Source organism: Serratia sp. NPDC087055 (assembly GCF_044900985.1).
Classification (GTDB): Bacteria; Pseudomonadota; Gammaproteobacteria; order Enterobacterales; family Enterobacteriaceae; genus Serratia.
Genome location: NZ_JBJDOG010000002.1, coordinates 402449 through 517791, shown reverse-complemented (window position 1 = coordinate 517791; position 115343 = coordinate 402449). Strand labels below are relative to the sequence as shown.

99 protein-coding genes, 4 tRNA genes, 1 other RNA gene and 2 pseudogenes (2 of these 106 running past the window's edge) are annotated in these 115343 nt (G+C 53.9%); 31 read left to right on the top strand and 75 right to left on the bottom strand.

The window, feature by feature from the left end:
- Positions 1-811, bottom strand: the 5' portion of a protein-coding gene (ffh, locus tag ACI2J2_RS16150; protein ID WP_037424818.1) for a signal recognition particle protein. It extends 551 nt beyond the left edge of the window; only the first 811 of its 1362 coding nucleotides appear in the window; the start codon lies at positions 809-811; the stop codon falls past the left edge of the window.
- A 169-nt stretch (positions 812-980) separates the two neighbouring features.
- On the opposite strand from ffh, the gene ACI2J2_RS16145 reads away from it, so the two are divergent.
- Positions 981-1772: an inner membrane protein YpjD gene (locus tag ACI2J2_RS16145; RefSeq protein WP_017891659.1), complete on the top strand. Its 792-nt coding sequence runs from the start codon at positions 981-983 to the stop codon at positions 1770-1772.
- A 40-nt stretch (positions 1773-1812) separates the two neighbouring features.
- A complete protein-coding gene (locus tag ACI2J2_RS16140) occupies positions 1813-3102 on the top strand; it encodes an HlyC/CorC family transporter (protein ID WP_209635233.1) in 1290 nt (429 codons plus the stop codon).
- A 64-nt stretch (positions 3103-3166) separates the two neighbouring features.
- Here ACI2J2_RS16140 and luxS read toward each other — a convergent pair whose 3' ends face one another.
- The 14 genes from luxS to pncC all read right to left on the bottom strand — a co-directional run bounded on the left by luxS (position 3167) and on the right by pncC (position 12991).
- Complete coding sequence (gene luxS / locus ACI2J2_RS16135) at positions 3167-3682, bottom strand: S-ribosylhomocysteine lyase (protein ID WP_209635231.1); 516 nt, start codon at positions 3680-3682, stop codon at positions 3167-3169.
- Positions 3683-3848: 166 nt separating this feature from the next.
- Positions 3849-5411, bottom strand: a complete 1563-nt coding sequence (gshA, locus tag ACI2J2_RS16130) for a glutamate--cysteine ligase (RefSeq protein WP_404760426.1) — start codon at positions 5409-5411, stop codon at positions 3849-3851.
- Positions 5412-5493: 82 nt separating this feature from the next.
- Positions 5494-5922 (bottom strand): YqaA family protein, encoded by a 429-nt coding sequence (locus tag ACI2J2_RS16125; RefSeq protein WP_265555760.1) that lies wholly within the window; start codon positions 5920-5922, stop codon positions 5494-5496.
- Positions 5919-6485 carry a fructose-1-phosphate/6-phosphogluconate phosphatase gene (gene yqaB, locus ACI2J2_RS16120; RefSeq protein ID WP_209635225.1) on the bottom strand — a complete coding sequence of 189 codons (567 nt, stop codon included), beginning with the start codon at positions 6483-6485 and terminating at the stop codon, positions 5919-5921. The genes ACI2J2_RS16125 and yqaB overlap by 4 nt, the downstream gene beginning before the upstream one ends.
- A gap of 172 nt (positions 6486-6657) precedes the next feature.
- A non-coding RNA gene (locus tag ACI2J2_RS16115) (RtT sRNA) lies at positions 6658-6777 on the bottom strand.
- Between the two features lie 28 nt (positions 6778-6805).
- Positions 6806-6882 (bottom strand) — tRNA-Arg (locus tag ACI2J2_RS16110).
- 51 nt (positions 6883-6933) lie between these two features.
- A tRNA-Arg gene (locus tag ACI2J2_RS16105) sits at positions 6934-7010 on the bottom strand.
- A 61-nt stretch (positions 7011-7071) separates the two neighbouring features.
- A tRNA-Arg gene (locus ACI2J2_RS16100) sits at positions 7072-7148 on the bottom strand.
- Positions 7149-7151: 3 nt separating this feature from the next.
- Positions 7152-7244, bottom strand: a tRNA-Ser gene (locus ACI2J2_RS16095).
- A gap of 310 nt (positions 7245-7554) precedes the next feature.
- Positions 7555-7740, bottom strand: a complete 186-nt coding sequence (gene csrA, locus ACI2J2_RS16090) for a carbon storage regulator CsrA (RefSeq protein WP_004091602.1) — start codon at positions 7738-7740, stop codon at positions 7555-7557.
- A gap of 252 nt (positions 7741-7992) precedes the next feature.
- Positions 7993-10620 (bottom strand): alanine--tRNA ligase, encoded by a 2628-nt coding sequence (gene alaS, locus ACI2J2_RS16085; RefSeq protein WP_209635222.1) that lies wholly within the window; start codon positions 10618-10620, stop codon positions 7993-7995.
- A gap of 133 nt (positions 10621-10753) precedes the next feature.
- On the bottom strand, positions 10754-11260 hold the full coding sequence (recX, locus tag ACI2J2_RS16080) for a recombination regulator RecX (protein WP_404760425.1): 507 nt from the start codon (positions 11258-11260) through the stop codon (positions 10754-10756).
- Positions 11261-11328: 68 nt separating this feature from the next.
- Positions 11329-12390, bottom strand: a complete 1062-nt coding sequence (gene recA, locus ACI2J2_RS16075; protein WP_209635219.1) for a recombinase RecA — start codon at positions 12388-12390, stop codon at positions 11329-11331.
- Between the two features lie 112 nt (positions 12391-12502).
- Complete coding sequence (gene pncC, locus ACI2J2_RS16070; RefSeq protein WP_209635217.1) at positions 12503-12991, bottom strand: nicotinamide-nucleotide amidase; 489 nt, start codon at positions 12989-12991, stop codon at positions 12503-12505.
- A gap of 252 nt (positions 12992-13243) precedes the next feature.
- Here pncC and ACI2J2_RS16065 point away from each other — a divergent pair, with 252 nt between their 5' ends.
- Entirely contained in the window at positions 13244-14638 is a 1395-nt protein-coding gene (locus ACI2J2_RS16065; RefSeq protein ID WP_404760424.1) for an MFS transporter, read from the top strand.
- A 4-nt stretch (positions 14639-14642) separates the two neighbouring features.
- On the opposite strand, the gene chbG is transcribed toward ACI2J2_RS16065, so the two are convergent.
- The 6 genes from chbG to ACI2J2_RS16035 form a co-directional block, all read right to left on the bottom strand.
- Positions 14643-15404 carry a chitin disaccharide deacetylase gene (chbG, locus tag ACI2J2_RS16060; protein WP_209635214.1) on the bottom strand — a complete coding sequence of 254 codons (762 nt, stop codon included), beginning with the start codon at positions 15402-15404 and terminating at the stop codon, positions 14643-14645.
- Between the two features lie 152 nt (positions 15405-15556).
- The gene (chbR, locus tag ACI2J2_RS16055; RefSeq protein ID WP_037424765.1) at positions 15557-16420 is read right to left on the bottom strand and encodes a transcriptional regulator ChbR; all 864 of its coding nucleotides are present in this window, start codon (positions 16418-16420) and stop codon (positions 15557-15559) included.
- Entirely contained in the window at positions 16420-17805 is a 1386-nt protein-coding gene (locus ACI2J2_RS16050; protein WP_404760423.1) for a glycoside hydrolase family 1 protein, read from the bottom strand. The genes chbR and ACI2J2_RS16050 overlap by 1 nt, the downstream gene beginning before the upstream one ends.
- 48 nt (positions 17806-17853) lie before the next feature.
- Positions 17854-19215 (bottom strand): PTS N,N'-diacetylchitobiose transporter subunit IIC, encoded by a 1362-nt coding sequence (gene chbC / locus ACI2J2_RS16045; RefSeq protein ID WP_209635208.1) that lies wholly within the window; start codon positions 19213-19215, stop codon positions 17854-17856.
- A gap of 11 nt (positions 19216-19226) precedes the next feature.
- The gene (locus ACI2J2_RS16040; RefSeq protein ID WP_209635206.1) at positions 19227-19544 is read right to left on the bottom strand and encodes a PTS sugar transporter subunit IIB; all 318 of its coding nucleotides are present in this window, start codon (positions 19542-19544) and stop codon (positions 19227-19229) included.
- 485 nt (positions 19545-20029) lie between these two features.
- On the bottom strand, positions 20030-20944 hold the full coding sequence (locus tag ACI2J2_RS16035; RefSeq protein ID WP_209635204.1) for a LysR family transcriptional regulator: 915 nt from the start codon (positions 20942-20944) through the stop codon (positions 20030-20032).
- Between the two features lie 106 nt (positions 20945-21050).
- Here ACI2J2_RS16035 and ACI2J2_RS16030 point away from each other — a divergent pair, with 106 nt between their 5' ends.
- The 4 genes from ACI2J2_RS16030 (at position 21051) to mutS (ending at position 26805) form a co-directional block, all read left to right on the top strand.
- Positions 21051-21854, top strand: coding sequence for an SDR family NAD(P)-dependent oxidoreductase (locus tag ACI2J2_RS16030; RefSeq protein ID WP_265555764.1), 804 nt, complete (start codon positions 21051-21053; stop codon positions 21852-21854).
- Positions 21855-21890: 36 nt separating this feature from the next.
- On the top strand, positions 21891-22862 hold the full coding sequence (locus tag ACI2J2_RS16025) for an aldo/keto reductase (protein ID WP_404760422.1): 972 nt from the start codon (positions 21891-21893) through the stop codon (positions 22860-22862).
- A 38-nt stretch (positions 22863-22900) separates the two neighbouring features.
- Positions 22901-23908 (top strand): hypothetical protein, encoded by a 1008-nt coding sequence (locus tag ACI2J2_RS16020; RefSeq protein WP_265555766.1) that lies wholly within the window; start codon positions 22901-22903, stop codon positions 23906-23908.
- 341 nt (positions 23909-24249) lie between these two features.
- A complete protein-coding gene (gene mutS, locus ACI2J2_RS16015; RefSeq protein WP_209635198.1) occupies positions 24250-26805 on the top strand; it encodes a DNA mismatch repair protein MutS in 2556 nt (851 codons plus the stop codon).
- Between the two features lie 82 nt (positions 26806-26887).
- On the opposite strand, the gene rpoS is transcribed toward mutS, so the two are convergent.
- The 8 genes from rpoS to ftsB all read right to left on the bottom strand — a co-directional run bounded on the left by rpoS (position 26888) and on the right by ftsB (position 33471).
- Complete coding sequence (gene rpoS, locus ACI2J2_RS16010) at positions 26888-27886, bottom strand: RNA polymerase sigma factor RpoS (RefSeq protein WP_012005280.1); 999 nt, start codon at positions 27884-27886, stop codon at positions 26888-26890.
- 53 nt (positions 27887-27939) lie between these two features.
- Entirely contained in the window at positions 27940-28926 is a 987-nt protein-coding gene (gene nlpD, locus ACI2J2_RS16005) for a murein hydrolase activator NlpD (RefSeq protein ID WP_209635194.1), read from the bottom strand.
- Between the two features lie 325 nt (positions 28927-29251).
- Positions 29252-29878, bottom strand: coding sequence for a protein-L-isoaspartate(D-aspartate) O-methyltransferase (locus ACI2J2_RS16000; protein ID WP_209635192.1), 627 nt, complete (start codon positions 29876-29878; stop codon positions 29252-29254).
- Complete coding sequence (gene surE / locus ACI2J2_RS15995; RefSeq protein WP_209635189.1) at positions 29872-30633, bottom strand: 5'/3'-nucleotidase SurE; 762 nt, start codon at positions 30631-30633, stop codon at positions 29872-29874. The genes ACI2J2_RS16000 and surE overlap by 7 nt, the downstream gene beginning before the upstream one ends.
- A gap of 271 nt (positions 30634-30904) precedes the next feature.
- Positions 30905-31951: a tRNA pseudouridine(13) synthase TruD gene (gene truD / locus ACI2J2_RS15990; protein WP_404760421.1), complete on the bottom strand. Its 1047-nt coding sequence runs from the start codon at positions 31949-31951 to the stop codon at positions 30905-30907.
- A gap of 4 nt (positions 31952-31955) precedes the next feature.
- On the bottom strand, positions 31956-32429 hold the full coding sequence (gene ispF, locus ACI2J2_RS15985; RefSeq protein WP_004950274.1) for a 2-C-methyl-D-erythritol 2,4-cyclodiphosphate synthase: 474 nt from the start codon (positions 32427-32429) through the stop codon (positions 31956-31958).
- A 10-nt stretch (positions 32430-32439) separates the two neighbouring features.
- Entirely contained in the window at positions 32440-33147 is a 708-nt protein-coding gene (ispD, locus tag ACI2J2_RS15980) for a 2-C-methyl-D-erythritol 4-phosphate cytidylyltransferase (protein ID WP_209635183.1), read from the bottom strand.
- Between the two features lie 3 nt (positions 33148-33150).
- Positions 33151-33471 (bottom strand): cell division protein FtsB, encoded by a 321-nt coding sequence (gene ftsB, locus ACI2J2_RS15975; protein WP_037424733.1) that lies wholly within the window; start codon positions 33469-33471, stop codon positions 33151-33153.
- 406 nt (positions 33472-33877) lie between these two features.
- On the opposite strand from ftsB, the gene ACI2J2_RS15970 reads away from it, so the two are divergent.
- From ACI2J2_RS15970 to ACI2J2_RS15960, 3 genes are all read left to right on the top strand, one after another.
- Positions 33878-34648: a basic amino acid ABC transporter substrate-binding protein gene (locus ACI2J2_RS15970; protein WP_265555768.1), complete on the top strand. Its 771-nt coding sequence runs from the start codon at positions 33878-33880 to the stop codon at positions 34646-34648.
- A gap of 215 nt (positions 34649-34863) precedes the next feature.
- Positions 34864-35583 carry an amino acid ABC transporter permease gene (locus ACI2J2_RS15965; RefSeq protein ID WP_209635297.1) on the top strand — a complete coding sequence of 240 codons (720 nt, stop codon included), beginning with the start codon at positions 34864-34866 and terminating at the stop codon, positions 35581-35583.
- Positions 35567-36289, top strand: a complete 723-nt coding sequence (locus ACI2J2_RS15960) for an amino acid ABC transporter ATP-binding protein (RefSeq protein WP_209635299.1) — start codon at positions 35567-35569, stop codon at positions 36287-36289. Before ACI2J2_RS15965 ends, ACI2J2_RS15960 begins: the two co-directional genes overlap by 17 nt.
- Before the next feature lie 53 nt (positions 36290-36342).
- On the opposite strand, the gene ACI2J2_RS15955 is transcribed toward ACI2J2_RS15960, so the two are convergent.
- The 5 genes from ACI2J2_RS15955 to cysG all read right to left on the bottom strand — a co-directional run bounded on the left by ACI2J2_RS15955 (position 36343) and on the right by cysG (position 41164).
- On the bottom strand, positions 36343-36660 hold the full coding sequence (locus ACI2J2_RS15955; RefSeq protein ID WP_037424725.1) for a DUF3561 family protein: 318 nt from the start codon (positions 36658-36660) through the stop codon (positions 36343-36345).
- Positions 36661-36745: 85 nt separating this feature from the next.
- Entirely contained in the window at positions 36746-37375 is a 630-nt protein-coding gene (gene cysC, locus ACI2J2_RS15950) for an adenylyl-sulfate kinase (RefSeq protein ID WP_209635178.1), read from the bottom strand.
- 1 nt (position 37376) lies between these two features.
- On the bottom strand, positions 37377-38804 hold the full coding sequence (gene cysN / locus ACI2J2_RS15945; protein WP_404760420.1) for a sulfate adenylyltransferase subunit CysN: 1428 nt from the start codon (positions 38802-38804) through the stop codon (positions 37377-37379).
- Between the two features lie 11 nt (positions 38805-38815).
- The gene (gene cysD / locus ACI2J2_RS15940; RefSeq protein WP_037424720.1) at positions 38816-39724 is read right to left on the bottom strand and encodes a sulfate adenylyltransferase subunit CysD; all 909 of its coding nucleotides are present in this window, start codon (positions 39722-39724) and stop codon (positions 38816-38818) included.
- Between the two features lie 9 nt (positions 39725-39733).
- A complete protein-coding gene (cysG, locus tag ACI2J2_RS15935) occupies positions 39734-41164 on the bottom strand; it encodes a siroheme synthase CysG (RefSeq protein WP_265555770.1) in 1431 nt (476 codons plus the stop codon).
- Between the two features lie 261 nt (positions 41165-41425).
- On the opposite strand from cysG, the gene ACI2J2_RS15930 reads away from it, so the two are divergent.
- The gene (locus ACI2J2_RS15930) at positions 41426-42499 is read left to right on the top strand and encodes an aminopeptidase (RefSeq protein WP_209635171.1); all 1074 of its coding nucleotides are present in this window, start codon (positions 41426-41428) and stop codon (positions 42497-42499) included.
- 60 nt (positions 42500-42559) lie between these two features.
- Here the strand turns inward: ACI2J2_RS15930 and ACI2J2_RS15925 are convergent, their stop codons facing one another.
- The 3 genes from ACI2J2_RS15925 to cysJ all read right to left on the bottom strand — a co-directional run bounded on the left by ACI2J2_RS15925 (position 42560) and on the right by cysJ (position 46928).
- Positions 42560-43294 carry a phosphoadenylyl-sulfate reductase gene (locus ACI2J2_RS15925; protein WP_209635169.1) on the bottom strand — a complete coding sequence of 245 codons (735 nt, stop codon included), beginning with the start codon at positions 43292-43294 and terminating at the stop codon, positions 42560-42562.
- A 119-nt stretch (positions 43295-43413) separates the two neighbouring features.
- Entirely contained in the window at positions 43414-45129 is a 1716-nt protein-coding gene (gene cysI / locus ACI2J2_RS15920; protein WP_209635167.1) for an assimilatory sulfite reductase (NADPH) hemoprotein subunit, read from the bottom strand.
- Positions 45129-46928 (bottom strand): NADPH-dependent assimilatory sulfite reductase flavoprotein subunit, encoded by a 1800-nt coding sequence (cysJ, locus tag ACI2J2_RS15915; protein WP_209635165.1) that lies wholly within the window; start codon positions 46926-46928, stop codon positions 45129-45131. Before cysJ ends, cysI begins: the two co-directional genes overlap by 1 nt.
- Positions 46929-47365: 437 nt before the next feature.
- Between cysJ and queD the strand changes: the two genes are divergently transcribed.
- Entirely contained in the window at positions 47366-47725 is a 360-nt protein-coding gene (queD, locus tag ACI2J2_RS15910) for a 6-carboxytetrahydropterin synthase QueD (protein ID WP_209635163.1), read from the top strand.
- Between the two features lie 139 nt (positions 47726-47864).
- Here the strand turns inward: queD and queE are convergent, their stop codons facing one another.
- Positions 47865-48536, bottom strand: coding sequence for a 7-carboxy-7-deazaguanine synthase QueE (gene queE, locus ACI2J2_RS15905; RefSeq protein ID WP_209635162.1), 672 nt, complete (start codon positions 48534-48536; stop codon positions 47865-47867).
- Between the two features lie 324 nt (positions 48537-48860).
- Between queE and ACI2J2_RS15900 the strand changes: the two genes are divergently transcribed.
- From ACI2J2_RS15900 to ACI2J2_RS15885, 4 genes are all read left to right on the top strand, one after another.
- The gene (locus tag ACI2J2_RS15900; protein ID WP_404760419.1) at positions 48861-50207 is read left to right on the top strand and encodes an MFS transporter; all 1347 of its coding nucleotides are present in this window, start codon (positions 48861-48863) and stop codon (positions 50205-50207) included.
- A 484-nt stretch (positions 50208-50691) separates the two neighbouring features.
- Entirely contained in the window at positions 50692-52383 is a 1692-nt protein-coding gene (gene hutU / locus ACI2J2_RS15895) for a urocanate hydratase (protein WP_037424785.1), read from the top strand.
- Entirely contained in the window at positions 52380-53915 is a 1536-nt protein-coding gene (gene hutH, locus ACI2J2_RS15890) for a histidine ammonia-lyase (RefSeq protein WP_265555775.1), read from the top strand. The genes hutU and hutH overlap by 4 nt, the downstream gene beginning before the upstream one ends.
- A 100-nt stretch (positions 53916-54015) precedes the next feature.
- Entirely contained in the window at positions 54016-55410 is a 1395-nt protein-coding gene (locus tag ACI2J2_RS15885) for an amino acid permease (RefSeq protein WP_209635155.1), read from the top strand.
- A 46-nt stretch (positions 55411-55456) separates the two neighbouring features.
- Here the strand turns inward: ACI2J2_RS15885 and ACI2J2_RS15880 are convergent.
- The 8 genes and pseudogenes from ACI2J2_RS15880 to rumA all read right to left on the bottom strand — a co-directional run.
- A pseudogene (locus ACI2J2_RS15880) lies at positions 55457-56648 on the bottom strand (methionine gamma-lyase).
- 46 nt (positions 56649-56694) lie between these two features.
- A complete protein-coding gene (locus ACI2J2_RS15875) occupies positions 56695-57066 on the bottom strand; it encodes a hypothetical protein (RefSeq protein WP_209635153.1) in 372 nt (123 codons plus the stop codon).
- 10 nt (positions 57067-57076) lie between these two features.
- The gene (locus ACI2J2_RS15870) at positions 57077-58267 is read right to left on the bottom strand and encodes an FAD/NAD(P)-binding oxidoreductase (RefSeq protein WP_404760418.1); all 1191 of its coding nucleotides are present in this window, start codon (positions 58265-58267) and stop codon (positions 57077-57079) included.
- A gap of 297 nt (positions 58268-58564) precedes the next feature.
- Complete coding sequence (gene eno, locus ACI2J2_RS15865; RefSeq protein WP_209635150.1) at positions 58565-59860, bottom strand: phosphopyruvate hydratase; 1296 nt, start codon at positions 59858-59860, stop codon at positions 58565-58567.
- Between the two features lie 206 nt (positions 59861-60066).
- Positions 60067-61704, bottom strand: coding sequence for a glutamine hydrolyzing CTP synthase (gene pyrG, locus ACI2J2_RS15860; RefSeq protein ID WP_209635148.1), 1638 nt, complete (start codon positions 61702-61704; stop codon positions 60067-60069).
- Positions 61705-62071: 367 nt separating this feature from the next.
- Positions 62072-62866, bottom strand: a complete 795-nt coding sequence (mazG, locus tag ACI2J2_RS15855) for a nucleoside triphosphate pyrophosphohydrolase (RefSeq protein WP_209635146.1) — start codon at positions 62864-62866, stop codon at positions 62072-62074.
- A 150-nt stretch (positions 62867-63016) separates the two neighbouring features.
- On the bottom strand, positions 63017-65248 hold the full coding sequence (relA, locus tag ACI2J2_RS15850; protein ID WP_037425654.1) for a GTP diphosphokinase: 2232 nt from the start codon (positions 65246-65248) through the stop codon (positions 63017-63019).
- Between the two features lie 9 nt (positions 65249-65257).
- Positions 65258-65860: pseudogene (gene rumA / locus ACI2J2_RS15845) on the bottom strand (23S rRNA (uracil(1939)-C(5))-methyltransferase RlmD); the annotation flags it as partial.
- Positions 65861-65956: 96 nt separating this feature from the next.
- On the opposite strand from rumA, the gene barA reads away from it, so the two are divergent.
- Positions 65957-68677 carry a two-component sensor histidine kinase BarA gene (gene barA, locus ACI2J2_RS15840; RefSeq protein ID WP_209635142.1) on the top strand — a complete coding sequence of 907 codons (2721 nt, stop codon included), beginning with the start codon at positions 65957-65959 and terminating at the stop codon, positions 68675-68677.
- 64 nt (positions 68678-68741) lie between these two features.
- Here the strand turns inward: barA and degP are convergent, their stop codons facing one another.
- Together degP and dgt are read right to left on the bottom strand one after the other, a co-directional pair.
- The gene (degP, locus tag ACI2J2_RS15835; protein WP_209635140.1) at positions 68742-70178 is read right to left on the bottom strand and encodes a serine endoprotease DegP; all 1437 of its coding nucleotides are present in this window, start codon (positions 70176-70178) and stop codon (positions 68742-68744) included.
- 190 nt (positions 70179-70368) lie between these two features.
- The gene (gene dgt / locus ACI2J2_RS15830) at positions 70369-71886 is read right to left on the bottom strand and encodes a dGTPase (RefSeq protein WP_404760417.1); all 1518 of its coding nucleotides are present in this window, start codon (positions 71884-71886) and stop codon (positions 70369-70371) included.
- Between the two features lie 129 nt (positions 71887-72015).
- On the opposite strand from dgt, the gene mtnN reads away from it, so the two are divergent.
- From mtnN to ACI2J2_RS15810, 4 genes are all read left to right on the top strand, one after another.
- Positions 72016-72717: a 5'-methylthioadenosine/S-adenosylhomocysteine nucleosidase gene (gene mtnN, locus ACI2J2_RS15825; RefSeq protein ID WP_209635137.1), complete on the top strand. Its 702-nt coding sequence runs from the start codon at positions 72016-72018 to the stop codon at positions 72715-72717.
- Position 72718: 1 nt separating this feature from the next.
- Entirely contained in the window at positions 72719-73525 is an 807-nt protein-coding gene (btuF, locus tag ACI2J2_RS15820) for a vitamin B12 ABC transporter substrate-binding protein BtuF (RefSeq protein ID WP_404760416.1), read from the top strand.
- A complete protein-coding gene (locus ACI2J2_RS15815; protein WP_012005233.1) occupies positions 73525-74139 on the top strand; it encodes a TRIC cation channel family protein in 615 nt (204 codons plus the stop codon). The genes btuF and ACI2J2_RS15815 overlap by 1 nt, the downstream gene beginning before the upstream one ends.
- A gap of 229 nt (positions 74140-74368) precedes the next feature.
- On the top strand, positions 74369-74614 hold the full coding sequence (locus ACI2J2_RS15810; RefSeq protein ID WP_265555778.1) for a hypothetical protein: 246 nt from the start codon (positions 74369-74371) through the stop codon (positions 74612-74614).
- A 57-nt stretch (positions 74615-74671) separates the two neighbouring features.
- Here ACI2J2_RS15810 and erpA read toward each other — a convergent pair whose 3' ends face one another.
- Both erpA and clcA read right to left on the bottom strand, forming a co-directional pair.
- Positions 74672-75016 (bottom strand): iron-sulfur cluster insertion protein ErpA, encoded by a 345-nt coding sequence (gene erpA, locus ACI2J2_RS15805; RefSeq protein ID WP_004950184.1) that lies wholly within the window; start codon positions 75014-75016, stop codon positions 74672-74674.
- 89 nt (positions 75017-75105) lie between these two features.
- Positions 75106-76545, bottom strand: a complete 1440-nt coding sequence (gene clcA / locus ACI2J2_RS15800; protein ID WP_209635110.1) for a H(+)/Cl(-) exchange transporter ClcA — start codon at positions 76543-76545, stop codon at positions 75106-75108.
- Positions 76546-76723: 178 nt separating this feature from the next.
- On the opposite strand from clcA, the gene hemL reads away from it, so the two are divergent.
- Positions 76724-78013 carry a glutamate-1-semialdehyde 2,1-aminomutase gene (gene hemL, locus ACI2J2_RS15795; RefSeq protein ID WP_404760415.1) on the top strand — a complete coding sequence of 430 codons (1290 nt, stop codon included), beginning with the start codon at positions 76724-76726 and terminating at the stop codon, positions 78011-78013.
- Between the two features lie 72 nt (positions 78014-78085).
- Here the strand turns inward: hemL and ampE are convergent, their stop codons facing one another.
- Positions 78086-78940 (bottom strand): beta-lactamase regulator AmpE, encoded by an 855-nt coding sequence (gene ampE, locus ACI2J2_RS15790; RefSeq protein WP_209635105.1) that lies wholly within the window; start codon positions 78938-78940, stop codon positions 78086-78088.
- A 250-nt stretch (positions 78941-79190) separates the two neighbouring features.
- On the opposite strand from ampE, the gene nadC reads away from it, so the two are divergent.
- The 4 genes from nadC (at position 79191) to hofC (ending at position 83365) form a co-directional block, all read left to right on the top strand.
- Positions 79191-80081: a carboxylating nicotinate-nucleotide diphosphorylase gene (nadC, locus tag ACI2J2_RS15785; protein ID WP_265555780.1), complete on the top strand. Its 891-nt coding sequence runs from the start codon at positions 79191-79193 to the stop codon at positions 80079-80081.
- A 190-nt stretch (positions 80082-80271) separates the two neighbouring features.
- On the top strand, positions 80272-80721 hold the full coding sequence (gene ppdD, locus ACI2J2_RS15780; RefSeq protein ID WP_404760414.1) for a prepilin peptidase-dependent pilin: 450 nt from the start codon (positions 80272-80274) through the stop codon (positions 80719-80721).
- Entirely contained in the window at positions 80718-82169 is a 1452-nt protein-coding gene (gene gspE, locus ACI2J2_RS15775) for a type II secretion system protein GspE (protein ID WP_404760413.1), read from the top strand. Before ppdD ends, gspE begins: the two co-directional genes overlap by 4 nt.
- A complete protein-coding gene (gene hofC, locus ACI2J2_RS15770; RefSeq protein ID WP_404760412.1) occupies positions 82166-83365 on the top strand; it encodes a protein transport protein HofC in 1200 nt (399 codons plus the stop codon). The genes gspE and hofC overlap by 4 nt, the downstream gene beginning before the upstream one ends.
- A 68-nt stretch (positions 83366-83433) precedes the next feature.
- On the opposite strand, the gene ACI2J2_RS15765 is transcribed toward hofC, so the two are convergent.
- Positions 83434-84477: a GMP reductase gene (locus ACI2J2_RS15765; protein WP_404760411.1), complete on the bottom strand. Its 1044-nt coding sequence runs from the start codon at positions 84475-84477 to the stop codon at positions 83434-83436.
- A 379-nt stretch (positions 84478-84856) separates the two neighbouring features.
- On the opposite strand from ACI2J2_RS15765, the gene coaE reads away from it, so the two are divergent.
- From coaE to yacG, 3 genes are read left to right on the top strand one after another with little or no spacing between them, the layout of a single operon-like run.
- Positions 84857-85471, top strand: coding sequence for a dephospho-CoA kinase (gene coaE, locus ACI2J2_RS15760; RefSeq protein ID WP_404760410.1), 615 nt, complete (start codon positions 84857-84859; stop codon positions 85469-85471).
- A 5-nt stretch (positions 85472-85476) separates the two neighbouring features.
- Positions 85477-86229, top strand: a complete 753-nt coding sequence (zapD, locus tag ACI2J2_RS15755) for a cell division protein ZapD (RefSeq protein WP_404760409.1) — start codon at positions 85477-85479, stop codon at positions 86227-86229.
- A 50-nt stretch (positions 86230-86279) separates the two neighbouring features.
- A complete protein-coding gene (gene yacG / locus ACI2J2_RS15750; RefSeq protein WP_037426075.1) occupies positions 86280-86471 on the top strand; it encodes a DNA gyrase inhibitor YacG in 192 nt (63 codons plus the stop codon).
- A gap of 41 nt (positions 86472-86512) precedes the next feature.
- On the opposite strand, the gene mutT is transcribed toward yacG, so the two are convergent.
- The 3 genes from mutT to secM all read right to left on the bottom strand — a co-directional run bounded on the left by mutT (position 86513) and on the right by secM (position 90354).
- Positions 86513-86917: an 8-oxo-dGTP diphosphatase MutT gene (gene mutT / locus ACI2J2_RS15745; protein WP_404760408.1), complete on the bottom strand. Its 405-nt coding sequence runs from the start codon at positions 86915-86917 to the stop codon at positions 86513-86515.
- A gap of 104 nt (positions 86918-87021) precedes the next feature.
- Positions 87022-89733 (bottom strand): preprotein translocase subunit SecA, encoded by a 2712-nt coding sequence (gene secA, locus ACI2J2_RS15740; protein WP_209635087.1) that lies wholly within the window; start codon positions 89731-89733, stop codon positions 87022-87024.
- An 87-nt stretch (positions 89734-89820) separates the two neighbouring features.
- On the bottom strand, positions 89821-90354 hold the full coding sequence (gene secM / locus ACI2J2_RS15735; protein WP_209635085.1) for a secA translation cis-regulator SecM: 534 nt from the start codon (positions 90352-90354) through the stop codon (positions 89821-89823).
- 26 nt (positions 90355-90380) lie between these two features.
- Here secM and ACI2J2_RS15730 point away from each other — a divergent pair, with 26 nt between their 5' ends.
- Positions 90381-90905, top strand: a complete 525-nt coding sequence (locus ACI2J2_RS15730; protein WP_209635083.1) for a DUF721 domain-containing protein — start codon at positions 90381-90383, stop codon at positions 90903-90905.
- Positions 90906-90919: 14 nt separating this feature from the next.
- Here ACI2J2_RS15730 and lpxC read toward each other — a convergent pair whose 3' ends face one another.
- From lpxC to mraZ, 16 genes are all read right to left on the bottom strand, one after another.
- Positions 90920-91837, bottom strand: a complete 918-nt coding sequence (gene lpxC, locus ACI2J2_RS15725) for a UDP-3-O-acyl-N-acetylglucosamine deacetylase (protein ID WP_404760407.1) — start codon at positions 91835-91837, stop codon at positions 90920-90922.
- Positions 91838-91940: 103 nt separating this feature from the next.
- Positions 91941-93095: a cell division protein FtsZ gene (ftsZ, locus tag ACI2J2_RS15720; protein WP_004950150.1), complete on the bottom strand. Its 1155-nt coding sequence runs from the start codon at positions 93093-93095 to the stop codon at positions 91941-91943.
- 74 nt (positions 93096-93169) lie between these two features.
- A complete protein-coding gene (gene ftsA / locus ACI2J2_RS15715; protein WP_004950148.1) occupies positions 93170-94426 on the bottom strand; it encodes a cell division protein FtsA in 1257 nt (418 codons plus the stop codon).
- The gene (gene ftsQ, locus ACI2J2_RS15710) at positions 94423-95274 is read right to left on the bottom strand and encodes a cell division protein FtsQ (RefSeq protein WP_209635081.1); all 852 of its coding nucleotides are present in this window, start codon (positions 95272-95274) and stop codon (positions 94423-94425) included. The genes ftsA and ftsQ overlap by 4 nt, the downstream gene beginning before the upstream one ends.
- 1 nt (position 95275) lies before the next feature.
- A complete protein-coding gene (locus ACI2J2_RS15705) occupies positions 95276-96196 on the bottom strand; it encodes a D-alanine--D-alanine ligase (protein WP_209635078.1) in 921 nt (306 codons plus the stop codon).
- A complete protein-coding gene (gene murC / locus ACI2J2_RS15700; protein WP_209635076.1) occupies positions 96186-97664 on the bottom strand; it encodes a UDP-N-acetylmuramate--L-alanine ligase in 1479 nt (492 codons plus the stop codon). The genes ACI2J2_RS15705 and murC overlap by 11 nt, the downstream gene beginning before the upstream one ends.
- Positions 97665-97747: 83 nt before the next feature.
- Complete coding sequence (gene murG, locus ACI2J2_RS15695) at positions 97748-98812, bottom strand: undecaprenyldiphospho-muramoylpentapeptide beta-N-acetylglucosaminyltransferase (RefSeq protein ID WP_209635074.1); 1065 nt, start codon at positions 98810-98812, stop codon at positions 97748-97750.
- Between the two features lie 3 nt (positions 98813-98815).
- Positions 98816-100018: a cell division protein FtsW gene (ftsW, locus tag ACI2J2_RS15690; RefSeq protein ID WP_209635072.1), complete on the bottom strand. Its 1203-nt coding sequence runs from the start codon at positions 100016-100018 to the stop codon at positions 98816-98818.
- Positions 100015-101334 (bottom strand): UDP-N-acetylmuramoyl-L-alanine--D-glutamate ligase, encoded by a 1320-nt coding sequence (gene murD / locus ACI2J2_RS15685; RefSeq protein ID WP_209635070.1) that lies wholly within the window; start codon positions 101332-101334, stop codon positions 100015-100017. Before murD ends, ftsW begins: the two co-directional genes overlap by 4 nt.
- A 2-nt stretch (positions 101335-101336) precedes the next feature.
- A complete protein-coding gene (gene mraY / locus ACI2J2_RS15680) occupies positions 101337-102419 on the bottom strand; it encodes a phospho-N-acetylmuramoyl-pentapeptide-transferase (protein WP_012005208.1) in 1083 nt (360 codons plus the stop codon).
- Entirely contained in the window at positions 102413-103774 is a 1362-nt protein-coding gene (gene murF, locus ACI2J2_RS15675) for a UDP-N-acetylmuramoyl-tripeptide--D-alanyl-D-alanine ligase (RefSeq protein WP_404760406.1), read from the bottom strand. Before murF ends, mraY begins: the two co-directional genes overlap by 7 nt.
- The gene (gene murE / locus ACI2J2_RS15670; RefSeq protein ID WP_404760405.1) at positions 103771-105258 is read right to left on the bottom strand and encodes a UDP-N-acetylmuramoyl-L-alanyl-D-glutamate--2,6-diaminopimelate ligase; all 1488 of its coding nucleotides are present in this window, start codon (positions 105256-105258) and stop codon (positions 103771-103773) included. Before murE ends, murF begins: the two co-directional genes overlap by 4 nt.
- On the bottom strand, positions 105245-107008 hold the full coding sequence (locus ACI2J2_RS15665) for a peptidoglycan glycosyltransferase FtsI (RefSeq protein ID WP_209635064.1): 1764 nt from the start codon (positions 107006-107008) through the stop codon (positions 105245-105247). The genes murE and ACI2J2_RS15665 overlap by 14 nt, the downstream gene beginning before the upstream one ends.
- Positions 107009-107050: 42 nt before the next feature.
- Positions 107051-107371 (bottom strand): cell division protein FtsL, encoded by a 321-nt coding sequence (ftsL, locus tag ACI2J2_RS15660; protein ID WP_012005204.1) that lies wholly within the window; start codon positions 107369-107371, stop codon positions 107051-107053.
- Positions 107368-108309 carry a 16S rRNA (cytosine(1402)-N(4))-methyltransferase RsmH gene (gene rsmH, locus ACI2J2_RS15655; RefSeq protein WP_209635062.1) on the bottom strand — a complete coding sequence of 314 codons (942 nt, stop codon included), beginning with the start codon at positions 108307-108309 and terminating at the stop codon, positions 107368-107370. Before rsmH ends, ftsL begins: the two co-directional genes overlap by 4 nt.
- Positions 108310-108311: 2 nt before the next feature.
- On the bottom strand, positions 108312-108770 hold the full coding sequence (gene mraZ, locus ACI2J2_RS15650; protein WP_037420797.1) for a division/cell wall cluster transcriptional repressor MraZ: 459 nt from the start codon (positions 108768-108770) through the stop codon (positions 108312-108314).
- 871 nt (positions 108771-109641) lie between these two features.
- On the opposite strand from mraZ, the gene ACI2J2_RS15645 reads away from it, so the two are divergent.
- Positions 109642-110082 (top strand): L-alanine exporter AlaE, encoded by a 441-nt coding sequence (locus tag ACI2J2_RS15645; protein ID WP_209635060.1) that lies wholly within the window; start codon positions 109642-109644, stop codon positions 110080-110082.
- Between the two features lie 42 nt (positions 110083-110124).
- Here the strand turns inward: ACI2J2_RS15645 and cra are convergent, their stop codons facing one another.
- From cra to ACI2J2_RS15625, 4 genes are all read right to left on the bottom strand, one after another.
- Positions 110125-111129: a catabolite repressor/activator gene (gene cra / locus ACI2J2_RS15640; protein ID WP_020825201.1), complete on the bottom strand. Its 1005-nt coding sequence runs from the start codon at positions 111127-111129 to the stop codon at positions 110125-110127.
- Positions 111130-111469: 340 nt separating this feature from the next.
- Entirely contained in the window at positions 111470-111961 is a 492-nt protein-coding gene (ilvN, locus tag ACI2J2_RS15635; protein WP_004950121.1) for an acetolactate synthase small subunit, read from the bottom strand.
- 2 nt (positions 111962-111963) lie between these two features.
- Positions 111964-113682: an acetolactate synthase 3 large subunit gene (ilvI, locus tag ACI2J2_RS15630; RefSeq protein WP_404760404.1), complete on the bottom strand. Its 1719-nt coding sequence runs from the start codon at positions 113680-113682 to the stop codon at positions 111964-111966.
- 321 nt (positions 113683-114003) lie between these two features.
- A protein-coding gene (locus tag ACI2J2_RS15625) for an AMP-dependent synthetase/ligase (RefSeq protein WP_404760403.1) crosses the window boundary here: on the bottom strand, positions 114004-115343 show its 3' portion. Its footprint extends 463 nt past the window's final position; 1340 of the gene's 1803 nt are visible here — the last part of the coding sequence; its start codon lies beyond the right edge, outside the window; its stop codon occupies positions 114004-114006.

The following is a 115343-nucleotide window of genomic DNA, read 5'->3' as shown; positions in this document are numbered from 1 at the left end:
TGATCGGTTTACCCGTGATATGACGGATGGACAGCGCAGCACCGCCACGCGCGTCACCGTCGACCTTGGTCAACACCACGCCGGTTAACGGCAGGGCTTCGTTAAAGGCCTTGGCGGTATTGGCAGCATCCTGACCGGTCATGGCGTCGACCACAAACAGGGTTTCCACCGGCTTTATCGCCGCATGCACCTGTTTGATTTCGTCCATCATCGCTTCGTCAACGTGCAAACGGCCCGCGGTATCGACGATCAAGACATCGTAGAATTTCAGCTTGGCCTGTTGCAGCGCTCGATTAACGATATCGATCGGTTTTTCTTTAACATCCGATGGGAAAAAGTCGATGCCGACACTTTCTGCCAGTGTTTCCAACTGTTTGATCGCCGCAGGGCGATAAACGTCGGCGGAAACCACCAACACTTTTTTCTTCTGTTTTTCTTTCAGGAACTTGCCGAGTTTGGCAACGCTGGTGGTTTTACCCGCCCCTTGCAGACCCGCCATCAACACCACTGCCGGCGGTTGTGCCGCCAGATTCAGCTCGGTGTTCACTTCGCCCATAGCGGCAATCAGCTCGCTCTTGACGATTTTGACGAACTCTTGCCCAGGCGTCAGGCTTTTGTTGACCTCATGACCGACCGCACTTTCTTTTACGCGATTGATAAAGTCCCGTACCACCGGCAGCGCAACGTCCGCTTCCAGCAAAGCCATGCGCACTTCACGCAGGGTTTCTTTGATATTTTCTTCGGTCAGCCGCCCACGGCCGCTGATATTGCGCAGGGTGCGCGACAAACGATCGGTTAAATTTTCAAACATCGTCTCATGCTCAACGTGTAATGACAGGCCGCTCTGGCGACATAATTGCGGCGATTATAACACGAAGCGGAGAGGATCTCTGCCTCAGCGTTGGAGATCGGTTGGAGTGGGACGCGCTGGACGCTATACTGACAATCCAATTCACCACGCCGAAGCAAAATTAAACGCTATGCCAGTTTTCTCCATTGTGGCTTTGATCGCCTACCTGCTCAGCCTTGGACTGATTATTCCCAGCTTGTTGCGGAAGAACAGCGCATACCGTCGGCTTGCTCTCGTCTCGGCGGTGGTAGCGCTGGTTTGCCACGCCATCGCACTGCAACAGCGTATTTTTGACGTCAGTGCCGGGCAAAATCTCAGCTTGCTCAACATCGGCTCGATAGTCAGCCTGATCATCTGCTCGGTTATGACGTTTGTCGCTTCACGCGATCGCGGCTGGTTCTTGCTACCTATCGTTTATAGCTTCGCGATGATCAATCTCGCCTTTGCCAGCTTTATGCCTGGCGAGTTTATTACGCATCTGGAAGCCAGCCCTGAACTGATGGTGCACATCGGCCTGGCGCTGTTTTCCTACGCTACGCTGATCATCGCCGCGTTGTATGCATTGCAGCTCGCCTGGCTGGACTATCTGCTGAAAAATAAAAAGCTCTCCTTCAGCGCCGATATGCCGCCGCTGATGAGCATTGAGCGCAAAATGTTCCACATCACCCAAATCGGCGTCGTGCTGCTCACTCTCACGCTGTGCACTGGCCTGCTTTATATGGACAATCTGTTCAGCAAAGAGAATGTGCACAAAGCTGTGCTGTCCATCATGGCATGGTTTGTCTATATCGTTTTGTTGTGGGGTCATTACCATGAGGGTTGGCGTGGCCGCCGTGTCGTCTGGTTCAGTTTTGCCGGTGCCTTCTTGCTAACATTAGCCTACTTCGGCAGCCGTCTTATCCAACAAGTGATGGTTCGTTAACGTCTCTGGCTCTCTTTCTCCATACATAAGGAATACCGCGTTGGAGCATGTTTCGACAGGAACCCTGATCATCATCTTGGTGGTTATGATTGTGGTTTCCGCTTACTTCTCAGCATCCGAAACCGGCATGATGACGCTAAATCGCTATCGTCTCCGTCATCTTTCCAAGCAGGGTAACCGCTCTGCCCGCCGGGTCGAGAAGCTACTGAAAAAGCCAGACCGTCTGATTGGCCTGGTGCTGATCGGCAATAATCTGGTGAATATTCTCGCCTCCGCGCTGGCGACCATTGTCGGTATGCGTCTCTATGGTGATTTTGGTGTCGCTATTGCCACCGGTGTATTGACGTTTGCCGTGCTGCTGTTCGCCGAAGTGCTGCCGAAAACCTTTGCTGCACTGTATCCGGAACGGATCGCCTTCCCCAGCAGCTTTTTACTGGCTCCGCTGCAAAAGGTCATGTTCCCGCTGGTATGGCTGCTCAATGGCATCACCACCTTGGTCCTGCGCCTGTTCGGCATCCACACTAACGTGCGCGTCAGCGACGCCGTCAGCAAGGATGAGCTGCGTACTATCGTTAACGAATCACACTCGCAGATATCTCGTCGCAATCAGGACATGCTGATTTCAGTCCTGGATCTCGAAAAAGTGACCGTGGACGACATCATGGTACCGCGCAATGAGATCGTCGGTATCGACGTCAACGACGATTGGAAATCGATCATGCGCCAGCTCACACACTCGCCGCACGGCCGCATTGTGCTGTACCGCAGTTCGTTGGATGACGCCATCGGAATGCTACGCGTACGTGAAGCCTACCGTCTGATGACCGAGAAGAAAGAGTTCAACAAAGAGAACCTGCTGCGTGCCGCCGATGAGATTTACTACGTGCCTGAAGGGACTCCGCTGAATGTCCAACTGGTGAAATTCCAGCGTAACAAAGAAAAGGTTGGCATCGTCGTTGACGAATACGGTGATATTCAGGGGCTGGTGACGGTTGAAGACATTCTGGAAGAGATTGTCGGTGATTTCACTACCTCCATGTCACCCACATTGGCGGAAGAGGTCAATCCGCAGAGCGATGGATCAGTCTTGATAGACGGTACTGCCAACGTGCGTGAGTTAAACAAGGCATTCAATTGGACCCTGCCAGCTACTGATGCGCGTACGGTTAACGGTATGCTGCTGGAGGAGCTCGAAGAGATCCCCGACGTCGGCACCCGAGCCCGGATAGGCCACTATGATATCGATATTCTCGACGTGCAGGACAATATGATCAAACAAGTGCGGGTCACGCCGATAAAGTCACTGCAATCCAGCGTTCAGCAACACTGACACCCCGCCAGAAAGGAAAAAGCCGCGTAATGCGGCTTTTTTTATCGCTGCAACGGGGACCGAACTAGATGTGCAGTTCTTGCAACTTCTCTTTCGGCAGTGCCAACTCGTCGTTGTGGTTCACCACCACGTCGTGATCAAGAATATGCTTAGCGATTTCCTGCGCTTCTTCCAATGAGTGCATGTGGTAAGTCCCACACTGGAACTCATTCAGCTCAGGAATTTTACGCTGGTCGGTCACTTTCAGCACATCGCTCATCGCGGCTTTCCACGCATCGGCAACACGCTGCTCTTCCGGCACACCAATCAGGCTCATGTAGAAGCCAGTACGGCATCCCATCGGGGAGATATCGATAATCTCAACACCCTGACCATTCAGGTGGTCACGCATAAAACCCGCAAACAGGTGTTCCAGCGTATGAATGCCACGCTCAGGCATCACTTCCAGGTTCGGCCGGCAGAAACGCAAATCGAACACGGTGATGGTATCGCCATGAGGCGTTTTCATGGTTTTCGCTACGCGGACAGCCGGAGCTGCCATGCGAGTATGGTCTACGGTGAAGCTATCCAGCAATGGCATTTCGTTACCTCCTCGTAAAAGAGTATTTATTTCGAAACTTTTTTATCTAACCAGGAAACCTTTTCTAACTCAGCGAGTCTGAATATGTGAAAGACGCGCATTTGTTATCATCATCCCTGTCATCAGAGATGCATATTTGGCCACATTGATGTGGCCTTTTTCTTTTTCAGCCCCCACCATGTTGCTTCAGGAACTCTTCAAAGCTTAGCGTATCACTGGCTTCTACGTTACGTTGACGCTCCCACGAGGCTTCCTGTTCTTTCGCCAACTCGGCTTCAGTCAGGATTTCCAGCGGCTCTTCTATCAGCATCTGGCGGTATTGTTCAGCCAGTTCCAGACCCACACGCCCCGTTCCTTCTTCCTTCATGGCTTTTAGGATGCGGGCAGAGAATGTCAAATCCGGATCGTCAAACGCCGCGACCAGTTCATCGCACACCTGTTGATATTGGCTATCACCGGCTTCGCTATCGAGCACTTCCGCCACGCGGCGCAGATCGTCAAACAGCGCTTTGCCTACTTTTGCCAGCGGCTCACGGCTGTCATCACACCCCATGCCAATCGTCTGACCCGGCTTGCGGCCTTCAAGGATCACACGATTCCAGTTTTTACGCGTGCACAGCAACTCATCGCTGCTCATCTCTGGCGCATCGGCCAGCACACACCACACCAGGAACAGGTCCAGGAAGCGCGCCTGTACGGCATCTACGCCGATGGGTGAGAATGGGTTGATGTCCAGCGAGCGAACTTCAATGTATTCGATACCGCCGCGCAGCAGCGCATCTGACGGAGTCTCTCCGCTGTTGGTTACACGCTTCGGTCGGATTGGCGCATAGAGTTCGTTTTCGATCTGCAACACATTGCTGTTCAGTTGCAGATAACGATCGCCGTCCTTCACGCCCAACTTGGCAAACTCTTCTGATGGCGTGGCAATTGCCCGCTTCAGGCCTTCAACATAACTTTGCAGATCGTTGAAAGTAATGCCCAGGTTGCTCTGCGATTTATTGGTGTAGCCGAGATCGCTCAGACGCAACGACGTGGCATACGGCAGATAGCACATCCCTTGTTCAGTACGTTCGAACGGCAACGTAGTTTCACGCCCCTTCAGGAATGAAGAACAAATTGCCGGCGATGCGCCAAACAAGTACGGAATGACCCAGCCAAAACGGTAATAGTTACGGATCAGACGGAAATATCCCGCGGAGATCTGCTCTTTACCACTTTCAGCATCTTTAACACCCGCCCACGCCTGCCAGAACTCCAGCGGCAGTGAGAAATTGTAGTGCACACCGGAAATAGTTTGCATCAACGCGCCGTAGCGGTTCTTTAACCCTTCGCGGTATAGCGTTTTCATTCGACCGATGTTCGACGCGCCGAACTGCGCCAGCTCAATGTCCTGCTCCGCTTCAATAAAGCACGGCATGCTGAGCGGCCACATACGCTCGTCACCCAGGTTACGCGCTACGTGACGATGAATATCACGTAAGAACGTCAGCAAGTGATCGAGGTTGTCGTCAACTGGCGTAATGAACTCTAACAATGCCTCAGCAAAGTCTGTGGTTATCCAGTGGTGCGTTAATGCCGCCCCCAATTTCTCCGGATGTCCGGTTGTTGCAAGCTTACCGTCCGCGGTAACGCGCAGCGTTTCACGCTCAATGCCGCGACGGATGCCTTTTAATGCATGGGGATGGGCTTCCAACCAAGAAAGCGCCTGAGATACGTCCGGGATCAAATTGACCTCCCGCTTCTAAAAACAAGAACTCGTAAGCATACTGAATCCGCACCCGAGAGAATATTGAGTTATATTCACGTCGTTAATGCCACCAGGCCATTCCCTGTAACGTTATCATCGTAAGAATGATGTAACGCACCGCCTTTCCGATACACAGAAACAGCGCGACAGGGCCCCAGGGCATGCGCAGCCAACCTGCCAACACGCACAATAAATCGCCCACTACCGGTACCCAACTGAGCAACAGCGCAGCCGGGCCAAAGCGTTGCATCCACCCGAGCGCGGTATCCAGACCTCGCTGCGGTTTCAACGCCGGTAGTAAGCGCCCGATAATGACATTGGTCAACCCACCGAGCGTATTCCCCAACGTCGCGGCCAGCACCAGTAATTCCGGTGAGACACGGCTGTTGGTCAGCAAGGCGACCAAAACAATTTCTGAATTTCCCGGCAGCAACGTCGCACTGAGGAAGCTGCTGCCAAACAACGACATAACGGCCAGCGTACTACTCACAGCGTACGAACGTCTACCACAGCCATATTGGCGCTTTTCGCGGCCTGAATACCGAAGTCTGCGTCTTCAAATACCACGCATTTCTCCGGCGGCACGCCAATCAGTTCGGCACAACGCAGGAAGGTGTCCGGCTCCGGCTTGTGGCGTTGCACGTCATCGGCGCCAACGATCGCATCAAAGCAATGGAACAGACCCAGATGGCGCAACAAGGTTTCTGCCATGCGGTGCTCGCTGCCGGTGCCAACCGCCATAGGACGGCGCCCATGGTAGGCTTTCACCACCTCAATCAACGGCAGGGGGCGAACACTGTCCAACAGCATCGCTTCTACCGCGCGGGTTTTCTCTGCAGCCAACTGATGGGGATCGAGATCGGCCTGGTGGCTGGCAATTATCGCCTGGGCAATACGCCAGGTCGGTGAGCCGCTCAACGCTACCATCGCCGCCTCATCAAACGTCATACCGTAACGGGACAACACCTCACGCCACGCTTTGCGGTGCGTTGGCTCAGTATCGAGAATGGTGCCGTCCATATCGAAAATAAGACCTTGATAGCGGTCGTACATCGTTACTCCATGATCGTTGAGGAAAGAAAACTACTTTAGCGTAAAGCCGGCAGGTTGTCGCTGATCGCGTAATAGCGGAATGTGCTGTGCAGGTGCCTAAGGATGGCGCGATAACAACGACGTTCGCTGAATGCCAAAAAGCGAAAAACCCGCCAAGGCGGGTTTTCTTAGAGGGTGCATCCAGGAGGATAATTCGGCTGCGCCTCTCCCTGCGGGCCGTTGCTAAAGCAACGTTGTCTCGCTACGCTCGGCTCGAACCTCCAACCGCTTTGCTCGCGGTCGGAAAAGCGAAAAACCCGCCGAAGCGGGTTTTTCTTAGATGGTGCATCCAGGAGGATTCGAACCTCCGACCGCTCGGTTCGTAGCCGAGTACTCTATCCAGCTGAGCTATGGATGCATTACTATTTTTTGGTTTGTCTGCTTGAATACAACAAGTTGACAGAAAGAATGGTGCATCCAGGAGGATTCGAACCTCCGACCGCTCGGTTCGTAGCCGAGTACTCTATCCAGCTGAGCTATGGATGCACAGGAATTCTTTTTTGATACCGTATGGTACGTTGTTACTACCCCACCATACTGCAAAATATGGTGCATCCAGGAGGATTCGAACCTCCGACCGCTCGGTTCGTAGCCGAGTACTCTATCCAGCTGAGCTATGGATGCAAATGGCGGTGAGGCGGGGATTCGAACCCCGGATGCAGCTTTTGACCGCATACTCCCTTAGCAGGGGAGCGCCTTCAGCCTCTCGGCCACCTCACCATACGCTTCTTTCGAATTGTGCCTAACTTGCTTTAGAGAAGCTCATCGGCACTGCGTGGCGCACATATTACTTTCTCCGACTTTTAAGTCAAACAATTTTTCCCAACTCACGTGCGTTTGCACAATTCACGCTCAACATGGGCGATTTCACGGCAAAAAGAGTGTTTTATCAACAAGCCGCTACAGTGAAATAGCAAACAAAGTGAAGGAGAGAGCAGGAAGATTTTGCAGAAGAAGACAGGGAATGGTTTGTGATGGGTATAAAAAAGCGCAGTAGCGTCTCGCTGAGCAACGAGACGCTGCTTCGAAATCAGTAAGTCGTCTGTTGAGACTTCTCTGCCTGAATGCGCTGATAGATTTCTTCGCGGTGAACTGACACCTCTTTAGGGGCATTCACACCAATACGAACCTGGTTGCCCTTGACCCCTAACACTGTGACCGTGACCTCATCGCCAATCATGAGGGTTTCACCAACTCGACGAGTCAGAATTAACATTCTTTGCTCCTTGAAAGATTAAAAGAGTCGGGTCTCTCAGTTTCCCCGTCATTATCCATCATATGCTGTGAAAACGTAAGTCATGTTACCCACAATAAATGTAAGCAGACTTGGTCTCACCTCAGATAATGATAAGTTTAGCCGACCTGAAAAACTTTGTTCCCGGAATTGTAACCAAATTGTGTTAGCACAGTATAAAAACGCCATAATCAGTAATGAGTTATGGCGTTTGTAAGTGCTATTTATTTATATTCACAGTTTCGAGGCCACCCAGGCCTCTACGCTGTCTAATGCCGCTGGCAGGGCACTGACATCTGTTCCCCCGGCCTGCGCCATATCAGGGCGTCCGCCCCCTTTACCGCCAACCTGCTGTGCTACGTTACCGATCAGCTCGCCGGCTTTCACTCGGTCGGTCAGATCTTTGGTCACGCCAGCAATCAAGCTCACCTTATCATCAGCCGTAGTGGCCAGCACGATAATCGCAGAACCCAATTGATTTTTAAGATCATCAACCATGGTGCGCAGCATTTTGGCCTCAACGTTATCAAGCTGGCTGACCAACAGGCGTACGCCGTTAACCATTTTCGCCTTGCTGGACAACGATGCGCTCTCCTGAGCCGCCTGCTGGTCCTTCAATTGCTGTAGCTCTTTCTCCAACGCGCGGGTGCGATCGAGCACCATACGCACTTTGTCCGTCAGGTTGTTACTGTCACCTTTCACCAGATGCGCAACGTCCTGTAACAGATCGCTTTGCTGATGCAGAGTGGCAATCGCACCTTCACCGGTTACCGCTTCAATACGACGGATACCCGCAGCAGTCCCTGACTCACTGAGGATCCGGAACAAACCGATATCGCCAGTACGGCTGGCGTGAGTACCGCCACACAGTTCAGTCGAGAAGTCACCCATGGTCAGTACACGCACGCTGTCGTCGTACTTCTCACCGAACAGCGCCATTGCGCCCTTCTCTTTGGCATCTTCCAGCGCCATTACTTCAGTTTGCACCGGCAGGTTACGGCGCACTTGCTGGTTAACCAAGTCTTCCACCGCACGAATTTGCTCTGGCTTCATCGCTTCGAAATGTGAGAAGTCGAAACGCAGGTATTTATCGTTAACCAACGAGCCTTTCTGCGCTACGTGCTCACCCAGCGTCTGGCGCAGTGCTGCATGCAGCAAGTGCGTCGCAGAGTGGTTCAGGCGAATACGATTGCGGCGAACCTTGTCGATCTGCGCGTCAACGCGATCTTTCACTTTCAGAGACCCCTGAGACAGCTTGCCCTGATGGCCGATGGCCTGGCCGTATTTCTGAGTGTCGCTTACCTCAAAATCAGCACCCGCAGCTTTCAGCACGCCTTTGTCGCCAACCTGACCACCGGACTCACCATAGAACGGGGTCTCATCCAGCACCACTACGGCCTCTTCACCAGCGTGGATCTCATCCACTGGCTGGCCATCGCGGAACAACGCGGTCACCGTTGATTGCTGTTGTTCGTGGTCATAGCCGCTGAATTGGCTGGCACCATCAACACGGATCATGCTGTTGTAGTCAGCACCGAAGCCGCTGGATTCACGCGCACGACGGCGTTGTGCTTCCATTGCCTGTTCGAAACCAGCTTCATCCACTTTCAGGCCACGTTCACGGCACACGTCTGCAGTCAGATCGATCGGGAAACCATAGGTGTCGTACAAACGGAATGCGGTTTCGCCATCCAGAGTATCGCCTTCCAGCTTGGCTAGCGCCTCGTCCAGCAGGATCAAACCACGCTCCAGAGTGCGCGCAAACTGATCTTCTTCGGTTTTCAGCACTTGCTCAACCAGTGACTGCTGGCGCTTCAATTCGTCGGCTGCCGGCCCCATTACGTCGATCAATGGCGCAACCAGCTTGTAGAAGAAGCTGTCTTTCGCGCCCAGCATGTTGCCATGGCGAACAGCACGACGAATGATGCGGCGCAGCACATAACCACGGCCTTCGTTCGATGGCGTCACACCGTCGGAAACCAGGAAGGCACAAGAACGGATATGGTCGGCAATAACGCGCAGAGATTTGTTATTCAAATCTGTCGCACCCGTCACCTTGGCCACTGCGGCAATCAACTTGCTGAACAGGTCAATTTCATAGTTGGAGTTAACATGCTGCAATACTGCGGCAATACGCTCCAGGCCCATACCGGTATCTACCGACGGCTTTGGCAGTGGCAACATGGTACCGTCTGATTGACGGTTGAACTGCATGAACACAAGGTTCCAGATCTCAATATAGCGATCGCCGTCTTCTTCCGGGCTACCCGGAGGACCACCCCAAATGTGATCACCGTGATCGTAGAAAATCTCGGTGCATGGGCCGCATGGACCGGTATCGCCCATCTGCCAGAAGTTATCGGAGGCAAAAGCCCCGCCTTTATTATCGCCGATGCGGATAATGCGTTCTGCCGGTACACCAATCTGTTTCTGCCAGATGTCGAAGGCTTCGTCATCGGTTTCATAGACGGTCACCCACAGCCTTTCTTTCGGCAGGTTAAACCAGTTTTCACCGGTCAGCAGTTCCCATGCGTAGCTAATGGCATCGTGTTTGAAATAGTCGCCGAAGCTGAAATTACCCAACATTTCAAAGAAGGTATGGTGACGTGCGGTATAGCCGACGTTCTCCAGATCGTTATGCTTACCGCCCGCCCGCACGCAACGCTGTGAGGTCGTCGCTCGGGAATAGGCGCGCTTGTCCAGCCCCAGGAAAACATCTTTAAATTGGTTCATGCCGGCATTGGTAAACAGCAATGTCGGATCATTGTCAGGCACCAGGGAGCTGCTTGCTACAACCTGATGGCCCTTACTATGAAAGAAATCGAGAAACGCTTGACGGATCTCAGCGGTGCTCTTGCTCATAATTTTCCCGGAAAGGCTAGAATAACGACACGTGAGCAAGATACGTGACATCCTGACGATGACATCTAGCTCACGAACAAAAAGTGGGGATAAGATAAATTTTCTTCAAGGGGAAGTAAAACCCCGTGTGCGTTCATTGCGCAAAATCACGGTAAATTGACTGAATTTCTTCCTGGAAGAAGCCACGATAGAGCAGATAACGCTGCACTTTGGCTTTCTCTTTCCAGTCCGTTGGTAGCTTGTCGCCAAATTTACGCTGCGCCACCTGTTTGGCCTGCTCACACCAGTCAATATCGCACTCTGCCAGCGCGGCCTTCGTTAGCTCTTTATCCACGCCTTTTTGCATCAGTTCAGAACGGATTCGCTGCGCGCCATAGCCTTTACGGCTGCGGCTACCAATGTAGCTGATGGCAAAACGTTGATCGTCTAGCCAATTATGCTGATAGCAATAAGCGATGACCTGTTCAATAACGGCAGGATCAATGGGTTCTTCAGGAACAGGGGCAGAGGATGCGGGGGTTTTGGTACCGAATTTGGCTTTCGCCATAAATGGCTGCGCCGCAAGCTTGCGGCGCAGTTCAGCTTCACTATGATCGCGTTGCGACAGCAGGCGCATGGCGCGGCTTAGCAAGTCATTCATTATTCAAGCCTGATTAAATTGATGTTCGTGCTGCCTTACACAACGGCACTCACGAACATCAGCAGCGATTAAAACTCTTCGCTGGTTTCAGCTTCATCGTCGAAGCCTTCATTAGTTGCAGAAACCAGTTCACCGCTGCTGTGCAGCAGCAGGTCACGCAGTTTTTTATCCAACTCAGCGGCAACTGCAGGGTTTTCTTTCAAGAAATTACAGGCGTTTGCCTTACCTTGGCCAATCTTATCGCCGTTGTAGCTATACCAAGCGCCCGCTTTCTCGATCATCTTGTGCTTAACGCCCAGATCGACCAGCTCACCACGGCTGTTGATGCCTTCACCGTACAGGATTTGGAACTCAGCCTGCTTGAACGGAGCTGCGATTTTGTTTTTTACCACTTTAACGCGGGTTTCACTGCCGATGACTTCGTCGCCTTCTTTCACCGCGCCGATACGGCGGATATCCAGACGGACAGAAGCGTAGAACTTCAATGCGTTACCGCCGGTGGTGGTTTCCGGGTTACCGAACATCACACCGATTTTCATACGGATCTGGTTGATGAAAATCAGCAGCGTGTTGGCGTTTTTCAGGTTACCGGCCAGCTTACGCATGGCCTGGCTCATCATACGTGCTGCCAGACCCATATGTGAGTCGCCGATTTCGCCTTCAATTTCTGCTTTTGGCGTCAGCGCGGCTACGGAGTCAACGATGATCACATCAACCGCGCCAGAGCGGGTTAAAGCGTCACAGATTTCCAAGGCTTGCTCACCCGTATCCGGCTGAGAACACAGCAGGTTGTCGATATCAACGCCCAGCTTTTTCGCATAAACCGGATCCAGCGCATGCTCGGCATCGATGAACGCACAGGTTTTGCCTTCGCGCTGCGCCGCAGCGATAACCTGCAGGGTCAGCGTCGTTTTACCGGAAGACTCCGGACCGTAAATTTCAACGATACGACCCATTGGCAGGCCGCCCGCACCCAATGCGATATCAAGTGACAGTGAGCCGGTGGAGATCGTTTCTACGTCCATAGAACGGTCTTCACCCAGACGCATGATGGAGCCTTTGCCGAACTGTTTCTCAATCTGGCCCAGTGCCGCAGCTAGCGCCTTTTGCTTGTTCTCATCAATAGCCATTTTTGCTCCTTCGTTACGCAATGTCGGTGTTACCCCACACTGCCACTGAATGTATGTTGTGCAGGAAATGTCACTAATTATACTGTATGGTCATACAGTATCAAGCCTAATTTTACAAAAATTCATCAAGGGCGGTTTGCAGCGCGAAAATCGTCGCCTGAAGCCGCACTGCATCACGATCGCCGGCAAAATGCATCTTACGCGCCAACACCCGCCCAGAGCGTTCAGCGAAGCCAAACCAGACAGTACCCACCGGTTTTTCCGCACTGCCGCCATCCGGTCCGGCAATACCACTGACCGACAGTGCCACGTTGGCCCGTGCCGCATGCAATGCTCCCTGCGCCATTTCACGCACCACTTCTTCGCTCACTGCACCGTGCGCCGCCAATGTGTCTTCAGCCACGCCCAGCAGCTCATGTTTCGCGGTATTGCTGTAGGTGACAAAACCACGATCGAAATAGGCGGAACTGCCAGCAATATCAGTGATTGCTTTGGCGATACCGCCGCCAGTACAAGATTCCGCGCAGGTGATCCACTGACCATTGGCCTTCAGTTTTTCCCCTACCACCATGCTGAGTTTACGCAGTTGGTTTTCACTCATGACCTCTCCTTAGCGAATCAAGGTATATGCGCCCGATAGTAGCATTTATCAACCTTGCCTGAGGGGGGTGATGACAGAAATGCGCGGCACTTCGCAAGGGGTGCGGTGTTAAGCCGCGGGCCAAACTGCTAGTATCGAAGGTAAGGCCCGAGTTAACGGGCAGTGTTTTGCATGAGGGATATCACCGGATTGCCTATGCCACCAGCATAGCCAGCTCCAGGGCAGATCAGAATAAAAGATTAGGATGATAGAGTGAAAAAAACGTTAGGTGTTTTCTTTCCGTTGTATACCACCACCCTACTCATGCTATTGGGTTCAGGGCTACTCACGACGTACATCTCCTTACGTTTAACCTCTATCCACGTAACCGGTGCGTTGATCGGTGCGCTTATCGCCGCCAACTATATCGGCCTGGTGATCGGCGGCAAAGTCGGTCATTTTCTGATTGCTCGCGTCGGGCATATCCGCGCCTACGTCTCCTGTGCCGGTATAATCACGGCCGCAGTGCTGGGGCACGGACTGACGGAATACATCCCCGTGTGGGTCGTACTGCGGTTGATTATCGGCTTGTGCATGATGTGTCAATTCATGGTGCTGGAAAGCTGGCTGAACGATCAGGCGGAATCCAACCAACGCGGCATGGTTTTCGGCTTCTATATGGCAGCCACCTATCTGGGCATGTCATTGGGCCAGGTGGTCTTAATGCTGCAGACCAATCTTGGCATCGCCACGTTGCTGGTTATCGCCCTGTGCTTTGCGCTGTGCTTGGTTCCTATCGCCCTGACAACCCGCACCAACGCCCGCCATATGTCACCCGCGCCGATGGAGCTGCGCTATTTTATCGGTGCTATACCCAAAGTACTGGCGACCACATTGGTGATCGGTATGGTGGTCGGTTCTTTCTATGGGCTTGCGCCGGTGTACGCGAGTATGCAAACGCTGACCACTCAGCAGACTGGCTTGTTTATGGCGATAGCCATCTTTGCCGGGCTGGTGGCCCAGTTCCCGCTCAGTTGGCTGTCGGACCGCTACAACCGCACACTGTTGATGCGTATCAACGCTATTTTATTGATCGTCGCATCACTGCCGCTGGCACTGGTGCCGCACATTGACTTCCCGGTGTTGCTGGTGTTGGGCTTTATCGTCAGCATGTTGCAGTTCACGCTGTACCCACTGGTGGTCGCTCTGGCGAACGATTTGATCGAACCGGAACGGCGCGTTTCTCTGGCGGCCTGTTTACTGATGGCCTTCGGGGTCGGTGCCAGTATCGGCCCTTTGGCTGTCGGTGCGCTGATTGAGCCATTGGGTGGCAATATTCTGTATGCCTTCTTCGCGCTTTGCGGTGTGTTGCTGGTCGCCTTCAGCCGGACGGTAAAACAGGACGAATCGCAGTTCGTGCAGGATGCACCATTACCCCATATTCCCCTGCCGGACAGCCTGACCAGTTCCCCGTTGTCCCCAGCGCTGAACCCAACGTTTGATGAGCAGATCATCCATGACACTATGCCACCACCGGAAGCGGCCCCTGATCCGATAGAACGACAGGACACGGACGCATCAGGGGAAGAGGAACCTGAAACGCCTATCCCCCAAGGGGCCGATCCCGATGAGGATACCGGGCTGAAAAAAGCGCATTCGATGCTGTAAGTTATTACAGATCCAGGAAAGAGCCCAAACGATAGCCACGCTCCGCTATCGCGTTTTTAATGCCTGGCGATGTCAACACCTCCACTTCGGCAAGCCGCGGGTAGCAATACTTGCTTGCCAAAATGGTTTTATCCAGAAACGCCGGATGGCACATCATCTCTACCGATCTCGCACCGCGCTGGTCAGTGCGTTCAAGCACCTGCAAAAACAGCGCCTCGGATATCCCTTCACCATAAAAACCAGCATCAAACCACTCGGTGCTGTGATCGTAGTGCAACGGAATATCTTGTCGTTCCACGTCCTGGCGCCCTATGCGCAATGGGATGGATTTGGATTGGGCAAATGCCTCCACCAGCGGGTAAATCTGCGGCAGCATATGCACATGATGGTGGCTATCAATGTGGGTTGGTGCGCGACCAAACACGGCAATAAATTTGTCGTATTGGCTCACCAACTCATCATGGATTTCATTCAGATCAAGCCGTGCAGTTTCGGCCCTTTCCCATAGCCACTTGCCCAGTTCCCCACGTTCATTCACCAACGACGGCATGGCGGTCAGCGGATGCCCATGGGTCAAGACAAAGTGCAGACCAATCTGTAACCCAGGATAAAGCTGACTGAGCCTGGCGGCATGCTGTATATCCGTGCTATTGACCATCGCAGTAGTTGAAGAGACAACGCCATAGTGAAACGCCTCAATAACGCCATAATTCTGGCCCTTGCTCAGACCAAAATCGTCGGCATTCACTATCAGTAACTTTTCCATTTTGGCATCCATTTAACAAATTTTTGGCAAGGGAATACCGTCCGTCAGGTACGGCAGTTCCCCTTCGCTTAAGCAAAGAAATTTATTTTGTCAGGCTATTGCCGGCCTGAAGGTATTCGGAATATCAGCGTTAATGCTTATCGGGAGCGGCCCTAAATCGGGCCGTAGAACTTTTTTCGGTAATTACCTGGCGTCACTTCCGTGAGTCTTTTAAAGTTTTTAATAAATAAGCTCACGTCGCCATAACCAGAATCAAAGGCAATATCCGAAACCGAATAGTTGGTGACCTCAAGCTGCGTTTTGGCAAAGTTGATGCGGATTTCATTGATCACCTGCATTGGCGTTTTATGGTAATAACGCCGCATTGCCCGAGTCAGGTATTCCTGCGTTTTCCCCGATAATTCAACCATATTGAGCAAGGCTTTTTCACCGAACATCGCTTTATCATGCATGCCTGCCAACGTATTCTTCAGCCACTGCGGGATATCATCCCCCTCGCCGCTATCTTCTTTATAGTGGCGAATACGGCTGATGATATAAAAGGTCAGTGTTTCCAGAAACTCAGCAAAATCATCCTCGCGAAACTGCGGTGACCCCACCACCGACTCAATATACGCAAGGAATTCATTCTTCAGGCTATACGCCTGAGAAGCGACGAAACAACGTGGCAACTGTTGCAGATAGTTCTCTTCAAAGAAAACCTTGCCGATAGCCACGTTGAAGATTTTTGCGGCGCCAAACTCATAAAAACTTTGATGATGCGAACCAATAGGGATAAAAACAAAGTCCCCTCGCTCCAGCAGCACTCGTTTGCCGTTAATCTCCTGGTAGCATTTACCGCTCAGGACGATAGTGAACTCGTAGTAGTCATGCTGATGTAGCCCGGTAGCGCTTTCCACTTTGTTATAGATAAACAAATGGAAGTCTTTGCAGTTAAAGAAATCCTGCTCCCGAATCAGCTTAACGTCGTTCGCATTTAGCGAAACCAGGTTCTCAGACACCGCGTGCGCCCTCATTAGTCAAAGCCATTTTGCCTGGCTGTCTCGGCAAACCAATAACCGCTTTTCTTAATCGTGCGTTGTTGGCTTTCTCGCTCCAGCCGCACTAACCCGTAGCGATTCTTGTAGGCATTCAGCCAGGACCAGCAGTCAATAAAGGTCCATAAATGGTAGCCTTTGCAGTTGGAACCTTCTGACAATGCCTGATGCAGCCATTTCAAATGGTCGCGAATGAAATCGATTCTATAATCATCTTCCACCCGGCCGTTGGCGCCGATAAAAGCCTCTTCCCCCTCAACGCCCATACCGTTTTCTGAAATATAGCAGGGAATATTGCCGTAGTTTTCCTTCAGATCCATCAGGATGTCATACAGGCCTTTCTCATAGATCTCCCAGCCACGGTGCGGGTTAATCTTGCGTCCCGGCATCTCGTAGAAGCTGAACACATCCTCCGGCATAGTCACTGGGTCTTCCGCCCGGTAGCCTTCCTTCGATTTGACTCTACGCGGTTGGTAGTAATTGACACCCAGAATATCCACGACCCCGTCGGCAATCAGCTGCGCGTCTTCCGGCATCGTCTGCGGCAACAGATCATGGGTGCGCAGTAAATTCACCAGGTCGTCCGGGTAGCGCCCCTTGGTTACCGGGTCGAGGAAACTCTTATTCAGCAGCAGATCAGCATAATGCGCCGCCACGCGATCTTCTTCACTGTTCGAGCGAGGATAAGTCGGGCTCAGGTTCAAAATAATGCCTATTGTGCCTGCATTACCCAACGCCCTGAACTCACTCACCGCTTTGGCATGAGCCAAAACGCTGTGATACGCCACCGCGATCGCTCTTTTGAAATCGACCACACAAGGATAATGCAGGTCGTTCAGATACCCAGCTTCCACCGGTACAATCGGCTCATTAAAGGTGAACCAATGGGTGACTCTATCGCCAAACAAGCTGAAGCAGATTCTGGCGTAACGGGCATAAGCCTCAACAACGGCCCGATTTTCCCAGCCCCCTTGCTGCTGCATACACATTGGCATATCGAAGTGGTAGAGATTGATAAATGGCGTGATGCCTTGGGCTAGCAGGCTGTCGATCATCGCATTATAAAAAGCCACCGCTTTTGGGTTCACTTCACCATCCCCCTGCGGGATCAATCGAGACCAGGAGATGGAGGTTCGGAAAGTATTATGTCCGAGAGTCTTTAACAGCTGGATGTCTTGTTGGAAATTGTCATAAAACGTGGAGGTTTCGGACGGGCCAACCTGATGATGAAAACGCTCAGGTGCAATCTCATACCAGTAATCGAAGATATTTTGGCTTTTGCCATCCCGTGCAGATGCCCCTTCCGACTGTGGTGCAGAGGTGGCACTGCCCCACCAGAAATCGTCAGCAAATTGATAGTTCATCCAAAGGCCCTCTAAAACTGGGGCAGAAAAGTCTGCCCCAGACTGCAGTTAGAATTTCAACGCCTTGGCGATGTCTTCTTCGCTTTCCGTCGCTTGATCGATCTGGCTCTGTGCTTTGTTGGAGATCATGACGAACGGCAGGTAAATCAGGGTCGCTACGCCCAGGTTGAAGAAACTCAACAGCATGGCGACGATACTGCCGTTGGTGTTGAAGAATGCCCCCAAACCCACCGGCATGGTCCAGGGTGCAATATTAGTGATTGGCGGAATCAACCCGGTGTAATAAGCCACCGTGGTGATAATCGTCAATACCGGCTGAACCAGAATAAACGGAATAAACATCACTGGGTTCATGATGACTGGCAGGCCGAACAGGATGGGTTCGTTGATCTGGAAGATGCCTGATGGCGTTGCCAGCTTAGCGACCTGGCGATAATCCTCGCGGCGTGAAGCAATAAAGATAGCGATAATCAGGCCCAGCGTTGAACCTGTCCCGCCCAGGTAGATGTAGGAGTCAACGAATGGCTTCGCCCACATGTGGAACTCTTTACCCGCAGCCACCGCAGCTTCAACAGAACCGTACTTGTTGTAAAGTTCGACGTTCTCCAATGCGAATGGCGTCATGATACCGCTGTCTAACGCAGCCAATGCCATCGAACCATGCACCCCGAAGAACCACAGCAGTGAGGAGAACATGACATATACCCATCCCACCACGCTGCCCATTTTCGCCAACGGCGCAGAGATGCTGTCCATGATAATTTGGTGGAAGTTGGTTCCCCACAGCGTAAGGCAGTAAGCCAGCACGCCCATGATGGACAAAATGAGGAAGCCCGGGATCAGTGCAGAGAACGAGCGCGACACTGAAGAAGGTACACTGTCTGGCAGGCTGATCACCCAGTTGCGGCGAACCACAAAGGTAAACATCTCGGCCACGACCAGGCCGATCACCATACCGGAAATGATGTTAGCCCCCCCTAGCCAGTTAGCGCCAACGGCATAGGCCTCTCCGACACTGAACGGGGTAACAGTCATAAAGGCAGCCACCGCCAGCAACGCTGCCGCTAATGGGTCGACCTTACGCTCTTCAGCCAAAGCCATACTGATAAAAAATGGCGTCATCAGGGACATAATGCCCAAGGTGCCGTTATAAACGCTGCCTCCGATGGCCTTCAAGCCATTGAGCGTTTCAATGGTGGACGGATCCAGCCGCACCCCCAATGAAAAGAAGAATGATCCTTCACCGAAACTGAGAAACACGTTGTTGATCAGAACGAACATCGCCCCAGTCAACGTCAGTGGCATTAAACGAATGAACCCGTTTTTGATGGCATTAACATGGGGCTGTTTACCAATTTTCACAGCAAAAGGCAGTATGACCTTTTCCAACGAGGCAATTAACGTATTCACGGCAGACCCCTTTATTGGTTAGCTTTTTTGATGGTGGCGACCGCAGCCTTCAACACCCCAAGGCCATCGAGCTTGCCGTATAAACCGGAGTCGATCACTTCGACGGGCTTATTGGGTAACTGTTTTTGCACTTCGGCGAGCGTGTAGGCAATCTGTGGCCCCAGCAGGATCAAATCTGCTTCAGCGCCCTTTTCTGCCGCCAGCGCCTCAGGATAAGCGGCAATGATCACCGGCACTTCGTACTTCTCGGCTTGCGCTTTCATTTTTGAAACCAGCAGGGAAGTCGACATACCAGCAGAACAAAACAGATAGATTTTTTTCTTTTCCATACCAAGTCCCTCAAGATAATCAAAAAAGCCCCGTGTCATTTGTTTGCCAGATGCAATAGTTATTGCCTCACGCACATTCCTTATGAAAACTTCCGTTACGTTGCCCTGGTTGCAGACAGTATACGGAGGCATTGAAGTGGACCGGTAAGCCACCAGCACAAAGAACCGTCTCTGCTTGACCTACCAGATTGACCCTCTTCACATTTCATATAAAAAAATAGTGTGACCTGACTCACAAACAACCTTTAATTACTGAATTTATTCGCCATAAAAGAACAAATAACAATTATAAACAATACGTTATAAACATGCAGAATGTTTATGGATAATTCCATGCGCAGGGTCATTCATCGGTTGATTGGTGAACAGAAATAGTTCGCCCTTGATTAGCGCGCATCATCAAGATAAGACGAGACAAGCGGTGGCAAAGAGTCGGTGTTTTTGAGGGAAAGGCATTCGACGGACCAGCCACAGGCAGAGCAAGATTACGCTTCGGGACTGATCGTCTGGCTGGGATAACGCACTACGTTAATTACCGTAGTCAATGCGACGGGGTGGTTTCTGCGGTTCGGATAGTAAAGATAAAAACCTGGGAAGGGTGCGCACCAATCGGCCATCACCCGCTCCAGCCGCCCTGCTGCCAGATGTTCCTTTACTTCTTCCTCGATGGCGAACGCTATACCTGCATGCGCTAATGCTGCTTGCAACATCAGTCTTGCATCATCAAATATCAGCGGGCTATTCACCGAGACGGAAAGTATCTGGTCGCCTTTTTTAAACGTCCATTTATAGAGCTCTCCCGAAGCAATCTTTCGCCATCCAATACAGCGATGATTCAACAGGTCTTCGGGGTGGTTTGGCTTTCCATTCTGTTGGAAGTATTCAGGCGTTGCCACAATAGCCATACGTAAATCAGGCGTGACCCGCACAGCTCGCATATCGTTGTGTAGATCCTCGCCAAGCCGGATGCCGGCATCAAAGCCTTGTTCGACAATATTGGCAAATCCCTCTTCCGCCACAATCTCCAGCGTAATACCGGGGTAATCGCGGGCCAAGAGCCCCAAATGCGGCACCAGCGCAAGTTGGATAGCCGTTCGGGACGCATTGATCCGAACCACGCCCTGTGGCCGATCGCGAAAGGTATTCAAGCTCTCCAGCGCCGTATCGATATCGGCAAATAGCGGGGCCAACGTCGTCAGCAAATGCTCGCCCGCCTCAGTTGTTGATACGTTGCGGGTGGTACGATTCAACAAGCGAATGCCAAGCTGCGCCTCCAAATCGCGCATGGTATGACTGAGCGTCGGCGGTGTAACCCCTAGCCTGGCAGCGGCTCGCCTGAAACTGCGCTCTTTGGCGATGGCCACAAAGGCCGCCAGCCCTGACAAGTCGGTTTTTTTCATTTGATTGATATAAATAATTTAACAGTGAGATGAATTTTTAACGGATAGTTATCCATTTCGTAACAACATAGCATGGTTAGGTGTTTAATCACTGGGTATTAATGCTATGACTCAATACGCTGATTCTGTACATACCACCCCGCACAAACGCCTGGAAGGCAAAGTTGTCCTGGTCACCGGAGGGGGGACAGGTATTGGACGCGCCGCAGTACTGGCCTATGCGCGAGAAGGCGCAAAAGTGGCTTTGGCTGGGCGTCGTTCCGCAGAGATAGATGCCACTGCTCATGAGGTTATCCTCGCTGGCGGAGAGGCGCTGGCCGTCGTGGCGGACGTTTCGCAAGAAGAGGATGTCCGCCGCCTGCTCACCACAGTGACCTCTCACTACGGGCGGCTTGACATCGCTTTCAACAACGCCGGCATTCTCGGCAATTTTGTCCCTATCCATCAGCAAACTAGCGCAGATTTCGATGCGGTGATTGCCACCAATCTCAGGGGCGTCTGGTTATCGATTAAGTACGAGGTTGAGGCTTTTCTGGCGCAAAACTCAGGCGGTGTGATCGTCAATACCTCGTCCTGGCTTGCCAAAGGCGCGCTGGCTGGCTCATCAAGTTACTCTGCCAGCAAGGGAGCACTCGATGCGCTGATCCGTGCGATAGCACTCGAATATGGCAATCACGCTATCCGGATTAACAACATCAATCCCGGCATCATCGACACACCGATGGCCCATAGCAGCCTATCTGATCCATCCGCTTTCACCCCGTTCATCTCGCATACGCCTGCCCAACGATTGGGCCAGTCTGAAGACATCGGCGATGTCGCCGTCTGGCTCTCGACGGATGACGCCCGCTTTGTCACCGGGCAAAGCATTTTGGTCGACGGCGGTTACACCATCGCAGGAATGCGCTGAAAGCCACCACTATCGACAGCCCCTGGAGGTAAGACGATGAACTACGTTCGCCTTGGTCATAGCGGCCTGAAAGTTTCCAGACTTTGTCTGGGGTGTATGACCTATGGGGAACCGACCTGGCGCCCTTGGGTATTGCAGGAGGAGCAAGCTCGCCCTTTCATCCGGGATGCACTGGAATCCGGTATTAACTTTTTCGACACTGCAAATATCTATTCCTCCGGCGAGAGCGAACGTATTCTCGGGCGCGCGCTGAAGGACTTTGCGCGCCGCGACGATATGGTGATCGCTACCAAGGCGTTCTTCCCGATGAGCGAACACCCCAACAACCGCGGGCTATCACGCAAACATATCATTCAAAGCGTTAATGCCTCGCTACAACGCTTGGGGACAGATTATATCGATCTGTTCGTGATACACCGTTTCGATGAGGAAACCCCGATTGAGGAAACGGCCGAAACGCTCGATAACCTGGTGCGTGCCGGCAAGATCCGTTACCTCGGTGCGTCTTCAATGCACGCCTGGCGTTTTATGAAAATACTGGCGTTTCAACGTCATAATAATCTGGCCAGCTTTATTTCCATGCAAAGCCAATACAACCTGGTCACACGCGAGGATGAGGCGGATTTACTCCCGCTTTGTCTGGAGGAAGGTGTCAGCCTGACCCCTTGGTCGCCGTTGGCAAGGGGCTTACTGGCCGGCGCGAGAAAAGCCGGGACGCTTCGGGCCGAAACTGACGAACAAACTCCACGCTGGTACGGCGGCAGAAATGAAGTGGAGCACACCATTAAGGCAGTTGAAGCCATCGCGACTGCCCGCGGCGTACCAACGGCACAGGTCTCTCTTGCATGGGTGTTAGCCAAAGAGTCAGTTGCCGCCCCCATTGTAGGCCTGTCCAAGTCACACCATCTTCAAGATGCACTCAAAGCGCTCTCACTCACGCTGTCAGATGAGGAACTCGCAACACTTGAGGCTCCCATGAACAAACACGCTCGCCCCCAACGGTGGTAGTACTTCGCTCTACCCTTATCAAACTCAGGAGAGGCCGGATGTTATACGCAATAAGATATCGCACGGCGCTGGCCGCGCTAACAGCCCTACTATTCGCCATCGCAACGCCTGCGGCTTCCGCGGCCGTTTCTCCAAACGCCACCTGCACACCGACCAGCATGACTTTACCGCCAGGCGCGCTGTACCCTAATGGCATCGCCCGCGCTTCCGACGGAACCCTGTATGTTGGCTTAGTGACTAGCGGCCGTATCTTGCGAAAACGGCCGAACGAGAATTGGGAGACCTTTTTTTCCGGCGCCGAAACGGTTTTTGCCTCAACCACGCTGAGATTGGATGAACAGCGTGGGTTGTTATGGGGAAACTCCCCGGACTTCCTCCCCACAGGACAAACTCGTGCCCATCGTGTTTTTGCCCTGAATGTCTCGGATGCGACGATTAACCGCAGTCTAACCTTACCGGAAGGAGGAATGGGTAATGACTTGGTTATCACCAAAGATGGCACGGTTTATCTGACAGAAACCAAAGCAGGAAGCATCATGAGGCTTCGTCCTGGGGAGGCCAATTTTCAGATAATTTTCCGTGACAAACGCCTGGCTGGCCCCAGTGGCATCGGCGCTGCAGGTATTGTTCTGATAGATGACAAGGTGATGGCGATTGCCAATTTTGGCAGCGGGAAGCTCTACACCCTGAGCTATGGGGAGGAACAGCCGAGCCTGTCAGAAATCCTGCTACCAAGAACCATCGAAAACCCAGATGGAATGGGATTGGCACCAGACGGCTCTCTTATCGTACTCGAGAATGGGATTAACAGCGGTCAGGGTAGAATCCTGCGAATTTCCGATCCGAGTAGCACTGGCTTACACCGCATTGAAATCATCCGTGAAGGTATGGAGTCCCCGGTCAACCTGGACATCACCCCACAGGGCTGTGCCTTTGTCAGCGAAGCCCGCATTCGCCACCGTTTACTCGCCGGACACGAGGCCGAAGTCCCCGACAGCTTCCGCATTTACCAACTCCCCCTGCCTTTATCATCCGCCACTCACTGATACTCCCCTCGGGCTTGATGAATGATGGCAACCTCAAGCCCGCCTGTAGGCAATGTCCTTATTTCCCCATATTCTGATGACATTACAGCGAAAAATACGTTCTATCGATTGCACCGCTATTCTCTGGCTTAAAAACCAACTTTGCGCAAAGCTCCCCATTTTTACCTGTGACAGCCGATTGCCCGCTGGGCTAGTATAGCGGCAGTATTAAGGGCTTATTGATCCTTACCGCCGTCAACCACCAGCCCACGGCGTGGTTTTTTTGCAACGGCCTGAACCCTAATGATGGCACCCAACATCACAACCAACTTTAAATTCAATGGATTGGAAACAGTAATCTTATGAATAGCACCAATAAGCTCGATTCACACACGCCCATGATGCAGCAGTACCTGCGCCTCAAGGCCGAACACCCTGAAATCCTGTTGTTCTATCGCATGGGTGACTTTTACGAGCTGTTTTACGATGACGCCAAGCGCGCTTCTCAGCTGTTGGATATTTCGCTGACCAAACGCGGCGCCTCAGCAGGCGAACCTATCCCAATGGCTGGTGTACCGCACCATGCGGTAGAGAACTATCTGGCCAAACTGGTGCAGCTCGGTGAATCTGTCGCCCTGTGTGAGCAAATCGGCGATCCCGCCACGAGTAAAGGCCCGGTTGAGCGTAAAGTCGTGCGTATCGTCACCCCAGGCACCATCACCGACGAAGCGCTGTTACAAGAGCGTCAGGATAACCTGCTGGCCGCCATCTGGCAGGACGCACGCGGCTTTGGCTACGCCACGCTAGATATCAGCTCCGGCCGTTTCCGGGTTGCCGAACCGGCAGATATCGAAACCATGGCGGCAGAATTGCAGCGCACGAATCCCGCCGAATTGCTTTACCCTGAAACCTTTGAACAAATGTCGCTGATTGAACAGCGCCACGGCCTACGCCGCCGCCCACTGTGGGAATTTGAACCCGAAACCGCACGCCAGCAGCTTAACCTGCAGTTCGGCACCCGCGATCTCACCGGCTTCGGCGTTGATCAAGCCCATCAGGCACTGCGAGCCGCCGGCTGTCTGTTGCAGTACGTTAAAGATACCCAACGCACCTCATTACCCCATATTCGAGGCATCACCATGGAACGCCAGCAGGACGGCATTATCATGGATGCCGCCACACGGCGTAACCTTGAACTCACCCAGAGCTTGTCCGGCGGCACTGAAAATACGCTTGCGGCAATCCTCGATTGCAGTGTGACCGCGATGGGCAGCCGTATGCTCAAGCGTTGGTTGCATATGCCCACTCGCGATATCAAGGTGCTGAATAATCGCCAACAGGCGATTGGCGCACTGCAGGATATCTATGCCGACCTTCAGCCTTCTCTGCGACAAGTTGGCGATCTGGAACGTATATTGGCTCGTCTGGCTCTGCGCAGCGCCCGCCCTCGTGACCTGGCACGGATGCGCCACGCTTTCCAGCAGTTGCCGGATATCCACGCACTGCTGAAGGGTGTGGATACCCCGCATGTACAGCACTTGCTATCACAAGTCGGTCAGTTTGATGAACTGCAGGATTTGCTGGAACGTGCCGTGGTTGAAGCCCCGCCGGTTCTGGTACGTGACGGTGGTGTTATCGCGCCCGGCTACAACAGCGAGCTGGACGAGTGGCGCGCCCTGGCCGATGGTGCCAGCGACTACCTCGACCGTCTTGAAATTCGCGAACGTGAAAAACTGGGGTTGGATACGCTGAAGGTCGGCTTCAATGGCGTGCATGGCTATTACATCCAGGTTAGCCGCGGGCAAAGCCATCTGGTGCCAATCCACTACGTGCGCCGACAGACGTTGAAAAACGCCGAACGCTACATTATTCCCGAACTGAAAGAGTATGAAGACAAGGTTCTCACGTCGAAAGGGAAAGCACTGGCGATCGAAAAAGGGTTATACGAAGAGCTGTTCGATTTGCTGCTACCACATTTAGGTGAATTGCAGCAAAGCGCCGGGGCACTGGCTGAACTGGACGTACTGGCTAACCTGGCCGAACGTGCAGAAACACTGAATTACGCCTGCCCGACCATGAGCGAACAGCCGGGGGTTCGCATCACCGAAGGCCGCCACCCGGTGGTCGAACAAGTACTGAGCGAGCCTTTTATTTCCAACCCACTGTCTCTGTCACCTCAGCGTCGTATGTTGATCATCACTGGTCCGAATATGGGGGGTAAAAGCACCTATATGCGACAAACAGCGCTGATCGTGTTGATGGCACATATCGGCAGCTACGTGCCGGCGAGTAAGGCCGTGATCGGCCCGGTTGACCGCATCTTTACGCGCGTTGGTGCCGCGGATGACCTGGCCTCCGGCCGCTCTACCTTTATGGTGGAGATGACTGAAACAGCCAATATCCTGCATAACGCTACTGAAAACAGCCTGGTATTGATGGATGAAATTGGCCGCGGTACGTCAACCTACGACGGTTTATCCCTGGCTTGGGCCTGTGCCGAAAACCTGGCCAACCGCATTAAAGCCATGACGCTGTTCGCCACCCATTACTTTGAGCTGACGACCCTGCCGGAGAAAATGGAAGGCGTGGTTAACGTGCACCTGGATGCGCTGGAACATGGCGACACTATCGCCTTTATGCACAGCGTACAGGACGGTGCAGCCAGCAAGAGTTATGGTTTGGCTGTGGCCGCACTGGCCGGTGTGCCACGTGAGGTAATCAAACGTGCACGGCAGAAGTTACGTGAGCTGGAAGCTATCTCAAGCCATACAGCCAGCGGCACCGTTGACGCGACCCAGATGACGCTGCTAAATGAGGAAAGCTCACCGGCAGTCGAAGCGCTCGAGGCGCTGGATCCGGATTCGCTGTCGCCACGCCAGGCGCTGGAGTGGATTTACCGCCTGAAAGGTATGGTCTAACCCGCGTATCATTTTGCGGGCATAAAAAAACGGTGAGCATTATACTCACCGTTTTTATTTTAATGCGATTCACCTTCCAGCGTTACTCGCGGAACAGTGCCTCAATACTCAGGCCCTGCATCTGCAGAATTTCACGCAGGCGACGCAAACCTTCAACCTGGATCTGACGTACACGCTCACGAGTCAGGCCAATCTCACGACCTACATCTTCGAGCGTTGCCGCTTCGTAGCCCAACAGACCAAAACGACGTGCCAGCACTTCACGCTGTTTAGCGTTCAGTTCGAACAGCCACTTAACGATGCTCTGCTTCATGTCATCGTCTTGTGTGGTGTCTTCCGGTCCGTTGTCTTTTTCGTCCGCCAAAATGTCCAGCAACGCTTTCTCTGAATCCCCGCCCAACGGCGTATCAACAGAAGTGATACGTTCGTTCAGACGCAGCATACGGCTGACATCATCGACCGGCTTGTCGAGTTGCTCTGCAATCTCTTCTGCGCTCGGTTCATGATCCAGTTTATGAGAAAGTTCGCGCGCGGTGCGCAGATAGACATTCAGTTCTTTGACAATGTGGATAGGCAAGCGGATGGTACGGGTTTGGTTCATGATCGCCCGTTCAATCGTCTGCCGGATCCACCAGGTTGCGTAAGTCGAGAAACGGAAACCACGTTCTGGGTCAAACTTTTCCACTGCGCGGATCAGACCGAGGTTACCCTCTTCAATCAGATCCAGCAGCGCCAGGCCGCGATTGCTGTAACGGCGGGCGATTTTCACCACCAACCGCAGGTTACTTTCAATCATTCGGCGGCGGGACGGCACGTCACCGCGCAGTGCACGCCGCGCAAAATAAACTTCTTCCTCTGCGGTCAGCAGCGGAGAATAGCCGATTTCGCCAAGATAGAGCTGCGTCGCATCCAATACGCGTTGGGTCACGCCTTGTGACAACAACTCTTCTTCCGCTAGATCACTCTCACTGGCCTCTTCTTCAACCAGTGCTTTTTCGTCGAATGATTCCGCTTCCGTTGCGTTCTCGTCGAAATCCGCATCATCATGTAACTCGTTAACTTTCAGCGTATTTTGGCTCATATGCTGCTCCTACCCGTGATACCGCGAGCAGAATACAGCGTATTCTGCCCAATCTATCGCTGCGGAAGATAACGCAGCGGGTTTACGGATTTCCCCTTGTAACGAATTTCAAAATGCAAACGTACTGAACTGGTTCCGGTGCTACCCATGGTGGCTATTTTTTGACCCGCCTTCACTTCTTGTTGTTCCCGGACCAGCATTGTGTCGTTGTGAGCGTAGGCGCTCAGGTAATCATCATTGTGTTTAATGATGATTAGATTACCGTAACCCCGTAAAGCGTTGCCTGCATACACTACACGACCATCGGCGGTAGCGAGAATCGGCTGCCCACGGGACCCGGCGATATCGACTCCTTTATTCCCACCTTCTGATGAGGAAAAGTTATCAATAATCTTACCGTCAGTAGGCCATCTCCAGGTACTTACTGGGGCACTATTGCTGACGGTGCTGCTCACTGGTGGAGCAACGACCGGTGCGGTAACAGGGGCTGTTGCGGTAGTTGCCGCCACTGCGCCTGCTGCAGGTAACATCTTACCTACATTCTGTTTACCCGAGTTATCAGAATACGCGTTAGTTGATTGAGAATCAACCGTTGCAGTTTGTATCTGAGTGCTCGATGGCGGCTTAGGAACACCGCCGCTGGTCGCGTCTGTTGCCGCCAACATGCCGCCGTTTCCGTTGGCAGAACCATTACCAAGCTGAATGTTTTGACCCACATTCAGGCTGTATGGTTCAGGAATATTATTGCGCTGAGCCAGGTCACGGTAGTCGTTACCGGTGATCCAGGCGATATAAAACAGCGTGTCTCCGCGCTTAACCGTATAGGTATTACCGCTGTAGCTCCCTTTGGGAATCGACGTGTAACTGCGGTTGTAAACAATATGGCCTTCAGAGCTCACCGGCACACCGGCATTGTTGGATGCGGCAGATCCGCCACCGTCCACACTACTGATAGGGGCCGATGTCGACGCGTTGTTTGTACAACCCGCCAACCACAAACTTACCATCGTACACACCGCAACCCGGCGTAATGTAATCATTGGGCTTCCCGTGCTCATGCTTCCCCCATGACAGCAATATCAGCGATATATCCAAAATACCCTTTACATCGTAGCTGAGCTTTTACCATTCTCTCAGTTTCTACCATGAAAGGTGCCCGCGGCCGATCCCTGAACGTCAGGAAATTTCATGCCCGAGCCTCAAAACAGCGCGCCAATGCTAACCACATTAGCGGTGCTGCACCATAAGACAACTACGCAGAAAGGCAATTGTATTGAAAATTAGTTTTATTGAAACGGTAAAACCTTAACCAGAGGTGATGAAAGTGCAACAGATTTCGTATCCTGTCGAAAATTCAGACAATCGCTAGGCTAACTCACCCTTCACCAAGGGTACAAAGCGCACGGCTTCGACGATATCGACGACAAACTCGCTCCCTTGCCGTTGAATGCGCTTGAGGATTTGAGACTGCTCACCCACTGGCAATACCAGAATGCCGCCGTCATCTAACTGCTCCATCAACGCGGGGGGGATTTCCGGCGGCGCGGCAGTGACAATAATGGCATCAAACGGACCACGAGATGCCCAGCCCTGCCAGCCATCACCGTGACGAGTTGAAACATTGTGAAGATCAAGTTGCTTCAGGCGGCGTTTGGCCTGCCATTGCAACCCTTTGATGCGTTCAACGGAGCAAACATGTTGCACCAGATGCGCCAAAATAGCGGTTTGATAGCCAGAGCCGGTACCTATCTCCAACACCCTTGACGTGGGTGTCAGGTTCAGGAGTTCGGTCATCCGTGCGACCATATAAGGCTGGGAGATCGTTTGGCCAGACCCGATGGGCAACGCAGTATTCTCATAGGCTTTGTGTTCAAGTGCTTCATCAACAAAACGTTCGCGCGGCACCGCCTCGATCGCCTGCAGCAACCGCTCGTCCCGGATCCCTTGTTGACGCAGCTGCGTCAGCAATGTTTGCATACGCTTGTTCACCATTCCCCGCCAACCCCTGCTTTGGTTAACCACGTTTTTACCACGTCTTGGGCCGTATAGGCGGTTAAATCCACCTGCAATGGTGTGATTGCCACGTAACCCTGCTCAACTGCAGCGAAATCCGTGTCCGGCCCGGCATCAAACTTATCACCCGGTGGCCCAATCCAATAGAGGTTTTGCCCACGAGGATCCTGCTGGCAGAACACTTTGTCGGCAGGGTGTCGGCTACCGCAGCGTGTCACGCGAATTCCCTTGATCTGTTCCAAGGGTAAATCAGGCACGTTGATATTCAGAATTTTACCGGTACGTAACGGCTCACGCTGTAGCGCTCGCAGTATCCGGCAGGTAATCACTGCGGCAGTAGCATAATGCTGGTGGCCGTTCAGCGACACCGCCAGCGCCGGTAAACCCAAATGGCGTCCTTCCATGGCGGCGGCAACAGTACCGGAATAAATAACATCATCACCCAAATTAGGGCCGGCGTTGATACCAGAAACCACGATATCCGGCGCGGGTTGCATCAGAGCATTCACGCCCAGATACACGCAATCGGTCGGCGTCCCTTGCTGTACGGCAATATCCCCATTGGGCATCGTCAGGGTGCGCAATGGGGATTCCAGCGTCAACGCATTGGAAGAACCGCTGCGGTTACGATCGGGCGCTACAACTTGTACTTCGGCGAACTCACGCAGTGCCGCCGCCAGCACCTGAATGCCTGGGGCGGTCACGCCGTCGTCATTACTCAGCAATATCCGCATATGAGGTTATCTTCTTTTTATCTCTCAACCAGACCCCTTGCAACGCGGCCCAGCATGTAAATACTTGGTAGAAAGTGCCTAAAAGGAGGCGCTTAACCAGCAGATATTATGTTTACTCCCCCCGGCATGTCCAGTCACCAAGGGAAAAGACGTTTCTTTAATCACCGCCGCCAAGCATGGCCAAAGCCGGGAGACTCAAGACTACATAAACCGGCCCCCATTCAGGCCGTCTGCGTCAGGCGAAAAAAAACCTGCTTTCGCAGGTTTCTTATTACTCGCTAATGTCCGTATCACTGTTGTCCTGCCGCATAATTTCGCGCACCACGCTGGTAGCGAAACTGCCGGCCGGTAGCCAAAAACGCAGTTCAACGGTGGCATCGTCCCACCAGTCCCACTGCATATTTTTTGGCTGTAACAACAGCGCACGGCGTGCCGGATCAACGCGCTCGCGCGTTAAAAGCGCCATCAGTTCAGGTTGTTCCAGCAGGCACTGCTGTTCAAAACTCAACGCCTCCCCGGCAGTGCCCGGTTCGCCGTCACCCGGCAGGGGGGCCGTAATCAGCAATTCACCGGCATCAAGCCGTTGCTGTAAGGTATCCAGTTCGTCCGCTTTGGCAACAAACCAGCTACCACGGCCGCTGAGCTGCAAGGCATCGCCTTCAAGCACAGTGTATTGCTGCTGATTAGCCAAACGTCGACTTGCAATCAGGTTAAACAGTGCACTACGACTGGCGGACAGATAAAAGCTGCGTTTACTGCGTTCTTTTACCCGGATCTCATCCTTCGCCCAACGCCGTGCCATCACCAGGTTATTTCCGCCACGGCCAAAACGCTGGCTGCCAAAGTAGTTTGGGACGCCACCGGCCGCAATCGCCTGCAGGCGAGATTCAACATCCTGGCGATCGGAAATATGGCGCAGCACTAACGTGAAGGCATTGCCTTTCAGCGTGCCGATGCGCATTTTGCGTAGATGGCGGGCACTGGCCAGAACTTCGCAGCCTTCCAGTGAGAACTGGGTGAAATCGGGAGTTTCTTTCCCCGGTAGATGCAGACAGAACCACTGCTCGGTCACGGCATGGCGATCTTTCAGACCGGCATAGCTGACAGAGCGGGCATGAATACCCGCAAAACGCGCCAGGTAATCTGCGACAAACTGAGTGTTACATCCATTTTTACGGATGTTCACCAACACATGTTCGCCTTCCCCGTCCGGCTCAAAGCCCAGGTCTTCCACCACCACGAAATCTTCCGGGTTGGCTTTCAGCACGCCAGTGCTCTGCGGCTGGCCGTGAAGCCAGGTCAAGTTAGCCATATCCATGCAGTTATTCCTTGATCAACAAGGCAACCGCTTCGCAGGCAATGCCCTCACCGCGTCCGGTAAAACCGAGCTGTTCGGTAGTGGTGGCCTTAACGTTGACATCGTCCATATGGCACTGCAGGTCTTCCGCCAGGAAAATACGCATTTGCGGGATATGCGGCGCCATTTTAGGTGCCTGGGCAATAATGGTAATGTCCAAATTCCCCAGACGATAGCCTTTCGCACGGATACGCTTCCAGGCTTCGCGCAGCAGCTCACGGCTGTCGGCACCTTTGAAAGCGGGGTCGGTATCCGGGAACAGTTTACCAATATCCCCCAGCGCCGCCGCACCCAACAAGGCATCGGTCGCTGCATGCAGCGCTACATCACCGTCGGAATGGGCCAGCAAACCTTTCTCATAAGGGATACGAACACCACCGATCACCAGCGGCCCTTCGCCACCAAATTTATGTACGTCAAAACCGTGACCGATACGCATGATGCGCTCCTTAATTGTCCAACTGAGTTAAATAGAATGCTGCCAGCGCCAAATCTTCTGGTCGCGTGACTTTAATGTTGTCCGAACGCCCGGTCACCAACAGCGGATGATAGCCGCAATGCTCTAGGGCTGAGGCTTCATCAGTGACTGTTGCACCTTCATCCAGCGCCCGCTGCAAACAGAGTTTAAGCAACGCCAATGGAAATAGCTGTGGTGTCAATGCATGCCACAGGTCCTGACGTTCAACGGTATGTGAAATTGCGTTGCGACCCGCTTCGGCGCGCTTCATGGTATCACGCACCGGCGCAGCCAAAATGCCGCCCACATCGCTGTGCTCAGTAATCGCCAGCAGACGTTCGAGATCGTCTGCATGCAGACATGGCCGAGCCGCGTCGTGCACCAGAACCCATTTAGCGTCGCCGGCCAGTTGTAGCCCGGCCATTACCGAATCAGCGCGTTGTTGACCGCCGATGGTCACCCGCACACGGGGATCTTTTGCTATGGGTAACTGGCGGAACTGCTGGTCATCTGGGCCGATCGCGACAATCACCTGAGGAATACGCGGATGCCGCAACAATGCATGGATCGCGTGTTCGAGAATGGTTTGATGGCCGATCGTTAAATACTGCTTTGGGCAATCCGCCTGCATACGGCTGCCAATACCGGCAGCGGGCAGGACGGCAATCACCGATGGAAAGGTTCCTGCGGAGTGATTCATGCGTTACTTTTGTAGGTTATTTTGCGAGGAGGACGCCGCGTTGCGTCTGGATTGATCAGGAACCAAACGATAGAAAGTCTCACCGGGCTTAATCATGCTCAGTTCATTGCGCGCACGCTCTTCGATCGCTTCCTGACCGCCGTTCAAATCGTCGATTTCGGCGAACAGCTGATCGTTACGCGCTTTCAATTTTGCATTGCTGCCCTGTTGGAGCGCAACGTCATCATTGACCCGCACATAATCGTGAACACCATTTTTGCCCAGCCACAGTGAATACTGTAACCAACCGAGCAATGCCAGCAATAACAGCGTAAGTTTTCCCATCTCCGCCCCCTGAAAAACCGCCTAATCATCCCACAACTTTTCGTTGGACTCCACACTGGGAACGGCATTTCACCGCCAAATTCAGAGTAGGATGAGAATTTCCTCAGTTTATAACCTAAATTCGAGCCGAAAGCGGCAAAAAAAAGCACTTTCGCCCATTCGTAAACCTACCAGATAAAGCAGCACGCTCTCATTTAGCAATTTCCCCGTTATGCAGTAAGAAAAACTGGCTGATTCCACATTTGACCAACGCTTCTTCCAAACACCAGCAGAAATTGCATATTTAACACCATTAAAAAATCCATCATCAGGTAGGAGTTGTATTTTTATTCATTAAAGATTATTTTTATGCATCAATAGTGCATAAATAAACTTCAAGCACGACATTTAATTACCGGGGATATCGATGTTAAAACACCTAGTTCTGATTGGCGCCTGTCTGGCCGCCACCCTGTCGGCGTCAGTCCTGGCGGCTGAACCGACTTATGTCGTCGGCTCCGGCGGCACCTATCGTCCCTTCGAGTTTGAAAACAGCAGCAAACAGCTGGAAGGTTTTGATATTGATATTATCAAGGCGGTGGCCAACGCAGAGGGCTTTCAAGTCAAGCTGGTAAATACGCCGTGGGAAGGCATCTTTGCCACGCTAAACTCCGGCGATCGTGACATCATTATTTCGGGTATCACCATTACCGACAAACGTAAGCAAATGGTCGACTTTTCCGCACCTTACTTCCCGGCCGAACAGGCTATTGTCGTACCCAAAGAGTCCACCGTGGACTCTATCGCTGCACTCAAAGCCTTGAAGGTCGGCGTTGTGAACTCCAGCACCGGCGACATTGTGGTGTCCGACACGCTGGGTAAGAACAGCACCGCCATTAAGCGTTTCGACAATACGCCGCTGATGTTACAGGAATTGTATGAAGACGGTATTGGCGCCGCGGTCGGCGACGTCGGGGTAGCCAAGTTCTACATCAAGACCCACCCGGATAAAGAATTCAAATTGGTGTCCGACGCCAAATTCGAACGCCAATATTTCGGTATCGCCGTCGCCAAAGGCAACGACGAACTGCGCGGTAAGATTAACGCCGGTCTGAAGAAGATCGTTGCTGACGGGACCTACGCCAAAATCTACCAGACCTGGTTTGACAGCAACGTCCCTACGCTGCCCGTCGAGTGAACCAACGGATGCCAACCTGCCGATCGGCAGGCGTAACGAGCTAGCCATAGCGGGTGCGGGCAGCGCACAGCCACCGGAGTGGACATGCAGTCCATGAGGATGGCGATCACTGCCCAATCTCAATATGGCGACGCGCAGTAGCCTGAACTCGCTAAAAAAGGAACGAGAAAGTGAATTTCCGTTGGGAGATTATCCAAGAGTATGCCCCATTGTTTATGGAAGGCGCCTGGATGACCATCAAATGCACCATTATCTGCGTGATACTGGGTACCACCTGGGGTCTGATCCTCGGGCTAGGTCGTCTGGCGCAAGCGCCGCACGGCATCTGGAAACCTATCTTGCATTACGGCGTACAATGGCCCGTGCGCATTTACATCAGCGCCTTTCGCGGTACGCCACTGTTTGTGCAGATTATGGTGGTGCACTTCGCATTGGTGCCGTTGTTTATCAATCCCCGTGACGGCCTGCTGGTCACCAGCGGCCTGATGAGCAGCGACTTCGCCCGCGCACTGCGCTCAGATTACGGTGCGTTTCTTTCCTGCGTCGTGGCGATTACGCTCAATGCTGGCGCTTACGTCTCGGAAATCTTCCGTGCAGGCATTCAGTCAATCGATCGTGGGCAGATGGAAGCGTCGCGCTCACTGGGCATGAGCTACGGCAAAACCATGCGCAAAGTGATCTTGCCACAGGCATTCCGTCGCATGTTGCCTCCGCTGGGCAATAACGCCATTGCCATCGTCAAGGATTCCTCATTGGCCTCCGCCATCGGCCTTGCAGACCTGGCCTATGCAGCCCGTACCGTTTCGGGAGCTTATGCCACCTACTGGGAACCCTATCTGACAATTTCATTGGTCTATTGGGTCCTCACCTTCCTGCTTTCGCTGATGGTGCAACACATGGAAAAGAGGTTTGGGAAAAGTGATTCGCGTACATAACCTGCAAAAACAATTTGGCGATAGCCATGTGCTGCGAGGTATCTCCTGCGAGATCGCGGCAAACGAAGTGATCTGCGTCATAGGCCCATCAGGATCGGGTAAAAGCACTTTCCTGCGCTGCATCAATGCGCTGGAGACGCTTTCTGGCGGTGAGATTATGGTTAACGGCTTTGCCATACACAGCCAGAAAACCGATCTCAATAAAATGCGTGAAAGCGTCGGCATGGTGTTTCAGCGTTTTAACCTGTTCCCGCATATGACGGTGTTGGAAAACATCATCATGGCGCCGATGGGCGTGAAAAAGTTGTCACGCGCAGACGCCATCCTGCGTGCCGAAGCCTTGCTCCGCAAGGTGGGCCTGCTGGACAAGATTGACGCCTATCCCAATAGTCTGTCAGGTGGTCAGCAACAGCGCGTGGCCATTGCTCGTGCGCTAGCGATGGAGCCGAAAATCATGCTGTTCGACGAGCCCACCTCAGCGCTCGATCCCGAGCTGGTTGGCGAAGTGCTGGCGGTAATGAAATCATTGGCGCACGAAGGTATGACCATGGTGGTGGTAACCCATGAAATGGGCTTCGCCCGTGAAGTGGCCGATCGGGTATTGTTTATTGATCAAGGGATCATTCAGGAAGAAGGGACACCACAGCAGATTTTCAGTCACCCTGCCAACCCAAGAACTCAGGCTTTTCTAAGCAAAGTTTTGTAACCTTCAGCACGGCTTTGCAACGCGTCGGGCGCAGGAGACTGCGCCTGACTCTGTCACCAGCCGGTCAAAAAACTGAATACCAGCCAGAACAGACAAAGCACAATAGTCCCCGTCAGCAGCAACGTCAGGATCAAGCGTCCACGCAGCAGCATGCTAAGTGTAATGCCTATCAGTACCGAAACCGGCATCAGGGCCAGGAAGAACGGCCAGGTATAGAGCAGGAAGAAGAGTGTGTTAGAGCCGTAGACCAAAAACGGCACCGCGAACGCCAGCCAGTAGAAAACAAAGCCGCAGACGCCGCCCAGGAAAGAATAAGAGGGTTCCTCTTTCTCCTGGTTTGAGTCAATCAAGATTGGCGAGACATTTTGCATAGTGATCCCTGGTTATTCGGCACGCTCTTCGGCGGGCTTAGCGTAAAAAGCGTATGACGCAAAAACGCCACACGCTTTTCTGAATTCAGGGTTTGATAATAGCCCGACCACGCAGTACGTCTAACAATTGCGCAATCAAATTTGTTACCAATTGTTGGCCATCAAGATGAATATCCGGCCGTTCCGGTGCCTCATAAACCGCGTCAATTCCGGTGAAATTTCTCAGCTCACCGGCACGGGCTTTTTTGTACAATCCTTTTGGATCACGTGCCTCACAAATCGCCAGAGGCGTGTCGACAAACACTTCGATAAAACGATTTTCATCGAGTAATTCGCGTACCATCTGCCTTTCGGTACGGTGCGGTGAAATGAACGCGGTGAGTACCACCAGCCCTGCATCTACCATCAACTTGGACACTTCGCCCACCCGACGAATATTCTCGCGTCGGTCATCGTCGGAGAAGCCCAGATCGCGACACAGACCGTGGCGCACATTGTCACCGTCCAGGAGATAAGTGTTGATGCCAAGGGCATGTAGCGCCTGTTCCAACGCCCCCGCCACGGTGGACTTACCCGAACCAGATAACCCGGTAAACCACAACACCACACCTTTATGACCCTTACGCGCTTCGCGATCCGCACGCATTACTGCATGCGGATGCCAAACCACATTGTCATCATCCGGCCCGGTTGGCCGTTGTTGAGACTCGGTCACGCTATTTGCCCCCGATCAGGTCACGTGCACCCCAATGTGGGAAATGCTTACGCACCAGCGCATTCAGCTCCAGCTCAAACGCGCTGAAATCCCCGGTCGATGCCTGAACGTCTTGCAAAGCTTCGCGGATCAACCCGGCACCGACCGTGACGTTACTCAAACGATCGATAAAGATCAGTCCGCCAGTGACATGGTTGCGCTGATAGTTGTCCAGTACGAGTGGTTCATCGAAGATCAGTTCCACCAGACCAATGCCATTCAGCGGCAATGTGTCCGCCTGATGTTGTGCCAGTGAGTTGATTTCGACTTGGTGGCGAATGCCTTCAACGCGGGCACGTGTCTTCTTACCCGCCACCTTGATGTCATAGCTTTGACCCGGTAACAACGGTTTCTCAGCCATCCACACCACGTCGACCAACGCGCTTTGCACCGCTTGCAGCGTATCCCCGGCATCCACCAGTAAATCGCCACGGCTGATGTCCACTTCATCTTTCAGCACCAGGGTAATTGCCTCACCCGGCACGGCCTCCTGCAAGTCACCGTCAAAGGTGACAATGCGCGCAACGGTAGATTCAACGCCAGAAGGCAGAACCTTCACACGTTGGCCCACACGTACGACACCGGCCGATAACGTCCCCGCGTAACCACGGAAATCCAGATTCGGGCGATTAACGTATTGCACCGGGAAGCGTAAAGGCTGCGTCTCACGTTCGCTGATCACATCCACGCTTTCCAGCACCTGCAACAGCGTTGGACCGCTGTACCAAGGCATATGGGTACTTTCGCTAGCCACATTATCGCCGTCCAGCGCTGAAAGCGGGACAAACTTGATGTCCAGATCGTTCGGCAATTGCTCAGCAAAGCTCAGATAATCCTGTTTGAACTGCTCAAATACCGATTCTTGATAATCCACCAGGTCCATCTTATTGACCGCAACCACCAGATGGCGAATCCCCAACAGCGTTGCGATAAAACTGTGTCGACGAGTTTGATCCAGCACCCCTTTGCGCGCGTCGATCAACAGGATCGCCAAATCGCAGGTAGAAGCTCCCGTCGCCATATTCCGGGTGTACTGCTCATGCCCCGGCGTATCGGCAATAATAAATTTGCGCTTTTCAGTCGAGAAATAGCGATAGGCAACATCAATGGTGATGCCTTGCTCGCGTTCAGCCTGCAGGCCGTCTACCAGCAGCGCCAAATCGAGTTTTTCACCCTGAGTACCGATACGCTTGCTGTCACTGTGCAACGTTGACAGCTGATCTTCGTAGATCTGGCGAGTATCGTGCAGCAGACGACCGATCAAGGTACTTTTTCCGTCGTCTACGCTGCCGCAGGTCAGGAACCGTAACAGACTTTTATGTTGTTGCGCGTGCAGGTAGGATTCGACACCGCCCTGTTCAGCGATTTGTTGTGCAATTGCGTTGTTCATCCGGCGGCTCCTTAGAAATACCCTTGACGCTTTTTCAGCTCCATCGAGCCGGATTGATCGCGGTCGATCATCCGTCCCTGGCGTTCACTGGTGGTGGATACCAACATCTCTTCGATGATTTCCGGTAACGTTTCCGCCTCCGACTCCACCGCACCGGTCAACGGCCAGCAACCCAGCGTACGGAAGCGAACCATACGCTGACTGATCACTTCACCCGGCTGCAGATCGATACGATCGTCGTCCACCATCAGCAGCATGCCATCGCGCTCAACCACCGGACGCGGTTTCGCCAAGTACAGCGGAATGATGTCGATCTTTTCCAGGAAGATGTATTGCCAGATGTCTAGCTCGGTCCAGTTCGACAATGGAAACACGCGGATGCTCTCGCCTTTGTTGATCTGGCCATTATAGTTGTGCCACAGCTCCGGACGTTGGTTCTTCGGATCCCAACGGTGGAAGCGGTCACGGAAAGAATAAATACGCTCTTTGGCGCGTGACTTCTCTTCATCACGACGAGCACCGCCAAAGGCAGCGTCAAAACCGTATTTGTTCAGTGCCTGTTTCAGACCTTCGGTCTTCATGATATCGGTGTGTTTGGCGCTGCCGTGAACGAACGGGTTAATGCCCATCGCCACGCCTTCCGGGTTTTTGTGGATCAGCAGCTCGAAACCGTACTCCTTGGCCGTACGGTCACGGAATTGGTACATTTCGCTGAATTTCCAACCGGTATCCACATGCAGCAGCGGGAACGGCAACGTACCCGGGTAAAAAGCCTTACGCGCCAAGTGCAGCATCACGGAGGAGTCTTTGCCGATGGAATAGAGCATCACCGGGTTGCCGAATTCAGCGGCGACTTCACGGATGATATGGATACTCTCCGCCTCCAATTGCCGCAAATGAGTGAGTCGTTTTTCGTCCATAACAGATCCTTAAGCCAAATTCACGACGGCTGGGCGTGATACCCCTTCCGCCTTCGGTTGATGCCCAAACCAGGCGATTTGGTGATGCAATTCCACCACTTCGCCGATTACCAGCAGCGCCGGTAACGGTGCCTGTTGAGCTAATTCTTCAAGCTGTTGCAGCGTGCCGATTTGCACCCGCTGATCCGCGCGCGTACCGCGGCTGATCACCGCCACCGGCGTTGTGGCTGCGCGACCGTGGGCAATCAGGCGTTGGCTGATATCCGCCGCCTTCATGGTGCCCATGTAGATAGCCAGTGTCTGGCGCGCACGCGCCAAATCTGCCCAATCCAACCCCTCGCCGTCGGGACGGCAGTGGCCGGTAATAAAAGTGACGCTCTGCGCATGATCGCGGTGCGTCAGTGGGATACCGGCATAGGCCGTTGCCCCCGCAGCCGCGGTCACACCCGGCACCACCTGGAACGGAATACCCGCGGCGGCAGCCACCTGCAGCTCTTCACCACCACGGCCAAAGATAAAAGGATCGCCCCCCTTCAACCGCACCACGCGTTTGCCCTGTTGCGCCAACTCCACCAGCAGACGGTTGGTTTCTTCCTGAATCACAGAATGCGCGCCAGCACGTTTGCCCACGCAGATGCGTTCCGCGTCACGCCGTACCAAGTCCAAAATCTCATCGCTGACCAAATGGTCATACAGCACCACGTCAGCTTGCTGCATCACCTGTAATCCACGCAGGGTCAGTAATCCCACATCGCCGGGGCCAGCCCCTACCAGCGCAATTTCGCCCTGAGAGCCTTCGCTGCCCAATGCGAACTCCTGCAAGTTTTGCTCCAACTGCCGCTCAGCCTCTGCGGTTTGACCACTGGCCACCAACGTTGAGAACCGGCCGCTGAAGGTTTTCTCCCAAAAACGACGGCGTTCGCCGATCGCATTCAGCTGGTGTTTCACTTGGCCACGCCAGCGCCCGGCGACTTCAGCCATCTGCCCCAGGCTGGCGGGCAATAAAGCTTCAAGCTTTTCACGCAGCATGCGCGCCAGTACGGGTGCCTGACCGCTGGAAGAGACGGCCACGACCAGTGGCGAACGGTCAATAATCGACGGGAAAATAAACGAGCAACGCGGCTGATCATCAACCACGTTAGCCAGCACCCGGCGTTTATCCGCTTCGGCAAATACCTGCGCATTCAGCGCGCTGTCGTCAGTCGCCGCGATCACCAGAAAAACCTCGTCCAATTGCTGCGCGGCAAAAGCCTGCCCCAGCCAGTGGATATGCCCCTGCTGACGTAATTGTTCGAGTATTGGCGAGAGTGACTGCGCAACTATCCGTATTTCAGCCCCAGCGCGCAGGAGAAGATCAACTTTGCGCGCAGCCACTTCACCGCCGCCAACGACCAACACCGGGCGTTGTTTCAGGTCGGCAAATATAGGTAGATAGTCCACAACAGCCTTTTCATATATGCAGGAAGATAGTGTGACTATACGGGCTGAGATTTGGCCTCTGAAATGACGAAAAGGAATGACTAGTTCCTTTATGGAATATAGGCCGCAGCATAGGGCTTACGCGGTGATAACCCTGATGGCAGTTTGCACATTTGCACCAAATTTAAGAGCGGGAGAAATTGTTTAATCTCGCGCAGCGTCTCATACTGGACACCGCAATAAATAATCGGTCTCACCGATATCAAAGAAGGATTTTTCGGTATGTTTTCCCGTTTTAATCTGAAAACCGGCCTGCTGGTAGCGGTGCTCGGCGGTGTTTTCAGCGTTTCGGCTGCCGCTCAGTCTGCAAAGGACGCCCCGATGGGCAAATTTGCCGCTGACCAGATCCGTCACATTGCCACCTATTTCCCCGGCCGCATGGCGGGCAGCCCGGCGGAATTGCTCACCGCAGACTATCTGAAGCAGCAGTTCAGCAAAATGGGCTATCAGAGCGACATCCGCAGTTTCAATACCCGCTACATCTACACCAGCAAAGACGGCAAAAAGAACTGGAATAACGTCACCGCCAGTTCAGTGATCGCCGCGAAAAATGGCAGCAGCCCGCAACAAATTCTGATCGTGGCACATTTTGATACCTATACGCCGCAAAGCGACGCGGACCTGGATAACAACCTCGGTGGATTGACGCTACAGGGCGTCGATGACAATGCTTCTGGCGTCGGTGTGATGCTGGAGTTGGCAGAGCGTCTGAAGAATATTCCCACGGCGTACGGTCTGCGCTTTGTCGCTACCAGCGCAGAAGAAATTGGCTCGCAAGGCGCACAGAACTATCTGCAGCGCATGAGTCCCGAGGAAAAACGCAACACGGTGCTAGTGATTAACCTCGACAGCCTGATTACAGGCGATCGCCTGTACTTCAATGCAGGTCTCAAAACGCCGCCGAAAATGGCGAAGCAGAGCCGCGATCGCGCGCTGGACATTGCCCACCGCTACGGTATCGCCGCCGCCACTAACCCAGGCAGCAAGGCGCACCCGAAAGGCACCGGCTGTTGCTCCGATCAGGACGTATTTGATAAAGCCGGTATTCCCGTGCTGGCCGTCGAAGCCACCAACTGGTCGCTGGGCGATAAAGACGGTTATCAGCAGCGTGCCGTCAGCCCGCACTTCCCGCAGGGCATGAGCTGGCACCGCCCGCAATACGATAACCTGCAATACCTGGAGCGTAATTTACCAGGACGGATCGACAAGCGCAGTCGCGAGAGCGTGCAGATCCTGCTGCCGCTGATCAAAGAGCTGGCACAGGCGCACCCGGTGAAAGTGCCAAAGAAAAAATAGCCCCCACCGAAACAATAAGGGCCCAGCACATGCTGAGCCCTTGGCGGGTTGCTGACGGCATTAGCCTTCGTGCAAACCGCACTCACGCTTCAGGCCAAAGAAGCGCGTTTCTTCCTCGCTCATCCCCGGTTCCCATTTCTGCGTCGTGTGAGTATCCCCGACAGACAGATAACCTTGTTCCCACAACGGGTGGTAACTCAGGCCGTGTTCGGTCAAGTATTGATAAATCTTGCGGTTATCCCAGTCGATAATCGGCAAAATTTTGAATACCCCACGCTGTACGGCTAACACCGGCAAGTTGGCACGACTACCCGATTGTTCCCGGCGCAACCCTGCAAACCAAGTCTGTCCACCCAGGGTTTCCAGCGCACGGTTCATCGGCTCAACTTTGTTGAGCTGGTTATACTTCTCGATGCCCTCGACGCCCTGCTCCCACAGTTTGCCGTAGCGCGCTTCCTGCCAGGCAGGCGATTGTTCGGCGCGGAATACCTGTAGATTCAGCTTCAGTTTGTCGGTCAACTGATCGATAAACTGATAGGTCTCTGGGAACAGATAGCCGGTATCAGTGAGGATCACGGGAATATCCGGTTTGATCTTGGTCACCAGATGCAGGCATACCGCCGCCTGAATACCAAAGCTTGAAGAGAGCACAAACTCGCCAGGCAGATGCTCCAGTGCCCATTCCACTCGTTGCTCGGCGGAAAGGGTTTCCAACTGACCATTAACGACAGCCAGTGCCAATGCTTGCCCAGATTTGGGCAGCGCATTCAGCTCTGCCAGATTGAATTCAGCCATGTTGTCTGCCTCCTGATTCTTGAATCCTATACCCGTCATACTTGATGTTGCGTCTGAGTGGGTTGCGTTCACTTACCCGGTTGATGCAACACCCAGTATTTAGGGTATAACTCGCTCACTCAGTCCCAGAAATCCTGCGCCGGATCAACCACCGGCTTAACCACACCGGCGCGGATGGTGAAGTCACCAAAACCTTCCCCCGCCTTGCGTTCTGTGGCCCAGCGGCCCACCAGTTGGTCAATCTCTCGCAGAATTTCTTCTTCGTTAATATTTTCACGGTACATGCGCGGAATGCGTGTGCCTTCCCGGTTGCCGCCCAGATGCAGGTTATAGCGACCAACCGCTTTACCCACCAGGCCAATTTCCGCCAGCAGCGCGCGGCCGCAACCGTTCGGGCAACCGGTGATGCGCAAGACAATATGCTCATCGCCTACGCCGTGCCGATGCAGGATCCCTTCGACCTTGGTAACAAACTCCGGCAGGAAGCGCTCCGCCTCTGCCATTGCGAGTGGGCAGGTCGGGAAGGAGACACAGGCCATCGAATTTTGACGCTGAACGCTGATACCATCGTCGATCAGACCATGATCTCGCGCCACAGCTTCGATCTTCTCCTTCTCGCTTTCCGGCACGCCGGCAACGATCAGGTTCTGGTTAGCGGTCAGACGGAAATCGCCTTTGTGGATCCTGGCGATCTCGGCAATGCCGGTTTTCAGCGGACGCCCCGGATAGTCCAACAGGCGACCGTTCTCGATAAACAGCGTCAGGTGCCATTGGTTATCAATGCCTTTTACCCAGCCAATACGATCACCGCGGCCGGTGAATTCATACGGGCGGATCGGCTCAAAGGTGATACCGGCGCGTTTTTCCACTTCGGCGCGGAACGTATCAACCCCGACGCGTTCCAGGGTGTATTTGGTTTTGGCATTTTTGCGATCGGTACGGTTACCCCAGTCACGTTGGGTGGTCACCACCGCCTCGGCAACGGCCAACGTATGTTCCAACGGGATATAGCCGAACTCACTGGCCTGGCGTGCATAGGTTTTCTTGTTGCCGTGTTCAATCGACAGGCCACCGCCCACCAGTAGGTTGAAGCCCACCAGCTTGCCATGTTTGGCGATCGCGACAAAGTTCATGTCGTTGGCATGCAGATCGACATCGTTTTGCGGCGGGATCACCACCGTCGTTTTGAACTTGCGCGGCAGATAGGTCGCCCCGAGGATCGGTTCTTCGTCGGTTGTCGCCACTTTTTCCTGATCCAGCCATACTTCCGCATAGGCACGGGTACGGGGTAACAGGTGTTCAGAAATCTTCTTCGCCCACTCGTAGGCTTCCTGATGCAGCTCGGACTCCACCGGGTTAGAGGTACAGAGCACGTTGCGGTTAACGTCGTTAGCGGTCGCCAGCGCGTCCAACCCCAAACGGCTCAACAGTTGGTGAACCGGTTTAACGTTGCCCTTCACAATGCCATGAAACTGGAAGGTCTGACGGTTAGTAATACGAATGCTGCCGTACAAGGTGCTTTCCTGAGCGAACTTATCAATGCCCAGCCACTGCTGTGGGGAGATAATGCCCCCCGGCAGACGGCAGCGCAGCATCATCGCGTGGCGCGGTTCCAGCTTCTGCTCGGCACGTTCGGCGCGAATATCGCGGTCATCCTGTTGGTACATGCCGTGAAAACGGATCAGCAGGAAGTTGTCGCCGGTAAAACCGCCGGTCAGGCCGTCCTTTAAATCTTCAGCGATGGTGCCGCGTAAGAAGTTACTTTCCTTCTTCAAACGCTCGGCATCGGCCAATTTGCCTTCAACCACCAGAGGCCCCGGGTGTTTATCACTCATCAGTAAACATCTCGCTGATAACGGCGCTCAAGGCGCAGCTCACTTAAAAATTCATCCGCCAGCTCGGTATCCATGCCACCGTGCTCGGCCACCAGTTCCAGTAATGTGTTTTCCACGTCTTTCGCCATGCGGTTCGCATCGCCACAGACGTAAATGTGCGCGCCTTCCTGGATCCAGCGCCACACCTCTGCGCCCTGTTCGCGCAGCTTATCTTGTACGTAAACTTTATGTTGTTGGTCGCGCGACCAAGCCAGATCAATGCGGGTCAGTAAGCCATCCTTCACATAACGCTGCCATTCGACCTGATACAGGAAATCCTCAGTAAAGTGCGGATTGCCAAAGAACAACCAGTTCTTGCCACCGGCACCGTCAGCGTCTCGTTGTTGCATAAAGGCGCGGAACGGCGCAATGCCAGTACCAGGACCAATCATGATGACTGGCGTTTCCGGGTTAGCCGGCAGACGGAAGTTATCGTTATGCTCAATGAAAACCCGCACATCGCCGTCTTCTTCCAGGCGATCGGCCAGGAAACTGGAGGCGCCACCGGCACGGGCACGACCATTGATGTCGTAACGCACCACGCCCACGGTAACGTGGACTTCGTTTTCGTTCTCGGCCTGCGAGGAAGCAATGGAGTACAGGCGCGGCGTCAGCGGACGCAGCAGACCAATCAACTGTTCGGCGTTGAGATCGGCCGGGGCCTGACGCACCATGTCAACAATCGGCGTGTTGTGCGCGTAATGCTGCAACGCAGCTTTATCCGCCAGCAGGCCAATCAATTTCTCGTCGCGCGACAGGGCCGCGTATTTGTCGACGATCAGTGTGGTGTTCTGCGTCAGTTCAAAATGGCTGCGCAATGCGTGCGAAAGCGGCAACGTTTTACCCTCGACGTCCACCGGTTCGTCGCCTTTCAGCCACAGCAGTTGCACCAATTCCTCGACCAGCGCGGGGTCATTATCGAACCACACACCCAGAGCATCACCCGGCCGGTAACGCAGGCCAGAATCACCCAAGTCGATCTCGATATGGCGAACATCTTTATCGGACGCACGGCCCGTAATTTTTTGCTTCACCGCCAATTGTGCAGTCAGTGGCTGTTCCTTGCTGTACGGGCTGCTATCAAGCAGATCGACAGCACCGCTGGCCAGTACCCCCGGCGCCGCATTTTCAGCCGGAGCGCGCGCTTTCAGTACTTCCACAACCTGTTTGCGCCAGGCGGCAGCCAGTTCCTGATATTCCACATCGGCGTCAACCCGTTCGACCAGGCGCTCAGCACCCAATTCGGCCAGTTTGCTGTCGAAGTCTTTGCCCGATTGGCAGAAGTTCTCATAGGACGTATCCCCCAATCCGAATACCGCAAATGCGGTCTCGTTAAGCTTGGGCGCTTTCTTTGAGAACAAGAATTTGTGCAGTGCCACTGCCTCTTCCGCTGGCTCGCCTTCCCCCTGTGTGGAGGCGACAATCACCAACAAACGTTCTTGGGCAATTTGCTTGAATTTGTAGTCCCCGGCATTCACCAGGGTGACGCTCAATTTGGCAGCCAACAGATCGTCACGCAACTGTTCGGCCAGACGGCGTGCATTGCCGGTCTGCGACGCGGAAATCAGCGTGATACTGGCGGCGGCAGAAGCCACCGGCGCAATAGCTACGGCACCAGGCTGTTGATTAACCATTCCCCAGAAATAACCTGACAGCCACGCCAGCTGCGTTGGTGAATATTCACCAATCGTCGCCTGCAGGCGCGCCAGCTGTTCGGGCGTCAGCGGGAGCAAAGATGTTGGAGGAACCTGAGTCGTCATTGCGGTACTTATTTCCTATACTTGGCACCTATGCAGCCAGGTGCTCGCCAGTGTCAGTCGCTGTCTTTTCGTTCAGTCTGCGATCCTGAAAAGATCAGGAGAGTTTGTAAGGTTACCGAGCAGATTAGCAACGATTAAATAAGGGATAGCAATAAATAATAACTAAAATGACTAAGCTGTTTTTCTGGTAAGCCATAACGATTAAAACGTTAAAGAAGGATTTTTATCCCTATGATAACAAGCGTCTTTTTTTAACGTTTATTGAATGAATCGCATTTACCGCTCATTACTCCAATCGATAGGTCTGACTTAGACCAAACAAAAAAAGTGTTAATGCGACTTTTTCAGCACGACCCGTAGACTAAAGCGGTATAAATGGCAAGCAAGCTCCGTTTCCGGTAAACTTCGGCGGTTTTTGAGTCAATGAGGCCGTAATAATGGCAACCACGCTGTTTAAAGATTTTCAGTTTGAAGCCGCACATCGCCTGCCGAACGTAGCGGAGGGCCATAAGTGCGGCCGTCTGCACGGGCATTCGTTTATGGTGCGTCTGGAAGTGACCGGTGAAGTAGATGCTCACACCGGTTGGGTGATGGATTTCGCCGAGCTTAAAGCCGTGTTCTCCCCGATTTGGGAGCGCTTGGATCACCACTATCTGAACGATATTCCAGGATTGGAAAATCCCACCAGCGAAGTCCTAGCCGCCTGGATCTGGCAGCAGCTCAAACCCCAGTTGCCGGAACTGACTGCGGTGATGGTGAAAGAGACTTGTACCGCAGGATGCGTATATAAAGGCTGAGTTCCTTCATACTTGAAGTGGCATCGGTGTTGGCTGCGCTCACTCACCCGAATCACTGACCCATGTCAGCTCATCGGGCGTCGTTTGCTGTCTGCCTTGATGCCACTCCCATTATTTTGGAGATCGGGTTTAACCGTTCTTAAGCAATATTCAAATACTTATGCGTCTGCATCGACAAGCGCCAGTTGCGCGCTATACAGGTTTCAATGCACAGGCGCGTCGCCTCTTCCTTTTGACTGATAGGCTGTAACGCAATAATCCGCGGTTTTTCATCGTGCAGCGTTGCCAGCAGCGCATCCAGAGCTTCAATATCACGCTCGCGTCCCACTGGGTGCTTCACTTCATCAGCACGCTGCAAAGCCTGATCCAACACCTTCATGCCGCCGCGCATATTCACTTTGGGGGAAACCGTCACCCAGGTTTTCGCCGAGCATTGGATCTCATGGGTGCCGCTGGTTTCAATCTGGCAGCCGTAGCCGTTATCTTCCAGCAATTGGGTCAGCGGGACGAGATCGTAAATACAAGGCTCACCACCGGTGATCACTACATGGCGTGCGGTATAGCCCTGCTGGCGCATCACCCCCAGCAACTGTTCGGCACTGGCACTGCCCCAGGCGTCGCTTTCTTCGGTTTTTACCAAGATCCGCTGCATGTCGACTTCCCGATTGGCTTCCTTTTCCCAGGTATGTTTGGTGTCGCACCAGCTGCATCCTACCGGGCAGCCCTGCAGGCGAATGAAAATGGCCGGAACGCCGGTGAAAAAGCCTTCGCCCTGCAAGGTTTGGAACATTTCATTAATCGGGTACTGCATCGGTTTCTCAATCTGGAAAGGTAAAACGAGATTATCGCAGATTCCGGCCCGGCGACCAAACGGGCAAAATTGTATTAAATTTTATCCTCAGCAGCGCAAGCAGCATATCTCACCGGTTATGACCTTCATTTAATTCACTTACAGAGAAACCTTCACCGATCGGCGGTGTAAGCTGCTTCGCAAAAAACAACACCAATGCAACAAATAAGATAAATATATTTGACATAATGCGTTGACATGCAGATGTATATACAAGCAAACACAAGCCGGGCAACAGTTCCGGCAAGGTATTTATCACAATCACATCTGCGTTAAGAGGGTGCTATGGCTCATTCCACCGAGTTGAATATTCAGCAGGCCATCGACGACAGCAAATTCTCGCTGTTTCACTGGACCTTGATCATTTTGGGATTCCTGATTCTGGCCATTGATGGCTTTGACACTGCGGCAATGGGGTATATCGCCCCTTCGGTCGCCAAAGACTGGGGCATTGTGAAACAGGATCTCGGCCCCGTGCTCAGCGCCGCGCTGTTGGGCCTGTCCCTTGGCGCATTGGTTGCCGGCCCTATTTCAGATCGCATTGGTCGCAAACGCGTATTGGTGTTTTCTTGCCTGTTTTTCGGCCTGTCGAGCCTGGCGACTGCCTATGCCGGCTCACTCAATAGCCTGACGCTGTGGCGCTTTCTGACCGGCCTGGGGCTAGGTGCAGCCATGCCGAACGCCATCACACTGATTTCTGAATATGCACCGCAACGCTGCCGTTCATTGGCGATTAACACCATGTACTGCGGCTTCCCGCTGGGTGCTGCCGGTGGCGGTGCGATTTCATCATGGCTTATTCCAGCCTACGGCTGGCACAGCGTGCTACTTCTGGGGGCCATCGCGCCGTTGGTACTGACCCTGCTGCTGATTCTGTTCTTGCCGGAATCGGTGAAATACATGGTTAACCGCGGTAAGGATGTGGCAAAAATCAAACGCATCGCCCAACGCTTTGTCAGCCAGGATCTCGACAAGGTATCGCGTTTCTACCTGTATGAAGAGAAGCTGGCGCAGTCAAAAACCAGCGTCGGGCTGCTGTTCACCCGCCCTTATCTGACCGGTACGCTGATGCTGTGGCTGACCTACTTTATGGGCCTGGTGATTTATTACGTGCTACTGAGCTGGATGCCGATCCTGATGCAGGGGCTGGGTTATCAGTTGGAGCAGTCAGCGATCCTGACATCGCTGTTCACCTTCGGCGGTACCCTCGGCATTCTGGTCGCCGGCTGGCTGATGGATCGCTGGAACGCCCACAAAGTGGTGTCGAGCGGCTTTGTCATTACGGCCCTGTTGATTGTGGCAATGGCGACCGAAGACAGCCATATCGTGTTACTGGGTACCTTTATTTTCCTGATGGGTATCACCATGAATGGCGCACAGTCAGGCTTACAAACGCTGGCAGCTACTTTCTATCCGACCCACAGCCGCGCAACCGGCATTGCCTGGATGCAAGGGATTGGTCGCTTTGGCGGCGTGGCGGGTACCATGATGGGCGCGCAGCTACTGGCCATGCAGTGGGAAGTACAAAGTATTTTGATGTTCCTGTGCGTACCGGCGTTGATCGCGGCTATCGCCACAGTATTCAAAATGACCCGTCGAACGGTGTTACAGCCTGCTGACAAAACCGCATAAGGCTAAATCGATAGGGCCGGGCACCTTCACCCCTATTTAACTCATGGATTATGCGACAAGGCGCAGCATGCAGCGCCCCTGACACGAAACAAAAAAACCGGTTGCTAACGGCCTCACGCCCGCCATTTGGCGGGCTTTTTGCTTTCAGAGATAGGACTTTTTTATCGCTCGTCCTAACTTGTAATAGGTATGTAAAATTATTGTGATTTGACGCTCAAAATTGACCCATTTTTAATTCATTTTTGTTGAATAGCTCACTGTTCTTCCGTGCCTTCCTGATGAATTTACCCCCTACAAAATAAATATATTATTGATTAAAAACACAAATAACTTTCTCTTATGCCATTTTCGTCATCCACTGGTCGGTGTTGCATATGCTTGTACATACAAGTATATGTTAATAAAACCTACCCATTGTTATGGCGTGGTGATTTACCCCCACCGCACCATGGGATCTGCACCGATACTGTTTGAGGAAAATGCTGTGACTGCAAATAACAAAGTTCGCAATGTCGATGTACGCGCGCCACGCGGCACAAAATTAAATGCAAAAAGCTGGCTGACCGAAGCGCCGTTGCGCATGCTGATGAACAACCTCGATCCGGAAGTCGCGGAGAACCCACATGAGCTGGTGGTGTACGGCGGTATTGGCCGCGCCGCGCGTGACTGGGACTGCTACGACAAAATTGTCGCGACCCTGAAAACCCTGGAAGATGACGAAACACTGCTGGTGCAGTCCGGCAAACCCGTCGGGGTTTTCAAAACTCACAGCAACGCACCACGCGTGCTGATCGCCAACTCCAACCTGGTCCCACACTGGGCGACCTGGGAACACTTTAACGAACTGGACGCCAAGGGTCTGGCGATGTACGGCCAGATGACCGCAGGTAGCTGGATCTACATCGGTAGCCAAGGCATCGTACAAGGCACCTACGAGACCTTCGTAGAAGCAGGTCGCCAGCATTACGACGGCAGCCTGCAAGGCCGCTGGGTGCTGACTGCGGGTTTGGGCGGCATGGGCGGGGCACAACCGCTGGCGGCTACACTGGCCGGAGCCTGTTCACTTAACATCGAATGCCAGCAGAGCCGCATCGATTTCCGTCTGAAAACGCGCTATGTCGATGAGCAAGCGACAGATCTGGACGACGCACTGGCCCGTATCAAAAAATACACAGCCGAAGGGAAAGCCATCTCCATCGCCTTGTGCGGTAACGCAGCCGACATTCTGCCGGAACTGGTACGCCGCGGCGTACGCCCGGATATGGTCACCGATCAGACTAGCGCCCACGATCCACTGAACGGCTATCTGCCAAAAGGCTGGAGCTGGGAAGAATATCGCCAGCGCGCACAGAGCGAACCCGCGCAGGTGGTCACCGCCGCCAAACAATCTATGGCTGAACATGTAGAAGCTATGCTGGCCTTCCAGAAAATGGGCGTGCCAACCTTCGACTACGGCAACAACATTCGCCAAATGGCGAAAGAAATGGGCGTCAACAACGCCTTCGATTTCCCGGGCTTCGTCCCCGCTTACATTCGCCCCCTGTTCTGTCGCGGCATTGGCCCATTCCGCTGGGCTGCGCTGTCAGGCGATCCACAGGACATCTACAAAACCGACGCGATGGTTAAAGAGTTGATCCCAGATGACGAGCACTTGCACCGCTGGCTGGATATGGCGCGTGAGCGTATCAGCTTCCAGGGCCTGCCGGCGCGTATTTGCTGGGTCGGTTTGGGCCAACGCGCCAAGCTGGGTCTGGCTTTCAACGAGATGGTACGCAGCGGCGAGCTGTCAGCACCTATCGTGATTGGTCGTGACCATCTGGACTCTGGCTCCGTCGCCAGCCCGAACCGCGAAACAGAATCGATGAAAGACGGTTCAGACGCCGTATCTGACTGGCCATTGCTCAACGCCCTGTTGAACACTGCAAGCGGCGCAACCTGGGTTTCTCTGCACCATGGCGGCGGCGTTGGCATGGGCTTCTCACAGCATTCAGGTATGGTTATCGTTTGCGACGGCACCGATGAAGCTGCCGAACGTATCGCCCGTGTATTGCACAATGATCCCGCCACCGGCGTGATGCGTCATGCCGATGCCGGTTACGACATCGCCATTGAATGCGCCCGCGAGCAAGGTTTGAACCTGCCGATGGTAGCTGCGACTCAAGGAGACAAAGCATGAAAGCGCTAACGATCCGCCCTGGCCAACTGACACTGGCGCAATTGCGTGAAATTTACCAACACCCGGTAACCCTGACGCTGGACGACAATGCATACGCAGATATCCAGAAAAGCGTTGCCTGCGTTGAGCGCATTGTTGAGGAAAACCGTACCACATACGGTATTAACACCGGTTTTGGCCTGCTGGCATCCACCCGCATCGCCCGCGAAGACCTGGAAGATTTGCAGCGTTCGATCGTGTTGTCCCACGCCGCCGGCGTTGGTGCGCCCACCGACGACAATCTGGTGCGCCTGATCATGGTGCTGAAAATCAATAGCCTGTCGCGCGGCTTTTCTGGCATTCGTCTGGAAGTGATCCAGGCGTTGATGGCACTGGTCAATGCCGAAGTGTATCCGCATATCCCGCTCAAAGGTTCCGTGGGCGCATCAGGCGACCTGGCCCCCTTGGCACACATGAGTCTGGTGCTGTTGGGCGAAGGCAAGGCGCGTTATCAGGGCGAATGGCTACCTGCCACTGAAGCGCTGGCTAAAGCGGGCCTGAAGCCGCTGACGCTGGCAGCAAAAGAAGGCCTGGCGCTGCTGAACGGTACTCAGGTCTCCGCTGCCTTTGCGCTGCGTGGCCTGTTTGACGTTGAAGATCTGTATGCCGCAGCGACTGTCACCGGCAGTCTGACGGTGGAAGCCGCGCTGGGCTCACGCAGCCCGTTTGATGCACGCATCCATGCCGTACGTGGGCAACGCGGCCAGATCGACGCCGCATCAGCCTACCGCCACTTGCTGGGCGAGCGCAGCGAAGTGTCTGATTCACACCGCAACTGTGAGAAAGTGCAGGATCCGTACTCCCTGCGCTGCCAGCCTCAGGTTATGGGCGCCTGCCTGACGCAAATTCGCCAGGCCGCCGAAGTGCTGGAAATCGAAGCCAATGCGGTATCCGACAACCCACTTGTCTTTGCCGAACAGGGCGACGTGCTGTCCGGTGGCAACTTCCATGCCGAACCTGTCGCGATGGCCGCTGACAATCTGGCGCTGGCATTTGCCGAAATCGGCTCGCTGTCCGAACGTCGCATTTCATTGATGATGGATAAACACATGTCACAACTGCCACCGTTCCTGGTGGACAACGGCGGTGTGAACTCCGGCTTTATGATTGCCCAGGTTACCGCCGCGGCGCTGACCAGCGAGAATAAAGCGCTGGCGCATCCGGCAAGCGTCGACAGTATCCCGACGTCTGCCAACCAGGAAGATCATGTGTCTATGGCGCCGGCGGCGGGCCGTCGCCTGTGGGAAATGGCAGATAACGTTCGCGGCATTCTGGCCGTTGAGTGGCTGGCTGCCTGTCAGGGGTTAGACCTGCGCAAAGGCTTGAAAACCAGCGAGAGTCTGGAACAGGCACGCCGCGTATTACGTGAGCAGGTCAGTTACTACGACAAGGACCGTTTCTTCGCCCCTGACATTGAAGCTGCCAGCCTGCTGTTGGCAGCCGGTCATCTGACCTCACTGATGCCTGCAGCACTGCTGCCTAGCCAAGCATAAATAAAACCTATCACGCAGTTTGTTCTGTCCCACCGGGTGCGTTCCACCCGGTGCGGATAGCGCGTGCCTGCTCTGCCGTAAAAACGTGACGGGAAGCAACATGCATAACGAAAAAACACAACTCAGACGCGGACTAAACGCGCGACATATCCGCTTTATGGCGCTCGGATCAGCCATCGGTACCGGCCTGTTCTACGGCTCTGCCGGGGCAATACAACTGGCTGGCCCTGCTGTGCTACTGGCCTATCTGGTAGGCGGTGCAGCCGTATTTATGGTGATGCGCGCACTGGGTGAAATGGCGGTGCATCAACCGGTGTCCGGTTCATTCGGCCATTACGCCAGCCACTACCTTGGCCCGCTGGCCGGCTTCCTTACCGGCTGGACTTATACCTTCGAAATGGTGATCGTCGCTCTCGCGGACGTGACCGCCTTCGGCATCTATATGGGGCTGTGGTTCCCGGACGTCGCACAATGGGTCTGGGTGCTCAGCATTATCATGTTTATCGGCGCACTCAACCTATGCAGTGTGAAAGTGTTCGGCGAAATGGAGTTCTGGCTGTCGTTGATCAAGGTCGCAGCGATTGTGGCAATGATCGTCGGTGGTGCGGCGGTGATGCTGTTTGGCTTTGGTCAGACCCAGCATGCCACCGGCCTCAGTAACCTGTGGCAACACGGCGGCTTTATGCCTAACGGCATCGGCGGCGTGGTCGCATCGCTAGCGGTGGTGATGTTTGCCTTCGGCGGCATTGAAATCATCGGTATCACGGCCAGCGAGGCAAAAGACCCGGCGAAAGTGTTACCAAAGGCGATTAATGCCGTGCCGATTCGTATTCTGCTGTTCTATGTACTGACGCTGCTGGTACTGATGGCTATCTATCCGTGGAACAGCATCGGCCAAAACGGCAGCCCGTTTGTTGAGATCTTCAGCAATCTGGGTATTAGCTCTGCCGCCAACGTCCTGAACGTTGTGGTGATCACTGCCGCCATTTCCGCCATTAACAGCGACATCTTCGGCGCAGGCCGCATGATGTACGGCATGGCACAGGATGGCCAGGCGCCAAAAAGTTTCTCTAAACTGACTTCCAGCGGCGTGCCTTGGATGACGGTGTTGGTGATGTCAATCGCCCTGCTGCTGGGTGTGGTACTCAACTACCTGATCCCAAAACAGGTATTTATGATCATCGCCTCCATCGCGACCTTCGCCACTGTCTGGGTATGGTTGATGATCCTGCTGTCGCAGATAGCCATGCGCCGCACATTGTCACCGCAGGAGGTCAGTAAGCTGAGCTTCCCAGTGCCGTGGTGGCCAGTCGCCCCCGCGCTGGCGACGCTATTTATGCTGTTCGTCATCGGCCTGCTCGGCTACTTCGAAGACAGCCGCATTGCCCTGTACGTTGGGCTGGTGTGGGTGGCATTCCTTACTGTGGCTTACTGGTTGTGGGTGCGTAAAAAAGGCGGGGGTTCACCTGTCACCACTGCAACACAAAACACCTAAGTGCATGATGTCACCATGATAAAACCCGCATCAGCGGGTTTTATCATCAGATCAACGCCAAGGCCTGACGGATATCCGCCTGAAGATCATTAAGATCTTCCAGCCCAGCGGATAAACGTATCAGTCCGTCGCTAATATGATGGCGCTGACGCTCTTCCGGGTTGTAGGCCGAGTGGGTCATGCTGGCAGGATGCTGCGCCAGCGACTCACAACCCCCCCAGGCTGACCGCACGCAAGATCAAACGCAGCGCATTGAGGAAGCGGATCCCCGCAGCCATACCGCCTTTTAATTCAAATGCCAGCATGCCGCCCGGTCGAGCCATTTGACGCTGTGCCAACTCATATTGGGGGAAATCCTCCAGACCGGGATAATAGACGCGCTCTACCGACGAATGCTGCATCAACATTTCCGCCAGCCATTGGGCGTTATCGCAATGGCGTTCCATACGCAGCGGCAGGGTTTTCAACCCGCGCAGCAGCAATGCGGCGTCCTGGGCCGACAACACTGCACCGTTCATGTCTTTGAGTCCGACTAAACGGATATCCTGCGCCAAATCTTGACGCGTCACCACCAGCCCGGCCAGCAGATCTCCGTGCCCGCCAATGTATTTTGTGGCCGAATGCACCACAATGTCCGCCCCCAATTCCAACGGCCGTTGCAGATACGGCGTACAATAGGTGTTATCCACCAGTAACAGCGCCTTGTGGCGGTGAGCAATCTCAGCCACCGCGGTAATGTTGACCAAACGCATATTCGGGTTGGCTGGCGTTTCGCAATACACCATGCGTGTGCCTGGACCTATCGCCGCCGCCAACCGCTCCGGACGGGTTAGGTCGACATGGGTGATTTTTACGCCGTAGCGCGCCAATCCATGATGAAAGTAGCTGAAGGTACAACCGTAAATGGTCTCATCGACTATCAGCTCATCACCCGGATTGAGCAGCGTCCAGCAGCAGGCGGTAATCGCCCCCATACCGGAGGCAAACGCCACCGCCGCTTCCCCGCCTTCCAGATTGGCTATTCGCTGTTCCAGCAAGTTGAGGATCGGGTTGGCGATGCGTGAATAAAAATACCCCGGCTCGCTGCCGTCAAAGCAAGCACCGCCATATTCTGCCGTCGGAAAGGTAAAGGTCGAGCTCATAAACACCGGAGGACAAAGTGCTCCCAGATACTGCTGAGGATCGTAACCGTGATGGATAGCGCGTGTTGCAAAGGCTTGCCTGAAGGTGGCAGACATAACAACTCCTTATCTGAGTGAATGAAAGCAATGACGCTTAGCGCGATCAAACATCCGTAGGCAGTGCACTGCTGCTTATACGCTGGCCGATGATTTGTAATGTGCGCAGCACCAGCAGCAGGCCCAGCAAAGTATCTGGCTGTCGCAACAAAGCGTACAGCGCACGAAAATTGACGGGTGACGGATCCAACTGCAACTCGGTATGCGCCATCTTAAGCGCCATTCCGCCCTCCCATCCCGCAGCGACCAAGCCTTCAAAGACGCCGGCCAATTTCTCCACCAGCGCATTATCGGCGATATCCACTAGATCAGACAGCAGCGACAGCAGGTCGACCGCGTTATCGAGCCGCCCACCGTCCAGCAACGGTTGCAACTTGTCCAGCAATGCTGCCAAGGGTTCATGTTCAGATGCGTTCATAGGCCCTCCGTTATATCAGTCCGCGTACCGTCGCCCAGTAGAGCCCGCGATTAAAGCCATTGCGCAGCATGCCGCCCACTTTGGTTGAGGGCGTCGGCAGCACATCGTGCCGATAGTCGTAAACTAGCGGCATCCCGGCCTGCAGCCCCATTTGGGCAATGGCCTGCACTTTGCCGTCGTAGTGGCTGACTGTCTGGCCCAGTCTCAGTTCCGCCACGATATTGTCGGCAATGACGGGAGCCTGATTGTGGCAGGAACCTCCGGCCTTGCTAACCGGCAGATCTACCGTATCGCCGATGACATAAACCCCCTGCTGACCATAGACCTGCAGCGTTTGGTGATCGGTCGGCAACCAGCCCTCTCCATTGTTACCTTCACTCAGGCCAGTATTGCGCACCGCTTCTACTGCGCGGATGGGTGGGGTAGCCATCAAAATATCGAACGGCTGCTGCTCACCCTCGGCGGAATAAGCGATTTTCTGCTGTGCATCTACGTGACTAAGAGTAAACCCGCGCTGATGGCGGATATCGCGCGCCGCGAAGATACCGGGCAAAGCCTCTGCCGTTGGGCGCTGCAGAAACAGGCAGTTACGCAGCAACTGTGAGACGCTGGGATAGGTATAAACAATCTCAACCGCCTTGCGTACTCCTCGCCGACGTAGGTAATCATCAAGCATCAGGGTGGTTTCTATCGGCGCAATACCGCATTGGTGCGGCACATTGGGCGTTTCGGGGAAAGAAACTGTGATAAAAATCCGCCCTTTTTCAATGCTCGACAGTTTTTGTGCCAACTGCCGGGCGGCCTGATACTGGTAAAAATGATCCCCTGCCTGCGCCAGCCCCTCGATACGCTCCGGCCAAGGCAGACAACCAGTAGCAAAAACCAAAAAATCATACGGGTACTGTTTGTCGCTACGGGTATGAATCACGCGCTGAGATAAATCAAACCGCTCCGCTTTATCAACAATAAACTTAATTTCCGGGCACAGCAGGCTCTGCTGAGAACGGATTAATTCCTGTTTAAAAAAAGCGTTGAAGGCCACATACATAAAAGCGGGCTTATAATAATGGACGGGAGAGTCCGAGATCATTAATAACTCGACTTTATTATTCAAGATCTCCCGGTGTAATTTAACAGCCAATAAATTGGCCAATATGGTCCCTCCGGTACCGCCACCAACAATCACTATTCTTTTTCGCATCAAGCCCTCGCCTAGCCGGCTTACGGGTCGGCAATCTTATGGGGAAACGAACGGAGGCAGGAATACGGGTTTTATTTTTCTGCCTTACTGGCAGTCTAGTAACGAAAGGATATAAAGCAATGAAAAATGGAATATATAAATAGGAGTTTTATTACTATAATTAATACATCAAGTTATAAAACTATAAGTGTGTATTAATTTATAAACAATAAATAACTCACTATCACTCATGTAAATAATCAGTGATAAAAAAACCCGCCGTAGCGGGTTTTTATTTAGCAACGAACCAAACCGTAATTACTGACCTTTAACTTCTTTCAGGCCATTGAACGGCGCGCGTGAACCCAGCGCTTCTTCGATACGGATCAGTTGGTTGTATTTAGCAACGCGGTCAGAACGGCTCATAGAACCGGTTTTGATCTGGCCAGCCGCAGTACCAACCGCCAGGTCAGCGATGGTTGCGTCTTCAGTTTCACCTGAACGGTGAGAGATCACCGCGGTGTAACCTGCGTCTTTAGCCATCTTGATAGCAGCCAGAGTTTCGGTCAGGGAACCGATCTGGTTGAATTTGATCAGGATGGAGTTAGCGATGCCTTTCTCGATGCCTTCTTTCAGGATCTTGGTGTTGGTTACGAACAGATCGTCACCAACCAGCTGGATTTTGTCGCCCAGCACTTTGGTCTGGTATGCGAAACCATCCCAGTCAGATTCGTCCAGGCCGTCTTCGATAGACACGATTGGATATTGCTTGGTCAGGTCTTCCAGGAAGTGAGTGAACTCTTCGGAAGTGAAGGCTTTGTTGCCTTCGCCAGCCAGCACATATTTGCCGTCTTTGTAGAACTCAGAGGCTGCACAGTCCATCGCCAGGGTAACGTCTTTACCCAGTTCGTAGCCTGCCGCTTTTACCGCTTCAGCGATAACAGCCAGCGCTTCGGCATTAGAACCCAGGTTTGGCGCATAGCCGCCTTCGTCGCCTACTGCAGTGTTCATGCCTTTGGCTTTCAGTACTTTCGCCAGGTGATGGAACACTTCAGAACCGATACGTACCGCTTCTTTCAGGGTTTTCGCGCCAACCGGCTGAATCATGAATTCCTGAATGTCGACGTTGTTGTCAGCGTGCTCGCCGCCGTTGATGATGTTCATCATAGGCAGTGGCATAGAGAATTTGCCTGGGGTGCCGTTCAGCTCAGCGATGTGCTCATACAGTGGCATACCTTTGGAAGCCGCAGCCGCTTTAGCCGCAGCCAGGGAAACCGCCAGAATGGCGTTAGCACCGAATTGGGATTTGTTTTCAGTGCCGTCCAGGTCGATCATGATTTTATCGATGTTAGCCTGGTCTTTGGCGTCTTTACCCAGTACTGCCTGAGCAATCGGGCCATTTACTGCAGCAACGGCTTTCAGTACGCCTTTACCCAGGAAACGAGACTTGTCACCGTCACGCAGTTCCAGTGCTTCACGGGAACCGGTAGAAGCACCTGACGGCGCAGCAGCCAGACCTACGAAACCGCCTTCCAGATGCACTTCGGCTTCAACAGTCGGGTTACCGCGGGAGTCGATGATTTCACGACCGATGACTTTAACGATTTTGGACATTAGGTTTTCCTCAGTACAAGTTAAACTAAAACTCCAGACAAACAGCGCGCGGTATACCCTTCATACTTGAAGCTGCATCGGTGTTGGCTACGTTCATTCACCCGAATCACTCACTTGTGTCAGTGATTCGGGATTCACTCTCTTGCCACCTTGATGCAACGCCAATTATTTTGGGTAGACATGCCGCGCGCCGCCTACCAAATATTTTATTTCACCTGGCGCTTCTGATACTCACCAGCGGCCTTCACAAAGCCGGCGAACAACGGATGACCATCACGCGGCGTCGAAGTAAATTCCGGGTGGAACTGACAAGCGACGAACCATGGATGATTCGGCAGTTCGATAATCTCAACCAGCTTGTTGTCTGCAGAACGGCCGGCAACCAACAGCCCGGCGGCTTCGATTTGCTTCAACAGCATGTTGTTAACTTCATAACGGTGACGATGGCGTTCAACAATGGTTGGCTCGCCGTACATCTGGCGTACCAGGCTGTTGTCGGTCAGGTGGCATTGCTGACCACCGACACGCATCGTGCCACCCAAATCGCTTTCTTCAGTACGCACTTCGACGTTGCCGTCTTCATCACGCCACTCGGTGATCAACGCCACCACCGGATACTTACAGTCTGGCACAAACTCGGTTGAGTTGGCGTTCTCCATACCCACAACATTGCGGGCGAACTCCATCAGTGCCACTTGCATACCCAGACAGATGCCCAGGTAAGGGATGTTGTTCTCACGCGCATAACGCGCGGTCATCACCTTGCCTTCCACACCACGGTAACCGAAACCACCTGGGATCAGGATAGCATCCAGACCTTTCAGCACTTCTACGCCGCGGGTTTCAACATCCTGCGAATCGATCAGCTTGATGTTCACAGTCAGACGATTTTTCAGGCCACCGTGTTTCAGGGCTTCAATCACCGACTTATAGGCATCTGGCAGTTCGACATATTTGCCGACCATACCAATGGTCACTTCGCCGCCTGGATTGGCTTCTTCGTAAATAACCTGTTCCCATTCGGCCAGGTTCGCTTCCGGCGCGTTGAGGCTGAATCGTTTACAAATATAATCATCAAGACCCTGAGATTTCAAGAGGCCTGGGATTTTATAAATAGAATCAACGTCTTTCAGGGAGATAACGGCTTTTTCCGGCACGTTACAGAAAAGTGCAATTTTTGCACGTTCATTAGCAGGAACTGCGCGATCGGAACGGCAAATCAGCACATCAGGCTGAATACCGATGGAAAGCAGCTCTTTTACGGAATGCTGAGTCGGTTTGGTTTTCACTTCACCGGCAGCAGCCATATACGGCACCAGCGTCAGGTGCATGTACAGCGTGTGTTCACGGCCCACTTCCACAGCCATCTGACGAATGGCTTCCAGGAATGGCAGCGATTCGATATCGCCCACGGTACCGCCGATTTCCACCAACACCACGTCATGGCCTTCGCCACCTTCGAGGATGCGTTCTTTGATCGCGTTGGTGATATGCGGAATAACCTGCACGGTTGCACCCAGATAGTCGCCACGGCGTTCTTTGCGCAGAACGTCGGAGTAAATGCGACCCGTGGTGAAGTTGTTGCGGCGCGACATTTTGGTACGGATGTAGCGCTCGTAGTGACCCAAATCCAGATCGGTTTCTGCGCCGTCTTCGGTGACGAAAACTTCCCCATGCTGAATCGGGCTCATGGTGCCCGGATCCACGTTGATGTACGGGTCCAGTTTCATGATGGTAACGTTGAGGCCACGGGCTTCAAGAATAGCCGCCAGAGAGGCTGCGGCAATGCCTTTACCCAGAGAGGATACGACCCCGCCGGTCACAAAAATATAATTAGTTGTCATGCTGAACCTGAGAGTTTAGGTTTAAAGACGATGGAAGAACCAAGACGGGAAAGTAGTATACCCGAACCTCTTCAGACCTACAAACGATCGTTTTACTGTCCATCATCTCTGTCACCATCAGGAGTTCATCCGGGTTTAATCTATCAGCCCACGATCAGCTGCCTTTTTAAAACAATGAGTTAGCATGGAAAAATTCATTTTAACGCCCTTTCACAACAATAAAACGCCTTAGAATTCAGTTTGTTGGCGTTTTATTGCTGGTATGTCATGGTTCAGCATAGTATGACACAAAGCTTAACCGTTTCAGCTTGAATGAACCTTGTCGCCGATCAACATTGCGATAATCATAGGACAGCACTGTTGTGGATTAGTTTTCCTGACGTTTAACCTGCTGCCACGCCTCTTCCATTTGCTCCAGCGTCGCTTCACCCATTTCCAGCCCGCGCTGTTTAACGATCTCTTCTACCTGACGGAAACGGCGCTCGAACTTGCGATTGGCCGCCTGCAGTGCGTTTTCGGCCTTGTGACCAAGATGGCGTGATAAATTCACCGTGGCGAATAACAGGTCGCCGATTTCTTCTTCCAGCTTCTGTTCATCGACCACTGCCTGCTGGGCTTCATGCATCACTTCGTCGATCTCTTCGTATACTTTGTCCAGCACCGGGCCAATCGTATGCCAGTCGAACCCAACCGCGGCGCAGCGCTTTTGAATTTTATGCGCTTTCATCAACGCAGGCAGCGCCTGCGGAATATCATCCAGCGCCGAATGCAGCTCTTTCTCGGCACGTTCACCGGCCTTCAGCAGCTCCCAGCGCGCCGCAACGGCTTCGCTATCCTGTGCATCAGCCTCGCCAAAGATATGCGGATGGCGGCGTTCCAGCTTGTCGCTGATGGCATTGCATACCTCATCGAAGTCAAACAGCCCCTGCTCCTGGCCCATTTGGGCGTAAAACACCACCTGGAATAGCAGGTCGCCCAGTTCGTCACGCAGATCGCTATAGTCCTGACGCTCAATGGCATCCAGCACTTCGTAAGTTTCTTCCAGCGTGTAAGGGGCAATGGTGGCGAAGGTTTGCTTACGGTCCCATGGGCAGCCGGCCTGCGGATCGCGCAGCGTTTTCATGATGTTCAGCAAGCGTTGCAACGGAGAAGATTGGGTCATATTGGCATCTCTGGAAAAAGGACGGGCACGAGCATGAAAGGGCGCTGCATGCTCGTGCCCGAGTCAATCGGGGCGAATATATCCGCCCCTACAATAACGGAGGCCAAGGAGCTTGGCCAACAACGATGCGGCGCGAAAGACGCAGGGGATTTAGCTGCCGTGCAGGCGTTTGGCGTCTATCACGTCCGGCAGCTGATTGAGCTTTGCAAGCACCCGGCCCAGCACCTGCTGGTTGTAAATCTCGATGTCCATGTCGATGGTTGCCAACTGCTTTTTGGTGTCGCTCCGGCTGGCTACGCCCAGTACGTTAACCTTTTCGTTGGCCAAAATGGTGGTGATATCACGCAACAAACCGCTGCGATCGTTAGCCATCACGCGCACCACCAGCGAGTAACCGCTGGAGTAGCTTTCCCCCCACACCGCATCCACAATACGTTCTGGCGCGTGCGATTGCAGATCAACCAGTTGATCACAGTCCGCACGGTGAATGGATATGCCGCGCCCCTGGGTGATAAAACCGACAATATCGTCACCCGGGATCGGCTGGCAACAGCGGGCAATGTGGTGCATCAGATTGCCGACCCCTTCTACCACTACCCGGCCATTGTCTTTGCTGCGCGTCGCTGGCGGGGCTTTATGCTGAACCAACTGACGCAGCGCTTCGCGATCCTGTTCCTCAGCACTTGGCTTGTTGAACTTGCCTTGCAGGAAGTTCACCATCTGATTCAGGCGAATATCTCCACCGCCAATCGCCGCCAAGATTTCATCCAGTGAATTCATGTTGTAACGCGGGATCAGCAGCTTCTCGGCCTCTTTCAGGCTGATACCCAGGTGCTCCAGCTCACTGTCCAGCATCTGGCGACCAGCCAAAATATTCTTGTCGCGATCCTGCTTACGGAACCAGTTGTGGATCTTGGAGCGTCCGCGGCTGGTTGTGACGTAACCCAGGTTAGGGTTCAGCCAGTCACGGCTTGGGTTTGGTTGCTTCTGAGTGATGATTTCAATCTGATCACCCATCCGTAACTGATAGGTGAACGGCACGATACGGCCGCCTATTTTGGCACCGATACAACGGTGGCCGACATCACTGTGAATATGGTAAGCAAAGTCGAGCGGTGTGGAACCGGCTGGCAGATCCACCACATCGCCTTTCGGGGTAAACACATAAACCCGATCGTCGAACACCTGGCTGCGCACTTCGTCGAGCATCTCGCCGGAGTCCGCCATCTCTTCCTGCCAGGCGATCAGTTTCCGCAACCAGGCAATGCGCTCCTCATAACCGGAACGTACCGTCGCGACCGCGCCTTCTTTGTATTTCCAGTGTGCGGCCACGCCCAGTTCAGCATCTTCATGCATCTGACGGGTACGGATCTGGATCTCAAGCGTCTTGCCGCGTGGCCCCAGGACCACGGTGTGGATCGATTGATAGCCGTTGGGTTTCGGGTTTGCCACATAGTCGTCGAACTCATCCGGCAAATGGCGGAAATGGGTATGTACAATCCCCAAGGCCGCATAACAGTCCTGTAAACGTTCGACCACCACGCGCACTGCGCGCACATCAAACAGCTCGTCAAACGCCAGCGCTTTTTTCTGCATCTTGCGCCAGATGCTGTAAATATGTTTTGGTCGACCGTAAATGTCCGCCTTAACGCCTTCGTCGCCCATCGCACTGCGCAGCGAAGCAACAAAGTCATCAATAAACTGCTCGCGATCGATACGGCGTTCATGCAGCAGCTTGGCGATGCGTTTGTATTCGTCCGGGTGCAAGTAGCGGAAGCAGAAATCTTCCAGTTCCCATTTCAGTTGCCCGATACCGAGCCGATTGGCCAGAGGAGCGTAGATATTCGAACACTCTTTGGCTGCCAGCACGCGTTCGTCTTCCGGCGCGTCTTTCACTTCTCGCAGGTGGGCGATACGCTCCGCAAGCTTGATCACCACGCAGCGGAAATCCTCCACCATCGCCAATAACATGCGACGCACGTTATCGACCTGCTCGGAGGCCATCGAGTCGTTTTGGGTAGCTTTCAACTGGCGAATAGCGTCCATATCGCGTACGCCATGTACCAGATAGGTAATGCCCTTACCGAACTCTTCGGTCAGGGTATCTTCTTGAACAATGCCGGCATCCACCAACGGGAACAGCAGCGCGGCGCGCATGCTGTCGTTGTCCATGCTCAGGGTCGACAGGATTTCAACCATTTCCAACCCGCGCCACAGTAACAGTGACGCGTTAGGATGGTTCTGGGTTTGTTGCTCACAGTAGCGCCAGGTTGCGGCTAATCGCTCACATGACTGCGGGTTAGGTAGCCCCAAGCTGGCAATCCACTCGTCGAGAGCAAATTCACCAGCCGTGTTCAGATGTGCACTTCTTACCGCAACCATAACCTCTCCCTACTTTGCAGCGACCTCTGGCGCAGAACCGTTAATAAACAGCGCCATTGACTCAAGATGCCCCGTATGCGGAAACCTATCCAACATCCGCACACGCGCAAGACGATAACCGGCGCTCAGCAGCCAGTGCTGTCGCATGCCCGCACAGTAAGGATACAGAAAACGTAAACCTCCCGCTCTGGCGCCAGTTTTACAATATGTGACATCATGCTGACCGCACCCGCACGGGCCAGTTCCAGCATCACCTTATAAAATCCTTGTGCTGCCCAAGGTTGCTGCTCAATGTCTTCGTCCCCATTATCGAGGAAGAAGCAGGCGTTACTCAGCCTTTTCTTATGTGCATTATATTGCCCATTCGCTACCGGTGTGGCAACACCTTCTATGCCCACCACAGCAGCGCATCACGCCAGCGGCAGGATAAAATTGCCCATGCCGCAGGGACAGATCCAATACCCGATCATTGGGTTGAATCCTGAGCCATTCAAGGGCCCGCCCCCCCCTTTACCGATTTACGCTGTTATTTTCCTGAAGAAAGTCACGCAGACCGAAGTCTAAGCGTAGTCCGTCGACCTGATCATACGGCACTTCTCTGCACGGTTTTTCGCGCTGGCGACGAAATAAATTGCACCATATTTGTCGATTGAGTGCCGGTTCATTTAAAGTAGGCTGTGTTCGGCAATTCTCCCACATTGGACTCCCATGACCAAATACAGCCTGCGGGCGCGCATGATGATCCTTATTCTGGCCCCAACGCTGTTGATTGGTCTGTTGCTCAGCACCTTCTTCGTAGTACATCGCTACAATGAATTACAAGAACAGCTGGTTGATGCCGGTGCCAGTATTATTGAACCCTTGGCGGTGGCCAGCGAGTACGGCATGACGTTCCGCAGCCGTGAGTCGGTCAGGCAGTTGGTCAGCCTGTTGCACCGCCGGCATTCAGATATTGTGCGTTCCATTACCGTATTCGACGCGCAGAACAACCTGTTCGTCACCTCGAATTACCATCACAACGTTGCCCAATTGCAGTTGCCGAAAGGGGTTCCTATCCCCACCGATCTGATGTTAACGCGTCGCGGAGACTCACTGATCTTACGCACCCCAATCCTGGCAGAGAGCCAATATCCGGATCAAACGGCCAATAACGATCCTCAGCAGGACAACCGTCTGGGGTATGTCGCGATCGAACTGGATCTGCAATCAGTCCGGCTACAACAATACAAGGAGGTGTTTGTCTCCACCCTGTTGCTGCTGTTGTGTATGTGCATCGCTATCTTGTTTGCTTACCGCCTGATGCGCGACGTCACCGGCCCGATCCGCAATATGGTCAATACCGTTGACCGCATCCGCCGTGGACAGCTCGACAGCCGCGTCGAAGGCTTTATGCTCGGCGAACTGCATATGCTAAAGAACGGCATCAACTCAATGGCAATGTCGCTCACCGCATATCACGAGGAGATGCAACAGAACATCGATCAGGCCACCTCCGACCTGCGCGAGACGCTGGAGCAGATGGAGATCCAAAACGTTGAACTGGATCTGGCGAAGAAACGCGCCCAGGAGGCGGCACGTATTAAATCCGAATTCTTGGCGAACATGTCGCACGAGCTCCGTACCCCGCTCAATGGCGTGATCGGCTTTACCCGCCAGATGCTGAAAACCGAAATGAGCGTCACGCAGACCGACTATCTGCAAACCATTGAACGTTCGGCCAATAACTTACTGACCATCATCAACGACGTCCTGGACTTCTCTAAACTGGAGGCCGGCAAGCTGGTGCTGGAACATATTCCGTTCTCACTGCGTGAGACCCTGGATGAAGTGATTGTATTGCTGGCGCCTAGCGCCCATGAGAAAGGGCTGGAACTCACGCTCGACGTACACAACGACGTGCCAGAACAAGTGATCGGCGATTCGTTACGTTTGCAGCAAATCATTACCAACCTGCTCGGCAACGCGATTAAATTTACCGAAACAGGCAACATTGATATCCGCGTCGAGCTGCGAAGCCAACAAGATCGCCAGATCGAGCTGGAAGTACAAATCCACGACACCGGAATTGGCATATCCGAACGGCAACAGTCGCAATTGTTCCAGGCGTTCCGACAAGCAGATGCCAGTATTTCACGCCGCCACGGTGGGACCGGCCTGGGGTTGGTGATAACCCAGAAGCTGGTGAAAGAAATGGGGGGCGATATTTGCTTCCACAGCCAACTGAATCGCGGATCGACCTTCTGGTTCCACATCACACTCGATCTGCACGAGGGCATGCTGTCGCTGTCGACAAATTTGCCGGACCTGCAAGGCAAGACGCTGGGGTATATCGAAGCTAATCCGATGGCGGCTCAGGCAACGCTCAATATGTTGAGCGCCACCAACCTGGTAATCACCCATACGCCGACGCTCGCCCAATTGCCGAAGAAAAATTACGATTTCCTGCTGGTAGGGGTGCCGATCCCTTTCCGCGACAATATGGCACAACACGAAAGCAAACTGCTGGCAGCACTGCAGATCGCCAATCGTGTGATTCTGGCACTGCCTTGCCAGTCGCAGATCAACGCAGAACAACTCAAACAGCAAGGCGCTGCCGGCTGCCTGATCAAGCCGATCACCAGCAACCGTCTGTTCCCACTGCTGCGTATGGAAGCCCCGCTGCGCCTGCCTGCGCTGCCGGAACGTAAACGTCTGCCTCTCACCGTAATGGCCGTTGATGACAACCCAGCCAATCTGAAGCTGATCGGTACGCTGCTCGCTGAGCAAGTGGAAAAAACGCTGCTGTGTGAAAGTGGAGAAGAAGCGTTAGTGTTGGCACGCGACAACGTGCTGGATTTGATCCTGATGGATATTCAGATGCCAAATATCGACGGTATCCGCACCAGCGAACTGATCCGTCAATTACCACACCACAATTCAACGCCAATCGTCGCCGTCACCGCCCATGCCGTCAGCGGTGAACGCGAACATCTGCTGCAGGCCGGTATGGATGACTATCTGGCCAAGCCGATTGACGAAGCGATGCTCACCCGCGTATTAGCTCGCTACCACAGTGATGAGTCGGAACCATTGGCATCAACCGATGCCCCACTGCAGTCGCTCGATTGGCCCCTGGCACTGCGTCAGGCAGCGAACAAGCCCGATCTGGCGCACGACCTACTCCAGATGCTGCTCGACTTCCTGCCCCAGGTCAGTGGACGGGTACAAGCCCTGCTGGACGGCGCAGCAGACGACAATATTCTCGATTTGATCCACAAGCTGCACGGCAGCTGCAGTTACAGCGGCGTACCGCGTCTGAAACATCTGTGTTTCTATCTCGAACAGCAGCTACGCCTGGGCGTCAGCAATGACGAGTTAGAGCCGGAATGGCTGGAACTGTTGGATGAGATTGGGTTGGTCAGCCAGGCAGCGCGCACTCATCTGGCTTGATACTGTACGCGCACCGGAAATAAAAAAGGCACGCTGTCGCGTGCCTTTTAGGAAGAACGAACAATTACTGCATCAACAGATACAACGTGGTATCGCCGCGCAGGATGTTCAGTGCCAGCACCGAAGGTTTGCTGTCGAGGATTTTACGCAGTTCACCCAGGTTCTGAATTGGCTGCTGATTAACCCCGAGGATAAAGTCGCCTTTTTTCAAGCCAATACGTGCTGCGGCACTGCCGGCTTTAACGTTATCCACTTTCACGCCTTTCTGGCTACCGGTTTGGCCGTTGCTCAACTCGGCACCTTCAATGCCGGTGTAGATGTTGCCAGATTCAACCTGCGTTTGAGTGCTTTGTTCCAGCGTGACGTCCACGGTAATCGGTTTGCCGTCGCGAATGATACCCAGCGACATTTTGCTGCCGACCGGCAGAGTCCCGATTTCCGCGCGGAATGACGCGAAGCTGGAGATGGCTTTGCCGTTCATGGTAACAATCACGTCACCGGCCTTGATGCCCGCCTTGGCGGCAGAAGACTTCGGCATTACCTGGCTGACAAATGCCCCGCGCTGCGCGTCAACTTTCATCGCTTTCGCCAGTTCAGAGTTCAGCTCGGTACCCATAATGCCCAACTCACCGCGTTTCACCTGGCCATACTCAACCATTTGCGCGGTCAGGTTTTTCACCATGTTGCTTGGTATAGCGAAACCAATACCAATGTTGCCGCCATCTGGCGCCAGAATCGCGGTGTTGATGCCGATCAGCTCGCCGTTCAAATTAACCAGTGCGCCACCGGAATTACCGCGGTTAATCGCCGCATCGGTCTGGATAAAGTTCTCGTAGTTCTCAATATTCAGTCCACTGCGGCCCAGGGCAGAAACGATACCAGAAGTGGCTGTTTCACCAAGCCCGTACGGGTTACCGATCGCGACGGTATAATCACCCACACGCAGTTGGTCCGAGTCCGCCATTTTAATCGCCGTCAGGTTTTTAAAGTCTTTCAGCTGGATCAACGCAATATCAGAGCGAGGATCTTTACCAATCACCTTGGCGTCAAACTTACGGCCGTCGCTCAGTTGAACCTGAATTTTATTGGCGTTGTCCACCACATGGTTGTTGGTCACCACGTAGCCTTTAGTGGCGTCAATCACCACCCCAGCACCCAACGCCTGGAATTTTTGCTGAGTGCCTTGACCAGGAGCCCCCTGCTCACCACCAGCTCCCTGGCACATCGGCGAACCCTGGAACGGGGAACCATCCTGGCAGAACGGTGAATCCTCACCAAAGAACTGCTGGAACTGTTGCGGCATCTTCGGTGTATTCACTGTGGTGCTGCCTTCGACGTTAATGCTCACCACCGAAGGCATCACTTTCTCCAACATCGGTGCCAAACTCGGCAGTTGCTGGGTACTGGAGGACGCGGTTTCTGCAGCGCTGGCCGTCACCGGGCCCATCGCCATACCAATGCTAAATGCCAGCGCGCTCAGGACTAATACGGTTTTTTTCATCTGTGTGTCTCTTATAAAGTCGTTCAAAAGTATTAGGGTCTTTGTGCATAGTCAGAACATATTAATAACCCGAAGTTCCGGCGCAGATTATTGGTAATAGTAAACAAATATTGTCCGTCTTTACAAAACTAGAAATAGGCGCCGAACGGCTAACGAAAATGCTTAAAATAACATTTATTAGCTCAAGGAATTATTCCGCAGCCATCAATCGGCGGTATTCATCATAAGCATAAAGATCGGTCATACCACTGATATAATCCTGCAGCAAACGGGCGCGGAAATAATATTCACGGATCGCCAATTGCTCGGACGACAGATGCTGCAATCCTTCAACCGCTTCCACATAGGCCAGCCGATGTTTGGTAGAAAGTTTATGAAACAGGCGCGTTTCAATTGGGTAAGCACGGTGGCTGTCTTCCTGTACCAGACGTGTAAAATCTGCCAATGGCATGGCCAGTAATGGGCTATAGATATCCAGTAACCCGCTGATTACACGGTAACCCTGCAGCTCTAATTGCTCAACTTCCGGGTGGTTAAAGACATGTTTAAACGCAACATTCTTGAATATTTTCAGCAGTTGATACGCTGGGCTCGAGTCTTCCAGCAAGGCCTGATTAAAGTTGCCTTGATACACCGCGTCCAGGTTATCAATAAAGCGCTGCGCTGCATGCGGGACTAAACGTGCCACGGTGAACACGCGCAGATACATGAAGAATTGATCTTCGGCACTGCGCCGTGTGCCACCGCGATCGCTCTTGCGAAAAGCACTGGCCACCGTTTTATCAAACAGATCGCCTGGCGAAATTTCACCCCATTCCTGAGTTAAATGCTGGTAAAGCTGTTCGACAGTGAAAATGTTTTTTTCCACTGCGTCTTCCAGGTCAGCGATACAATAAGAAATATCGTCTGCGGCTTCCATAATATAAGTCAATGGAAAACGGTCGAACTCCCCCATATTTAGCTCACGCCGCAGCCTATCGACAAATGCTTCCTCTGCCAGATAAAAACCCGGCTTTTTCATCAGGTAGTCGTGACTGGCAGGAATGTCGGCGGCCCAATAGGCTGGACGAGTGTATTTCAGGATACACCCCACCTGCGCATACGTCAGATTTAGCTTCAACAGGGTATACACCAGCCGGATCGCTTGGGCATTGCCTTCGAAATGGCTAAGATCGTGGCGTATGCGGCTACGCAGGCGGTTAAGATCGCTCTCGCCCTCATGCAAACGTAATACGCTGACTTGGCAGCGATCGTGACTGGCAGGCTCGCTGCCGCAGCTGGCGGGATCAAGCCGCTGCGAAAACCAGTCATTGATCGCCGACTCGCCAAAATGACCGAAGGGCGGGTTGCCGATGTCATGCATCAGACAGGCCATTTCAACAATACTTTCAAAGGGGTCGAGCAGTTTGGTCAGACCAAGAGCGTCTATCCGCCCATCCTGCTTGAAGCGATTGAGTATTTCTTTAGCGATATGCCGCCCCACTTGTTGCACCTCCATCGAATGGGTCAGGCGGCTGCGTACCGCTGCATTACGCTCGAGGGGAAACACCTGGGTTTTTTGCTGCAGGCGACGAATGGCGGCTGAATTGACAATGCGCCCGCGATCGCTCTCGAACTGCCGCACAATGTCGTATTCTTCTTCGGCTTCAATTGGCTTGCTGAATGGCCGCTGGAAGCTGATTTTTTGCTTAAAGTCGATCCCGGACATCTGTTTCTCCGCCGTTGCGCCCTGCCTCCGTGATAACAATTCCCGGCGGCATATGCAACGGATTATCTCTCTATGAGAGCCATGATAGACTATGGCGCAATTCCCACACCCAATCAGCGAGTCTTATTTATGAAAGTAGGCATCATCGGCGCAATGGAGCAGGAAGTCACCCTGCTGCGCGATCAAATTGAAAACCGTCAGACCATTCAACGCGCGGGTTGTGAAATCTATACCGGCCAGATCGGCGGCGTTGACGTGGCCCTGCTCAAGTCAGGTATCGGCAAAGTCTCTGCAGCGATGGGTACCACTCTACTGCTGGAACACTGCAAACCGGACGTGGTGATTAATACCGGTTCTGCCGGTGGCCTGGCGAGCACGCTCAAGGTCGGCGATATCGTGGTATCCGAAGAAGTACGTTATCACGACGCCGACGTGACTGCCTTCGGTTACGAACCGGGCCAAATGGCCGGTTGCCCTGCAGCCTTCGTGGCAAACGACGCGCTGATTGCGCTGGCGGAAAGCTGCATCAAACAACTGAATTTGAACGCGGTACGCGGCCTGATTTGCAGCGGCGACGCCTTCATCAACGGCGCTGAGCCGTTGGCACGCATTCGCGCCACGTTTCCGAACGTTGCTGCTGTGGAAATGGAAGCCGCTGCCGTCGGCCATGTTTGCCACTTGTTCGGTACGCCGTTTGTGGTCGTGCGCGCGATCTCTGACGTTGCTGACAGTGAGTCGCACATGAGCTTTGACGAGTTTCTTTCCGTCGCCGCCAAGCAATCTACACTGATGGTTAACACCATGCTGCAAACCTTGGCTAAGCGCGGTTGATGTGACGCAACGCTTTTCAGTCCTGCTGTGGCTGCTGGCATTATGGATGGCGCTGCCTGCCGGCGCCGCCCAACGGGTGATCAGCCTGGCACCCAACACAACCGAACTGGCCTATGCCGCTGGCATGGGGGATACCTTGCTGGCGGTAAGCGCTTATTCCGACTACCCGCCCGCCGCCCAGAAGCTGGAACAAGTTGCGTCGTGGCAAGGGATCAACCTGGAGCGGGTGCTGGCACTGAAGCCGGATCTGATCCTGGCATGGCGCGGCGGCAATCCACAGCGAGTACTGGATCAGCTCGCCGCCTTCGGTATCCCGATCTTTTATGCAGATGCCACCACGATTGATGATATAGCCCAATCTCTGGACAAACTGGCGCAATATAGCCCGCACCCTGAGCAAGCGCATCAGGCCGCAGAGGCTATCCGTAAACAAATTGCCGATCTGAAAGCAAAATACCCGCACAATCAGTCACGGCGGGTCCTGCTGCAATTTGGCACCCAACCGCTGTTCACCAGTTCCGGTGCCACGCTACAAAGTCAGGTATTGTCGCTGTGCGGCGCGGAGAACATCTTTGCAGACAGCCGTATGCCGTGGCCGCAAATCAGCCGGGAACAGGTGCTGGCTCGCCAGCCACAAGCGATCGTTATCGCGGGCGACCAAAAAGAGATCGCCAGCGTGAAAGCCTTTTGGACACCACAATTGCAGGTGCCGGTGATTGCGCTGAATGGGGATTGGTTCAACCGTCCCGGGCCGCGCATCATGCTGGCAGCACAGCAATTGTGTCATCAATTGGCGGAGCTTCATTAATGCTGGTGTTCTGGCTGGATATTCTCGGCACTGCGGTTTTCGCCATTTCAGGCGTATTACTGGCGGGCAAGTTGCGTATGGATCCGTTCGGCGTGCTCGTCCTGGGCGTCGTCACCGCGGTCGGTGGCGGCACCATCCGCGATATGGCGTTGGCCAACGGCCCGGTCTTTTGGGTTAAAGATCCAACCGATCTGGTGGTAGCAATGATCACCTGCGTGCTGACACTCCTGCTGGTACGTCAGCCACGCCGCTTACCAAAATGGATCCTGCCGGTGTTGGACGCCGTTGGACTGGCGGTTTTTGTCGGCATTGGTGTAAATAAAGCCTTTGCCGCCGATGCCAGTCCATTGGTGGCAATCTGTATGGGTGTCATTACCGGGGTTGGCGGCGGCATTATCCGTGACGTGCTGGCACGGGAAATCCCGATGATTCTGCGAACCGAAATTTACGCCACCGCCTGTATTATCGGTGGCATTGTCCATGCGACCGCCTACGCGACCTTCGGCATGCCCTTACAACAGGCGATGATGCTCGGTATGGGCATTACGCTGGCTATCCGGCTCGCGGCTATCCGCTGGCACCTCAAACTCCCTGCCTTCATCCTTGAACGATAACCAAATCCCGCCCGTATCGGGCGGAATCTTATGACATCGATACGCCATAAGTCGGAATATTAGACCAATTAGTAGCCAAATGTTATTATCAACGCCTTAAAAACCGCTGGAAATCAATGTAATAAACTTTTTAACCCCAAGTTAATTATTCCCCAGCCTTGTTAAAACTTATTAACTTTTTGCCGATAAGCCATTATGTGATTGCTTACGGATGGCTATTCCCCAAACTATGAAGAATATTCTCTTTTTATTCAGCGTGCTGCTGTGCAGCTCTTTCGTTTACGCCGGCAATATGAGCGGGCAAATTGGTGTCAGCCTGACCATCGCCCCAATCTGTAGCGTGGATACAGGGGGTTCAACGCCACAGGTAACATGCGGTAATACGGCCAGTGCCCAGCCTAAAGTCACCCGCAGTCCGTTAGCCACAGAGGGCGAAAATGATGCTTACCGAGAACTGATCACGGTGGAATGGTAACCATAAAAAAACCCGCAAACCGATGGGGTTGGCGGGTTTATACGCTGGCTGGTGGGATCACACGCTGAACGAGGATCCGCAGCCGCAGGTAGTTTTGGCGTTCGGGTTAGTCACCACGAAGCGCGAGCCTTCCAGCCCTTCGGTATAATCAACCGAGCCACCGACCAGATATTGCAGGCTCATCGGATCAACAACCAGAGCAACACCCTGTTTCTCGATGGTCATATCACCGTCATTGACCTTATCGTCAAAAGTGAAGCCGTACTGGAATCCGCTGCAACCGCCACCGGTAATGTAAACCCGTAACTTCAGATTCGGGTTTTCTTCGTCAGCAATCAGGACTTTAACCTTACTTGCTGCTGCCTCGGTAAATTGCAGGGGCAGTGCTGTTTCATCACTCATACTCTTTACTCCCAACATTGTTCTGCATCAGGTCGCTACAATGGCGGCCGGATTAATGTTAATGATTATCCAATACCTGAGTGTTGCGTTCAAGTATTCACCGCATTTGTTGTATTTTCTTTACCTGTTTTATCTGCCGCTTCACTGGCCTGCTGCGCTTCCTGACGCTGTAGCGTACGGGCCAATATCGAGGAATACAACGGCTTGCCCCCAAGGAACTGAGCCACCAGCGTAGCACCAAGGCAGGTAATAATCATGGGCAGTATGAGCTGATAGTTATCGGTCATTTCCAACACCAAGACGATACCGGTCAGGGGCGCGCGCACTGTCGCAGCGAACAAGGCTCCCATGCCGGCAATGGCGAATGTGCCAGCCTCGATGCCATACTGCGGGAACAAATGAGCACCGGCCAAGCCAAAAGCCGTACCAAACAGCGTGCCCAACGCCAGCATCGGTGCAAAAATCCCCCCCGGGGCACCGGAACCGAAGCACAGTAACGTGGTGATGACCCGGGTAATGAAAATAAACATCAGCATACCGACGCTGTAGTTACCTGCCGCAGCGATCGGGATCAGGCCAAAGCCTCCACCTGCGGCCTCCGGTTGGATCAACCCCAGGATGCCGCAAATGCCGCCGAGCAATCCCCCCATCAGCAAAATCTTGCGCATCTTGCCGCCGTGCAGACGAGCAAACATGTCCTGAGTGCGGAAAATTAGCGCGTTGAACATCACGCCAACCGCGCCGAATATGGCCCCCAGCACCAGGTATAACCAAAGGGTATTAATCGGTGCGGAGGAAAGCTTGCCCACCGCAATCACCGATCCTTCGCCATTGAACAACTGAAACACCACGCTCGACATAATAACGCCGATAAACACCGCTTTAATTGAGATCAGGTTATAGCGGAACTGCGGGCGCATCTCTTCAATGATGAACAGAATGCCGGCCAGCGGCGCATTGAAGGCGGCCGAGAGGCCGGCAGCCGCACCGGTAGCAAGCAGCGAATGACGCGCCTCTGCGCCGCGCATACGGAAAATATCCAGCACCATGCGCCCAACGTTGCCCCCCATCTGCACAGTCGGCCCTTCACGACCTAGCACCATGCCCGCCCCAAGCGTACCCATGCCGCCAATAAACTTCACCGGAATCACTCGCCACCAGCGTACTGGGCGCAGTTCTTCCAATGCGCCTTCAATTTCCGGAATACCCGATCCCCCGGCTTCAGGGGCAAAACGGCGGACCAAATAATAGCCCAGCACGGCCAGCCCGGCAGAAAGAACAAAAGCCAACGGCCACACCAGAATCCAGTAATCAGCGACCTGTGCCAACGCAGAAAGGCGCTGCTGCTGCACCCAATCCACCGCTTTATCAAATGCCACGCCAAGCAAACCGGCCAGAGTCCCCACCACCGCGGCCATGAACAAGACAGCCACGGGCGTTTTATCACGACGCATAAACTGGCGCACCATGTCACTCCGTTTGAGTCTTGGAGCCCGTGCGAGCGGTGATTGTTGCTGTAATTCAGTCATAATGGGCTATTCATTAGTGGAGTTAAATGTAATACAAATAGGCAAGTCGAATATTCTAGCGCACCCACTGACCAACCGCCCCCCTAAATAGGTATCTGACTGTGATCGTTTCATATCAGCGAACACTTCACTAGAATAGCGCGGTCAAATCATTCAAAGAGAATCCAGGAGCCGATTTATGAGCTTACACAACAAGTCCGAAAATCTGTATGCGCAGGCACAACAGGTAATCCCAGGCGGGGTTAACTCTCCGGTGCGTGCATTCAGCGGCGTTGGTGGTGTGCCACTGTTTATCGAGCGTGCAGACGGGGCTTACCTGTTTGACGTCGACGGCAAAGCCTATATCGACTACGTCGGTTCCTGGGGCCCGATGGTACTGGGGCATAACCACCCGGCGATCCGCAACGCAGTGATCGAAGCGGCACAGCGTGGCCTGAGCTTTGGCGCGCCTACCGAGATGGAAGTCAAAATGGCCGAGTTGGTCACTGAGCTGGTGCCCACCATGGACATGGTGCGAATGGTGAACTCAGGCACCGAAGCCACCATGAGCGCAATCCGCTTGGCGCGTGGCTATACCAATCGCGATAAAATCATCAAATTTGAAGGCTGCTACCACGGTCACGCAGACTGCCTGCTGGTAAAAGCCGGCTCCGGCGCACTGACGCTGGGCCAACCGAACTCACCGGGCGTACCGGCCGACTTCGCCAAACACACCCTGACCTGCACCTTTAACGATCTGGATTCGGTACGTACCGCATTTGAGCAGTACCCTTCAGAGATCGCCTGTATCATCGTTGAGCCAGTCGCAGGCAACATGAACTGTGTACCACCGTTGCCTGAATTCCTGCCAGGTCTGCGCGCACTGTGTGACAAGTACGGTGCCCTGCTGATTATCGACGAAGTCATGACCGGCTTCCGCGTAGCGCTGGCAGGGGCGCAGTCCTATTACGATGTAGAACCCGACCTTACTTGCCTGGGCAAAATCATCGGTGGCGGCATGCCCGTTGGCGCGTTCGGCGGCCGTCGTGACGTGATGGCCGCACTGGCGCCCACCGGCCCGGTTTATCAGGCAGGTACACTGTCCGGTAACCCGATTGCAATGGCCGCGGGCTACGCCTGCCTTACCGAAGTTTCGCAGGTGGGTATCCACCAGACACTGACCGAACTCACAGATATGCTGGCGGATGGCCTGCTGCATGCGGCAAAAGAAGAAAACATCCCGTTGGTGGTAAACCACGTTGGTGGCATGTTCGGCGTGTTCTTTACCGATGCTCCGTCAGTCACCTGCTATCAGGATGTGATGCAGTGCGATGTAGAGCGCTTCAAGCGCTTCTTCCATCTGATGCTGGATGAAGGCGTTTATCTGGCGCCTTCCGCTTTTGAAGCGGGCTTTATGTCTGTTGCGCATAGCAAAGAAGATATCCAACGCACCATCGACGCTGCACGCCGCAGCTTCGCCAAACTGTAAGCTTCGGCAATCCAACAAAAACGGGCGCTAAGCGCCCGTTTTTTATTTCTGGTGGTTAAGCCACATACCGTCTTAGAGCAGGGTGCCGTAAATCGTCAATAGCGCCACCACCACCACAATGATCATTGTTACCTTACGCGCCAACGTTACCGCTGCCCGTGGGGTCTGCACTGGATCCATATGGGGTTCCCGCGCTAATGAGAACTGCGCCAATCGCGTCAACACCTGATACTGCGAAGAATGGCGATCCCCCAACGATGCCACCCATGCCGGCAGCGCTTTCTCACCATGCCCGATCAATGCATAGGCCACGCCGGCCAGGCGTACCGGGATCCAGTCTAACCAGTGCAGCAGATGATCGATGCCCGACTGTGAACGTTCCAACGGGGTATTATGACGCGCCAACCAGGTTTGATAGGCACGCAGGAAAGAATAGCCCGCCAAGGCAATCGGTCCGTAGGGCCCACAGACGACAAACCAGAACAGCGGCGCCAAATAATAACGGAAGTTAATCCACAGCAACGCGTTCTGCAGTTCACGCAAGCGCAGCTCTTCGCTGCAATCCACTGGCAAGCCGTGAATTAGCGCCAGTTCTTCCGCCATCTGATCACTGGCATGTACATCTCCCTGACGTGCCGCCTTCAGATAGGCACGATAGTGTTTGCGCTTAATGCCCGCGCCCACACACAGCAAATCAATAATGATCCACAGCAACAGCGTCACTACGCCGAAAAACAGCCCCTGAGCCAGCCACAGAATCCCCCCTACCACAACCATCCAGGCAAGAGTCATCAGTAACGTCTGTGCTAGTGAAAATCGATGTAACCGATGAAACACCACCTCCAGGCGGTGATCCAACTGCCAATGCTCCCCTAGCTTGAACAAACGTTCCCACGCCAGAACCAGTAACAGCGTAAACAGCGTCATTAGCGACTCCTCTCCTTTTCCATTATTCCAAGCATAGCGTCATCGGGCTTGCCGGGTTGTTCCAGAGATGCCAGATATAACTCCCCGTCAAACACAGGGCTGGGACGATCCTGCTGTGCATGGCGATGTGCGGTGCAGGCATCGGATAATGTATGATTAGCAGCGCAACCAACGTGCTGCTGTGGTACTTGTCACGGCAACAGAGTAGCATGTTCCCTCTACGAACTTACCGTCCATTTCGGAGTTTTCTATGCCGACACGCCGCTACAGTGCCGACAGTCGCCGCACCGAGCTTCTTGAACGAATTGAAAGCGATATCCCCTATGCCGTTGCCCAGGCCCTGCGTGAAGACCTGGGGGGCGAAGTCGATGCCGAACGCGATATTACCGCGCAATTGTTACCGGCCGACACCCAAGCCGAAGCGACCATCATCACCCGTGAACCCGGCATATTTTGCGGCCAACGCTGGTTGAACGAAGTCTTCATCCAATTGGGTAACCAGGTGAAGGTGGAATGGCTGGTGGCAGACGGCGATAGCCTGGTGCCCGATCAACTGCTCTGCAAACTGACCGGCCCGGCACGAGTGCTACTGACGGGTGAACGTACCGCACTGAACTTTGTACAGACGCTTTCTGGCGTAGCGACCGAAGTCAGCCGCTATGTGGCACTGTTACAAGGCACGCAAACTCGCCTGCTGGACACCCGTAAGACTTTGCCTGGGCTACGCACCGCGCTGAAATATGCGGTGTTGTGCGGCGGTGGCAGCAACCACCGGCTGGGGCTATCCGACGCCTTCCTGATCAAAGAAAACCACATCATTGCCTCCGGTTCGATTAAAAAGGCGGTCGAGAAAGCGTTCTGGCTGCATGCCGACGTGCCCGTCGAAGTCGAAGTGGAGTCGCTGGATGAATTACAACAGGCGCTGGATGCCGGCGCCGACATCGTCATGCTGGATAACTTCAGCGTTGAGATGATGCGCACCGCTGTGGCGCAAACTCAGGGCCGTGCTCAACTGGAGGTTTCAGGTAATGTCACCAGTGACACCCTGCGCACCTTCGCCGAAACCGGCGTGGACTACATTTCCGTTGGTGCCCTGACCAAGCACGTGACCGCCCTCGATCTGTCGATGCGCTTCAAATAATGCCCCGCCTTCCCGCTGCGGCGGGGAGGTATTCCCCATCAACATTGCGACATCCCCCCCAATGTTGTAACCCCAGCTGCAAACACAATGCATTACGCTGGAAGCACACCGCAAAACGCCGCTAAGCCCCTCGAAGCCTCTATCCCAAGCGTTTACCCTGCCCTCCACATTCATTAGGAGGCAACAACAGATGGAAACACAGCGCGGTTTTACCTTGATCGAATTGATGGTGGTGATCGCCATTATTGCGATCCTCAGCGCCATCGGCATTCCCGCCTATCAGCGGTATATCCAAAAAGCAGCGATGACCGACATGCTGCAAACCATGACCCCATATAAAATGGCCGTTGAGTTATGTGTACTCGACAATGGCGTACCCGCTGCGTGCAACGCCGGCAGTCAAGGCATCCCTACAGGCGGGACATCACGTTATGTCAGCGCAGTTCAGGTCAGCCAAGGTGTTATTTCGCTGACCGGCACACAAACGCTTCAGGGGCTGACGGTGACGCTCACCCCAACTCAAAATACCCGCGGTCTGACCCGCTGGACCCGTCAGTGCAGCAGTGACAACACCAACTTGCAAGAGACCTGCCAAGAGGTCTTCCGTTTTGATACAACCAACACGACGCCAACACCATGAGTGTGACGATCAGCGATGAAATCCATGCACTGTGCCGACGCTATCAGGCGTTGGCACTCAGTGAAGACGAGTACTGCCTGAACGTTGCCCTGGCTGAAGAAGCGCCTCCAGCATTGCTAACGGCCCTGCGTTTCGCCACCGGTAAACGCATTCATCTGGAACAGTGGCCATCAGCCCGGTTAGAGCTGGAGCTAAATCACCGTCAAATACAGGGCGACCACTTCCAACAAGCCCTTCAGGAACCTGAACCAGAGACCCCCTCATTAAATGATGACAGTGACGCCCCCGTCGTACAGTTCATTAATCAGACCTTGCGCATCGCCATTCAACGGCGCGCTTCGGATATTCATGTTGAACCTTACCAGCAGACGCTGCGTATCCGGCTGCGCATCGACGGCGTACTACAAGCCATAGCGTCACCACCTTTTGCACTGGCCGCACGCCTTACCGCCCGGCTGAAGATCATGGGGCAACTGGACATTGCCGAACGACGCCTGCCGCAAGATGGTCAGCTCAGCGTACAGTTGGATAACGCGACATACTCAATGCGCATCGCCACCTTACCCACGCTGCACGGTGAAAAAGTGGTGCTGCGGATCCTGCACACTGAGCGTCAGGAGCTACCGTTGGAGCAGTTGGGTATGGACCAGACTGCGCTGGCACAGTTTGCCGCAGCGCTGTCCTGTCCTCAGGGCCTGATCCTGGTCACCGGCCCGACGGGTAGCGGTAAAACCGTTACCCTCTATAGCGGCCTCCGCCAGTTAAATGACGCGCAGAGCAATTTATGCAGTGTCGAGGACCCCATTGAGATCCCGCTGTTTGGCGTCAACCAAACGCAGATTAACGCCAAAACCGATCTGGATTTCTCTCGCGTTTTACGCGCCTTACTGCGGCAAGATCCGGATATCATCATGATCGGTGAAATCCGCGATCGAGAAACGGCAGAAATCGCGGTTAAAGCCGCGCAAACCGGTCATCTGGTGCTTTCCACATTGCACACCAATTCCACCAGCGAAACGCTAACGCGCCTGACCCATATGGGCATTCCCGGTTATTTGATTGCCGCCTGCCTGAAATTGGTGATTGCCCAACGACTGGTGCGCAAACTTTGCCGTCACTGCCGTTATCAACAAAGCGGGGCGGTGCACTTCCCCACTGCAATTTGGGCTGACCCTCTGCACCCCTGGCAAGCCGATGGCTGTGAACACTGTTTCAGCGGTTACTATGGCCGTATCGGAGTCTATGAATTGTTGACCATCACACCAGAGGTGCAGACCGGCCTATTGCAAGGTGCAGCCCCTGCTCAATTAGCAGATATTGCACGACAGCAGGGGCAAGCAACATTGTTGCAAGCCGGGTTAACGTTGGTTTCTCAAGGTGTTACCTCGCTTGAAGAAGTGTATCGCATTGTCGGCATCATTATTGCCGACACCGGAGAGGCACCGTGAAAAACTTACGTCTTTTCCTCTGGCAGGCGATTGACTCCCAAGGGCAACTGCACCAAGGGGAATTGATGAGCCCCGAGAAGAACAGGGTCAGCCTGTGGCTTATCGAACAAGGGCTACAGCCCTACAAAATTGACAGTGGTAAACGCATTCCCCCCAGCCAGTGGCGCGGAGACCCCCTGATCCAATTCACTCGTCAGCTTGCCACTTTGTTGCAGGCCGGGCTACCGCTGGTTAGCGGATTACAACTCCTGGCAGCAGAACACCCTTCCGCCGCCTGGCGCTGTTTGCTACGGGAGCTCAGCGAATTGGTGCAGCAAGGCCAGCCGTTTTCGGAAGCCATCGCCGGACAAACGGCCATATTCCCTTTGATCTACCGCCAGTTGATCGCCATTGGGGAGCTCACCGGCCACCTGGATGAATGCTGCCTACAGCTGGCCCAACAGCAGGAAGCCCATCAAAAGCTGCAGAAGAAAGTGGTTAAGGCACTGCGTTATCCCTTGTTTATCTGCGCTGTAGCGCTACTGGTGAGCATGCTAATGCTGGTCATGGTGTTGCCGGAGTTTGCCGGTGTCTACCAGTCATTCAATGCGCCACTGCCGTGGTTTACTCAAGGACTGCTGAATCTTTCCGCCCTGTTGATCGAGAGCGGCCCCTGGCTAGCCCTCGTACTGTTCTGCATGACGCTGGCTTATTTTCACCGTCTGCACCCGCAACCACGATGGCGCAGGCGTGAACAGGCAGCGCTACTCCACCTGCCGCTGATTGCGCCCTTGATCAAAGGCGGCTGTCTAAGCCAAATATTCCGCATTCTGGCGATGACCCAGCAAGCCGGGTTAACGCTGATTGAAGGCTTGAACGCAGCCGCACTGTCGATAGATAACCTGTTTTACCGTCAGGCAATTGAGAAGGTGCAGCAACAGATTGCGCAAGGGCACACTTTCCACAGCGCGTTGAAGCAACAAACGCTTTTCCCTTCGCTGTGTCAGCAGTTGGTACGGGTTGGCGAAGAGTCGGGATCGTTAGATACGCTGCTGGGCAAACTTGCTCTGTGGCATGAGCAGCAAACCTTTGAGCGGGCCGACACCCTGGCGCAAACGCTGGAACCCATATTGATGCTGGTGGTCGGTGGGATCGTAGGCACACTGGTGATCGCAATGTACCTGCCGATATTTCAGTTGGGGAATGTGTTGGGATGAACCTGAAGACGAACATGGGCGCAGCAAAACACTGCACCCACAATTTAGCTACGTGCAAGCAAGCCAGATTACTTGCTGCCGAAAACGCGGTTTTCCTGCTCCGCTACGCGGATGAAGGTGGTACGTTTGGTCAGCTCTTTCAGACGTTCTGCACCGACATACGTACAGGCAGAACGCAGGCCGCCCAAGATGTCACGAACGGTAAACTCAACCTCACCGCGCAAAGGCAGCTTAACGGTTTTGCCTTCTGCTGCCCGGTACTCAGCAACGCCACCAACGTGGCGTTTCATGGCTGACTCGGAGCTCATGCCGTAGAACAGCATGAATTTCTCACCGTTCTCTTCCACAACTGTCCCTTCGCACTCGTCGTGGCCGGCCAACATGCCGCCTAACATGACAAAGTCCGCGCCACCACCAAAGGCTTTCGCAACATCACCCGGCACGGAACAACCACCGTCGCTGACAATCTGGCCACCAAGACCATGTGCCGCATCGGCGCACTCGATCACTGCAGACAGTTGCGGATAGCCAACGCCCGTTTTCACTCGGGTGGTGCAGACTGAGCCAGGGCCAATACCGACTTTAACGATATCGGCACCGGACAGGATAAGTTCTTCAACCATTTCGCCAGTGACGACGTTACCGGCACAAATCACATGTTTTGGACAGGCCTCACGCGCTTTCTGTAAGAAAGCGACAAAATGCTCTGAGTAACCATTAGCCACGTCGATACAGATAAACTTCAGCCCCGGAGACAGAGCCAAAATCTGCTGCATCTTCACAAAATCGGCGTCGGAGGTACCGGTTGAAACCATAACGTGGCGCAGCACTGAGGCCGGGACGCGTTGCACAAAAGTGGCCCATTGCTCAACGGTGTAGTGTTTGTGTACGGCAGTGAGAACGTCGAAGGAAGCCAGGGCCTCTGCCATGCTGAAGGTGCCGACTGAGTCCATGTTGGCGGCAATAATCGGCACACCGGACCAGTTCAAGCCAGAATGTTTGAAGGTAAACTGACGTTCCAGCTCAACCTCTGAACGGCTTTTCAGCGTAGAACGTTTAGGACGGATCAGCACATCTTTAAAGCCTAACTTCAAATCTTCTTCAATACGCATGACTAATGATTTCCTGGTTTATGGCGACGGATCGCAGAGAGTATTCGAACCTATACCCTATAAAGTTGAAGTTTCAGCCAGCAACGCTGTAACTTGAAGAATGGCGGGTATAGATTAATGCCAGTTCCAGTGACGCTATCATACGCGCTAATAATCCCCGGACAAGACTGCGAATTCTCGATTATTTACGCTACAATCCGACAAATTTACCTGCGAAACCGCAATGTGAGCTCCCGCTCATTTTTCCTTTCTGGCTGCAGTTTTTATCAACGTACAACGCTAGCGACCAGACAAGCGCCACCTGCTGACTTGCACTTCTGCGCGATCGCTTTATGATTCGTCTATTATTTTTTTATGAATACCAGGTGCATTTCCTACCATGGCCTACATTGTTGCGTTGACAGGAGGTATCGGCAGCGGTAAATCAACCGTAGCGGATGCCTTTGTACGCCACGGCGTGACGGTGGTCGACGCTGACGTCATTGCGCGGCAAGTTGTTGAGCCAGGCACCCCGGCTCTGGCAACCATCGCCGATCGTTTTGGTAATGAAATGTTGCAGCCTGACGGCACACTTAACCGTGCTGCACTGCGTCAGCGTATCTTCAGTAACCCTGATGAAAAACGCTGGCTAAACCAACTGCTGCACCCGCTGATTCATCAGGAAACCCAACGCCAATTGGCGCAAGTCACTAGCCCCTATGCACTTTGGGTCGTACCACTGCTGGTGGAGAATAACCTGCAGGCGCGTGCTGACCGCGTGTTGGTGGTCGACGTTGACAGTGAAACTCAGTTGGCCAGAACCATTGCCCGCGACGGTATCAGCCGTCAGCAGGCGCAGAACATACTGTCCGCACAGGTCACGCGTGAACAGCGTCTGGCCGCTGCTGATGACATAATTGATAATAGCGGCGCTGCTCAGGGGATAGAGCCATTAGTTGCCGCACTGCATCGCCGTTACCTTGAGCTGGCGGCATCAGCGACCCGACAGGATTAAACTGAATGAGTGATGTTTCCCCAAGCGTTCTTTTTGAACACCCGTTGAATGAAAAAATGCGCACCTGGTTGCGTATGGAGTTTTTACTGCAACAGTTGCACGGCCAGCGCGCATTGAGTGAAACAGCCATCGCCTTGACGTTCTTCCGTACCATTGCCGATCTGCTGGACGTACTGGAACGTGGCGAAGTACGCACTGAGTTACTGAAAGAGCTGGAACGTCAGCAGCAAAAACTGCTGGCATGGTCCGATGTGCCCGGCGTTGATATGTCGCTGGTGGATCAGTTGCGCAACCAGTTAAAACACTGTGCTGCTGCCCTGATGTCCGCCCCGCGCCTCGGACAATCGCTGCGTGAAGACCGGCTGATTAGTCTCATACGTCAACGTCTGAGCATCCCTGGCGGTTGTTGCAGTTTTGACTTACCAACGTTGCACATGTGGATGCATGCGCCTCAGCAGGAACGGAATGACGACGTCAGTCAGTGGCTGCAAACGCTCGAACCGCTGAACCAGGCACTGACCATGGTGCTGGATCTTATTCGCCAATCCGGGTCATTTCGCAATCAAATCAGCCTGAATGGCTTCTTCCAAGATAACGCTGAAGGGGCCGATCTGTTGCGCTTGCGCATCAACCTGGCCCACCAGCTTTACCCACAGATTTCTGGCCACAAGACGCGCTATGCGATCCGCTTTCTGCCGCTGGACAGTGAGTTTGGCACAGTGCCGGAGCGATTAACCTTTGAGTTGGCCTGTTGTTAACCCAATGAAATAAAAACCTTTCATACGTTGGAAGGGTGTAAGGAACTGATATGACGACCGTAGTGAAATGCCCAACCTGTGGCAAAGGGGTGGTATGGGGTGAAGTCAGCCCATTCCGCCCATTTTGCAGCAAACGCTGTCAGCTGATTGATCTGGGCGAATGGGCTGATGAAGAAAAACGCATTCCCAGCAGCAGTGATTTGTCAGAAAGCGAAGACTGGAGCGAGGCAGACGATCGCTGATCGTCGTGCTTACCGGCCTGGCATTTACCAGGCCGGCTGCTTTACTGCGCAGCGTTAGCCTGCGCCACCAGCAGTTTAATAATACTGACATTGGCCTCTGGGAAGTCTTCCTCCCGTAAATCAGCCTGCTTCACCCAGCGCATTGGCTGCCCTTCACGGCCAAACGGCTCGCCCGCCCAGCTCTCCACCAAATAAAAATTCAACGTCACGATACGATCGCTAAAGTGGTGCTCAAGGACTTCCAGCAGCTCTGCACGTTCGGCCTCAATGCCGGTCTCCTCCAGCAGCTCACGCTTAAGCGCCTGTTCCGCCATCTCACCCTGCTCAATCTTACCGCCTGGAAACTCCCAAAAACCGGCCATGTGTGAATCGGCCGCTCGCCGGGTAATAAAGATTTCCTGCTGGGCGTTACGAATGATGCCGACAGCAATGTTCAGGTGTTTCATCGCATTCTCCTGATTGATTCATTCATTAGGGCCGCAGTTCGCCCCAAAAAACAGGGGTTCAGCATGCTGAACCCCTGGGTTTTATTGGTTACACACCGCCGGATTTACTTCTGCAGACGGCCGTGGCACTGCTTGTATTTTTTACCGGAACCGCAAGGGCAAGGATCGTTACGGCCAACTTTGCGTTCTGCGCTCGCTGGTGCATCAGGATCTTCGGTAACAAGCGCGTTTTCTTCGTAATGGCTCAACTGTTGCTGCTTAGCCAGGCGCTCAGCTTCTTCGCGGCGTTGCTGTTCCAGTGCTTCAACCTCTTCCGGCATCCGCACCTGCACTTTGCTCAGCACGCTGATCACTTCATGTTTCAGTGACTCAAGCATGGTCGCAAACATGTTGAAAGACTCACGTTTGTATTCCTGCTTAGGATCTTTTTGCGCATAACCACGCAGGTGGATCCCCTGGCGCAAGTAGTCCATGGCCGCAAGATGCTCTTTCCACAGTGAGTCCAGCGTTTGCAGCATCACGCCTTTTTCGAAGTTGCGCATCATCTCGGCGCCAACAACTTCTTCTTTACGTTTGTACTCTTCTTTGGCTGTTTCCAGAATACGCTCACGCAGCGTTTCTTCGTGCAGCTCTGGCTCTTTATCCAACCATTCTGCAATTGGCATATCCAGATCGAAGTCGTTCTTCAGGCGTTCGGTCAGTCCCTGAACATCCCACTCTTCTTCCAGTGACTCTGGCTGAATGTAAGCGTCGATAGTGGTTTTGAACACATCTTCGCGGATGCTGCTGATGGTTTCGCTAACGTCAGACACGTCCAGCAGCTCGTTACGCTGGCTGTAGATAGCACGGCGCTGATCGTTGGCCACATCATCGTATTCAAGCAGCTGTTTACGGATATCGAAGTTACGGCTTTCCACTTTGCGCTGTGCGTTGGCAATGGCTTTGGTGACCCACGGGTGCTCAATGGCCTCACCTTCTTTCATACCCAGTTTGCGCATCATGTTGGAAACGCGATCAGAGGCGAAAATGCGCATCAGAGCATCTTCCATCGACAGGTAGAAACGGGATGAACCGGCGTCCCCCTGACGGCCAGAACGGCCACGCAGCTGGTTATCGATACGGCGAGATTCATGACGCTCGGTACCAATAATGTGCAAGCCACCTGCGGCTAACACGGCATCATGGCGAATTTTCCAGGCCTCTTTAATTGCAGCAATTTGTTCTTCAGTTGGATCTTCCAACTGGGCGATCTCTGCCTGCCAGCTGCCACCCAAGACGATATCGGTACCACGACCCGCCATGTTGGTGGCGATAGTAACCGCTGACGTCTGCCCGGCTTGCGCAACAATATCCGCTTCCATGGCGTGGAACTTGGCGTTCAACACCTTATGGGCAATACCGGCCTTCTCGAGTTCACGCGAAACCACTTCAGATTTCTCGATTGAAATCGTACCAACCAGTACTGGTTGGCCGTTTGCGGTACGCTCACGAATGTCTTCAATGATAGCGCCAATCTTCTCCAGTTCAGTCATGTAGACCAAATCAGGCATATCTTTACGCAGCATTGGGCGGTTAGTGGGCACCACAATGGTATCGAGCTTATAGATAGAGCTGAATTCGAAGGCTTCGGTATCGGCAGTACCGGTCATCCCGGCCAGCTTCTCGTACAAGCGGAAGTAGTTCTGGAAGGTGATCGATGCCAGCGTTTGGTTCTCGTTCTGGATTTCCACGCCTTCTTTGGCTTCTACTGCCTGATGCAGACCATCAGACCAGCGACGACCGTGCATAGTACGGCCGGTGTGTTCATCAACGATGATGACTTCACCGTCTTTTACGATGTAGTCAACGTCACGGGTGAACAGTACGTGGGCGCGTAACGCAGCCGTTACGTGGTGCATCAGCATAATGTTGGTTGGTGAGTACAGTGACTCCCCCTCCTCCATAATGCCGGCGTCCATCAGCATTTCTTCGATCAGGATCAGACCGCGTTCGGTCAGGTGTACCTGACGCGCTTTCTCGTCAACCGAGAAGTGACCTTCACCCTGGAAGGTATCTGAGTCTTCTTTTTCCTGACGAATCAGTTTAGGAATCAGTTTGTTAACCTTGATATACATCTCCGAGCTGTCTTCAGCCGGACCCGAGATGATCAAAGGAGTACGCGCTTCATCGATCAGGATGGAGTCAACCTCATCCACCAACGCATAGTGCAGCTTACGCTGAACGCGTTCCTCAGGGCTGAATGCCATGTTGTCGCGCAGGTAGTCAAAACCGTATTCGTTGTTGGTACCGTAGGTAATGTCTGCGGCATAGGCTTCACGCTTAGCCGGTGCTGGCATACCTGGCAGGTTAATGCCGATGCTTAGACCGAGGAATTCGAACAATGGACGGTTGTTTTCGGCGTCACGCTGTGCCAGATAGTCGTTCACGGTGACCACGTGCACACCACGGCCACTCAAGGCGTTCAGGTAAGCCGGCAGGGTTGCGGTCAGAGTTTTACCTTCACCAGTACGCATCTCTGCAATACAGCGATCATTCAGTACCATACCGCCCAACAGCTGTACGTCGAAGTGACGCATGCCGAATACGCGTTTACTGGCCTCACGCACGACCGCGAAAGCTTCCGGCAGCAGGTTTTCCAACACTTCGCCCTTTTCCAGGCGCGCACGAAACTCGTTGGTTTTGGCTTTCAGTTCGTCATCGGACAGTTTTTCCATGTCCGGTTCCATCTGGTTGATCAGCTCAACCGATTTGCGCATGCGGCGCAGCGTACGATCGTTACGGCTACCAAAAACTTTGGTCAATAATTTCACTAACATGATGTTTGATATCTCTGTCATGACGGCCAACACAGGCAGTCAATTTGCTGTTATTTTTTAGGTTTTTTGTCGCCCGGCGGGCAAAAATCAGATTAGGGCAGCGGGCCCGGCGCGGATGCCCTGCACCTGTGCGAGCCACAACCCGGTCTGATGCTGCGCAAAGGCAGGCAGTACGGCATGGTGGGTATCACGAATGATGGTTGGCGGCTTCGGCTCATGCGTCAGCAGCGCGTTAAGCGTAGAAAGCAGCGCCAGTTGCGCTACCTGCAAAGGGGGTTCAGCCACTTCCGCTTCGTTTTCCTGCACGCGCGCATAGACGGCCTGCGGCGCAAGAGCAAAAGAAAGGTGACGAATGACGGTGCGAAGCGCATGCTGGTGCCAGTAATCGACACTGAAGGTCGGGCGGCGATGCGCTTCTTGCAGTAACGCCAGGCTCTTAAAGGCATTACTGGCGGAATTTTGCCGGTTCAGGCTGGACGAGGTGCTCGGCAGAGCGGCTTGATCAGGTGCGCCGGACAGATTTGAAGGTACGCCAAGCGTGGCCGCAACCATCCCTAACAGGAGATGGGGCCAGAAATAACGTCTGCCAAATTGTCGCCAACGATTTAGAATACCGATCACGAGTTTATTATCCGCCGGAGCCCATTATGCGCGATAGCCGTCCACAATTATTAGATTCCCTGTTCGACGACGCGTCTGCAGAAGACAAAGGGCCGCTGCATAACGTCCAGCAACGCGCAGTGGCGCTGCTTAAGCTTAACCGTGCAGTGAAAGGTCTGTTACCGGTTCAACTGCATCCTTGGTGCCGCGTCGCGAATTTCCGACAGGGTATTTTAGTGCTAGAAACGGCAAATGCCAGCTGGATGATGCGCCTACGCTACGAACAACCGGCTTTATTATCTGCACTACGAGCGCAAATTCTACCATCATTGTCGTCGATCGACATCAGGATTAATCCGGCCTTGATGGCAAAAGGGAGCAACCTTGCGCAGAGCACCGCAAAAAATGCAGGAAATGCACAGCCGAGCGCACCGATGCGTCATCTGAGTCAGGAAAGTGCTAAAGAATTAAGGGGATTGGCGAGCAGAAGCCCAGAAAAACTGCGCAAGATATTGGAACGACTGGCGTCGTTGGCCGGAGAGAGTGCCAACGCGACCAGTCGTGATAAGTAATCAGCGGTATCGACTTATGCCAATACGGTAGACGGAGCTTTGAATGCCAGTGGCATTTCTGCTTCGTCCTGGAAAGTGACGTATTCCCACGCTTCCTGTTTTGCCAGAACGGCTTGCAGCAGCTTGTTGTTCAGCGCATGGCCAGACTTGTACGCGGTAAACGCGCCAATGATGTTGTGGCCGCACATGAACAGATCGCCGATAGCATCCAGCATTTTGTGACGAACAAATTCGTCTTCAAAACGCAGGCCATCTTCGTTCAGAACGCGATAGTCATCTACCACGATGGCGCAGTCAAAGCTGCCGCCCAACGCCAAACCACGCGACTGTAAGTATTCAATGTCACGCATAAAACCGAATGTACGCGCACGGCTGATTTGGCGCACGAACGAGTCGGCAGAGAAATCCAGGCGGTAGCGTTGCGTACTGGCGTCGATCGCCGGGTGGTTGAAGTCGATGGTGAAGTCCAGGCGGAACCCGTTATGCGGGGACAGCTCAGCCCACTTGTCGCCATCTTCAATACGCACGGTGTCTTTCAGACGCAGGAATTTCTTCGCAGAGTTCAGTTCTTCGATGCCGGCATCCAGCAACAGGAAGACGAACGGGCTAGCACTACCGTCCATGATTGGGATCTCGGCGGCGTCAACTTCGATAACGATGTTGTCGATGCCCAACCCAGCCAGCGCGGCATTAAGATGCTCAACGGTAGAAATACGCACGTCATGCTCATTCACCAGGCAAGTACAGAGCATGGTATCACGCACGGATTTTGCATCAGCCGGAAAATCAACCGGTGGATTCAAGTCAGTGCGACGATAGATGACCCCGGTATTAGCCGCCGCGGGGCGCATTGTCAGCGTGACTTTCTTGCCGGTATGCAAACCGACACCCGTCGCCTGAACAATACGTTTTAATGTCCTTTGTTTGATCATCGTTTTATCTCGCAATGTTATCAATCCTACCGACCAAGCATACAGCATGGCCGGCGGGACAGTTTAGCACAAAGAGCGGAGATTCCAAATTCTCAGGATATTCTTAGTCTGCCTGCTTACGCAGGAAAGCAGGAATATCAAGATAGTCGGGCTCTTTATTAGGCTGCGCAGTCGGATCGTTAACTACCTTGGCGGCAGGTTTCACTTCCTGCGGCAACGGCGACATGCCGTGCTGCTGGTAGCGATGATCCATCACTGGCTGGCTAGCCTGTTTGTTGGTCACCAGCGTGATTTCTGGACGTTTGTCCATGCCGATACCCGTCGCAACCACGGTCACGCGCAGTTCGTCGTTCATTTCCGGATCCAATGAGGTACCGATAACCACGGTGGCATTGTCGGAAGCGAAAGCACGAATGGTGTTACCCACGGTTTCGAACTCATCCAGACGCAGGTCAAAGCCTGCGGTGATGTTGACCAGCACGCCGCGAGCACCGGACAGGTCGATGTCTTCCAGCAGTGGGCTGGAGATCGCCATTTCCGCCGCTTCTTCAGCACGGTCTTCACCGCAGGCAACGCCAGAACCCATCATCGCATAGCCCATTTCGGACATCACGGTGCGCACGTCAGCGAAGTCGACGTTCATCAGGCCTGGACGGGTGATCAGTTCGGCAATACCCTGCACCGCACCTTTCAGTACGTCGTTGGCCGCGCCGAACGCGTCCAGCAGAGAAATGCCACGACCCAGAACTTTCAACAACTTGTCGTTCGGGATAGTGATCAATGAGTCCACGTGTTTGGACAATTCTGCGATACCCTGCTCAGCGAATGCCATGCGTTTCTTGCCTTCAAAATTGAAAGGCTTAGTCACCACGGCCACTGTCAGAATACCCAAATCTTTAGCCACTTCAGCAACAACTGGCGCTGCACCTGTACCGGTACCGCCGCCCATGCCGGCTGCAATGAAGACCATGTCTGCACCATCCAGTGCGGCGCGCAGGGCTTCACGGTCTTCTTCCGCTGAATTGCGACCCACTTCAGGGTTCGCGCCTGCCCCCAGACCTTTGGTAATACCGCTACCGATCTGGATGGTTTGGCCAACTGCCGTTTTACGAAGCGCCTGAGCGTCTGTATTAACGGCAAAGAATTCAACACCTTCGATGCGCTCGCGCACCATGTGTTCAACGGCGTTGCCACCGCCACCGCCGACGCCGATGACTTTAATCACCGCGTCATTGGTTAGTTCCATTGGTTCAAACATAGTTTCTCTCCGTTTTGTGCCTGTCGCTGCGAGATCATAAAAAGATTACTCAGCATGATCTCTTTGTTGAAACATTAAAACTCTTTTCTCAGCCAGCTATTGATGCGTTTAAACCAATTGCCCACTGAGGCGCGTTTTTCTACTTCTGCCTCACCACTCAGGTGAGACTCTTTTCCATAGTGCAGCAGACCTACCGCCGTAGAGTAGTAAGGCTCCTGCGCATAATCCGTCAGACCCGTGATGTTCAAGGGTTGGCCGATGCGTACCTGGGTGTGGAACACCCGTTGCGCACAAGCTGCCAGGCCATCAATTTGGGCAGCGCCACCGGTCAGCACAATACCTGCTGCCAAATGATGCTTCACCCCTTGCTGACGCAGTTGCTCCTGCAATTGCAAAATTTCATCGTTAACCAGATTCAACAGTTCGGTGTAGCGTGGCTCAATAACTTCAGCCAGTGTCTGTCTTTGCAGACTACGAGGAGGACGCCCCCCAACGCTTGGCACCTCTACACTTTCATCCTTGCTAACAATCGACCCAAGCGCACAGCCGTGTCGAACTTTGATCGCTTCCGCATCTGTCGGCGGCGTGCCGAAGGCGTAGGCGATATCGCTGGTGACCACGTTCCCGGCGTAAGGGATCACTTTGGTGTGGCGCAACGCACCGCCGGTGTACACCGCCATATCCATGGTGCCGCCGCCGATATCCACCACACAAACACCGAGTTCGCGCTCATCTTCGGTCAGGACTGCATAGCTGGCAGCCAAACCGGCGAAAATAAGTTGGTCTACTTTCAGACCGCAACGTTCTACTGCTTTAACAATGTTCTTCGCCATGTCGTTATGACAGGTGATCAGATGCACCTTGGCTTGCATACGCACGCCGGACAACCCAACGGGGTTTTTGATGCCTTCCTGATAATCGATAGCGTATTCCTGAGGGATGACGTGCAGGATGCGGTGTTCGTCACGCACGCGTACCGATTTAGCGGTATGCACTACGTTCTCGACATCTTCCTGTGTCACTTCCTCTTCGGAAATAGGAACCATCCCTATTTCGTTCTGGCAACTGATGTGTTTACCCGATAATGCGAGGTAAACCGAAGAAATCTGACAATCAGCCATCAATTCGGCCTGATCGATAGCGCGCTGTACGCACTTCACTACCGACTCAAGGTCGTTAACGCCACCCTTATCCATACCGCGAGACGGGCAGCTGCCCACCCCGATAATGTTGACCATGCCATCGGGCAGAACTTCCCCTACTAATGCGGAGACTTTTGCAGTACCGATCTCCAGCCCAACTACCAGTTTTCTGTCCGTCGACTTGATCATTGTTGTTTTGCCTGTGCCTGATTCTGTTGCTGATTACTGTTTTGCTGATCGCCTGCTGCCTGCGGGTCGATAAACACTGGGGCCCAACCTACCGATGCGCCGGACTCATAACGTAAGTCGACATAGCTGACTCGCTTACTCTGAGCCTGCCCCTGCTGCTGCAATACCGGGTAAAGCTCGATAAAGCGCTGCAGGCGTCCGGTGCGATCGTCGCGTCCCAGCTCCAGCCGAACATCATTATCCAAAGCCAGCTGCCAGGAATGGCGGGCACTCATGGCCGCCATTTTCAGCGTATATTTGCTGGCTGCTAGCATGCTGCTCATGGCCCGATAACCTTCCAGAACATCCTGTTCGCTCCCTTCCGGACCATAGAGCAGCGGCAATTTTTGTTTGCCAATTCGTTCTGCTGGCACGCTGAAGGACTTGCCTTCGGCATCCACCATGTGCAAATCATTCCAGCGCGCTACCGGGACATATTCCACCAGGTGGATTTTCAGCTCATCCGGCCATTGCTTGCGCACGCTGGCCTGCTTGATCCACGGCAGGCGTTCAATCTGCTGCTGGATGATATCCACATCCTGCGTCATGAACGTACCCGGCGATCCCAACGCCAAAATTGCCTGGCGAATATCGTCGTTGGTGGTGTAGTGACGTTCACCGGTCACCACCAGTCGTGACAGCGGCAGGCGGCTGGCATCTTTCATCCAGCCAATCACCGCCCAGCCACTCCACAGGATCGTTCCCAACACCATCAGCAGGAAAATCATTCCCGCTAATTGGGTTCCATTGCTGCGGCGCGGGTTATTATCCACCTCGCGTTCACGCGCATTCAGGGCAGCTTGCGACATATCAGTCGGCCAATTCCAAAATTCTCGCTACCAGCTGCGAGAAGCTTAAACCAGATTGGCGCGCTGCCATCGGCACCAGGCTATGACTGGTCATGCCCGGCGAGGTATTCACCTCAAGCAGATAGAAGCTGCCATCGCTATCCTGCATCACATCCACGCGGCCCCAGCCGCTGCAGTCCAGCCCACGGTAGGCGCGTAACGCCAGAGCAGCCATTTCGGCTTCCTGTTCCGCCCCTAGGCCACTCGGACAGAAATACTGCGTATCGTCCGAAATATACTTGGCCTGATAGTCATAAAACACGCCAGCCGGTTGAATACGGATTGAAGGCAATACCTGATCGCCCAACATTGCAACCGTGTATTCCGGGCCGCTCAGCCACTTTTCGACCAGCACGTCGTCGTCATGGCGGAAAGCCTCTTCCAGCGCCCCTTCAAGAGTGGCACGCTCAGTGACTTTGCTCATGCCAACGCTCGATCCTTCACGACTCGGCTTGACGATCAGCGGTAGGCCCAGAGCGTCGATGCGAGCAATCAGCGCAGACTTCTCCGCACCAACATACTGCTTACGGTTCAGTGCCACATAAGGTGCCACCGGTAAACCCATCGACTGCCACACCATCTTGGTGCGCCATTTGTCCATGGTCAGTGCCGACGCCATCACGCCACTGCCGGTATAAGGGAGCTCAAGAAACTCCAGCATCCCCTGCAGAGTCCCGTCTTCACCACCGCGGCCATGCAGCGCGATAAATACTTTGGTAAACCCGTGCTCTTTCAGCTGGGTTACCGGGAAGTCACGAATATCGATGCCATGCGCATCAATACCGGCTTCACGTAATCCGGCCAGGACGGCGGCACCAGATTGCAATGACACTTCACGTTCAGCGGAGGTACCACCCAGCAGTACGGCAACTTTATCGGCCATGGTGTTCCTCCTCTTTTTTCTGCGGCTGCAGCTTAAGCTCGGCTAGTTTTCGAGCCACCTTGCCCACGTTACCGGCACCTTGCACCAATACCAGGTCATCTGCTTGCAGCAACTGCGCCAAGGTTTCCGGCACGGTGTCTGGATCGGAAACCAAAATCGGATCCAACTTGCCACGGCTGCGGATAGTGCGGCACAGCGATCGGCTGTCCGCCCCTGGGATTGCCGTTTCGCCCGCGGAGTACACGTCCAGCATCAACAGCACATCCACCTGCGACAATACGTTAGCAAAGTCGTCGTACAAATCACGGGTACGGGTATAACGATGCGGCTGGAAAATCATAACCAATCGTTTATCCGGCCAACCCGCGCGCGCTGCTTTCAGCGTAGCGTCCACTTCTGTTGGGTGGTGGCCATAATCGTCCACCAGCATTGCGGTACCCTCTTTGCCGTTAACCGGCGTCAGCGGGAACTCGCCCAAGAAATCGAAGCGGCGACCGGTGCCCTGGAAACCTGCCAGCGCACGCAGGATATCTGCGTCATCGATCCCTTCTTCTGTCGCTACCGCCACTGCCGCTGCCGCATTCAACGCATTGTGGCGACCCGGTGCATTCAAGGTCACCGTCAACAACGGCTTGTCCTGACGGTTCAGCGTAAAGTGGCCCTGTGGCCCAACCTGGCGATAGTTTTCGATGCGAACATCAGCGTCTTCGCTAAAACCGTAAGTGGTGATATGGCGACCCACACGCGGCAGCAATTCACGCACTACGGGGTCATCAACACACATCACCGCACGGCCGTAGAACGGCAGATTGTGCAAGAAATTAATAAACGTCTGCTTCAAGTTTTCGAAGTCGCCTTGGTAAGTCTCCATATGGTCGGCTTCGATATTGGTGACAATCGCCACCATCGGCTGCAGATGCAGGAACGACGCGTCGCTTTCATCCGCTTCCGCGATCAGATAACGGCTGGACCCCAGACGTGCATGGGTACCCGCCGCTTTCACCAGCCCACCGTTGACAAAGGTCGGATCCAGGCCAGCTTCAGCATAAATGCTCGATACCATTGCCGTGGTGGTGGTCTTGCCGTGCGTACCGGCCACGGCAATGCCGTGGCGGAAACGCATCAGTTCGGCCAGCATTTCCGCGCGGCGGATCACCGGAATACGCGCCTCACGCGCGGCAACAATTTCCGGGTTGTCGGCAGAGATGGCGGTAGAAACCACCACTACGCTGGCATCCAACACATTCTCCGGGCGGTGATGGAAGTAAATCGTCGCCCCGAGCGCACTCAACTGTTGGGTTACCGGGTTTGGCGCCAGGTCAGAACCGCTGATTTGATAACCTTCGTTAGCCAACACTTCGGCGATACCACCCATGCCGGCGCCACCGATGCCGACAAAGTGAATGTGCCGGACGCGTCGCATCTCGGGCACGATAGTACGTAGTTTCGCCAGTTGTTGTGTATTCATCACTCTCTCTAATCCGGGTCCGGCATACCGGGCCCCTACATGACATTCTTTAATTCAGGCCCGGTGTACCGAACCCCTGCATATTATTTAGCGACTCGCACCAGCTCCGCCGCTACGCGTTCAGTGGCGTCAGGAATGGCTACCGCGCGGGCCTTCTCGGCCATCGCCAGCAACGTCGGACGATCCCAGCTTGCCAGCAGCTCCGCCACCACATCGGCGTTGAACTGCGGCTGCTCGATAATCTTCGCCGCACCGGCTTCTTCCAGCGGACGGGCATTCCAATACTGTTGACGGTCTTTATGCTGGAATGGCACAAAGATCGCCGGCAGGCCTGCTGCTGCGATCTCACTGACGGTCAGAGCACCGGAACGGCACACCACAACATCAGCCCAGGCGTAAGCAGCGGCCATGTCATCAATAAACTCGGTCACCTTATGCTGTGTCTGCCCTACCCTCTCGTAGTCGCGCAGCACAGTTTCCAGAGCCCCTTTGCCCACCTGATGCCAGAGCGTTATTTTATCGCCCAATCTCGCTGCGACTTCAGGAACTGTCTGATTCAGCACCCGAGCCCCCTGACTTCCGCCAATCACCAACACACGAATCGGCCCTTCACGCCCGTTCAGTCGCTCTGCCGGTAGCGGCAATGCCAGTACATCGGTACGGACTGGGTTACCCACAACCGCCGCGTTCGGAAACGCACCAGGGAACGCCTGCAAAACGGTTTTGGCAATGCGCGCCAACCAGCGGTTGGTCAGGCCAGCAATGCCGTTTTGCTCATGCAGCACCACCGGAATGCCGCACATCCATGCAGCCAAACCGCCGGGGCCAGAAACATAACCGCCCATGCCCAGCACCACGTCCGGCTGGTAACTGCGCATAATCGCTTTCGCTTGGCGTACAGCATGCCAGATACGCAGTGGTGCGCTCAGCTGGGCTTTCAGCCCTTTGCCGCGCAGGCCAGAAATACGGATGAAATCAATCTCGATCCCGTGCTTTGGCACCAGATCGGCTTCCATTCGGTCTGCGGTTCCAAGCCAGCGCACCTGCCAGCCTTGCGCCATCAGATGATGAGCGACCGCCAGCCCCGGGAACACGTGCCCGCCGGTACCGCCTGCCATCACCATTAAACGCTTAGGTTTCCCGCTCATCCCTTACCTCTTCACAAACGCCTGGGCTTTAGCCAGACGCGTTTCATAATCAATACGCAACAACAGCACGATTGCCGTCGACATAATTAACAGGCTCGAACCACCGTAGCTTATCAGCGGCAACGTCAGACCTTTGGTCGGCAACATACCGGCTGCGGCACCAACGTTTACTAACGCCTGGAAGCTAAACCACACGCCAATTGAACAGGCCAAAAAGCCGGAAAAGCGCTGATCCAGCTCCAACGCGCGGCGGCCAATCGACATCGCACGAAAAGCGACGCAGAATACCATTAACAATGCGAAAACCACACCGATATAGCCCAGTTCTTCGCCTAAAATCGAGAAGATAAAGTCGGTGTGTGCTTCCGGCAAATACTCAAGTTTCTGCACCGAATTGCCCAGCCCTTGCCCCCAGAATTCACCGCGACCAAAGGCCATCAGAGACTGAGTCAACTGGTAACCGCTGCCGAACGGATCGGCCCAGGGATTCCAGAACGACGTCACACGACGCATACGGTAAGGTTCTGCAATGATCAGCAGCACCACCGCAAAAGCACCGGAGCCGATAATCGCCAGGAACTGCCACATTTTGGCACCGGCCAGGAACAGCATCGCCAACGTAGTGATAAACAGCACCACCACCGTACCGAGGTCTGGCTGTGCCAACAGCAACACGGCCAACACGACCATGACGCCCATCGGTTTGCAGAAGCCCCAGAAGTTGCTACGCACCTCTTCAACCTTACGGACCAGATAGCTCGCCAGATAACAGAACAGCGACAGCTTGGACAGCTCCGCCGGCTGAATACGCAACGGTCCCAGCGCGATCCAACGCGATGCCCCGTTTACCGAGCTACCCACCACCAATACGATCAACAGCATCACAATCGACATCAACAGCATGACATTGCTGTAGCGCTGCCAGACTTCCATCGGAATACGCAGCGTCACCATCGACAAGCCAAACGCCAACCCGAGATACAAGGCATCACGCTTCGCGAACAGGAAAGGATCGTCCGCCAGACGTTGGCCGATCGGCATTGACGCCGACGTCACCATCACAAAACCGACAATGGCTAACCCGAAGGTCAGCCATAACAGGGTACGGTCATACAGCACCATATTGACCGAGTCGTTATCGCGCGAACCTGCGACCCAGTTCTTAAACAGCTCAGTCAGCCCGAAGTTCGGCAAGCGTAGTCTCATCCGCCGAGCTCCTGTGCCAAGCGGGCGAACTCGTCACCGCGCACTTCAAAATTACGGAACTGGTCCAGGCTGGCACACGCCGGTGACAACAGCACCATATCGCCAGATTGCACCCGGCCGGCAATCGCCTGCATCGCCTGCTCCATGGTATCGGTCAGCGTAGCGACCTCCGGCCGCAGTTGCGCTAACTGCTCACCGTCACGACCAAAGCAGTACAGACGGACATTATCGCCTTGCAGGTACCGCGCCAACGGGGAGAAATCGGCAGATTTACCATCACCACCCAGCAACAGGTGAAGTGTCCCATCCACCTGCAAACCATTCAGCGCCGCTTCGGTACTGCCAACATTGGTTGCTTTAGAATCATTGATCCAGCGTACGCCGTTATGTTCCCATGCCAGTTGGAAGCGGTGCGCCAATCCGGTAAAGGTCGTTAACGCCTTCAGGCTGGAAGCCCGTGGGATATTCACCGCATCAGCCAATGCCAACGCTGCCAGCGCATTGGTATAGTTATGACGGCCGGTCAGCTTCATCTCGCGCGTGTTTAAAATTTTCTCTCCGCGAACCCGTAGCCAAGTCTCGCCCTGCTGACGGTTCAGGTGATAATCACCCACATCCGCACCAAAGCTAACGCAGCGCTCATCAGCACCGCGCACAGGCATGGTCAGCGCATCGTCCGCGTTCACCACGCAGACTTCCGCATTTTCATAGACACGCAGCTTGGCGGCACGGTACTGCTGCAGGCCAAACGGGTAGCGATCCATATGATCTTCGGTGACATTCAAAATGGTCGCTGCAGTCGCATGCAGGCTGGACGTGGTTTCCAGTTGGAAGCTCGACAGCTCCAGCACATACAGTTGGCACTCTTGGCGTAACAGGCTCAGTGCAGGCAGCCCGATATTGCCGCCGACGCCCACCGCCCAACCGGCTGCTTTTGCCATCTCGCCCACCAGGGTGGTAACCGTGCTTTTGCCGTTGGAACCCGTGATGGCAACGATCGGTGCCTGGGCTTCGCGGCAAAACAGCTCAACATCGCCAACGACTTCAACGCCAGCGTCCACCGCAGCGCTCAACGCCGGGGTCGCCAACGCCATGCCCGGGCTGGCGACGATCAAATCCGCCGCCAACAGCCAGTCCTGATGCAAATCGCCCAGATGGCGCTCTACGCTGTCGGGCAGCTTATCCAGCCCTGGCGGTGATACGCGGGTATCCATAACGCGTGGCGTCACGCCGCGCGCCATAAAGAAATCAACACAAGACAGGCCGGTGAGGCCCAACCCGATGATGACAACTTTTTTACCCTGATAGTCTGCCATGATTACCGCACCTTCAGCGTCGCCAGGCCAATCAGCACCAGCATCAGCGAAATAATCCAGAAGCGCACGATCACGCGTGGTTCCGGCCAGCCTTTCAATTCATAGTGGTGGTGAATCGGTGCCATACGGAAAATACGTTGCCCGCGCAGCTTGAACGATCCCACCTGCAAAATGACCGACAGCGTTTCAACCACGAACACGCCGCCCATAATCAGTAACAGGAACTCCTGGCGCAGCAGCACCGCAATGGTGCCCAGTGCGCCGCCCAATGCCAGTGAACCGACATCGCCCATGAAGACTTGAGCCGGGTAGGTGTTGAACCACAAGAAGCCCAGGCCAGCACCGACAATGGCGGTACAGACAATCACAAGCTCACCGGCGTGGCGCAGATACGGAATGTGCAGGTAGTTGGCGAAGTTCATGTTACCGGTCGCCCAAGCCACCAGCGCAAAGCCCGCGGCGACGAACACCGTTGGCATAATCGCCAAGCCATCCAGCCCATCGGTCAGGTTGACCGCATTGCTGGTCCCCACAATCACAAAGTACGCCAGCAACACGTATAACAGGCCGAGTTGCGGCATTATGTCCTTAAAGAACGGCACAACCAGCTCGGTGGCTGGCGTGTCTTTTCCTACGGCATACATGGCGAAAGCAACCACCAGCGCAATCACCGATTGCCAGAAGTATTTCCAACGTGCAATCAGCCCCTTGGTGTCTTTGCGTACTACCTTGCGATAGTCATCAACAAAACCAACGATGCCATATCCCACCAGTACGAACAGCACGCACCACACGTAAGGGTTGGACGGGTAAGCCCACATCAAGACTGAAACAGTGATGGAGGTCAGAATCATGATGCCGCCCATGGTCGGCGTACCACGTTTGCTGAAATGCGACTCTGGGCCGTCGTTACGCACGACCTGGCCAAAGGACATTTCCTGCAGGCGTTTAATCACCCGCGGCCCCATCCACAGGGAAAGGAACAGCGCGGTCAGCAGGCTGACAATGGCTCGGAACGTCAGGTAGGAAAAGACGTTGAAGCCGGAATAATATTTGACCAAATGCTCGGCCAGCCAAACTAACATGGTGCTTTCTCCTGTAACGCGCGTACTACCTGCTCCATTGCGGCACTACGTGAACCCTTGATTAACACGGTAATTACCGCATGTTCTGACAGTAATTCCGCCACGCGCGCGATCACTGCTGCCTTATCCTGAAAATGTTCGCCGTTACCGGAGGCATCAATCAGCGCCTGGCTTAACGGCCCCACACCCAGCACTTTATCGACTCCCGCCATCCGAGCAGCTTCGCCCACCTGACGGTGACATTCTTCAGCTTCCGCCCCTAACTCTGCCATATCCCCAACCACCATCACCCGGTAGCCGGGCATTTCTGCCAGTACCTGCGCTGCAGCGGTCATGGAACCGACGTTGGCGTTATAGCTGTCATCGAGCAGCAGTTGATGTTCAGAAAGCGCAATCGGGAACAAACGCCCCGGTACTGCCTGTAAATTTGTTAACCCTTGACGCACAGCCTCAAGCGATGCGCCTGCCGACATGGCCAGCGCCGCTGCGGCCAACGCATTGGCGACGTTATGACGGCCCGGCAGCGGCAGCGCGATAGGCGCGGTACCGAATGGGCTGTGCAGCGTAAACTGCGTCCCCTTGCCATTCACCTGCACATCGCTGGCGAAGAAATCGACACCTTCCGCCGCCTGCGGTGAGAAACGCCAGACGGTTTTGCCGCTCAGCGTGCTCTGCCAGTGTGGCCAGTCGTTATTGTCGGCGTTGATGATCCCCACGCCGTCAGCCGGCAAACCGGCAAAGATTTCGCCTTTTGCCTGGGCGACGCCGGCCAAAGAGCCGAAGCCTTCCAGGTGCGCAGCTGCCAGGTTATTCACCAGAGCCGTCTGTGGACAGGTTAATGCCGTGGTGTAAGCAATCTCGCCAATATGGTTCGCGCCCAGCTCAATCACGGCAAAGTCATGCTGCGGTTGCAAACGCAGCAGCGTCAACGGCACACCAATGTCATTGTTGAAATTACCGGCGGTATAGAGCACCTCACCGCACTCACGCAAAATGGCCGCCGCCATTTCTTTCACCGAGGTCTTGCCCGATGAGCCGGTTAGCGCCACGACGCGGGTGGGCACCTGTTGGCGTACCCATGCTGCGAGCCGCCCCAATGCCAAACGCGTGTCTTTCACCACCAGTTGCGGAACATCCACCATTAAGCGCTTACTGACCAACAAAGCACCCGCACCTGCGGCAACCGCATCAACAGCAAAATCGTGCGCGTCGAAACGCTCACCTTTCAATGCCACAAACAGGCAACCAGCGGTCACCTGACGGGTATCTGTCGTCACCTCAACGATTTGGCAATCGGCGCCGATCAACTCAGCGTCCAATACATCGGCCAGTGTCCGAAGGGAGACAGGAATCATGCCAGTACCCCCAGAAGACGTGCGACGGTGGTACGATCGGAGTAATCCAGACGGCGATTTCCAACCAGTTGGTAGTCCTCGTGGCCTTTGCCTGCCACCAACACCACATCGTGTTCTTTTGCTTGCATAATGGCGCTGGTGACCGCTTCAGCGCGGCCATGGATGACCAAGGCGCTCCCTGCGTCCAGCAGTCCAGTCAAAATATCTTTGATGATCGCTTGCGGTTCTTCGGTACGCGGGTTGTCGTCGGTCACGACCACACGATCGGCAAATTGCTCAGCAATGCCGCCCATCAACGGACGTTTGCCTTTGTCGCGATCGCCGCCGCAGCCGAAGACACACCACAATTGCCCTGCGCAGTGCAGACGTGCGGCTTCCAGCGCTTTTTCCAGCGCGTCTGGAGTGTGGGCATAATCAACCACGACTGTCGGTTTACCCGGTGCGTTAAACACTTCCATACGGCCACAAACCGGTTGCAGCTCGTGGCCGGTTGCCACTAACTTGTCCAGCGGATAACCCAGCGACAACAGGGTTGCCAATGCCAACAAGAAGTTACTGACGTTGAAAGCGCCCATCAGACGGCTTTCAATCTGACCATCACCCCAACTTGAGCTGAAGTGGATAGTGGCACCGTTATCGTGATAATTGACGGAGGTCGTTTTCAACCAACGGCCATGGCAACCTGGCTGCAGATTATCCTGCATGGTCACGGCGACCGCGTCCGGCAACTTACTCAGCCAGCGCTGACCAACTTCGTCATCCGCATTAATAATCGCCTGGCCCACTTCGTGGCTCGCGAACAGCGACCACTTGGCCGCTTCGTAATTGGCCATGTCACCGTGGTAATCCAGGTGGTCACGGCTCAGGTTGGTGAATACCGCAGCAGCAAACGGCAGCGCCGCCACGCGGTTTTGCACCAACCCGTGAGAAGAAACTTCCATCGCAGCGAAGGTGGCGCCGCGATCGACCAGCTCGTTTAGCACGTGTTGAACATCTACCGCAGAGCCGGTGGTATTCTCGGTTGGGCACACTTGGCCCAGCAAGCCATTACCAACGGTACCCATTACGGCGCTGGTTTCACCCAGCAGCTGGCCCCACTGAGCCAGCAATTGAGTCGTGGTGGTCTTGCCGTTGGTACCGGTAACGCCGACCAAGCGCAGACGCTCCGCCGGTTCATGGTAAAAACGCCCGGCCAGTGCGGACAGACGTTGATTGAGTTGGCTCAGATAAATCACCGGCACGCCATGCATTTCCGTGATAGCGCCGTCTTCTGCCTGTCCTTCGGCTTCGGCAATCACAGCGGCAACACCCTGCGCGATAGCCTGCGGAATATAGCGGCGTCCATCCGTCTGATGGCCGACAACGGCGACAAACAGATCCCCGGCAGCCGCAATACGGCTGTCTAATGTCATTTCCCGCAGCGCGCGCCCGGGCGCCGTCGGCACCCACGGAGCGAGTAAGTCGCGCAAATTACGATCGGCCACCTGAACCCTCTTTTCTGTTAATTACAAAATCGCTTTTCTCTGTGGTGGGCAACGCATCCGGTTCAACGTTCATGGTGCGTAATACGCCCCCCATGATCGCGCCAAACACCGGTGCGGAGATCGCACCACCGTAGTATTTCCCACCCTGCGGGTCATTGATCACCACCACCAGAGCGAAACGGGGATTACTGGCTGGCGCAACGCCAGCGGTATAAGCGATGTATCTATTGACGTATTGACCGTCCGGGCCAACCTTTTTGGCGGTACCGGTTTTGATGGCGATACGGTAGCCCTTGATCGCGGCTTTCACCCCACCGCCGCCCGGTAAGGCAACGCTTTCCATCATGTGTACGACGGTGCGCACCAGAGGCTCAGGGAAGACACGCTCACCGGCAACCGGTGGATCAACTTTGGTAATCGACAGCGGACGATAAACGCCCAGACTGCCGATCGTTGCGTAGACTCGCGCTAACTGTAACGGGGTTACCATTAGCCCATAGCCGAAAGAGAAGGTGGCCCTCTCTATGTCAGACCACCGTTGTTTTTTTGGGTATATGCCACTGCTTTCTCCGACCAGCCCCAAATTGGTCGCTTTTCCCAATCCAAAACGAGAGTAAGTATCTACTAACGCTGAGGACGGCATCGATAACGCCAGCCGTGAAACGCCGACGTTACTCGACTTCTGCAAGACCCCGGTCAGGGAGAGTTCCGCGTAACGCGCAACGTCCCTGATTTCCTTGCCGTTGATACGGTAAGGGACGGTATTCAGCACGCTGTTTTCTTTCACAATGCCGTGCTGCAATGCCGTCATGACCACCATGGGTTTCACGGTGGATCCAGGCTCAAAAATATCGGTGATAGCACGGTTACGCATGGTTTCTTTCGGCGTACCGGCCATATTGTTCGGGTTGTAAGAGGGGCTGTTGGCCATCGCCAACACTTCGCCGGTGTTCACATCCACCAGTACCGCGGTACCAGATTCAGCCTTGTTGAACGCCACAGCGTTGTTCAGCTCACGATAAACCAGCGCTTGCAGGCGCTCATCAACACTCAGGACCAGGTTATGCGCGGCCTGGCTGTCAACTGAAGAGATGTCTTCAATCACTCGGCCATAACGGTCTTTACGCACGGTCCTTTCGCCCGGTTGCCCGGTCAGCCAGCGATCGAAGCTCTTCTCAACGCCTTCAATCCCCTGCCCGTCAATGTTGGTTACGCCGATAATATGCGAAGTCACCTGGCCGGAAGGATAGTAGCGCCGTGATTCCTGACGTAGATAAATCCCCGGCAGTTTCAGTTTGTGAATGTAATCGCCGATCGCCGGGTTTACCTGGCGCGCCAGATAGACAAAGCGCCCCTTGGGGTTAGCATTAATGCGGGTAGAAAGCTGATCCAGCGGGATATTCAGCGCATCAGACAGCGCCTTCCAACGGCTGTCCAGCGTAATGCCACCGCGCTCATTCAGTTCTTTCGGATCAGCCCAGATAGCATTTACCGGGACACTTACCGCCAACGGACGGCCTGAGCGATCGCTGATCATACCGCGTGACGTCGGGACTTCCTGCACGCGCAGTGAACGCATGTCGCCTTCTTTCACCAGGCGGTCTGGGTTAATCACCTGCAAATAAGCCACGCGCAGCATCAACCCTACCAACGCCAGCAAAATACAGCCGCACAGCAACGCAAAACGCCAGCTTACAAAGCTGGCTTGATCTTCCTGGCGTTTCAACTTACCGGGCCGTGCTGCTTTCATGCGTTCCCTTTCTACTCCGTGTAATGATTTCAGTTAAACCATTCATTGTTTAACGATGATATTTTCCTGCGATGGATCAACATGTTGCATCTGCAGTTTTTCAGTAGCGATACGCTCTACCCGACTGTGATCCCCAAGAGCATTCTCTTCCAGAATCAGGTTGCGCCACTCAATGTCCAGAGCGTCTCTCTCTAAAACAAGCTGTTCGCGTTCGGCGGTCAATAAACGCGTGCGGTGCGCGGTGGTCACCACGAACACCGCAGATACCAGCGAAGCAATCAGCAAAATCAATGGGATCTTGGCGTTGCGCAGCAAATCACCGCCAATGACCCCGACCAAACCGTGACGCTCGTTACCAATCACGCTGACATCCTCTCGGCAATACGCAGCACCGAGCTGCGCGCACGTGGGTTTTCTGCGACTTCGGCATCGCCAGGCATCATCTTGCCCAGCGCCTTGAGCGTGCGCCCACCCATGCTGCGCAGCTGCTCTTCAGTCAGCGGAATACCCGCAGGTACCTGAGCACCGCGGCTATGATGGCGCATGAAGCGTTTAACAATGCGATCTTCTAACGAGTGGAAGCTGATGACAGACAGGCGTCCCTGTGGTGCCAGTACTTCCAACGCGCCGTCCAGCGCACGTTCAATCTCTTCCAGTTCACTGTTGATATAGATGCGGATCGCCTGGAAACTGCGGGTTGCCGGATGCTTATGCTTATCCCGGAACGGGCTGGCATTGGCGATCAAATCAGCCAGTTCTTTGGTTCGTGTCATTGGCTCAACGAGGTTTCTTTCTACGATGGCGCGAGCAATGCGCTTGGCGAAACGCTCTTCACCGAAGGTTTTCAACACCCAGGCAATGTCGTCTGCTTCTGCTTTCATCAACCATTCAGCAGCCGACTGGCCGCTCGATGAGTCCATGCGCATATCCAGCGGACCGTCACGCATGAAGGAAAATCCGCGTTCTGCGTCATCAAGCTGTGGGGAAGAAACGCCCAGGTCGAGCAAAATACCGTCAATCTGCCCCACTAATTCGCGTTCCCGCACATAGTGTGACAAATCGGAGAAGGGGCCGTGTACGATGCTAAAACGAGGATCTTCAATAGACTTGGCGGCTGCAATCGCCTGTGGGTCGCGGTCAATTGCCAGCAAACGTCCTTCCGGCCCTAGCTGGGACAGAATCAGACGCGAATGACCACCGCGGCCAAAAGTACCGTCGATATATATGCCGTTACTGCGAATATTGAGGCCGTTAACCGCCTCATCCAACAGTACGGTAGTGTGTTTGTAATTTTCCAACATGCTTATAGCGACAAGTCCTGTAGCCGCTCAGACAACGGTTCCTGAGTCGACTGTTCTGCGTCAATATCATCCTTGACTTGTTGATACCAGGTCTGTTCATCCCACAGCTCAAACTTGTTGAACTGCCCGACCAGCATCACTTCTTTTGTAAGCCCGGCGTGCTGACGTAGCGTAGTGGCTAACAACAACCGACCGGCACTGTCCATCTGACACTCACTGGCATGTCCCAACAACAGGCGCTGAACGCGGCGCTCGGCGGGATTCATACTCGACAGACGGGATAACTTTTGTTCAATAATTTCCCATTCGGGCAGTGGATAAAGCAGCAGGCAGGGCTGGTGGAGGTCAATGGTACAGACCATTTGGCCTTGCGATTGCTCGTTCAGCAAATCCCGATAACGGGTCGGTACGGCAAGCCGCCCTTTGCTGTCGAGGTTAACCATCGTTGCTCCACGGAACATTCCTGAGTTACCCCTTCACGACCGTTTTCACCACTTTACCCCACAAATTCCCACATAATGGAGTTTACGGAGGGTATGAAAACCTTGTCAAGCCAGAGCGCCAGCGCTTTGGCAATATTTCTTCAGTCATTTTGGGAGCTAGCTCGCGAAAGGAACGCGATTTATTAGATGATTAAAAATTAACATCATGATAAACGGGGAGAATTTTCTAAGCGGAAAGAACGTGATTAAAAACCTGACAAATCGGCGATTAATTAACTCAATACTTCCTTCTGCAATCGATGTCTCATTTTTCAGCTCGGCAATCACAGCCCTGTAACCCCGCGCGAGCCGCAGCGGGCAAGGCCCAGCGTCACCTCACCCTAAAGGTAAAATATGTCATAAGCTATTGAGTTAATAACGCTCAATGGTTATTTCACCCCAAGACGGGCGCTATTTTACTTCAATTAATGCGCCAGTGATCAGTCCGGCAGGAAAATAAATCACTCGGATATTACGAGGCGAGCCAATTCCGATTTAAATCAATTTAGTAAGATTATTCTCAAAACACCTGTTTACAATTATGGTTTCATTTCCTTACATCATTTATTCCCACAATTTTTAGTGAGAATAATTGCCTCGTGACCAAAACCAACACAACTCATTGTTTTTTATTGAATAGTTAGAATGCATCCCTTTTTAATCCCTTCGCGCCATATTCTTCTCCATTCTCTCAGCACAAAAACCACACAAGGCACTCAAATAAAAATATTCGACTACTTAATCAACGCATGACGAAAGCGTAAACTACATAAAGAATTAAAAACCAGATTTAACAACTAAAAATTAAATAATTAACAGAACATTAACCAATAATCACGGAGATTGCATTATGCTTTCGCCTGTCCCACATTGGCGTAGCGCCGCCGCCGATACCTTTGCACTGGTGGTGTACTGTTTCATTGCCGGTATGGCAATAGAAATTCTGGTATCCGGCATGAGTTTCCAGCAGTCGCTTTCATCTCGTTTGCTGTCGATCCCCGTCAATATCCTGATCGCCTGGCCTTATGGCCGCTATCGTGATGCCTTTATCGGCGTCGCCAAACGCCTTCGCGGCCATCCTTTTTTACTGCGCAACCTTGCCGACTTGCTGGCCTATGTCAGTTTCCAATCGCCGGTTTACGCGGCCATATTGTGGAGTGTGGGTGCCGACGGACAGCAAATCATGACGGCAGTAGCCAGCAACGCGGTGGTTTCAATGGCGATGGGCGTGGTGTATGGCTACTTTCTCGAATATTGCAGAAAGTTGTTCAGAGTGGCGGGGTACGTATAAAGGGATTCGGCAAGAGTGCGAAACAGCACTCCTGCCTGAAGATTATTTCCGGCTCAGGCTACCGCGGCGGAAAAGATTACGACGAATTCGCGTCAGACCTGGTTTAGGTTTACGTGGTTCATCCAGGCTGGCCAAGACCAGCTCCAGCACGCGTTCGGCCACATCCCGGTGCCGCTGCGCAACCGCCAAGACAGGGCATTCAAGGAAGTCCAACAGCTCATGATCGCCAAAGGTGGCGATGGCCAGATCGGTCGGCAAGCGGCCACGTTGTTTCAGCGTGACGTCCATCACCCCTTGCAACAAAGAGAATGAAGTGGTGAACAATGCTTGTGGCATTGGATGCGTTTTCAGCCATTCGGCAAACAATACCCCCGCAGCTTCACGTTCATAGCTGTTGGCATACAGATAATCGACGTGCCGTTCGTCATCCTGCCAGGCCTGGCGGAAGCCTTGTTCACGCAGGAAGCTAACGGAAAGCTCCGGCAGCGCCCCCAAATACAGAACGGACTCTGCCGGGAAGGTACGCAGTTCCTGCGCCAACGCGAAAGAGTCTTCTTGGTCAGCCCCGACAACGCTAATGAAGTGTTCGCGATCCAACGCCCGGTCCAAAGCGATAATCGGCAAGGGATCGTTAGCCCAACGCTGATAGAACGGATGCTCCGGTGGCAAGGCGGTGGAAACGATAAGCGCATCGACCTGACGTTGCAGCAGGTGCTCAATACAGCGCATTTCGTTATCCGGCTGATCTTCCGAACAGGCAATCAGCAACTGGTAGCCGCGTTGACGCGCCTGGCGCTCCAGATAGTTGGCAATCCGGGTATAGCTGGTATTTTCCAGATCCGGTATCACCAAACCGATTGAACGGGTCCGCCCAGCGCGTAATCCTGCCGCGACGGCATTTGGGTGATAGTTGTGCTCCCTGACCACGGCCATCACTTTTTCGACGGTTTTATCGCTGACACGATACTGCTTCGCCTTGCCGTTGATGACATAACTGGCCGTGGTGCGCGAAACGCCTGCGAGACGCGCGATTTCATCCAGTTTCACGTTAACCCCTTTTGACGCTAAAAATAGAAGTGAAAGCGATACCCGTCATACTTGAAACTGCCCCTGCGTTGACTACGCTCACTTACCCGAATCACTTACCACAGTAAGCTCATCGGGATGCGTTCCCTTGCCGCCTTGATGCAGCTCCAATTATCTTGGGTATATACTTGGATTAACCATCGCATCCTGTGCGGGTATTCAATCCAGCCTCTGCGATCTAACAGCAGAAAACACTGCTGAGCAACCGCTTTTGCCGAAAGGTGCCAGCAAACAGGCAAAAAACACCGAAAAACAAAGGGCGCAGCCCGTGCCGCGCCCCTAAATCCTACTACGTCGAACTTCAACGCATGATTTTGTCGCCACGCGACACGCCAACCACACCGGAGCGCGCCACCTCAACGATCTCGGCCACCTCACGCACCGCGTTAAGGAAAGCATCCAGCTTATCGCTGGTACCGGCCAACTGAACGGTGTAAAGCGTGGCGGTGACATCAACGATTTGGCCGCGGAAAATATCAGCGCAGCGCTTCACTTCTTCACGGCCATAACCGCTGGCTTGTAACTTCACCAACATGATTTCACGTTCAACGTGTGCACCCTGCACCAGTTCGCTAACGCGCAGCACGTCGACCAGCTTATGCAGTTGCTTTTCGATCTGCTCTAGCACTTTCTCATCACCGACGGTTTGAATCGTCATGCGTGAGAGCGTGGGATCGTCAGTCGGTGCAACCGTCAGGCTTTCGATGTTGTAACCACGCTGAGAAAACAACCCCACCACACGCGATAACGCACCAGACTCGTTTTCCAGCAATACAGATAAAATACGGCGCATGATCAGGTCCTCTCCGTTTTGCTTAACCACATTTCGTCCATGCTTCCACCACGAATCTGCATTGGATAGACATGTTCGGTTTCATCGACGGTCACATCGACAAATACCAGGCGTTCTTTTTCGGCCAGCGCCTGCGCCAGCTTGCTTTCCAGCTCATCCGGCGTACGAATGGCAATGCCTACGTGGCCGTACGCCTCTGCCAGCTTGACAAAGTCCGGCAGGGAATCCATATAAGATTGGGAGTGGCGGCCGGAGTAAATCATGTCTTGCCACTGTTTCACCATACCTAGATAACGGTTGTTCAGGTTCACTACGATCACCGGCAGGTTGTATTGCAGTGCGGTGGACAGTTCCTGAATGTTCATCTGGATGCTGCCGTCGCCGGTCACGCACACCACAGTTTCCTCAGGCAACGCCAGCTTTACACCCAGTGCCGCCGGCAGACCAAAGCCCATGGTGCCAAGCCCACCGGAGTTGATCCAACGACGCGGCTTATCGAATGGGTAGTAAAGTGCGGCGAACATCTGGTGCTGACCGACATCGGAGGTCACATAAGCGCCCCCTTTCGTCAGCCGGTGCAGGGTTTCGATCACTGCCTGCGGTTTAATGGTACCACTGTTTTTGTCGTAGCCCAGACAGTCGCGCGCGCGCCACTGCTCAATTGACTGCCACCAATCACGCAACCCGTCGTGATCCTGCGCTTTGTCTTCCTGCGCCAACAGCTCCAACATCTGGGTCAACACCTGTTTGGCATCGCCGACAATGGGAATATCGGCGTCAACCGTCTTGGATATTGACGTAGGGTCGATGTCGATGTGCAGTACGGTTGCGTCCGGACAGTATTTGGCCAGATTATTGGTAGTACGATCGTCAAAACGCACGCCGACGGCAAAGATCACGTCGGAATTGTGCATGGTTTTGTTGGCTTCATAAGTCCCGTGCATGCCGAGCATGCCAACGCTCTGGCGATGCGTACCAGGAAACGCGCCCAACCCCATCAGGGTACAGGTGACCGGCAGACTCAGTTTTTCTGCCAGTTCCAACAGTTCTGCGTCGCAGGCGGAGTTGATCGCGCCACCACCGACATACATGACGGGTTTTTTGGCCGACAAAATGGTGTGCAATGCGCGTTTGATCTGCCCACGATGCCCCTGCACCGTTGGATTATAGGAACGCATACTCACTTCATCCGGGTAAGCATAAGGCATTCTCACCGCAGGGCCCACGATGTCCTTCGGCAGGTCAATCACGACGGGACCAGGACGGCCCGTAGAAGCCAGATAAAAAGCTTTCTTCAGTACGCCGGGAATATCTTCGGTGCGTTTCACCAAGAAGCTGTGCTTTACCACCGGACGGGAAATCCCGACCATGTCACATTCTTGGAAAGCATCGTAACCAATCAGTGAGCTGGGAACCTGGCCGGAAAGCACCACCATAGGGATAGAGTCCATATAGGCAGTCGCAATACCCGTGATCGCATTGGTTGCCCCGGGGCCGGACGTCACCAACACCACCCCCACTTCACCGGTCGCACGCGCATAGCCATCGGCCATATGCACGGCACCTTGCTCATGACGAACCAATATGTGATCGATTCCTCCAACCGTATGCAGGGCGTCGTAAATATCGAGCACCGCCCCGCCGGGATAACCGAATACATGCTTAACGCCCTGATCAATCAACGATCGGACGACCATCTCGGCTCCTGACAACATCTCCATGGGTTTGCCTCCAGGCTAACTTATTCTTATCTGGCGCCGGAACGTGACGCCTGCTGTGGGGCAATACCCCAAAATTTTTATGGATTGACTATAACCCATTAACATAACGTCAGAATATGAGGCAGGCAAACGGCAAAATGACACAACGAGTGAAGGGTTACTGCTACAGGCTGGGGATCGGGGAATTTACAGAAACAATGCACTAGCCACGGGCAAATCAAGCTAGGCATTGTTTCAGTCAGGCGAGGAATTACAGAACTATATCAGGCAAGGATTATGCTGTTTTTTCGCCGAACAATCCGCCCGGCGACAATAGCGGATCTACTCCTGGTACATAGAATCGATTTCACGCTGATAGCGCTGTGAAATGACCTTGCGGCGCAGTTTCAGCGTTGGCGTCAATTCGCCCAACTCCATAGAGAAAGCGGCAGGCAACAAGGTAAACCTTTTTACCTGCTCAAAACGCGCCAGCTCTTTTTGCATCTCACGCAGGCGGCTTTCAAACATGTCCAGGATATGGCTATTGCGCAACAACTCAATACGATCCTGATACTTCAGGTTGATGGACTTGGCGTACTCTTCCAGAGACTCAAAGCTGGGCACAATCAATGCAGAAACAAATTTACGCGCATCGGCGATGATAGCCACCTGTTCGATAAAACGATCCTGTGCCAACGTGCCTTCCAGCATCTGCGGCGCAATATACTTACCGCCAGAGGTTTTCATCAGATCTTTAAGGCGCTCGGTAATGAACAGGTTACCGCCTTCATCAATGGCGCCGGCGTCACCCGTTTTCAGCCAACCGTCTTCAGTAAAGCTGTCAGCCGTTTCCAATGGTTTATTGAAATAACCACGCATCACTATTGAACCACGTACCTGGATTTCATTCTCCTGCCCAATACGCACTTCAATTCCCGGTAAGGGTTTACCAATTGAGCCAAAGCGGAAGTCACTTTCTTCCCAACAGGAAACGGTGGCGCACGTCTCAGTCATGCCATAACCGTACTTGATGTTAACGCCCATCGCCTGAAAGAACAGAATGACGTTGTCGTCAAGTTTGGCACCTGCCGCTGGCAAGAAACGCACCCGCCCGCCAAGAATGCCACGTAGCTTACTCAGCACTAGCTTATCGGCCCAGCGATGGGAAAGATCAAACAGCTTACCTAAAGGTTTACCGGCGCGTTCCTGCAAGAATTTGCGCTCACCGCAGACAATGGCCCAATGGAACAGCGCACGACGCAGCCAAGGCGCACGTGCCACCTTTTCATGCACTGCACTGAAGATTTTTTCATAGAAACGCGGCACGGCGCACATCAGTGTCGGACGCACCGACGCCATGGCTTCACGCACCCAGTCAGTATTGGGCAAAAATACGTTCTGGGCGCCGGAATGCATGATAAAAAAGCTCCAGGCGCGTTCAAACACATGTGACATTGGCAAGAAACTGAGAGAAACATCCTCTTCATTCACCGTTAGTCGCTCATCGTGCAGGTAAAGTTGCGCAGCCAGATTACGATAATCCAGCATGACCCCTTTTGGTTCGCCGGTGGTGCCAGAGGTATAGATCAGTGTGAACAGATCGCCCAAATCGCAATCGGTGATACGCTGCTGCCGCTGCGATTCAACAGCGGCAAGATCAACTTCACGCTCGAAGGTACTCA

What these genes read in the sequence shown, in the direction of transcription:
- ACI2J2_RS16145 (WP_017891659.1), top strand. Translation starts at nt 981, where the DNA reads ATGCCAGTTTTCTCCATTGTGGCTTTGATCGCCTACCTGCTCAGCCTT.
- luxS (WP_209635231.1), bottom strand. Translation starts at nt 3,682, where the DNA reads ATGCCATTGCTGGATAGCTTCACCGTAGACCATACTCGCATGGCAGCT.
- yqaB (WP_209635225.1), bottom strand. Translation starts at nt 6,485, where the DNA reads ATGTACGACCGCTATCAAGGTCTTATTTTCGATATGGACGGCACCATT.
- csrA (WP_004091602.1), bottom strand. Translation starts at nt 7,740, where the DNA reads ATGTTAATTCTGACTCGTCGAGTTGGTGAAACCCTCATGATTGGCGAT.
- alaS (WP_209635222.1), bottom strand. Translation starts at nt 10,620, where the DNA reads ATGAGCAAGAGCACCGCTGAGATCCGTCAAGCGTTTCTCGATTTCTTT.
- recX (WP_404760425.1), bottom strand. Translation starts at nt 11,260, where the DNA reads ATGAATGACTTGCTAAGCCGCGCCATGCGCCTGCTGTCGCAACGCGAT.
- recA (WP_209635219.1), bottom strand. Translation starts at nt 12,390, where the DNA reads ATGGCTATTGATGAGAACAAGCAAAAGGCGCTAGCTGCGGCACTGGGC.
- pncC (WP_209635217.1), bottom strand. Translation starts at nt 12,991, where the DNA reads ATGAGTGAAAACCAACTGCGTAAACTCAGCATGGTGGTAGGGGAAAAA.
- chbG (WP_209635214.1), bottom strand. Translation starts at nt 15,404, where the DNA reads ATGGAAAAGTTACTGATAGTGAATGCCGACGATTTTGGTCTGAGCAAG.
- chbR (WP_037424765.1), bottom strand. Translation starts at nt 16,420, where the DNA reads ATGAGGGCGCACGCGGTGTCTGAGAACCTGGTTTCGCTAAATGCGAAC.
- ACI2J2_RS16050 (WP_404760423.1), bottom strand. Translation starts at nt 17,805, where the DNA reads ATGAACTATCAATTTGCTGACGATTTCTGGTGGGGCAGTGCCACCTCT.
- ACI2J2_RS16040 (WP_209635206.1), bottom strand. Translation starts at nt 19,544, where the DNA reads ATGGAAAAGAAAAAAATCTATCTGTTTTGTTCTGCTGGTATGTCGACT.
- ACI2J2_RS16035 (WP_209635204.1), bottom strand. Translation starts at nt 20,944, where the DNA reads ATGAAAAAAACCGACTTGTCAGGGCTGGCGGCCTTTGTGGCCATCGCC.
- ACI2J2_RS16030 (WP_265555764.1), top strand. Translation starts at nt 21,051, where the DNA reads ATGACTCAATACGCTGATTCTGTACATACCACCCCGCACAAACGCCTG.
- ACI2J2_RS16025 (WP_404760422.1), top strand. Translation starts at nt 21,891, where the DNA reads ATGAACTACGTTCGCCTTGGTCATAGCGGCCTGAAAGTTTCCAGACTT.
- ACI2J2_RS16020 (WP_265555766.1), top strand. Translation starts at nt 22,901, where the DNA reads ATGTTATACGCAATAAGATATCGCACGGCGCTGGCCGCGCTAACAGCC.
- mutS (WP_209635198.1), top strand. Translation starts at nt 24,250, where the DNA reads ATGAATAGCACCAATAAGCTCGATTCACACACGCCCATGATGCAGCAG.
- rpoS (WP_012005280.1), bottom strand. Translation starts at nt 27,886, where the DNA reads ATGAGCCAAAATACGCTGAAAGTTAACGAGTTACATGATGATGCGGAT.
- nlpD (WP_209635194.1), bottom strand. Translation starts at nt 28,926, where the DNA reads ATGATTACATTACGCCGGGTTGCGGTGTGTACGATGGTAAGTTTGTGG.
- ACI2J2_RS16000 (WP_209635192.1), bottom strand. Translation starts at nt 29,878, where the DNA reads ATGGTGAACAAGCGTATGCAAACATTGCTGACGCAGCTGCGTCAACAA.
- surE (WP_209635189.1), bottom strand. Translation starts at nt 30,633, where the DNA reads ATGCGGATATTGCTGAGTAATGACGACGGCGTGACCGCCCCAGGCATT.
- truD (WP_404760421.1), bottom strand. Translation starts at nt 31,951, where the DNA reads ATGGATATGGCTAACTTGACCTGGCTTCACGGCCAGCCGCAGAGCACT.
- ispF (WP_004950274.1), bottom strand. Translation starts at nt 32,429, where the DNA reads ATGCGTATCGGTCACGGTTTTGACGTACATAAATTTGGTGGCGAAGGG.
- ispD (WP_209635183.1), bottom strand. Translation starts at nt 33,147, where the DNA reads ATGAATCACTCCGCAGGAACCTTTCCATCGGTGATTGCCGTCCTGCCC.
- ftsB (WP_037424733.1), bottom strand. Translation starts at nt 33,471, where the DNA reads ATGGGAAAACTTACGCTGTTATTGCTGGCATTGCTCGGTTGGTTACAG.
- ACI2J2_RS15970 (WP_265555768.1), top strand. Translation starts at nt 33,878, where the DNA reads ATGTTAAAACACCTAGTTCTGATTGGCGCCTGTCTGGCCGCCACCCTG.
- ACI2J2_RS15965 (WP_209635297.1), top strand. Translation starts at nt 34,864, where the DNA reads ATGGAAGGCGCCTGGATGACCATCAAATGCACCATTATCTGCGTGATA.
- ACI2J2_RS15955 (WP_037424725.1), bottom strand. Translation starts at nt 36,660, where the DNA reads ATGCAAAATGTCTCGCCAATCTTGATTGACTCAAACCAGGAGAAAGAG.
- cysN (WP_404760420.1), bottom strand. Translation starts at nt 38,804, where the DNA reads ATGAACAACGCAATTGCACAACAAATCGCTGAACAGGGCGGTGTCGAA.
- cysD (WP_037424720.1), bottom strand. Translation starts at nt 39,724, where the DNA reads ATGGACGAAAAACGACTCACTCATTTGCGGCAATTGGAGGCGGAGAGT.
- ACI2J2_RS15930 (WP_209635171.1), top strand. Translation starts at nt 41,426, where the DNA reads ATGTTTTCCCGTTTTAATCTGAAAACCGGCCTGCTGGTAGCGGTGCTC.
- ACI2J2_RS15925 (WP_209635169.1), bottom strand. Translation starts at nt 43,294, where the DNA reads ATGGCTGAATTCAATCTGGCAGAGCTGAATGCGCTGCCCAAATCTGGG.
- cysI (WP_209635167.1), bottom strand. Translation starts at nt 45,129, where the DNA reads ATGAGTGATAAACACCCGGGGCCTCTGGTGGTTGAAGGCAAATTGGCC.
- cysJ (WP_209635165.1), bottom strand. Translation starts at nt 46,928, where the DNA reads ATGACGACTCAGGTTCCTCCAACATCTTTGCTCCCGCTGACGCCCGAA.
- queD (WP_209635163.1), top strand. Translation starts at nt 47,366, where the DNA reads ATGGCAACCACGCTGTTTAAAGATTTTCAGTTTGAAGCCGCACATCGC.
- queE (WP_209635162.1), bottom strand. Translation starts at nt 48,536, where the DNA reads ATGCAGTACCCGATTAATGAAATGTTCCAAACCTTGCAGGGCGAAGGC.
- ACI2J2_RS15900 (WP_404760419.1), top strand. Translation starts at nt 48,861, where the DNA reads ATGGCTCATTCCACCGAGTTGAATATTCAGCAGGCCATCGACGACAGC.
- hutH (WP_265555775.1), top strand. Translation starts at nt 52,380, where the DNA reads ATGAAAGCGCTAACGATCCGCCCTGGCCAACTGACACTGGCGCAATTG.
- ACI2J2_RS15885 (WP_209635155.1), top strand. Translation starts at nt 54,016, where the DNA reads ATGCATAACGAAAAAACACAACTCAGACGCGGACTAAACGCGCGACAT.
- ACI2J2_RS15875 (WP_209635153.1), bottom strand. Translation starts at nt 57,066, where the DNA reads ATGAACGCATCTGAACATGAACCCTTGGCAGCATTGCTGGACAAGTTG.
- ACI2J2_RS15870 (WP_404760418.1), bottom strand. Translation starts at nt 58,267, where the DNA reads ATGCGAAAAAGAATAGTGATTGTTGGTGGCGGTACCGGAGGGACCATA.
- eno (WP_209635150.1), bottom strand. Translation starts at nt 59,860, where the DNA reads ATGTCCAAAATCGTTAAAGTCATCGGTCGTGAAATCATCGACTCCCGC.
- pyrG (WP_209635148.1), bottom strand. Translation starts at nt 61,704, where the DNA reads ATGACAACTAATTATATTTTTGTGACCGGCGGGGTCGTATCCTCTCTG.
- mazG (WP_209635146.1), bottom strand. Translation starts at nt 62,866, where the DNA reads ATGACCCAATCTTCTCCGTTGCAACGCTTGCTGAACATCATGAAAACG.
- relA (WP_037425654.1), bottom strand. Translation starts at nt 65,248, where the DNA reads ATGGTTGCGGTAAGAAGTGCACATCTGAACACGGCTGGTGAATTTGCT.
- barA (WP_209635142.1), top strand. Translation starts at nt 65,957, where the DNA reads ATGACCAAATACAGCCTGCGGGCGCGCATGATGATCCTTATTCTGGCC.
- degP (WP_209635140.1), bottom strand. Translation starts at nt 70,178, where the DNA reads ATGAAAAAAACCGTATTAGTCCTGAGCGCGCTGGCATTTAGCATTGGT.
- dgt (WP_404760417.1), bottom strand. Translation starts at nt 71,886, where the DNA reads ATGTCCGGGATCGACTTTAAGCAAAAAATCAGCTTCCAGCGGCCATTC.
- mtnN (WP_209635137.1), top strand. Translation starts at nt 72,016, where the DNA reads ATGAAAGTAGGCATCATCGGCGCAATGGAGCAGGAAGTCACCCTGCTG.
- ACI2J2_RS15815 (WP_012005233.1), top strand. Translation starts at nt 73,525, where the DNA reads ATGCTGGTGTTCTGGCTGGATATTCTCGGCACTGCGGTTTTCGCCATT.
- ACI2J2_RS15810 (WP_265555778.1), top strand. Translation starts at nt 74,369, where the DNA reads ATGAAGAATATTCTCTTTTTATTCAGCGTGCTGCTGTGCAGCTCTTTC.
- erpA (WP_004950184.1), bottom strand. Translation starts at nt 75,016, where the DNA reads ATGAGTGATGAAACAGCACTGCCCCTGCAATTTACCGAGGCAGCAGCA.
- clcA (WP_209635110.1), bottom strand. Translation starts at nt 76,545, where the DNA reads ATGACTGAATTACAGCAACAATCACCGCTCGCACGGGCTCCAAGACTC.
- hemL (WP_404760415.1), top strand. Translation starts at nt 76,724, where the DNA reads ATGAGCTTACACAACAAGTCCGAAAATCTGTATGCGCAGGCACAACAG.
- ampE (WP_209635105.1), bottom strand. Translation starts at nt 78,940, where the DNA reads ATGACGCTGTTTACGCTGTTACTGGTTCTGGCGTGGGAACGTTTGTTC.
- nadC (WP_265555780.1), top strand. Translation starts at nt 79,191, where the DNA reads ATGCCGACACGCCGCTACAGTGCCGACAGTCGCCGCACCGAGCTTCTT.
- ppdD (WP_404760414.1), top strand. Translation starts at nt 80,272, where the DNA reads ATGGAAACACAGCGCGGTTTTACCTTGATCGAATTGATGGTGGTGATC.
- gspE (WP_404760413.1), top strand. Translation starts at nt 80,718, where the DNA reads ATGAGTGTGACGATCAGCGATGAAATCCATGCACTGTGCCGACGCTAT.
- ACI2J2_RS15765 (WP_404760411.1), bottom strand. Translation starts at nt 84,477, where the DNA reads ATGCGTATTGAAGAAGATTTGAAGTTAGGCTTTAAAGATGTGCTGATC.
- coaE (WP_404760410.1), top strand. Translation starts at nt 84,857, where the DNA reads ATGGCCTACATTGTTGCGTTGACAGGAGGTATCGGCAGCGGTAAATCA.
- zapD (WP_404760409.1), top strand. Translation starts at nt 85,477, where the DNA reads ATGAGTGATGTTTCCCCAAGCGTTCTTTTTGAACACCCGTTGAATGAA.
- yacG (WP_037426075.1), top strand. Translation starts at nt 86,280, where the DNA reads ATGACGACCGTAGTGAAATGCCCAACCTGTGGCAAAGGGGTGGTATGG.
- mutT (WP_404760408.1), bottom strand. Translation starts at nt 86,917, where the DNA reads ATGAAACACCTGAACATTGCTGTCGGCATCATTCGTAACGCCCAGCAG.
- secA (WP_209635087.1), bottom strand. Translation starts at nt 89,733, where the DNA reads ATGTTAGTGAAATTATTGACCAAAGTTTTTGGTAGCCGTAACGATCGT.
- ACI2J2_RS15730 (WP_209635083.1), top strand. Translation starts at nt 90,381, where the DNA reads ATGCGCGATAGCCGTCCACAATTATTAGATTCCCTGTTCGACGACGCG.
- lpxC (WP_404760407.1), bottom strand. Translation starts at nt 91,837, where the DNA reads ATGATCAAACAAAGGACATTAAAACGTATTGTTCAGGCGACGGGTGTC.
- ftsZ (WP_004950150.1), bottom strand. Translation starts at nt 93,095, where the DNA reads ATGTTTGAACCAATGGAACTAACCAATGACGCGGTGATTAAAGTCATC.
- ftsA (WP_004950148.1), bottom strand. Translation starts at nt 94,426, where the DNA reads ATGATCAAGTCGACGGACAGAAAACTGGTAGTTGGGCTGGAGATCGGT.
- ftsQ (WP_209635081.1), bottom strand. Translation starts at nt 95,274, where the DNA reads ATGTCGCAAGCTGCCCTGAATGCGCGTGAACGCGAGGTGGATAATAAC.
- ACI2J2_RS15705 (WP_209635078.1), bottom strand. Translation starts at nt 96,196, where the DNA reads ATGGCCGATAAAGTTGCCGTACTGCTGGGTGGTACCTCCGCTGAACGT.
- murC (WP_209635076.1), bottom strand. Translation starts at nt 97,664, where the DNA reads ATGAATACACAACAACTGGCGAAACTACGTACTATCGTGCCCGAGATG.
- murG (WP_209635074.1), bottom strand. Translation starts at nt 98,812, where the DNA reads ATGAGCGGGAAACCTAAGCGTTTAATGGTGATGGCAGGCGGTACCGGC.
- ftsW (WP_209635072.1), bottom strand. Translation starts at nt 100,018, where the DNA reads ATGAGACTACGCTTGCCGAACTTCGGGCTGACTGAGCTGTTTAAGAAC.
- murD (WP_209635070.1), bottom strand. Translation starts at nt 101,334, where the DNA reads ATGGCAGACTATCAGGGTAAAAAAGTTGTCATCATCGGGTTGGGCCTC.
- mraY (WP_012005208.1), bottom strand. Translation starts at nt 102,419, where the DNA reads ATGTTAGTTTGGCTGGCCGAGCATTTGGTCAAATATTATTCCGGCTTC.
- murF (WP_404760406.1), bottom strand. Translation starts at nt 103,774, where the DNA reads ATGATTCCTGTCTCCCTTCGGACACTGGCCGATGTATTGGACGCTGAG.
- ACI2J2_RS15665 (WP_209635064.1), bottom strand. Translation starts at nt 107,008, where the DNA reads ATGAAAGCAGCACGGCCCGGTAAGTTGAAACGCCAGGAAGATCAAGCC.
- rsmH (WP_209635062.1), bottom strand. Translation starts at nt 108,309, where the DNA reads ATGTTGGAAAATTACAAACACACTACCGTACTGTTGGATGAGGCGGTT.
- mraZ (WP_037420797.1), bottom strand. Translation starts at nt 108,770, where the DNA reads ATGTTCCGTGGAGCAACGATGGTTAACCTCGACAGCAAAGGGCGGCTT.
- ACI2J2_RS15645 (WP_209635060.1), top strand. Translation starts at nt 109,642, where the DNA reads ATGCTTTCGCCTGTCCCACATTGGCGTAGCGCCGCCGCCGATACCTTT.
- ilvN (WP_004950121.1), bottom strand. Translation starts at nt 111,961, where the DNA reads ATGCGCCGTATTTTATCTGTATTGCTGGAAAACGAGTCTGGTGCGTTA.
- ilvI (WP_404760404.1), bottom strand. Translation starts at nt 113,682, where the DNA reads ATGGAGATGTTGTCAGGAGCCGAGATGGTCGTCCGATCGTTGATTGAT.